The sequence below is a fragment of the Arthrobacter rhizosphaerae genome (genome assembly GCF_023062595.1).
GTDB lineage: Bacteria > Actinomycetota > Actinomycetes > Actinomycetales > Micrococcaceae > Arthrobacter > Arthrobacter rhizosphaerae.
In genome coordinates this window covers 137,165-249,626 of record NZ_JALLAN010000003.1, presented here as the reverse complement: position 1 = coordinate 249,626, position 112,462 = coordinate 137,165, and the positions used below count along the sequence as shown (strand labels likewise).

The window sequence follows — 112,462 nt, the reverse complement described above, 5'->3', positions numbered from 1 at the left end:
GATGCGCCTCATGATCTTTTTCATAACCCGATCGAGAAGATTTGCCATGGCGGAACCTCCATATCTGAACTGTTCTTCCCAGCTATATTCCAGTGTGGCACCGGTTGAAAGACGGGAGCAAGGCCTCGGAGCAGGGCATCCCCGAGTCGGCGACTAACCATTCAGGTATCGAGTTCCATCATCAGCGGGGGCAGTTCATCAGCGAGTTCCCGGGCCAGATAACCCAGGCTTCCCAACCGGCTGGCGAGCCGGTCTCCCGCCGCCGCATGGAGATGGGTGCCCCAGCAGGCAGCCTGGGCCGGGGTGGTTCCGCGGGCCTTCAGCCCCGCGATAGCCCCAGCCAGCACGTCACCACTGCCTGATGTGCCCAAGCCACCATAGCCGGTGGTGATCTCCCAAAGCCGGCCGTCGGGAGCGGCAATCACCCCCTGGCAGGTGACCACGGCCTGAAATTTTGCAGCAATTTCCGCTACGTCGGAGGTCAGGTCCTTCACGTCCCGGCCCAGAAGGATTCCCGCTTCTTTAGTGTTCGGTGTCAGGATCAGCCGCCCTGCCCAAGGAAACAGCTCATCCACCATCGGCGGAAGACAGCCCAGGGCGTAAGCATCGAGGACCATCGTGGGAGGGGAGGTATCCCCGCCGTCGGACGCTGCGCCGTCGTCCTCATCAGGACCGTTCACCTCAGCCTCAAGCCGAAGCAGTTCCCTCAAGAGCCTGGTGGCTTCTTCTTCGTTGTCGAGGCCCGGGCCTACCAACACCGCAGCAGCCTTCTGCAACGTTCCCGCCAGTGCTCCTACCCCGTCCCCTCGAACGGAACCCGCAGCCGTTTCGGCCAGCCCCACCACTCCTGATTCCGGCAAGGCGATGGCCAGTTGGATTGCGGCCGATTCCGCGACACCAAGGCTGAGCCGCCCGGCACCCGCACGCAAAGCGGCAAGACCCGCAAGGAGCGCCGCACCGGGGGTTTTGCGCGCGCCGCCTATCACCAGCACGGAACCGCGGTCCTCCTTGCTGGAACCGCCGCCCGGGAGAGGCCAGTTGCGCAAGAGGGTAGGTGTCACCAGTTCGGGGTGCGGGCTTTCAGCGGGGGTGGACATTGGTATCTCCGGCGTGTTCGGTCACGGGCACTCCGCCACTCACCAAATGTTCCGCTACGTTGAAGCTCTCCAAAGTCCACGGACCAAAACCGTCAGGGCGCACGAACCGCGTCACGGAGGCGTTCAGGACAGAGGATGTTGCGGCGATATCGAGGATCTCTCGTTCTGACAGCCCTTCCAGGATGTAGCGGAACAGGAAGATCACGGCGTCGTGGCAGACGAGCATGACGCGGCCTCCGCTGTGTTGGCGGTCCAGATCGGCGAGGAGCGACCGGAGCCGGAGGGCGACGTCGGCCCAGGACTCGCCGCCGGGAGGCCTGTAGTAGAACTTTCCCAGCCACCGGCGCCGCGCCGCTTCCTCCGGAAGGCGGGCTTCCACGCCGGCTGATGTCAGCATGTCAAGGATGCCCAGTTCGCGGTCACGCAAACGTTCGTCGGCCAGTACCGGCGCCCGCCAGCCGCCGCTGCGGACCGCCAGATCAGCCGTCTCCAGTGCTCTGGCATATGGCGAGGACCAGACGGACGTGGCCTGCTGGTCTTCAGGGAACCCCGCCAGCAGGCGCCCCAGGGCCAGAGACTGCTCGCGTCCGGTTGCGGAAAGCTTGACGTCGGCGTCCCGGGCCGGAACGTCAATCACGTGGGCGCCCTGTTGACGGGCCAGCGTTGCGGCGACGTTTCCTTGGCTTTCGCCGTGGCGCACCAGAAGGAGCTCGACGGCGCCCGGTATGGCATGCGGCTCTTGTATCGGGCGGACAGTCCGGGATTCCTGCATCGCTACCCCCTTGATCCGGGCCTCAGCGGCCGGTATCGCTGCCCCGTCCGAGGCAGCGGTTCAGGTAGCCCCACGTTACTACGGCCTCCTCCCGCACGTCTCGTCTTCGACAAGGCGCGCGGCCATTCTGAAGAGGCTCTTGGTGGCTTCTCGCCTTGCAATGCTCCTGGTGTTGTGATGCTCCTTGTCGGCGGCTAGGCTGGCAGCCCACCAACCCGTATCGCTTGACGAGTTCCGCAGAGGATGGCCTCCCATGAGTACCTACCACCCTGAAAATGATCCGGCTAATCCCGACCGCCCCGGGCGCGAACCTGCCGATCCCGGACCGGCCGGTGAGGACGCAGCAGCCTCAGCCAACCCCGATCCTGCGAACGGAAACATCACCGGCCTTGAACCCGGCGGAGGAGTGCCACCGGGAGAGACCCCGCCTGCGGAAGACCAGATGAGCGCCGACCAGGGGCATGACGAATAACTGCCAGCCGTGTCGTTATTCCGGGGACCGGCTCAGTTCCTCCGGGGTTTGAGTACCAGATGAGTCGCCGCCGGGGTCTGGACAGAGCTGACGACGTCGAACTCGGCCACCTGCCCAGCACCGGTACCGGGGTTCTCAGCTGTAAAAAGCGGAACGCCGGAGCCGATGAGCACTGGTGCGATGTGAATCCGAACCTCGTCCAAAAGGCCTGACGCGATGTACGCGGCGGCAAGCTTTCCACCGCCCATAATCTGCACGGGACGGCCGTCGGAGGCCTCCTTCGCGGCGGCCAGTGCCTCCTCCAGCCCTGAAATGAACGTATAGGGGACCCCGTCCCAGTCCAACGGTTCCCTTTCCTCGTGGGTCACGACGAACATCGGGACCGGCCACGCCGGACCGTCCCAGGCCTTGCCGTCGTAGCAGATATTGAACGTGTTCCGTCCCATGATCACCGAGCCGCGGTCCATGATGTCACGGGCAAACACCTCATCCGCCGCAGTTTTGCGGCCGAACATCCAATCGTGGATCTCCGCGGGATCCTGTTCATTGGTGGCGACGAAGCCATCCAGGGAGATGCCGATGTCCAAAATGGCCGGGACGTCTTTCCGAGCGGGCGTTGGTTCCGAGGGGGTGGTGTCCATTTCGGTTCCTTTGGTTGAAATCAGGCCTTGAAAACCGCGAGAGGGATCTGTTGCAAACCATACTCCTCTCGGGTTTTGGCCGAGCTCGCCGGCTTGCTTGGCGTCAGCGGTTGTGCGGCTCCACGCCGCGGGTCATTCCGGCGGGAACCGGCGTGGGGGCCTGCTGTGGAGCATCCTGCGTGGCAGCGGCTTGCTTTGGTCCGGCACGCTTTGGTTTGGGCGGTCCGCCGCTCTTGTTGAGTACCGCCGTCGCAACTCCTCCCAGGAGAAGCAGACCCCCGGCGAGCTCCGTCACCGATGGCACCTCCTGCAAAGCCAGCCACGCAGCACTCATCCCTACAACCGGCACAAGAAGGGTGAAAGGAACCACGGCCGACGGCGGGTATTTCGCGAGCAGCCAGTTCCAGATTCCGTAACCCACCAAGGAAGCGAAAACGGCTGTGTAAATCGCGCTTAGTACAGTTCCGGCCTGGAGGTCCAGCACCGTAGCCGCAATAGCATCCGGACCATCGATGACCAGTGAAAGCGCGATGAGGGGAAGCGGAACCACCGCACCGGACCAGACTACAAGGCCCAGCCCCGACGCAGCCTTGGCCTTACACGCGATCACGTTGCCGGCCGCCCACGAAAGTGCCGCACCCAGCACGATGATGAAGGGAAGCAGCGGAGCGACGGAACTCCGGCCAACCGCCACGATGGCCAGGCCGGCAACGCCCAGGACAACCCCGGCCAACTGGCGGGGGCTGGGGCGCTCACCGAGGAACAAGGCGGCAAGCAGCACCGTCAGAAGCACCTGGGCCTGCAGCACAAGGGAAGCCAGTCCCGCCGGCATGCCAAGGGCCATGGACAGGTACAGCAGGCCGAACTGGCCTGCGCTCATGAAGAGTCCGACGCCGATAATCGCGGCCCAGCTAACGTCCGGTTTACGAATGAAAAGAATCCAGGGGAACACCACCAGGAGGAACCGCATCGCGACGAACAGCAATGGCGGAACGTCCCGGCCGTTCGCGTGAAGGCCCAGATCGATGGCGACGAAGTTCAGGCCCCAAAGGACGGCGACGAAGGCCGCGAGCAAAGAATGGCGGGTGGTCATGTTACTCACTTCTCAAAAGAAATTGTTTCCGCCACCAGGCGGTCTGTGCCTTCAGGCTTGTGGTGATTTCGGCGTCGAACGTCCGTACAGGTCCTCGAGAGAGGTCAGGCTGGTCGGCAAAGTCATGGTCAGTCCTTGGTGTCGTCGTCAAATAGCGGTGTGGAATCGTGACCCACTCGTTCTGCCTACTTTCTCAGAGAGGAGAATGAAGCACCAGCGTTGATTTGCACCTTGTATCGTGTAGATTTACTTCATGATTGATATCGGATCTCTTCAGGCGCTCGCGGCTGTTGAGCAACACGGTTCGGTGATTGCAGCGTCTGAGGTGATGGGCTTCAGCCCATCAGCGGTATCACAGCAGATCAAGAAGCTGGAGAAGCAGACTGGCTTCTCGGTGCTGGAGCGGCGCGGCCGCGGTGTCCTCCTGACCGAGCGCGGGCTTACCCTGGCCGCGTATGGGCGTCGTATTCTTTCCGAGCTGGAAGAGTTGCAGTCCACGCTGCTTAGCGATCCGGCGAAACCGTACGGCCGGCTGAAGGTGGTGGCCTTCTCCACTGCTTGCCGCGGGCTCATAGGGCCGATGCTCGGCATGCTTGCCTCCTCCGGAACCGACCTCGACGTCAGTGTGCTGGCCGAGGATCCGAGGGAAGCGGTGGCGCGCGTAGCCGGGGGCGAAGCCGACCTTGGCATTGTCCACGACTGGAACTCGGTCCCGCTGGTGATTCCCGAACACCTGGTGCTCGAGTGGTTGTGTGAGGACATTGCAGATCTACTGGTTCACCGCAGCCATCCTTTGGCCGCGCGGAGCCAGGTGGAAGCGGCCGACCTCGTGGACGAGCGCTGGATCAGCACACCGAATGGCGCCATCTGCAACGAGGCCCTGCTACGGATTTTTGCGGGTCTGGGACGGGTCCCGGATATCCAGGTCTACGATCCGGACTTCTCAACCCACATAGCGCTCGTGGAGCAGAAAGTTGTTGTGGCCCTCGTTCCCCGTCTGGGCAGGCCGGCCCTTCCTGCAGACGTGGTGGCTGTTCCGGTAGCAAATCCCGTGCCTGAACGCCGGGTCGGCATGGTGCATCGAAGGACCATGACCGCCAGCCCGGGCATCCAGCATCTTGCCGGACTCCTGAGGGGGATCGCCGCGCCGGAAGCAAGCTGACGGACCCAGGGTTCCCAGGTCGGGTCCGATAGGGGGAACCACCTTCCCTTTTATCTCAGGACCGGCTTCAATGAGGTACGAGCCGAGGAAAAGGACACATGGGGATGGCTGTTACCAAGGCAAAGGGTTTGATTGAGACCGCGTTCGGGATTCTGGCTCTCTTCGCATCGGTTTTCGTCCTGCCCTTACCGCTGTACGAGATGGCATCGGGAGCGGCAAAAAACGGCTCAGTGATCCTGTTGATCCTGGGCCTGACGATTCTGATTTGCGGGCTTGTGTTGTTGTGCAGGGGGCTTCTGCTGCGCTCGCGAGACCTTCGCACGCCCCGCACCTACGATTCGTGGGAACCGACAACGTTAGACCGGGATCGTCCTGAGAATCCCTATCAACTGCCGCCTGCTGTCACGCAACTCCAGTCCGGAGGTCCTCTGGGCTGACCCAATGTCCCGGGTCACAGATCGTCTGCAACTCGCATTTGGCAAGGGCTTTCCGCAGCCAGATGGCAGGATAGGTCCATGCGCATTCTTATCGCCCCGGACAAGTTCAAGGGATCGCTCACCGCTGCCGAAGCCGCCAGTGCCATCGCCGAGGGAGTCCTGCGGGTCTACCCGGACGCTGTTGCCACCCAGTTTCCGATAGCCGACGGCGGAGAAGGGACCCTGGAGGCTGCGGTTGCGGCTGGCTACGAGGAAAGACTCAACGCCGTTGTTGGCCCCATTCTGGCTCCTATCGGTGCAGCCTGGGCTCTGCGGACCGAAGCCAGTGGCGCAGTAACTGCAGTGATCGAAACAGCCCAGGCTTCAGGACTGGCGCACGTTGAACCCACTCCACAGAACGCGCTGCGCGCTCACAGTTACGGTTGCGGCCAGCTCATTGCTGCTGCCTTGGATGCCGGGGCAACCGAGATTGTGTTGGGTCTTGGCGGCTCAGCAATGACCGACGGCGGGAGTGGCGCCTTGAGGGCCCTCGGGCTCAAGCCTCTTGATGCGGCAGGAAACATCGTCCCGCTGGGCGGCGGAGCACTTGCCGATGTGGCCGCAGTTGACGCCACTGAACTGGATCCGCGCTTGAGCCGCGTTAAATTCCGAATTGCCGTGGATGTCCGGAATCCCCTGTATGGCCCGGAGGGAGCCGCCCACGTGTTTGCACCGCAGAAGGGCGCCGACAGCGAGGCCGTGGAGCAACTTGATGCGGGACTCCGGAACTGGGCCTCAGTGCTCCGGGAAACAACCGACCGGGACGTCAACATTCCGGGAGCAGGAGCGGCGGGTGGGTTCCCGGCGTCGTTCCTGGCCTTCAGTGACGCTGCGCTGGAAGGAGGGTTTGCCCTCGTGGCCGGCCTGACCGGGCTGGCCAAACAACTGGCTGACGCAGATCTGGTAATCACGGGTGAGGGCTCCATGGACTCGCAGTCTCTGACAGGCAAAGCTCCCATTGCATTGGCAGCCGCCGCCCAGGAGCGCGGGATCCCCGTCATCGTGGTGGCGGGCCGGATCCTGGTCACCTTCGAAGAGCTGGCCGAGCATGGGGTGGTGGCCGCCGCGCAGCTGCTGGATGTTGCCCCGAGCCCCGAGGACGCCGTCGCCCAAGCAGCAAAATATCTAACCTGGGCCACAAGCCAGGTACTTGAAGGTGCCTGACTGGCCGGACGCTGCCCCGAGGCAGCCTTCCAGAGCCTTGGAGTCAGGATCCTGTCTCGTAGTGTGGCTCAGCCACCGGCTTTGATTCCGGCGATCCCTTTTCACGCAGATACACCGAAGCACCCACCAAGACGGCGACGGCAAGAAATTCGCTTTGCCAGTTCTGGAAGGACTCAAACCAGAAACGGCTCGTAACCAGGTAGCCCAGGAACGTCACCTCGGGCTGGCCGTGGGTGGCCTGCTCCTCGTTGTACTCTTCGACGCCTCCAACGGCGTGCAGAGCCATTGAGGCCAGGAAGAGGAGCAGGAACAGTATGGACAAGGAGTGTTCGTAGAGCTTGAGGACCATCCCGCCGCGCTTCACCGGCCACGGGGTATTGTCTTTGACCTTGGCGTCGCGGGGATCCTCATTCTGGGGGGCATCATCGTCCACAGGCTTCGATTCCGAGGATCCCTTTTGAAAGAGGAAAACCGTGAGGATGACGTACATGCCCATCTGGAGGAACTCGGACTCCCAGTTCTCAAAGGTCGCCTCAAGGAATTGCCCGGTGCCAAGGTATTCGATCACGGTCACGCCTGGCTCTCCATGGGCCAGCTGGTCTTCGCTGTAGCTCTGTGCTCCGCTGATGATCATGCCGCCAAAGAAGATAAGAAACAGCGCGATGTTGGCCAGCAGCAGGCCATGTTCCTTAACCCACTTACCCATGACTCCTCCTGAATGTGTCTTTTCATACCACCGCGGCGAGTCCGCCCGCAGCTACCTCTTTTCAGCTTGTCTGTGTAGATGAATCGGAACATACACCAGCAGGACGATCAGCACGGCCAGCAGCGCTCCTCCTGCGGTAAGGCCGGCGTTGCGGCCGGCGGCGACGTCGAACACCAGCGACGACGTCCCCACACTGAGGAGGGCAACGCCGCCGAGAGCCACCTTGGTGATCCTGTCTGCACTGGAAACGAGGGTGGCCTTGAGCCGCTTCCGGAAAAGGCGGCGGTGCACGCTGACCGGTAGCAGGATCAGGGCGGTGGTGAGCGCGGCCAGGACCACGTTGGCGAGATAGAGGCTCACCTGGTAGTCGTCCAGGGATTCGAACCGGGATTGGAAGGGGAGGGTGAGCAGGAACCCTGCGAGAATCTGGACTCCCGTCTGGAGAACCCGGAGCTCCTGGATAAGCTCCATCCAGTTCCGGTCCATCTGTTCTTCCACTGTTTCGTTCCGGCCGCTGCGTTGCGGGGCTTCGGGATCGGTCATGGCCTTCACCTCCGGCACTCTCGTCGGCCGCCAAGCGGTTCTAACTCTCAACCTAGGCTTGAGACCCTTCAATTTCAAGCAATAATAAGTTTGCTGACTAATTTCTGGTAAATGTGGACTTGTCCAGATAGCTGGGATAGTTTCGAAGAGCCGGGTGGGACCGGCCTCTAAGGAAAACCGACACGTTGGGTAGGTGGACTATGAGTGATGCAGGCAAGCAGCAAGAACAGCCGCGAGACCCCCGGGGAGGCTACCACTCCGGGCCGTTCCCCCAGCAGGAGCAAGAGCAGCCAGGCCTTACTGGCCCCATGGATCCGAAGCCGGATCACGGCGAGTTGAGCTACGAGGGCAAGGACCTCCTCACCGGAAAGGCGGCCTTGATCACCGGCGGCGATTCCGGGATTGGCAAGGCTGTGGCCATTGCCTTCGCACGGGAGGGCGCCGACGTCGCGATTTCCTACCTTCCGGAGGAAGAGGAAGACGCCCAGGACACTGCAGAGTGGATCCGGAAAGCCGGCAGGAACGCCCTGCTGCTGGCGGGGGACGGGAGGAGCGAGGACTTCAGCTCCCGGATCGTGGAAGACACGCTGGCTGAGTTCGGCCAGCTCGATGTTGTGGTCCTCAACGCTGCCTACCAGAAGAACCGGGACAGCTTCGAATCCCTGCCGACGGAAGAGTTCGACAGGGTTTTCAAGACCAATCTCTACTCGCTCCTGTGGACGGCCAGGGCAGCAGTTCCGCACCTGAAGCCAGGGGCATCGATCATTACCACCGCATCCATCCAGGCTTTCAATCCATCACCCCAGCTGATCGACTATGCCATGACCAAGGGTGCGCAGGTGGCTTTCACCAAGGCCTTGGCCCAGGAGCTGGGACCAAAGGGTATCCGGGTAAACGCCGTTGCCCCGGGTCCCATTTGGACTCCACTGATTCCCGCTACCGAGTGGCCGGACAAGCTGCCGTCCTTCGGCCAGGACACACCGCTTCAGCGTGCAGGCCAGCCCGCCGAACTTGCGGCCGCCTACGTGTTGCTGGCTTCCGAGCAAGGCTCCTACATTTCCGGAGCCGTGCTGCCGGTCACCGGCGGCAAAGGCCTCTGAGCCGCCACGCAGCCAACACGACTAGCCGCAGCCAATCCGTTTAGCCAAGGACCCCAGATGGCAACCGACCAGTTCAGAACCGACTAACAAGGAGGAAGAAATGAGCGAGGAGAGCCAGAACGATCGCGTCGCGGAGGAAGCCGGGGGCTATGGAACGCCAACGGCTGAGCAGGAAATGCCCCCAGGGGACAACAAGCAGTTTGCACAACCACGCGAGGAAGAAGCCTTCGACGCGGCAGGACTGAGCCAGGACAGCCCCGAGGGCGAGAAGTTCCCTGCGGAATCTCCGGATTTGAGCCAGTTCGGAACAGAGGACAAGGACAGTGCAGGAGAGCCCGGAGCAGGCCGCTTCGGAGGTACGGAGGATCAGATGATGGCAGAAAACGAAAGCACCGACCCTGGCTTCGAGCCTGTGCCCGGATCTTCCGCAGGACCCGGCAGCGCGGGGGGCTCTGGTAATCCCGTTTCTGCCCATCCCGATGAGATGCCGGAGCAGCAGCTCCCCGACCCCTCGGGGGATGACTCCGCGGACTATGACGATCCGGGTGCCGCTGTTCCCTCGGTGGAGGCCGAAATGGACGAAAGCAACACCGAGGACGCTTCGGGGCGCCCCTTTTCCTCGGAGCCTCAGCGGGACGCGGCCGGAATTCCGGATGGAAGCGGAACGGACCTCCCGGATGAACGATCCCCGCAGGATCGCGAAGGCGACAAGGAAACATTCGACGCCGGCTAGAAGCAGGAGTTAGACAGCGACCACGGATTCCTTAGGACCAGGGATTCCTTAGGAAGCAGAAGAAAGTGCCGGCCGCCCAAAGGCGGCCGGCACTGGTTGTTTTGGCTGTTCAGAGTTGTGTCTGTTCAGGTTGGTTTACGCGTGTGAGTACGTCAGGCAATCGGCGTTGTCCCGGCCCGGTCCGACGTGAACCTCAGGCGCCTGGCACATCAGGTGCTCGTTATGGATGCACTCCGTACGCTGGCAAGCCCCGACGTCGGCGAGCACCTTTGGCAGGCCGCCATGGACTCCGATATCAATGAATGTGGCGCAAAGAGCATGGTCTTCAGTACCGCCAACCGTAATGGCTGCCGCATTGCATTCTGAATGGTCGTTGAAGGAGCAGTTTGTTACGCTGCAGTCGGCGACGTGCGATGTCATAGCAAGATCCTCCGTGGTTCTGCCCGCCCCGGACGGGCGGCTGGCTGATTCCCACGTTAGGCCTGTTCGGCCTAATCAAAAAGACCCAATCGTGTGACGTATTTCCCGCCATTGGAACTACTCCTAACGCCGCTTCTTCCCTTGGCGCTTTACGCCGGCAGCGGCGGCTGCCTTGGCGGCAGGCGGCAGGACCGATTTGGCGGACGACGGTTCGGTCTCCGGTTCCGCCACGCTTCCGCGTGCCGCTGCAATCGCCTTCATGCCGTGGTAAATGATCAGGGCGGCCGCTGAGCCAAGGGCGATCCCAGTGAACGTGAGCTCTCCAAGAGTCCAGGTGTAGTCGGCGATGCCGATGATAAGGGCGACGGCGGCTGTGGTCAGGTTGATGGGATTGGAGAAGTTGACCTTGTTTTGCACCCAGATTTTCACGCCGAGGATGCCGATCATCCCGTACAGCATGGTGGCAGCTCCACTAAGGACACCTGCGGGAACGGTGGCGATGAGTTCCCCGAATTTTGGCGAAAAGCTCAGCAGGATAGCGAAGCTGCCGGCCACCCAGTAGGCCGCGGTGGAGTAGACCTTGGTGGCTGCCATAACGCCGATGTTCTCCGCGTAGGTAGTGGTACCCGAGCCACCGCCGAAGCCTGCCAGGACCGTTGCGGCGCCGTCAGCCATGAGCGCGCGGCCGGAGACGTCGTCGAGATTCCGGCCGGTCATTGCGGCCACGGACTTAACGTGCCCGATGTTCTCGGCCACCAGCACCAGGACCACGGGAACGAAAAGCCCCACCACGCCCAGATGGAATTCAGGGGTCTGGAAAGTGGGCAGCCCGATCCAGGACGCGGCATCCATCTTGGCAAAATTCACTTCACCCCGGGTCATGGCCGCCAGATAACCCACGACGACTCCAACAAGGATGCTCAGACGCCCAAGGATCCCCTTGAAAAGCACACTGACGAGGATGATCGTTGCGAGGGTGATAACAGCCGTGACTGGAGCGGCGTCGAAGTTGTTCTTGGCCGCCGGCGCCAGGTTAAGCCCGATTAGGGCCACGATTGCGCCCGTAACAATGGGCGGCATCAGGCGGTTGATCCAGCCTGCACCGAACTTCTGCACCACCGCTCCCACAATTGCCAGTCCGACGCCGGCCAGCACTACGCCGCCCAGGGCGCCGCCCACGCCGAATTGCTGTTGGGACGCCGCGATGGGGGCAATGAACGCAAAGCTGGAGCCCAGGTAGCTGGGAACCCGGCCCTTGGTGATCACGAGGAACAAGAGCGTGCCAATACCCGAGAAGAGCAGCGTTGTGGCGGGCGGCATTCCCGTGAGGATAGGCACCAGGAACGTCGCACCGAACATGGCGACGACGTGCTGCATGCCCACACCGATTGTCAGGGGCCAGGTGAGGCGTTCTTCCGGGGCCACCACTTCACCGGGACGTACGGACTTTCCTGTTCCGTGCAGTTTCCATTTGGTGCCGAGCATGCTCATGGCCAAGAGCCTTTCAGAGGGGTAGCCGCAAGGGCAGGGATGTTCGCTGCAACATTACCGCCCTGCATGCCTGGTTGGCGCGCGCCTTTAAACCAGCAGTGCCTCCGGCACGATGGGGGACACGCCGGAGGCACTGGGGGACGCGATTTCTGCAGATGAACTGCATGGCATGTGTCCGTTCCGTTTTCCATTCTAATCCCATGTCCTGCCCCATTGGCCAATTCCCGCTGCGAGTATTGCATTATGTGGAACCTCATTCTTGTCGCCTTCCTTGAACCCGTGGCCCTTGGCGGGGAGTTCCCCAGCGGGCGGTGGCCGCTGCACATCACCCTCGTGAAGTTCGACGTCGGTTCCAGCCCAGGCGGGGAAGCGGGAGGAAGAGATGAGGTCGCTGCGCGGGTTGTCGCCAGCGTTGACGGGGCCGTGAAAACAGCGCTGGGTACACGCCTTACCATCGGGGACGAGGCGGGGTTCGGCCTCCGGCAGTTGGTTCCCGTGAACGTCGTCGAACCGCATCCCCGCCTCCAGGCGCTCCACGAAAGCCTCCTGCGCGAGGTCCAGAACCTTGGTGCTGTTGTGTCCACTCCTGCCTACACGCTGCAAAATTACCGCCCTCATGTAAGTCATCAAGGTGACAGTCGACCTCACCGAGGTGACGCCGTCGTACTTGACCGGGTTGCGCTCGTGGACATGGCACCGGATGGCGACCGGAGGATCCGGCGTGTTCTGGAGTTGTGGACTAATTGAGTTGACCGGACTGACTGGCTGAGGAGCCATGGGCCGCGGCCCTCTGCTCACAAGCCCGGGAAAACGATTACCCGAATTGGGCCCATTTAGGCCCTGAAACGCTTATGTCGCGTTACTCTGATGGAGTGAGTATGGAAGCAAAGAACAGGGTCCCGGTCCTTAGCGATGTTGCAAAAGCAGCCGGTGTTTCAGTGCCGACGGTTTCCCGTGTGCTCACGAGCAGCAAGTACGTTGCGCCCGAACTGCGCGAACGGGTGATGAAGGCCGTAAACGACCTCGAATATCGGCCCAACAGTGCTGCCCGTGCCACAAGATCGGGCAAGCGGTCCATGGTTGCTGTCCTGACCGGCGCGACCTCAAATTACGGCTACGCCAAAACTATCGAGGGCATCGAGCACGCAGCGAGGAAAGCCGGATTGTCGGTCATCATTGCGGTGGTTGAGTCCGACAGCGAAGCAGCGGTGAACGCCGCCATCGACCTCGTCCTCTCCCAGCCCGTAGCCGGCGTGATCATTCTCGAATTCGACCGCCCCGGCCTGGCCGCTGTGAAGGCCTTCCCGTCGTCAGTGCCCATGGTTGTGGCCGGTGGCGGCACGCGCCGCAGCGGATCCAATCCAAGCGCACTCCTCGATGAGCGCAGCGCCGGCCGGGATGCCACCGAGTACCTTCTCTCACTGGGTCACAAGACCGTCCACCACGTAGCCGTTCCTACGATGGGCAAGCACTCGGGCCGCACCCAGGGATGGAAATCGGCGCTTACCACTGCCGGAGCTCCTGTTCCTCCAGTGCTCCATGCCACCTGGGAGCCTGCCAGCGGCTACAAGCTCGGCCTCGACCTCGCGGACCAGGGTGACGTAACCGCAATCTTCTGCGGAAACGACGACGTCGCGATCGGCGTCATCAGCGCCCTGCTGGATCGCGGACGCCGTGTTCCGGAAGACGTCTCCGTGATGGGCTTCGACGATCAGCCCCATGTTGCACTCTGGCGGCCTTCACTCACAACGGTCCGTCAGGATTTCGGTGACCTGGGGGCGCGCGCCTTCCAACTCCTTTCTGCGGCCGTTGATGGCGCTGACGGCTCTGCATCGTCCATCGTCAAACCCGAACTCGTCCTGAGGAACTCCACGGCTGCAGCCGGTTCGTAGGTCCCTTAGTTCCTTGAGTTGAGCCGTCAACGCTCCCTCACGTTTCGCCCTTTAAGTCGGGACGCTCCCTCACGTTTCGCCCTTAAGTCGGGACGCTCCCTCACATTTCGTCCTCCTTGCGACGGGAAGTGAGGGAGGGTTTGGGGAATGGCTGCGAAAGGTGAGGGAGGGTCCTGATGGCAGGGGGTGCTGTCCTCGGTCGATGTTTGACCTGAAGCCCACTTGGGCAAGGATGAATGTATGGCTGACATCATCGAGTTCCTCGAAGCACGCATCGCAGAAGAAGAGGCAGAAGCCCGGAGGGGACTCGAAAGCCGGGATCAGGTTCATGGTGCTGTCGGCTGGTTCGATCCTGCGCGGGTCCTTGCGGAATGCAACGCCAAGCGGAAGATCCTCGGCAATGTCCCGCTCGTCACCGATATTCCCACCCAGATCGGGGCGACCAGCGAATACGTCCTTATGTGCGTCGCCTCGGTCTACATGAACCACCCTGATTATCAGGAGGGCTGGTCCATTGATCCCTAGGGCATACTCGAAAAAACCCCGTTCTCGGACAGGTTTATATGGCATCACCCTCTTGTCAGATTGATGGTGTGGTGCTATAAGAATCTGTATCAGCGGATATACATCCGGTCTAAGAAAATGGATCCAAAGGAGGTATGAGATGTTGATGCTGAATGACCCGTTCCGGCAGCTGGACCGGCTCGCTCAGCAGGTGCTTGGCACCACTGCCCATCCCGCCGCGATGCCGATGGACGTCTGGCGGGAAGGCGATGAAATTGTGGTCGCGCTGGATCTTCCCGGCGTCGAGGTCGACTCGGTAGATGTGGACGTTGAACGCAATGTCCTGACGGTCCGCGCAGAGCGGAAGGATCCGGTTCGTGAAGGCACGGAGATGGTCGCTTCCGAGCGCCCGCGCGGTGTTTTCAGCCGGCAGCTTGTCCTGGGTGAAACCTTGAACACCGACCACGTCCACGCCAGCTATGACGCGGGCGTCCTCAAGGTGCGGATCCCGGTCCTCGAGGAGGCCAAGCCGCGCAAAATCGAAATCCAGTCCGGCGGCCAACAGCAGCAGATCAAGGCCTAATGGTCCCGGTCTGACGGTAGCTGTCTAACAAGCCGGGGCGGGGTGTCCGGATATGCCAGGGCTGCCTTTGAGGGCGGTTGGCATTCAGGTCCACGCCACAGCGCCTAGTAGCGCAATTGCAGGAAACGGTGTCTGCTCATCCCGCCCCCCAAACACACGTGGTCACTGGCTGACAAGAGCGGCCGGTGACCACGTGCTCGTTAGGACACATGTTCCGTAAGGGCGGCCCGGACCCGCACAAGCGTTGCTGCCCGGCACCGGTTATGCGGGGGAGGGCCGGTCGTGCGGGGGCGTGCCGGGCGAACGTTGAACGATCTGCGCCTAGGCTGGCCGCAGCTCCATGACCCGTGCGCTCGGGGCTGCGGGCATTGTCACCTTCAGCACCGCTGATTGGCCCGCTGTACCCGGCAGGATTTCGACGGCGGAAGATCCCCAGCTCGGGTAAGCCACGGAAACCAAGGGGTTTGGACCGAGCCATGCCGGCAGCGTGATCAGCTGTTCTGCCAGGCCGCCTCGGCGGTGAAGGGCTATGAGATAGCGGTCGGTCTCGGAGTCCTCATCTCCTGCGATACCCGGGAATGTTGCACCCTGGGCGATCCAGTGGTCGCGCCAGCCGGGCAGTCCCAGGGGGAACGACGGTTCCGAGGCGGCAATGCCGGTCCGCAGCCTCTTGTAGGCATCAATCCCTTCACGGACCACATCCAACTGGGCCTCGTTCAGCGTGTCGATGTGTCCCGCCAAGTGGACGCGTGCCAAGAGTGCGCTGCTCAGGGAGAAGGCCAGTTCCTCGGCGTTCATGCTCCCTTCCACTGAAGCCCACACTCCGGACTGCTCTGGCGCAATTGCCAGGGCGGCGGCTGCGGAGATAGGAGGGGTTTTGATGAAATCCTGCTGATCAGTGAGCGACTGGACGGGAAAGACTGCTCCCGAGGCGCCGTCGGTCCTGGAACCACCGGCCGAGCACCCTTCAATGGTGAGGCCGGGGTGCCGGTCCATCGCGGTGGATACCCACTCAAGGAATGCCCTGTTGTGCTCGAGCAGCCCTGCGCCGGCAGCGCCTGTAGCGTCCGTTCCCGCGCCGATGTCGATGTTGTAGTCGAGCTTCAGGTAGGCGAGGTCGAAGTCGGCCATGAGCCGGTCCACCACCTGGTCAAGGTGGGCGCGCGCTGCGGGGTGCCGGAGGTCAAGCTGGTAGCGGCCCCATTCCTTGATTCTCTTGCCCCGCCGTGTGAAGAATGCGTCGGCCGGAAGCAGGTCGGCCATGCGGCTGCGTGCTCCCACCACTTCCGGTTCCAGCCACAGGCCGGGCTTCATGCCGGCCTCGCGGATCTTTCCGATCAGGCCGCTCAGGCCGCCGTCGGGGAACCGGTTCAAGGACGGCTCCCACTCGCCCACGGAATCCCACCAGCCGCCGTTTTCGTCGTCATACCAGCCGGCATCGATACAGAAAACCTCCACCCCCAGCTTTGAGGCGGCCGCGATGAGCGGGAGCTCCTTCTCAGTGGTGGGATCCGACATCAGGCAGTTGAGGAAGTCGTTGTAGATCACCGGCAGCTGGACACTGTCCGTATGCGGCCGGCGGATCCGGCGCCGGTAGGCGGTCAGTTCAGTCGCCACGGCGTCCAAGCCCCCAACAGGGACTACGACGACGGCGGCCGGAACGGTTGTGAATCGCTCACCCGGGTTCAGGGTCACCGCCCACTGGTGTTCCTCGGCGGTCGGCCCGGAAACGGTGAGGTAGACGTCGTCGTAACGGTCCCCGAGTTCATAGTGCCAGGCCCCGTTGTTCTCCACCTGCCAGCCGATCATACGGCCGGTATCCAGGTCCTCGAGGATCCCCAGGGGCAGCTGTTCGCCAGTGGACCACGCCCCTGTGGACGTCGTGACAATCCGGTTTTTGGAGCCCACCTGGTTGTACTGCACCATCCCGACGTTGTAGAGACCGTGTTCAGCCAGCGTCGAACGGCGCCAGCGGAACTCGCCGGACCATGGATTGGCCGCTTCCCAAAGCCCGAAGCGCTCCTCCCAGTCGGTTCCATGCCCCAAGCCGGACAACGTCAGGGACGAGATGTACTCGAGTTCGACGGCGGCGGCGCCGGCCCGGACTTCTGTCCAGCACCGGAGGACTGCCGAGCCGTCGGAAAGTTCATAGAAAACTGAAACTTCGACGCCGGAGACAGCGTCGCTGGCGTCAATCTGAAGGCGATTGCCGCCGTCGTACTCGCTGCGGACAACCGCCGTGAGTCGCAAACCCTGGGCTGCCCGGCCGTCCACATGCCGTTTTCCAGCGGTACCGTGCCGGCCGTCCCCAGCCAAGGCGAGTTCCACCAACGGCAGTGCTGAGCGGCGCAAACCGGCAAGGTCCGGAACAGGCTCGCTGGCGTGGTGAAGGGCTAGCAGGCGGGGCGCCGTGTCCTCTCCATGAAGGATGTGCAACTGAATGCAGCTGTTTCCCCACGTGAGGATCTCGCCGCCTTCCGGTACCTCGAGGGTGGGCGGTTTGTCCTCGACATCCGGAGGGAGGTGAGTAAGGGTCATGGTGGCTCCTGGTGGTGGTTCGGCAGCCTGTTGCCGGAACTGTCCTAGAAATACGATCTTTTGAGGATAACGTTTTCCTACCAGGAATGCGAGGGCCTTTGTGCCCCTTGTGTTCTTTTCGCTGGCGCGGAGGGGCTTCTGCCCGTCCCGAGCAGCTAGTTCCGCGTCTTTTCGGCCGTCCTGAGGATCAGGGAACGTTCCTTGTCGTAATGGCTCGCAAGGGAGGACCGCAGCTCGGGAAGCCATGAAGGGGCGTCTCCGGCGTGTTCCACATCGAGGACGCCGGCTCCCTGCAGCAAATCCCGGGCCGCGTTGGAAGCCATACAGATCGGCAAGAGGGCGATTTCGTCCTCGGACAGGGTGCGCACAGAACAGTAGCCATTGAGGAAGGAGGCGAGCAGGGCAGGGTGGGTTGGCTTTTCATAGTCCGGCCCCACTATGTCTCTCAGGGCTGAGGCAATGTCCTCTGCAAACCGGCCGATGCGTGCCTCGTCCAGATCAAAGATGGACACCGCGTTGCCGTCCCAGCGGAGATTGTCGAGCTCGAAGTCGCCGTGCAAAACACCGTTTTGGGCGGGAATGCCGGGAAGGGCGGCCCACTCGGCAGCCAAGGTTTCGCCAGCTTTGGCCAGGGGCGGATCATCCTTCAGCTTGGCAAGTTTGATAAAGGGGGACGTTGCCAAGGCATGTTTGTTGGCTGTCTTTCCGGCGTTGTCCGGGTCAAGGAAGATCCCGCAATGGGGAGCCGCGTCCACATGGAATCTGGCAAGAGCGGCGCCCCAGGCCCATGAGTGGTCTTCTGTCAGGGTGTCCGGCTCCCTTTCTTCCCCGGGGGCTGCGGTAACCGCGGCAGCGTGGACCAGACCCGTCGGCGTCGCCAGTGTCTCCACGAGCCGGCCGGCATTGGACAGCACAGGGGATACCACCGGGTGTCCTGCCGATGAAAGCGCGGTGAGCAACCTGGCTGGCCGCAACAGGGCCTCCTCCGTGCGAAGTCCCGCCGGCATAAAGCGCAGGAAGATCGTCTCTTCCGCCCCGGACTTCGCCGGCACGATGAATACGTGGGTTGCGCTCGAGCGAAGGTAGAGCGCGGCTCCAGGGGGCAGGCCCCAAGCGGCGGCCACGGCGTCGGCCACAGGGCTGCGCCAGGCTTCGTCGACAGTACTGTTCAGGGACTTGATCTCGCTGAGGGGAAGCATCCCAGCTATCCTCCCGAGCCCCGATGGTGCCGTCAAGCAGTGGTGTGGCCGCAGCTGGCGCGGTGTCACCCGGCGGAGCTGCGCCACCCCGCTGCGCGGTGTCACCCGGCGGAGCTGCGCCACCCCGCTGCGCGGTGTCACCCGGCCGGAGCTGCGTCACCCCGCTGCGCGGTGTCACCCGGCCGGAGCTGCCCCAGTGCCCGAAGGGCGGCTAGGACGAAGTCAGCGTGAACTTCGAGAAATCAGCGCAGAAGGCCTGGTCGCGGAGGTCCTGGGCGCAGACGCCGACGAACGGGCCAGTGAACCTCAGGCTCCTGCCGTAATCATCGGACAGGTGTGTCGCGTTCAGGCCGGTGGCCAATTGCTGAAGCCCGCCGTCCTCTGCACCCCAGGAGAACTGCACTTCACTCGGCGTCATGGTGCCGTTCAGCAGAAGCGGCCCGGAACCAGGAACCGCGGCGGTGGCGTGGACCAGGAGTCCCTTCTCGGCGTCGCGCTCCCATACCTCCACCACGCGTTCCAGCGCGTCTTCAGTATCCCGGACGGAAAGCCTGAGGTAGAAGTAGGCGGCGGTGTTGTAGTAGAAGATCAGGCCCGCGGATTGCGTGTAGTTTTCCGGGGTGGCGTCAAGGACAACGCTGGCAGACACGGATTCAGTCCTGACGCGCTGGGCAATCAGGCTCTGTTCCCGCAAGGAATCCGTACTCCTCATGCCCCGCAGCCGGAGCCAACCAGGGCGGACCGTGGTGCTAAGCCAGTCGGCTTCGGAAGCGGGGGAGCGCAAGGTACTCCAAGGCCAGGCAAGAGGCTCGCCAGCGGCCGGAAAACCTGAGGACGGGGCGACGGCGGGAGCCGGGACCAGGCCGGAAGGAGCCGGGATTTCCTCGGCAGCATGGTGGCCGCCCTGTTCGAGCCGAAGCCAGCCCTCAGGGGTCCAGTTCACTTTTTGGAGGCAGGTCTCCCGTCCGAGGACGGCGCGGCGATCGCCGTCGGACTCGATCCAGCGGCTGGCAAGGTGCACAAGGTAGTCCTCACCCGCTTCAGTGGTGACGAGCTCGCCGTGGCCGGCCTTCTGGAGGGGGAGCGTGTCATCGTCCCGGCTGGTGAGGAGGGACCCGTCGGGGTCGGCCTCGTAGGGACCGAGCAGCTCGCGGGATCGGAGCATCAGAATGCCATGGTTGAAGCCCGTTCCGCCCTCGGCGGTCATGAGGTAGTACCAGCCATCCCGGAAATACAGGTTGGGCCCCTCGATCAGCGTGGCGCTGCGGAAGATGGACTGAGGTTCCCCGACGGTTGCTGAGCCGTCGGCTGTCAGTTCCTGCACGTTGATGCCCGCAAACCCTCCACGGCCGTTGGGGCGGTTGTCCCATTCCATGTTGGCGAGCCAGTGCCGGCCTTCATGGTGAAAGATGGAGGGGTCGAAGCCCGTGCTGGTGACCCGTGACGGTGCTGACCAGGGCCCGGCAACATCTTCCGCCCGGCTCACATACGTGTCCATGTCCTTCTGGGCTCCGCCAAAGGAGCGCACTACCGTGAACGTGAGCCAGAACGTGCCATCGTCCCAGCTCAGGGACGGCGCCCAGATGCATCCGGAGTCCTGGATTCCGCTGAAGTCAAGGACGACGCCGGGTCCGTTGAGTGAGCCGGCGAACTCCCAGTTCGCCAGATCCCTGGACCGGTGGATCGGAATGGTGGGGAACCATTCAAAGGAGCTGTTGGCCACGTAAAACCACTCTCCCACCCGAACAATGGAGGGGTCCGGAAAAAAGCCGGGAAGTATGGGGTTGGTGATGCTGGTGGTCATGGCCGTCCTCATTGAACTGGTACTTCTGCGTAGGCAAATTCCTGGCCCGACCGGTAGCGGTCCAGCTCGGCCAGCACGTGTTCGCCCAGGCGCGCCAGCTCGTTGCCCATTGACCCGGCGATGTGGGGTGTGAGCACGACGTTCGGCATCGAATAGAGCTCATGTCCCGGTGGCAGGACGTCCGGCGTGGTCACATCCAGGACGGCGTTGATCCTCCCCGCGCGCAACTCTGCAAGGAGCGAGTCCTGGTCCACCAGCTCGCCCCGGGAGGTGTTGATCAGGGTGGCTCCGGTCTCCAGCAGGCCCAGCTGGCTTGCGCCGATCATCTCGAAGGTGGAAGGAAGTACCGGCGCGTGGATGGAGACCACGCTGCTGGACGCCATCAGGTGATCCAGGTCCACAAGCTCGACGCCGAGAAGTTCAGCCTCCTGCGGATCCAGCGTTGGGTCCGATACCAGGATGCGAAGATCAAAAGGACGCAGCAGCGTAATGACCTTGCGTCCGATCCGGGAGGCGCCCACGATTCCCACTGTGCGCCCGAAGTTCCCCGAAAGCGGGAACCGCTCTTCGCGGTCAATGGCGGTCTGTTCCTCAAAGTAGAGGCGCGTTGCCCGGAAGGCATCTTTGTTGGCCAGGAGGATCATGGCCAGCGTGTACTCCGCCACCGGGGTTGCGTTCGCATCGCCGGCATTTGAGAACCTGATCCGTGTTCGCGCCGCGGGAGGAAGCTGCGTAGAAGCGACCCCGCCCTGGTGCACAACCGCTTTCAACCCCGGCGCCAGCTCCAGCACTTCCGCCGTAATGGCCGGACAGCCCCAGCCGGTTACGATTACTTCGGTCTGGGCAAGGACGGCGGGATCGACCAGGTGCCAGTCGCTGACCACGCTATGGCTGAGCAGTTCAACGCGGTCATGGAGCCCCGGCCACCCGGCACCGAAGACGCGATCAGCCAAACCTGCAGGCGACATGGCCAGAAGGGCTTTGGGCCGCCGGTCTCTCTGCGGCATCGCGCCCATGGAAACAGCCGAAAGCTGATCGCCCGAAATGGCGGGTGGACTATCGAGGCTCATGTCATCTCCTGGTCGCGGGCGGCGGGACTTGCCGGGGACAGTGCGAAATATCCCCTCATGAGGATAACGATTTCCCAGGTTGATTTCCATAGCAATCCGCAATGCCAGTGAGTATTAAGAACAGCACTAATGCGGAGAGTGCCGGGCAATCGGAACCTGCAGGGGCTCCTCGCCGAACTCTACCTTGGCAATTGAACCGTCCGGCTGGTGAACCAGACGCTCAAAGAGTGTCTCGCGGCTGAAGCCGTTTCCGCCCGGGATGGCGAAGCGGTGGTAGGCGATGATCCAATCCCCGGTGCCTTCGACGTTCAGGATCGAGTGATGGCCTGTTGCCCTGATGCCGCGCTCCAGGTCCTTTTCGAGGATCACCCCGTGATGGGTCCAGGGGCCAAGGGGGCTTGGTCCACTCGCGTACTGGACGCGGTAGTCGTCCTCGCGGGTATCGTTTTCGGACCACGACAGGTAGTAGTTGTCACCGTTGCGGTGGACCCAGGCGGCTTCACGGAATCCTTCCGGTTGCCACGAAACCACGGCACCGGCGTCGAACGACACCATGTCCTCATTCAGCTTCACGCCATGGGCGGTGCCGTTGCCCCAATACAGATAGGCGCTGCCGTCCCGGTCCACAAAAACAGAGGGATCGATGGTGAAGCCCGCAAAAACTCCGGCCGGGACCAGCGGCTCACCCAGATCCTTGAAGGGGCCGGTGGGGGAGTCGGCCACTGCTGCGCCGATGTTTCCGTTGGCTGTGAAGTAGAAGTAGAACTTGCCATTGCGCTGGGCAGCAGCCGGAGCCCAGGCCCGCTCGCTGGCCCAGTCGACGTCGGTCCCCAGGGAGAGGATGGTGCCATGATCGGTCCAATCCACCAGATCCGGCGAGGAGAGTACAGAGAACGACGTGCCGGCCCAGTCCTCGAAGCCATCTGAGGTGGGGTAGAGGTAATAGGTGTCGCCGTACTGGATCAGGTTCGGATCCGCGTACAGCCCCGGCAGTGGGGATTCCGCTGGCGATGGAGTCCTCGTGGGAAATGATGGCTGGGTGGCTGTTGATTCACTCGGCAGCTCTGTCTGGCTCATGGATCGCTTTCTCTGGGTCCGGGCAGGGCCCGTGGATTGCGTCGACTCTACATCGATGAAGAAGTTCGTTCCAGCGGTTGCCAGTCATTTCTACAGCGTTGTAGATTCAGTTCCGAAGCCGGATTGCCTCCTGGGCCGGTATCCGGCCCAGGAGATGACACCCGCCAGGAAATGACGCCCGCTAGGAGATGACGCCGTCCACCAGGGCCTTGGCTTCAGCCTGTACCTGCTTGAGGTGGTCTGCACCCTTGAAGGACTCGGCGTAGATTTTGTAGACGTCTTCAGTGCCGGAGGGGCGGGCCGCAAACCAGGCGTTTTCGGTGACCACTTTCAGCCCACCGATGGAGGCACCGTTGCCCGGAGCCTCAGTCAGCTTGGCCGTGATGGTTTCACCGGCAAGTTCGGTGGCGGTGACGTCGGAGGAGGAAAGTTTGCCGAGCGCCGATTTTTGTTCGCGGGTGGCGGCGGCATCGATGCGTGCGTAGACGGGGTCGCCGAACTGGTCGGTGAGGCCCTTATAGAGCTGGGAAGGGGACTTGCCCGTGACTGCGGTGATTTCCGAAGCCAGGAGTGCCAGCAGGATGCCATCCTTGTCAGTGGTCCACACGCTGCCGTCCATCTTGTTGAAGGAAGCGCCGGCCGATTCTTCGCCCCCGAAAGCACCTTCCCCTGTAAGGAGACCGGGAACAAACCACTTGAAGCCCACCGGAACTTCCACCAGCTTCCGGCCAAGGCTCTCCGCCACGCGGTCGATGATCGAGGAGGAAACCAGGGTCTTGCCGATCACCGACTGCGGGTTCCAGCCGGTGCGGTGACGGTACAGGTAGTCGATGGCGACGGCGAGGTAGTGGTTCGGGTTCATCAGCCCGCCCTGTCCCTCAACAAAAGGTGTCACGATGCCGTGGCGGTCTGCGTCAGCGTCATTGCCCGTGGCGACGTCGTAACTGGCGCCGTTGGACATCCGCTGAATGAGCGAAGCCATAGCGGAAGGGGAGGAGCAGTCCATCCGGATCTTTTCGTCCCAGTCCAGGGTCATAAAGGCCCACTGCGGGTCAACAGTGGGATTTACCACTGTGAGGTTGAGATGGTGGCGCTCGGCGATTTCACCCCAGTAGTCCACGGAGGCTCCGCCCATGGGGTCGGCTCCGATCCGGACGCCTGCTTCACGGACTGCGTTCAGATCCAAAACTGAAGGGAGGTCGTCAACGTAGCTGCTCAGGAAATCGAACTTGCCCGTGGTGTCGGCGTCGAGGGCATCGGCCAAAGGGATCCGCTTGACGCCGCGAAGACCGTTCTCGAGGAGTTCGTTGGCGCGGTTGGCGATCCATCCGGTGGCGTCGCTGTCCGCGGGGCCGCCGTGCGGCGGGTTGTACTTGAAGCCGCCGTCGCCGGGCGGGTTGTGGCTGGGAGTGACAACTATGCCGTCGGCCTGGGGAGCGCCGGAGGGGGCGTTGCGGTTGTGGGTCAGGATCGCGTGACTCAGGGAGGGTGTTGGGGTGTAGCCGTGCCGTGCGTCGATCAGCACGTTCACGCCGTTAGCAGCGAGGACCTCCAGCGCTGAATTCTGGGCCGGTTCACTGAGCGCATGGGTGTCCTTGGCCAGGTACAGCGGGCCGGTGATGCCTTGCCCCGCCCGGTACTCAACGATGGCCTGGGTGATGGCGACAATATGCGGTTCATTGAACGACGCTTTGAGGCTGGAGCCCCGGTGACCGGATGTACCGAACGCTACTCGTTGCCCGGGTTCAGTGAGATCCGGCGAAACGTCGTAGTACGCATCCAGGAGAGCGGTGAGATCAACAAGGTCTTGGGGTTGGGCAACAGTACCCGCGCGGCTAGCCATGGCACCAGCATGCCAGACGACGGCGTGACTCCACACGCTAAGTCCGCAATCCGGCTCCTATGACAGAGGATTACTGCTCAAACGGGAGTTAGGCGGAGGCCAGTCCACCTTGGGCAGATGCCATCCCCGTAGTCGGGGCGGAAAGTGAAGTCTGCTGGAAGATCCGGTTCAGGAGTTCGACGTCGAGGCTGAAGCTGCCTTGGTCCTCGCGGACCACTCCCAGGTCCTGCAGCGCTAGAAGGTGCGGCAACCCCTCTGTGGGGGAAATGCCGGCCGCTTCAAAGATCTGGCCGGGAGGGCGCCAGGTTTCTCCGCGCAGGCTTCTGAGCATCGCCATCCTGGGTGCCCTGGAGAGGACGTTCAACGCTTGGGCAGTGAGGGTAGCATCGACGTCGCGCGGGGTTTCCAAGCGGGTGTTCAGGGGTGACGATCCCATGGACATCATGTACGTCCTTTCTGGTTCCAAGAGAACCTCCGCCTTCTTTGGCGAAGCTGGACTTGAATGGTCTGCTGAATATGAGACGGGGCGAGTGTCAAAACGTGACGCCACGCCCAGTGGTGCTGGTTGGTGCTGTGTTGTGCTCACCTGACTGGACCGCGAGGGTCTTCAGGAATGTTGGTGAGCTGACGTACGGTGCGGGCTTTCCCGGCTCGAGAGAGCGGGGTGGAAGCAGCGATTAGGAGCCGATTGTTCCCGAATCAAAGAGTGCCGAAAATGTGCGGAACGCGACCGTTTCGACGTCGTTCTTCCTGCCGGCAAGGAAAAGTTATTGGAGTTGCGGCAACCAGTGGGGGAGTCCCTCTTTAGGGAGCGGCACCGGGACGGTGTAACCGTCCGCACGTGATCGACCGCTTCCAGGACCTCGTTGACCTGTTTCATAGCGCCCTTCAAATTCAGGGAACCGAGCAGGCCCAACTCCTTTCAGCTCCTTTTGTTAGCGTAAACAACTTTTAGAGCTACCAAGGGTTTTGGTCATAAAAACCATGAAATTCGCGTCACATTTCGGGCCTTTGGCCCTTGACACGATTCAGCAATCGGTTTCTGGGGTTGGATATTTCGTTGAATGACTAACCGCATCCTGTGAATTACCTCTGAATCGGCGTCAGGGCGTCAAAACGAGCTTGCATGGGGCGCCCTGCTGCTGAAGCTGCCAGGCTCCCTGGCAGTCCGAAAGTGGGACGGTCATCGTGTCGACGGCCAAGGCGCCGGTGGCTGCGAGTTCGGTCAGTTTCAGGTAGGAGTCGTGGCGGACCTGGACTGGCGGGTCGACGTGGGCGAAGCCGAGGATCTCCAGGCGAGCTGCCCGAATGATGCCGGCGGGGAGCTGGATAGTCGCGGCGGCGGACTGGCCGATCTGGATGTGACGGGCGCCCCGGGCTGCCACGTGCATGGCGGCCAGGGCGGGCTCGCCCCAGACAGGGTCGATGATGACATCGAAGCCGCGCTCGCCGACGGTGCCGCGGAAGGCTGCCACCAGGTCCTTCTCCGGGGTGATCGTCACGGTGGCATCGGCGCCGCGCTCGCTGGAGACTGCGAGCCGGTCCGCGTCCCGGTCGGCAGCGACCACCGTGGCCGCGCCGAGGGACTTGGCGAGTTGGACGGCGATAGATCCGAGCGCACCCGTCGCGCCGAGCACCAACACGTTCTGGCCGGGCTGCAGGTTCGCACGCCAGGTGAGGGCGAGCCAGGCGGCCAGCCCGGTGTTGCCCAACGCGGCCGCGGTAACGTCGTCGACGTCGTCCGCGAGGTCGAGGAGGTTCTCCTCGGCGACGAGCGTGCGCTCGGCCCAGGAGCCGTGAGGTGACACCGGCGAGGTGAAGAAGACACGGCGTCCGGTGCCGGTCCGGCCGACGCCGTCGGCGCCGATCACGTACGGCAGGGTGCCGGGATCGCCGTAGGCTCCGGATGCCTTGGTCAGGTCGAGATGGTGGACACCTGCCGCGGTGATATCGATGACGACGTGGCCGCTCCGGGGCTCGGGGTCATGGAAATCCTGGTAAGTGGGTACTGTTCCCGTCTGGGTCAGAACGGCTGCCTGCATAGTCTGCTCCTTCATGTCTGGGGGTGTTCAGCTTGGCTGGTGGGTGTCCGCGGGGATGATCTGCACATTGATGGAGCCGAGGCCGCTGATCTGCCCCTTGAGCTGGTCTCCGGTGTGCATCCAGGTTCCGGTGCTGAGCCCGACCCCAGCGGGGGTGCCGGTGAGCACAACGTCGCCCGGTTCGAGGGTCACGTGCTCGCTGATCAGGGAGACCAGTTCGGGCACTGACCAGATCAGGTCGGAGGTGTTGGCGTTCTGCCGCAGCTCACCGTTGATCCAGAACTGCAGCTGCAGGTTCGTATCGTCGATGAAGCGCGCAGGCACAATTCCCGGTCCGAGCGGACAGCTGTCGTCGAAGACCTTGCCGCCGAACAGGTCAAACTTGACGAGGTGCTTGGGGTGACGCTGCCAGTCGCGGGCTGACAGATCCAGCGCGATCGTGTAGCCGGCGATGTGTTCACGGGCCCTGTCCACCGGGATATGCCGGCCGAGTTTGCCGATGACGAAGGCCAGCTCAAGCTCGTAGTCGAACTTCTCTGTCTGGATGGGGTAGCGGACTGACTGGCCCTGCCCGACCAGGGTGGTGGTAGGTGGTTTGAGGAAGAACACCGGAACGTTGTCGTCTTTCGAGAAGCCCGTATGGCCGCCATCGTTGACCACATGGTCGTAGTAATTCGCGCCGGCGCAGATGACCTTGTTCGGGAATTGCAGTGGGGTGAGCCAGTCCTCCGGCTCAGTAGGCTCCGCGACGGGCTCCGCGATGGGACTGTTTGGACTGCCAGAGAGGGCGTCGACGGCGGCGAGCAGCAGTGGCTCGGCGGTCTCCCAGGTGGCGAAGACAGTCATCAGTCCGGCGGCCGGGTTGGCGGCCAGTGTCTCCGGGGCAAGGTCGGTAATCCTGAACAGGCGGCCATCAGGGAGCCGGAGGACAGGAGTGGGCGTCCCGTGGATCCGGACAGTGGAGAGAGAGAACATCAGGCGGTCTGCTCCTTGCTTTTGACTGAGACGCTTGTGGCTGAGGCGCTGATCTGCGTTGTGGCCGCGCGGGCCGCCAGCATCCACTCGTCGATGATCGTGTCAATGGCGGCGTCGGGCCGGTTCAGCAGTGCCCGGGCGTTGCCGCGGACCAGGTCACGTTGTGGGGGAGTCAGGTACTCCACGGGGGAGGCGCCGTCCACCCTGGCAAGGGTGAGCAGCGGCAGGAGGGCTGCAACGCGTCCCATGAGGTCGGCCGCACGTTCCCAGTCGATGTGCTTCGCGTAGCCTTCCAGCAGCATGCGGGCTGACTGGTGCAGTTGCGCCGCGTGATCGGGCAGGATGACCGCCTTGAGCAGGAGGTGGTTCAGGCAGAACGCGACGTCGAACGCCGGGTCACCGAACCAGGCGCACTCGGCATCGAGCAGCACCGGCCCGTGCGGGCCGAGAAGGATGTTCTTGGGGCTGACGTCGCCGTGCACCACCGCCAGATGGGTGCCGGCGGTAAGTGCGGCGAGCTCCAAGATCCGATCAGCCAGGTCCGGGTTCGCACGGGCGGTGACACGGAAGTACGGCTCGATGCGCAGGGCATCGAAGTTGTCGTCGGTGGCGAACCTGCCCGCAGTCGTGGAGTCCTTGGCGCTCGCTGAGTGCAGCCGGCCAACCAGGTCGCCGACGTCGAACGCCGCAACGGCGTCGACGTGGCCGGCAAGGAGCTGGTCCTTCCACACCGGGTAGTCCGTGGGCGGGAGGAATTGCATGGCGAAGAGCCCATCATGTTCGTCATACGCGAGGACCTGCGGGACGTGCGTGGCAGCGACCGTTCCGGCAAACTGCAGCCACTCGTATTCCACGCGGTTGCGGGAAACAGGCGCGAGCCACTCCTGCGCCACTTTCAATCGGGCCAGTGCTCCCTTGACGCACAGCGTGCGGCCCGGCAGGGACACCTGCCACAGGTCCGAGCTCACGCCACCGGTCAAGGGGGTCAGCGTCGCCTCCTCTCCTGGATCCATCAGCCCGTGACGGCTCAGGAACTCCTGAACACGGGCTTTGGGCTCGGCGCCGCTCACCGGCCACCTTCCGCGGACAATGCCAGTGCGGGCAGATTCCTGAAACCCAGGGTGGAGTCCTCAGCGATCCGCACCAGCTGGTTGTATTTGGCGAGCCGCTCGGAGTTCCGGACGGATCCGATTTTGATCTGCCCGGCCGCTGTTCCGACTGCAAGATCGGCCAGGAAGTCGTCCTCTGTCTCCCCGGAGCGCGCGGATACGACCGGCGCGTACCCTGCGGCGCGTGCTTCGGCCAGCACATCGAGTGTGCCTGTCAGTGTGCCGTTCTGGTTGACCTTGACCAGGACGCCATTGGCGACGCCGCGGGAAATGCCCTTTGCGAGTCTCTGGCTGTTGGTGGTGAAAAGATCGTCACCGATCAAACGGACGCGGTGTCCCAGGCGCTTGGTCAGGATCTGCCAGCTTTCCCAGTCATCCTCGTCGAGCGGGTCTTCGATCGAAACGATCGCGTAGCGGTCCACCCAGGACGACACCATCTCGATCATCTCGGCAGTGCTCAGATGCCGGTCCTGCCGGCGCAGGTGATAGTCACCGGCGTTGGGGTCGTACAGCGAGGCCGCAGCAACGTCGATGGCTATGGCGATGTCGGCGCCGGGCCGTAAGCCGGCGGCCTCAATGGATTCGGTGATGAGTTCGAGGGCTTCCTCGCCGGTACGGCATCCCGGGCTCAGGCCGCCCTCGTCGGCCAGGAGGGTGGGCAGCCCGCGTGCGGCGCAGAGGGCAGCAGCAGCCGCCCGGACCCGGGAAGTGAGCTGGATGGCTTCCAGTGCCGAGGTGGCTGCGACCGGCACGGCCAGGAAGTCCTGGACGTCCATGCCGCGGCCTGCGTGGAGACCGCCGGAAAGGATGTTGACCATCGGCATCGGCAGTACGGGCTCGTCGACGCCGGCGAGCTGGGCGATCCGACGATACAGCGGCAGGCCACTGGCCAGTGCGGAGGCGCGGCACACCGCCAGTGAGGTGCCGAGGACGGCGTTGGCGCCGAGCCTTGAGAGAGTGGGGGTTCCGTCAAGGTCCCGCAGCCGTGCGTCGATGGCCCGCTGGCCGCCGACATCGTAGCCGCGCAGTGCCGTGGCGATCTCGCCGTTTACATGGTGCACTGCGGCGGTGACGCCGAGGCCGTCGAATACCGACTGGTCGCCGTCGCGCAGTTCGTGGGCCTCATGGGTGCCGGTGGATGCTCCGGAAGGCACGGAGGCGCGGGCCACTGCGCCGCTCTCAAGGACGACGTCCACCTCGACGGTGGGGCGGCCGCGGGAGTCGAAGATCTGGCGGCCGTGGACGGTGCGGATTGTGCTCAAGATGACACTCCAGTGGCGAGGGCGGACGGGGTGTTGCAGGGGTAGCGGGGCGTTTCGCCGGTAAGGACGCGCACCACTTCCTCTGCGGCGCTGCGGCGCAGGTCGATGATGGACGCGTCGGAGGCGAAGGCGATGTGCGGAGTGACGATTACTCCCGGGTGGGTCAGCAGCCCGGCGGGAACGGTGGGCTCTTCCTCCAGGACGTCCAGGCCGGCTCCGCCGAGATGCCCGCTGTCCAGGGAGGCGAGCAGGGCGGCGGTGTCGATCAGTCCGCCGCGGCTGACGTTGATCACGAAGGCATCCTTGGGTAGGAGCGCCAGCTCGCGCTCGCCGATCAGGTGATGCGTTTGCGGGACCAGAGGCGCGTGCAGGACCACAACGTCGCTGGCGGCGAGGAGCTCGTCGAGGGTCATCACCTCGATGCCGCCGGTGTCCGCCGGTGGGTGCGGGTCGCTGATCACGACGCGGGCTCCAAGCGCGTGCAGCTTGGCTGCGGTGGCTCTGCCGATGCGGCCGTATCCGACTACGCCGCAGGTCAGGCTGGACAGCCGTCGAAGCCGTGCCCCTGCCGGGTTCCAGCTGCCACCGCGGACCTCGCGGTCGGCGGTGACCAAGCCACGGGTCCAGGCAAGAGCGAGCCCGACGGCGTGATCGGAGACCTCCGCAACGCAATAGTCCGGGACGTTCGTGACCTGCACGCCGTGATCGGTGGCCGCGGCAACGGCGATATTGTCCAGGCCCACCCCCATCCGGGCCACCACCCGCAGCGCGGCGGAGGACGCGATCGCTGCGGGCGATACATTTGCCCAGCAGGTGAGGATAGCGGCGGGTTGGTGTTCGGCGACCAGGGCGTCGATGGTCTCGACCGGCGCGGGATCCGCCGGGCCGGCTACTACATTGAAGCCGGCTTCTTCGAGGATGCCTCGCTCGATGCTGTCGTCGGGCCAGGCCCGGTCCGTCAGCAGGACCGTCTGCTGCTGGGTCATAGCGCGTGCTCCTTAGTCATGGTCCGGCCTTCAGTGGCCGGATTCGGATGGGAATAGCTTTGTTGGGAATAGCTTTGTCGAGAGGCCGGGTCCACGCAGTGTGTGATCTGCGTGCCCAACCCGGTCACCGATGCCTTGACGGTGTCACCGGCGCGGAGAAAGCGGCCGTGGTGGAGGCCGAATCCGGCCGGGGAGCCGGTGCAAAGGACGTCGCCGGGGCGAAGCCTGGTGTGCCGGGAAAGGTATGAAAGTTGTTCTGGAATGGAGAAAACCATGTCGTCGGCAGTGTCGTTCTGCATCAGCGTGCCGTTGAGCGACAGCTGCAGCCCCAGGGCAGAGGGGTCGGGTACCTGCCAGGCGGGAACGAACCACGGTCCGAGCGGGAGTGATCCCTGCATTCCTTTGCACTGGAGCCAGTCGCTGCCAAGAGCCGGGAGGTCGGGCCGGAGAATGCGGGAGCGGATGGTGAGGTCATTAACCACGGAGTAACCGGCGATCATCCCTTGTGCCTCGGACGGAGTCAGCCCCGAACCCGACCCTCCGATGACGGCGCCGATCTCGACCTCCCAATCCAACGTGTCCACGTTCCGCTCCAGAACCAGCTCACCGTTGGGGGTGCCGACCCGGTCGATGCTGGTCAGGCAGATGTAGGGGGCACCGTTCCGGCGTCGCTGTACGAGCGCTTGCTCGGTGGCGGCGCGCAGACCGTCAGCGTCGGCTGCTTCACCACCATCGACTGCGGCCTCGATGACCTGCTTCTGGTAGTTGCCGATGGTGCAGAACAGCTGCGCCGGCTGGAGCGGAGCCTCCAGCCGCAGTGACGTGACCGGAACACCATCCTCGGCGATGGCCAGGGCGGTCCGGGGCAGATCGGTCAACCGGCGAAGCCCGGCGTGATGGGTGGTCCACTCCCGTACCAGGCCGGTGATCGAAGCGAACCTTGCGCACGGCCACTGCTCCGCCCACGTCAACAGGGGAAGGGCACGGTCCCGGTGGACCAGCCAGACCGCTGCTGTTTCCTCCGGCAAGGCTGCCTGGGCCAGCACGACGCCGGTAGGGGCAAAGTCGGACTCTAGGTCATCTTCTGGAAGCATAATGCTAACGATAGCACGGCTGTTTTGGTGCGTCACCCCCTACAGTGGGTTTCCTTGCCATGATGCGGCGGGACATGGTCTGGTTGCTGTTAGTAACGCACCTGACTGCCTCCATCCAAGCCCATTGACAGCCTGTCAGATGCGCGAGATAGTGCTAACGATCGCAAAGAATATGAGAGGAATCAAGTGACAGTGCGCAGAGTGGTAACCGGCACCGATGGAACAGGCAAGTCGGTCTTCATTTCCGATGGCGCGGTGCCCAACAGCCATGATTTCGAGACGATGCCCGGACAGGCACAGATCCGGGTCTGGTTTACCCCTGGGGTGGCCTCCGCTGTGACACCCGATGCCGAGCCCACCGACAATAGGGGCCCGGTGGTCCCGGGCCCCGGTGGTGCGAGCTTCGTCATCGTGAGTTACGCGCCTGAATCCGTGGTGATGAGTCCGGATTTCGATCCCGCGGCAGCGGGTCAGGAGCTGGCCACCTACGCCCCGGATCTGGCCGAGGTGTTTGAACCGGATGGAATGCACCGCACCCCAAGCGTCGACTACGGCGTAGTGCTGGAAGGCGAAGTGTGGCTGGAGCTGGACGACGGCGCGCAGGTGCGGTTGACGCCCGGCGACACCGTGGTGCAGCTCGCCGCGCGGCACGCCTGGCGCAACAAAACCCAGGCACCGGCGACGGTGGCGTTTGTGCTCACCGGCGTCGGCGCCTGAGTACTCCATAAAAAGGGTGCCGTAGGGGCGCCCCGAGGGCGAATCCCTACGGCACCTTGCCTTTAGGGAAGGACCACGTAGTTGCTGAAGCCGCCCCGCGGGTCCTTCAACCGGCCGGAAATTGCTGTGTTCACGTCCGACAACGGGAACGCCTCGGTTTCCAGATAGGTGAGGTCCAGCGTGCCGGTCTCAATCATGTCGGCCATCTCCTGGCCCTGTGCTGCAGTGAACCAGTTCGAGCCGATGATCTGCACCTGCTCGTCCATCAGCCACTTCATGTCCACCGGAACCTCATCCGCGACGCCGCCGACGTTCACCACCCGGCCGCCGCGCCGGACCCCTCGCATGGAGTCCACCATGGTTGCCGCATCAGCCCGGGCTCCGAGCGCACTGATCACGAAGTGGGCGCCCTCGCCACGAGTCCGGTCCTTGGCCCACTCTCCGGAGGACTGCTCGCCGAGGTTCATGACCTCGATCCTGTTCGGCGCCAGGGCCTTCACACGCTGGAGCAGCTCCTCATTGCGGCCCGTGCCCAGGATCTTGGCAACCCCCATGCTCAGGCAGAGTACGGTCGCGGCCACGCCCAGCGTGCCGGTGATGCCGTCAATCAGCCCCACCGTGCCGGGTCCCGCATCCGCCAGGCGGAGCGCTCCATAGGCGGTGCCGATGTAACCGAAGCGGGCGGCCAGCTCGAACGGAAGGTTGTCCGGGATCTTGACCAGTGACTGCTGCGGCGCGGTCATGAACTCGCTGAACCCGCCATAGGGGTAGAGATCGAAGATCCGCTGACCGTCGCGGGAGGTGCTGAAGTACCCGTTGAGGGTGTAGTAGCGGCAGCGGCTGGGGTTGCCTCCGGAACAGGCGTAGCAACTGCCGCAGGATCGCAGCGGGCTCACGTACACGCGGTCACCGGGCTTGACGTTGATAACTGACTCTCCGACTTCCTCGACTATCCCTGTGGGATCAAGCCCGAAGATCGCCGGGAACTCGGGGATGGGCTGGTGCGGGAACCAGGTGGGCCAATTGTTGATCACGTTTGCCATGTTCGGCACGATGCCGACGGCCTTGACCCTCACCAGTACATCGGTGGGCCGGGGCTTGGGTACTTCGATGGTGTCGATCGACATGGGTTCGCCGATCTTGTGCAGTCTGGCTGCGCGCATCGTCGCCATTGACGGGCTCCTTCTAGGAAATGACAAGGGTTGTGGTTGTGGGGGAGTGGGCTGGCGGAAGCTACTTGCGGTAGCTGTCCTCGAGGTCAATACCGAGCAGACCCATGACCCGTACGCCTGAGTTGTACCAGGCAATGGTCAGCGTGAGCTCCACCATCTGCTGGTCGTCGAGGTGCTTGGCGGCGGCCGCCCAGCTGGCATCGGACACGTCCACCTTGATGGTGGATTCGCGGGCCAGGGCTATGACGGCACGTTCGGCCTCGTCGAACAGCTCCGGATCCTGGGCGTCAGCCACTGCGGCCAACTGCTCGTCGGTAAGCCCGGCTTTGCGGCCGTGGGACTGGTGGTGGGCAATCTCGTACTCCGACCCCGTGGCATGGCCAACCGACAGGATCGCCAGCTCCCGCAGCTTCGGGCTCAGCAGGGAGCCGTCACGCATGGCGTTGGCGTAGGACAGGAACGCGTCGAGCAGAACAGGGGCGTTCGCCAGTGAACGGAAGATGTTGGCGGTGGGCATTTTGCGCTCGGCCTCGAGACGGTCCCACAGTGGCTGTTGGTTGACCGATGCGGCGTCGTCGCGGGACAGGGATGGAACTCGGGACATGATGTGATTCTCCAGTCGGATAATGGGGGTCAGTGAGGCTGGCTCAGTGCGTCTGGTTCAGCGGGCCCGGCTCAGTGCGTCTGCGGGCTGGCCAGGAACTTTTCCAGTGTCATCGGGGCGGGACGGACGGCCGGTGAAATCAGCGGGACATCCACAAAGCGGGAGGCCTCGAAGTACCACTGCTCCAGGGCGGGGAGGCCCCAACGGGCATTCGTGCTCACTGAAGCGGCGTCCCAGCGCACGGGCTCGGTTTCGAGATCAATGGTCTGGTAGTGGCTGTTGAAGACCTCCACCCGGTGGCCGTCAGGATCGCGGAGGTACGCGAAAAGCATTCCGCCAGGTCCGTGACGGCCTGGGCCTCGCTCCACCTGATCGCCGTAGCCCAGAATGCCGGCGAAGTCGCAGGCAGTGAAGATGTCGTGGCTCTCGGAGACCGTGTAAGCGAAGTGATGCAGGCTTGGGCCGGCGCCAGGCACCATGGCCAGGTCAAGGCAGGTGCCCTTGCGGTACATGAAGGCGCCCACAAGTTCGTCTCCGTACTCGAGGTACTCCGAGTTGCGGAATCCCAGCTCGCTGTAGAACGCACACAACTCATAGACGTCGGGTGTGAGCAGCTGGTAGTGGTCCAGCCGTTGAGCATGGGCGCCCTTGTACTGTTCAAAATTGATGTGCAGGCGAGGCCTGGTCTCCATGGTTGCACACAGCTCAAGCGGCGTCCCGACAGGATCGGACACGTGCAGGGTGCGGCCCTGATGCGGCATCTCCACCCACTCGGCGGGCAGGCCGCGCTCGCGAAAGTAGCGGTAGGCCTCGTCCAGGTCCTCCTCGAAAAAGACCCGGAATCCGATGCGGCGGGCCGTGCCGCCGTCGAGGCTCTTCTCCAGCACGAGGCTGTGGTGACAGGCTTCCGCCAGGCCACGCAGGTAGACGGTGGATTCGTCCTCCTCAGTGACCACCAGACCCAGGACAGTGGTGTAGAACTCGCGACTCGCCGCCAGATCGGAAACGTTAAGGCGCAGATGGCTGGTTCGGGTGATGTTGAACGGCGGACGCAGATCGACCGGTGGCAGCATGATTGTCCATCTCCAATGGGCTCAATGGATGGTGCTATCGTTAGCACCATTTATTTTAGTTACGCACTAGGCGCTACATTTTTTTGTTGGTGGTGCGGTTCAGGCGGTTCAGGCAGAGCGTTTGCGGGACGCCGAGGGAGGGGCAGCAGTGCTGCCGCGGGTTACGAGCCAGCCCACCGACGCCGACTCATAGGGGTCATTGCCGGCGGGCGGATTGTTGAGCCGGCGAATGAACCAGAGTCCGCAGGAGGTGGCTACGTCGCCGATGGGCAGGCTGACGGTAGTAAGGCCGGGCCCCCACCAGGAGAACCCGCTTTGATCGCCGAAGCCAACCACGGACAGTTCAGTGGGGACGTCCACGCCCATCTCGAGCAAGCCGTCCAGCACGCCCACGGTGTGAAGGACTGAGCCAAGGACGACAGCAGTGGGCGGGCTTGGCCTGTTCAGCAACCGGCGCACGGCTTCCCGGGCGTGCTCGGGCGAGGCCGGCGGGCCCAGCTCGATCAGGTTGGAGCGCGGCGAGACGTCCTTCTCGCGCAGGGCCTGACGGTAGCCTTCAAGGCGCTCCCGACCGGTGGGAAGGTCGGCGGGCGCCCCGATATAGGCGATGCGGGAATGGCCAAGGTCCAGCAGATGTGTGGTGGCGTCTTTCAGTGCCCGTTGGTCGTCGAGGCCGAACCACTGGGCACCCAATGACGAATGCCTGCGCAGCAACTGGACATGCGGCATGCCCCGCAACATGCTGATCGAATCACTGTGCGGGTTAGGCGTGGGGGCGATCACGACGCCGGCAGCATGGCTCGCGGACAATTCGCGCAGGTGGCGCCGCTCGATAAGGCGGTCATCAAAAGTCTCGGCCAGCATCAGCTGGTAATCCTCGCCGGCCATGATGGCGGACAGTTCATGGGCGATGGTGAAATAGAAGCTGTTTCGGATGTCCGGAATGACCAGGCCCACGACATTGCTCGGGGCTCCCCGCATCATCCGGGCAGCGTGGTTGCCCACGTAGCCAAGCTCCGAAGCCGCCTGCCGCACACGGGCCTTGGTCTGGTCACTGATACGCGCGTCATCTGCCAGCGCCCGGCCGACGGTGGAAACAGACAGCTGCAGATGTCCAGCGATATCTTTGGTGGTGACCATCGTTCCTCCTGCGCAAGTCTGTTAGCGGATCATCGTACCGGTGACTGGCCTGGGATCGTCTACCGACGGGGCCATTGCATATACTTTGGTGCTAACGATAGCACGAGCGTCTGCCGAGTCAAAGCGTTAGGCGTTTCCGGCACGAAACGAAATCCACTCTTGACTCCCTTGCCCTCCGTGCTATCGTTAGCACTAGTTATCCGTCCCGCCGCAAGCGATCTGCCAGCGGACCTGCGTCGGGGGAACGACAGCCCAAAAAGTTGTCCACTTCTTCTTTTCCCCTGCACATCGGTGAATCACAGCCGAGCAATCCATATGAGAACGCAAGCCCCCTCTCGACTAGGAGACAACGATGTCCCACTCGACCCCTTCCAGCACAGGCCAGGCCCCGGCTTCAGCTGGTTCTATCGCCGGTCCCGCCGTACCGACGTACCCTGAGCCCATGGATGCAATCCCTATGGACGCAGTCCCGTCCAGTCCGGCACCATCACGCGTGAAGGACAACCCCGAGGGCATGCCCACCAAGATTGTCGCTGCCGTTTCGCTCGGGGTGCTGGCAATCACCTTTATGCTCAACGCGATGGACAGGCAGGTCTTCTTTCCCCTGCTGGGCACTATCAGCACTGAGAATGGGTTCAGCCTGCAGGCCGGTGGACTCCTGGCCACAATCTTCACCCTGGGAATGGCCATTGCAGGCATCCCTGCCGGGTTCCTGGTGGAGCGCTTCTCGCGCAAAGCCGTCTTGATAGTCAGCATTGTGATCTACTCCCTGGGCACGCTGGCCACGCCGCTCGCCTCCTCGTGGGCCGATATGGCCGTGTGCCGAATCATCTCGGGGCTGGGTGAGGGGATGCAGGCCGCAGCCCTGTTCGCGGCGGTCGGCGCGTTCTTCCACCTCCGCCGGGGCCTCGCCCTGGGCATACTTGGCTTCGCGTTCGGCCTGGGGGCAACCTTCGGGCCGGCCCTCGGCATCATGTTCGCCGGCCAGTTTGGAACCTGGCGGGCGCCCTTCATCATTTTCGGGGTGCTCGGGCTGCTGCTCGCAGTGGTCGTCGCGTTCACTGTCAGCCGGAAATTCACCGAGCGGGCGATCAGTCTGACCGGCGTCGAAGGATCCTATGAGTACATGCCGGACAGGGCTTACAACCGCAATTCCGTGGCGATCGCGGCAGCCGCCGGCTGCGGCTCCATCGCCCTCTACGGCTTCCTGGGCCTGTACCCCACCTTTCTGACTACTCAACTGGGCATTTCCACCGCTGAGTCAGCAGTGGCACTGAGCTTCGTGGGTTTGGGAGGTCTGGCAGGCCTGCTGGGCGGCTGGATCGGGGACCGGATCAACCAGCGGGCGCTGCTGATCGTTTCCCTCGTGGTGATGTCGGTGCTTGGTGTGCTGATCTACCAGGTCCAGGCATCGTTCGCCTGGCAGTGCGTCTTCGCCTGCCTCATGGGTGTGTTCGGTACCGGCGTCTTCTTCCCCAATATGAACAGTGCCATCCAGCGGGCAGTCCGTCCGCACCAGGTGGGGCGTGCCGCCGGTCTTTTCGTCACCTGCTACTACGGATCGGCGGCCTTCTCCGGCCTGCTGTTCGCGGCGCTGGTGCCAAGCGTCGGTTGGCAAGGAGCCGGCCTGCTGCAGGTGACCGTGTTGCCGCTGGCGGCCGCCGCCATCATGCTGATCGTCCGGACGTCACTCTTCAACAACGCGGTCCGCGCGGCCGGTCACTGATCACCCCGGTAATCACTAACTAAGGAGAACCAATGAATGACACCGGTTCGCACGGTCCGCCTCCAGGCGCAATGGCGGGCATCGTCGTCGCAGATTTCAGCAGGGTCCTGGCTGCGCCGTACGCAACGATGTTGTTCGGTGACCTTGGCGCCGACGTCATCAAGGTAGAGCGTCCGGGTTCCGGTGACGATACCCGTCATTGGGGGCCGCCATTCACCGAGGATCATGAGGCCACGTACTTCCTGTCCGTGAACCGCAACAAACGCTCGTTCACGGCAGACATGGCGGCCCCCGCAGACCATGGAGACCTCGTGGAGCTCATCCGGCGTGCTGACGTGCTGATTGAAAACTTCCGTCCCGGAACGATGGCACGGCACGGGTTGTCGTACGACCACGCAGCAGCGATCAACCCGCGGCTGGTGTATTGCTCCATTACCGGATTCGGTTCTGAAGAGGCGGCCGCCGCCCTGCCCGGCTACGACCTGCTGGTGCAGGCCGTGGGAGGGCTGATGAGCGTGACCGGCCCGGGACCGGGTGAGCCGGTCAAGGCCGGCGTCGCCCTCGTTGACGTCCTGACCGGGCTGCACGCTGCGATCGGCGTGCTTGCCGCCCTGCGGGCACGCGAGTCCACCGGCCGGGGCCAGTTGGTTGAGGTCAATCTGCTCAGCACCTTGCTCTCCAGCATGGTCAACCAGAGTGTCGGCTACACCGCCGGAGGCGCCGTTCCGGGCATCCTCGGGAACCGGCACCCTTCGATCGCGCCCTACCAGCTGTTCCCGGCGTCGGACCGGCAGGTAGTCGTCGCGGTGGGCAACGACCGGCAGTTTACGCAGCTGTGCGCGGCCCTCGGGATTCCGGAGGCAGCGAACGATCAACGGTTCGCGACCAACCAGGCCCGCGTTGCCCATATCGACGAACTCGATCAAACCATCACGGCAGTTACCCGGGAGCAGACTGCCGACCACTGGTACCGGGAACTGTCAGCCCGCGGGGTCCCGTGCGGGCCTGTCAACGACATCGCCGAAGCCTTCGCGATGGCCAACGACCTCGGGCTGAACGCACGGATCACCGTGGGCGCCGATGACGACAGCGTGGACCTGGCCGCCAACCCGATTTCCCTGTCCGACACGCCAGTCTCCTACCTTCGGCGGCCACCGCGGCTTGGGCAGCATGCGGACGAAGTACGTGCCTGGCTTCAAAGCCCAGCCGCCGGCCCGGCCGCCGTCGAACCCCCTCAATACCACTCCAGCAACAACAACCAGCCAATGGGAGCGCACCTGTGACCGACCTCGCCAACGACTACCTCGACATCGACTACCTGCTCAGCCAGCAGGAGATCGAGCTGCGCAGCCAGGTCCGCCAGTTCGTCGATGACCGCATCCGGCCCAACATTAACTCCTGGTACGAGGACGCCATCTTTCCCTTGGATCTGGTCAAGGAGATGGGGAGCCTAGGCCTGCTCGGCATGCACCTGACCGGGTACGGTTGCGGGGGCCGCAGCGCCGTCGAGTACGGGATTGCTGCCATGGAGCTTGAGGCCGGCGACTCCGGCATCCGCACCTTCGTCTCGGTGCAGGGGTCGCTGGCCATGAGCGCGATCTCCAAGTTCGGCTCGGAAGAGCAGAAGCAGCAGTGGCTGCCCGGCATGGCCTCCGGGGAGCTGATCGGCTGCTTCGGACTCACCGAGCCCACTGCGGGCAGCGACCCCGCCAACATGCTCACTCGAGCGGAGCGCGTTGGGTCTGGCTGGGTGCTGAACGGGGCAAAACGCTGGATCGGCCTCGCTTCCATTGCAGACGTTGCCATCATTTGGGCAAGCACCGACGACGGCATCCGCGGCTTCGTTGTCCCGACCGACACCGAGGGGTTCCTGGCCACGCCGATCTCCGAGAAGCTGTCAATGCGCGCCTCCATCCAGTGCGACATCACCCTGGAGAACGTCCAACTCCCAGACAGCGCCGTCCTCCCCGACGTGGTCGGTCTCCGGGGCCCGTTTTCCTGCCTCAACGAGGCGAGGTACGGCATTTTGTGGGGAGCAATGGGCGCCGCCCGCGACGCCTACCAGGCCGTTTTGGCCTATGCGGGCCAACGGACACAATTCGGCAAACCGCTCGCCTCCTTCCAGCTCACCCAGCAGAAGCTGGTGGAAATGGTCCTGGAGATCCAGAAGGGAACACTGGTGGCCCTCCACACCGGTCGACTCAAGGACGCCGGCCGTCTGCGCCCTGAGCAGATCTCCTTCGGCAAGCTCAACAACGTCCGGCAGGCCATCGAGATTTGCCGCTCCGCCCGCACCATCCTCGGCGGAAACGGGATCACTCTGGAGTACTCACCGCTGCGGCACGCCAACAACCTTGAAAGCGTGCGCACGTATGAGGGCACCGACGAGATCCATACGTTGATTATGGGCCGCGCGATCACCGGCATCCCTAGTTTCTCCTAGCCGCTAAGCGGTCCGTCGTCCCCGGAACTCCGGGAACCTCAGAGAATCCCGAGCACTGGCACCTCGCGTGTCAGGTCCTGTCTGTCCTTTTTGTCCAAGTGAAGGGAAGTCTTGTGTCTGAAACCGTCACCGAGACCCGTACCGCCTACCTTGACCATGCGGGTTTCCGCTTCGCTGTTCTGACCCTGGCGAATTCCAGCCGCCGTCCCGTGACCCTTGGCCCGGCATCTCTGGCAGCATTCGAGGCCGCAGTGGGTGCCCTGGACCTGGCAGCAGTGGATGCAGTGGCTGTGACCGGCAAGGGCGCGGTTTTCTGTGCGGGTGCGGACCTGAACATGATGACGGAGGCCGGCACCCTGGAGCAGGCCGAAGACGTGGCTCGTCGGGGCCTGGAGGTGCTTGGCCTGCTGGCTGGGCTTCCGGTGCCCACGTTCGCATTCGTCAACGGGTTAGCGTTGGGCGGCGGGCTGGAACTGGCTCTGCACGCCGACTACCGCACGGCCGCCGACTCGGTACAGGCCATTGGTTTTCCCGAAGTTCGGCTGGGTCTCGTCCCAGGCTGGGGTGGGATCCAGCGCACAACGGCGCTGCTCGGTGCCGAACTGACGGCCCGCTTGGTGGTCACGGATTCGCTCGCCGGGAGGAACCTCTCAGCCGGGACAGCGGCCCAGCTCGGCCTGGTCGATGCCATCCTCTCCGAAGACGGATTCGTGGGGGCATCCCTGGATTTCGCCGGCGGCATTCTTTCCGGGACTGCCGCCACGGCTGCGGTTGCAGTGCCTAACCGCCTCAGTCGAAACGCCAAGCAGGAGCCTGCTGGCGCCGTCGTCACAGCAGCTTTGGAGGCCATGCGGCTGGAGCTGGACGCCCGCCTGCACGGAGCCGCGCCTGCCCCCTACCGTGCTCTGGAGCTAATCGGGGCAGCGGCCGCGGAAACTGACTTCGCTGCCGGAACCTCCGCTGCCGGAACCCCTGCTGCCGGAACCACTGAGCAGGCGCAGATCCGGGCCTTCGGCGAGCTGCTGCTCTCCGATGAGGCGCGTGCCAGCATTTACGCCTTCCACCTCACGCAGTCCCTGGCTAAGAAGCCTGCGGGCAGGCCGGCTGCGGAGCCGCTGTCAGTGCGCTCGGTCGGCGTCGTCGGGGCCGGTTTGATGGCCAGCCAGCTCGCCCTGGTCTTCGCGCAGCAGCTGCGCGTCCCGGTTCGGATCACGGACCTGTCCCAGGACCGTATCAACACGGCAATGGGCTGGATCCGCGGGCAGCTGGATAAACAGGTGGACCGAGGGAGGCTGCAGTCCACCGAGGCCGAGGCCATTCGTGCCCTGGTGACCGGAGGCACGGACAAGGCGGCCTTTGCGGAATGCGACGTGGTTATTGAGGCAGTTTTTGAGGAACTTGCGGTCAAGCGCGCGGTGTTCGAGGAGCTCGAACCGTTGCTGCGGCGGGATGCCCTGCTGCTGACGAATACGTCCTCGCTGTCCATAGCTTCCATGGGCTCTACGCTGGCCCGTCCCGGGCGCCTGATCGGCTTCCACTTCTTCAACCCTGTAGCGGTGCTTCCATTGGTGGAGATCATCACCACGCCACAGACAAACGAAACAACTCTCTCGACGGCGTTTGAGCTGGCCCGGAGGCTCCGCAAGACTGCCGTACTCACCACTGACACCGCCGGCTTCGTGGTGAACCGCGTGCTGACGCGGCTGTTCAACGAGGTCCTTTCAATGCTCGACGACGGCGCTGATCCCGCCACCGTGGACCATGCCCTGGATCCCCTCGGCCTGCCCATGACACCGCTGCAGCTTCTGCAGTTCATCGGCCCCGCCGTTCAGCTGCACATCTGCGAGACCATGCACCGGGCCTGTCCGCAGCGATTCGGCGTGAGCGGCAGTCTCGCGGCGGTCGTGGCCGCCGGGCTTCCCGGCTACTTGGAGGTCAGCTATTTGGAGAACGACGGCGGCATCTCACCCTCCGCTGCTGCGCTGCTGCCCGACCCCAGCCCCGTAGATGCTGCTGCCGTCCGCGCCAGGATCCTGGCAGCGCTGGCCGATGAGGTCACTGCAATGCTCGGCGAGGGCGTTGTAGCGGGACCCGAGCAGATTGACCTGTGCATGATCCTCGGCGCCAACTACCCCTTCTATACCGGTGGCCTGACCCCGCTTCTTGACCGCGAAGCAGGCACCGCCTTTCATCCGGGACTGCGCGTTCCTGTCCCGGCCGCCGGTTAGCCCAGCAGTGGTTAGGCAACTGCCCCTTATCCCTCTCCAAGGAGAAGAAAATGAACCACCCTACAGATGTCGTCATCGTCGGCGCGGCCCGAACGCCGCAGGGCAGGCTGATGGGACAACTCGCTCCGCTGACCGCCGTCGAGCTCGGGGGTGCCGCAATCGCTGCCGCCGTTGACCGGGCCGGCATCCGGCCAGACGCCGTCAACGCTGTGATTATGGGACATGTACTCCAGGCCGGCGCAGGGCAGAACCCTGCGCGGCAGGCTGCCGTCGCCGGGGGTATTCCGCTCAGTGCCCACGCAGTCACCGTGAACAAAGTCTGCCTGTCCGGGCTGAGCGCCATTATCGACGCGAGCCGACTGCTGCGGCTGGGCGAGGCCGACGTGGTGGTGGCCGGGGGACAGGAATCGATGAGCAACGCTCCGCATCTGCTGCCGGGTTCGCGTTCCGGGCACCTCTATGGCGATTCGGCCCTGATCGACTCGGCGGCCCACGACGGCCTCACTGACGCCTTCGATCACGTGGCGATGGGCCTGGCCACGGACCGCGCCAACACTGCTTTGGGTATTCCCCGCGCTGAGCAGGACAAGGCGGCGGCTGACTCCCACAGGCGGGCGGCCGCCGCCCAGGCGGCGGGGCTATTCAACGCGCAGATCGTTCCGGTCAAGGTGCCGCAGCGCCGGGGCGAGACCGCGTTGGTGGACACTGACGAAGGCGTGCGCGCGGACAGTAATGAGGAGTCGCTCGGACGGCTCAGGCCGGCGTTTTCTCCGTCCGGAACGATTACCGCCGGCAATGCCTCGCCGCTCAACGACGGCGCGGCCGCCGTCGTCCTCACAACCCGGAGCTTTGCAGAGGAGCACGGCCTCGAGGTCATGGCTGTACTGGGCGCGGCGGGACAGACGGCCGGACCGGACACCACGCTGCCGGACAAACCTGCCCGTGCCATCCGGAAGGCCTTGGATATTGCCGGCTGGGGCGTGGAGGACCTGGACTTTGTGGAGATCAATGAGGCGTTTGCCTCGGTGGGCCTGCATTCGGCGGCCCAGCTCGGGATTGGCATGGAAAGGGTCAACGTCAACGGGGGAGCGATCGCACTCGGCCATCCCATTGGTGCTTCCGGCGCGCGGGTTGTCGTCGCAGCAGCCTATGAGCTTCAGCGTCGCCGCTCTGGCAAGGCGGCCGTTGCATTGTGCGGCGGTGGGGGCCAAGGCGAAGCTTTGCTGCTTTCGCGGTGATATCCCGGAGAACAGCCGGTCATCCAGCACCCATGCCGGGAAAGGACAGTATCCAGATGACGCTTAAACCGCACACCTCAAGCCACAGTCCAGCGACGGATGACTTACCCATGGTGTCCTGGGAGCTGGCGAATGCAGCCGGCCGGTCGGCTCCCTTTCCTGATTGGCACCTGCTGATCGGCACGGTGGTGGAAATCCGCCGGTATGGGCTGCCCGTCGGGACAGGCCTAGTGGACGACGCCACCCCGGCAGGAAACATTGCCTGGATAGCTGCCGAGGGGATCAACAACCGGACCATGATCGAGAAAACCGGCGGCTACGAACTGTCGATCGCGCCTGCGCATCTTCAGCCTGCAAAATACGGCAGGGAGGAGGTGCCATGAACCGCTTAGCCCAAAAGACAGCAAACACCCCTGAAGATTCTGGGGAGGGCGGCGACAGTTCACCTGAATCCGTAGCGGGGGACCTTTCACCCGTCCACCACATCACCTCATCAGCTTGGGAAGGCTGGTGGTGGGAAGAACCCGACTCGTAGTCGGAAGTCTTACCTCAGACGCTTTTCAAAGCAGAGGGAGAAGGGAATGGCCGTTGCATAGGGCTCATAGACGGGGATGCGTGTGTAGCCCAGCTTCGAGTAGAGGGCGACGGCTTCCGGCTGCTGGTCGCCGGTCTGAAGAATGACCCGTGAAGCTCCGCCGCGTGCCGCAATCGCTTCGATCTCTGCCATCAGCATGCTGGCTACACCCTGGCCCCGTGCACTCTCAAGAACCACTACGCGCTTGACTTCCCACTCATCGTTCAGCGACCGGAGGGCGGCGTGCGCCACCGGCCCGACGCCGTCTGCCACTGCAAGGACGGTGGCAAGAACGTCCTCAGGAGGAACTGCCAGGGCCGTGATCGCAGCATCCCGCTCAGGACCAGGCTCCAGATGGCGCGCGTACCTGCCGTGGAGGTCCTCCTCAAGGATCCGCTGGAGATCCACTGCACGTTCATCGGTCCAGAGGACCGATTCAAACGCCACAGTCAGCATCAGGCGGGAAGCTTATTGAGCTTACGCAGTTGCTGGTCGAACATGCGCGCAGGCACAAAACGCCGCATTTTCGACACGCTGGCGGTCCGTGAGCCGCCGGCGTACCGCATTCTGGGCTTAGTGTCAGTAGCCGCGGCGACGATCGCCTTTGCCACGGTAGCGGCGTCGTCGCCATCCTTGATCTGGCGGATTGAGAACTCCTCAAACACCTGGCGCCGCTCGGCGTAGACCGGCAGCGGCCGGTCGGGCCTGATGGTGTTGGCCTCAAAGGAGGTGTTGGTCCATGCAGGCTGGACCAGTGTGACGCGCACGCCGAACTCCCGGAGCTCGTGGTCGAGGGACTCGGAGTACCCCTCTATGGCATGCTTCGATGCGGCATATACGGCCATGTACGGTTGCGGGATAATCCCGAGGATCGATGACAGGTTCACGATGCGGCCGCTCTTCTGGGCCCGCATGATCGGAAGGGCTGCGTTGGTCACACGGATGACCCCGAACACATTGATATCGAAGACGTGCTGGGCCTGCACCACGGAACCCTCCTCCGCCGCACCCGACGATCCGATCCCCGCGTTGTTCACCAGAACGTCGATGCGCCCGTGCGCCTGCATCACCTCGCCAATTGCCTGTTCTACCGACGAGTCGCTGGCGACGTCGAGATCAATGAACTGCACTCCGCTGAGCGGCTGTGCCTTCGACGCGTCCCGGCTTGTCCCGATAACTGTGAACCCCGCATCGACAAGAGCGACGGCGGCGGCTTGGCCAATGCCTGTTGACGCTCCCGTGACTAGGGCTACTTTTTGAGTGGTTGCCATTCCTGCCTCCATAGAGTCATGCCTGCAGTCGACGCTTCGACTATCTGTTACATGACTGTATCAGTTATAGAAGTAGTTGCACCAGTGGTGTTGCATCTTTAAAGAGTGGGACGGTTATGTGCGGGGACTGGCGCCGTATAACAAGGTGTCCACCACGAGTGTCGCGAGTGTATCCGTGGTCTTTGCATCCGGCTCCTTATCTTCCGGGAATCTCTGCAGGGCCTCGCTCATCAGTGCGTAGTAGACCTGCCGTGTCCATTCCAGGTCCGTGTCCGGACCGAGGAGCCCGTCGCGTTGTGCCCGGGCGAGGAGATCAAGGCAGCGGACATTGATCCGGTCCCAAATCTCCGCTGCAGCGCTGGTGTCTGCCAAGGGGCTCCCGAGGGTGAATCTCCAGGAGTTCTTTGTCCTGAGAACATTCCCTGTCACGCGATGGAGTGCGACGAGGGGAGGGGAGGAATCGGGATTGCCCGCTTCGATGGCGTCGGCAAGCTGTTGTTTGGCAGAAATCGCCAAGGCATCCATGAGCGCTTTCCGGTTCGCGAACCTGCGGTGGACTGTGGTCCTGGTGAGTCCTGCCCGCTCGCCGATTTGCTCCATCGAGGCGCCAGGGTCGTCAACCAGCACTTGCTCGGCCGCTTCGAGGATTGCGCGCACACTGCGTTCAGCGTCGGCCCTTAATGCCCGGCCCATTTTGTCTCTCCCTCTGTAGGCTCATCCCCACCCTAATAGATACTCAAAAGGGACAGATTTCGGAATAAGAGAAACACTCGTGTTACATTTCCTGGAATTGTTCCACTCTAACCAAACGAGCATCAGGAGCGGCAGTGACAGAGCGCAAACGACTCATCACGTGGGAGGACCCTGCCGTCGGGGCGGCAGCGATGCCCAGCATGAGTGGCCTTGAGTACCTGCATTCCATGATGGGCAAAAAGCTTCCGCCTCCGCCCATGGGCGAACTGTTGAACATGACGCTGACCGAGGCGGAACCGGGAACCGCCACCTTCACGTGCCAGCCTGATGAATCCCACTACAACCCGATTGGCGCAGTTCATGGCGGGCTGGTGTGCACCCTGCTTGATTCAGCCCTGGGCTGCGCCGTGCAAACCACCCTGCCGAAGGGAGTGGGCTACACCTCGATAGAAATCAAGGTGAACTATCTTCGCTCCATCCGTGCCGGCAGCGGCCCCTTGACCTGCGTGGGGGTTGTATCGAAGGCGGGCAGCCGTGTTGCCTTCGCAGATGGCACCGTCACCGATGCCGACGGCAAACTCGTGGCTACCGCCACCGGGTCGCTGCTCGTCTTTCCCATCAGCTGAAGCCAGCGCGCAGGCGTAACCACGTGCCGCTTTCCATGCGGGCAAAGGCGATGCGCCGACTGTTTGGCCAGCGACGAAGCCATCCTCGTCGACGACAGCCCCATGTCCTGATTTGAGCGATACAAGGCTGACCTCTTCCCAAATACTTGTGGCTAGCCACATATCTCCTGTACAGTATGTGGCTAGCCACATAAATAGTTACCAACTAGGGAGAAGAGACCATGAAAGCTATCCAGTTTGAGCAGTTCGGAGGAACCGGGAATTTGCACGAGGCGGAGGTCGAGGTCCCGCAGCCCGGTCCTGGACAAGTGCGTGTGCGGGTCAGGGCGGCGGGAGTGAACGCCTTGGACGGGAAGATCCGCTCGGGCGCCTTGCAGGCGGTTTTCCCAACGCCGTTGCCCGTCATTCCAGGCTTCGAGGTCTCCGGCACGGTGGATGCAGTAGGTGCCGCCGTGACGGATGTGACCGTGGGAGACGAGGTCTTTGGGTGGTCAGATACCGGGGCCTACGCCGAGTTTGCCTTGGCAACTACGGTTGCCCTCAAGCCCGCCGAACTTGAGTGGGAACGCGCGGCCGCGCTCCCGGTGGCAGGGGAAACAGCCGAACGGGTTTTGAACTTGCTCGCCATTGCATCCGGGGAGACTCTGCTGATCCACGGCGCCGCAGGGGCAGTGGGGACCATAGTGGTCCAGCTCGCCGCTGCCCGTGGTGCGCGCGTCATCGGTACGGCCGGCCCCGACAATCAGGACTATGTCGCCTCACTCGGCGCCACTGCCACGCTTTATGGGGACGGACTTGTCGAGCGGGTGCAGGATCTTGCCCCCGACGGCGTTGACGCGGTGCTCGATGTTGCAGGGAAGGGAGCGCTCGAGGACTCCATCACCCTGCGCGGTGGTACCGACAGGATCGTCACCCTCGCTGATTTCCGCGCACATCAGTTGGGGATCACTTTCGCCAATGGTGGTCAGGAGCGCTCGGTTAAGCGCCTTTCCGCCCTGGCGCAGGAGGCCGCGATCGGAAAGGTTGTTACCACCGTCACGGCCTACCCCCTTGCTCAGGCCGCAACGGCCCAGGATGTCAGCGACACCGGGCACATCCGGGGCAAGCTCGTGCTCACCGTACCGTGACCACGCCCCGGCTTTCCTGCGCTGTAGGCTACTCCGACTACTCGACGCATACCGGCAGAACGGACTGAATTATGCCGACTTCAAACCTGCACGTCCCCACTACCTTCGACCAGGGTCCAGTGAGCTACGCGATCTTTCAACTTGCCCGGGCCCACCGGGGCTTTGCCGCCGGCCTCCTCCGACAGTTGGATCTGCATCCCGGACAGGAATTGGTGCTCATGCACCTCTTCGACCGGGACGGCCAAACCCAGTCCGAGCTCCTCGCCAGCGTCGGACTCGACCATTCCACCCTCTCGAAGACCTTGCGCCGTATGCAGGACGCCGGCCTTCTTGTCCGCCAGCCGGCCGACCACGACCGGCGCGTGATGGTCGTCCACCTCACGGATAAGGGAAGAGCCATGCGTGAACCGATCACTTCCATGTGGCAGACATTGGAAGAGACCACGACGCGGAATCTGTCACCTCAGCAGGCGGAGTCTGTAATGAACGCCGCTGACGCCATCGTTAGTTCAATCAATGCCCGGCCCCAAACGGACCGGATGGAAAGTGGGACCTCATGACCACCAACCCTTCAACTCTCCCGGTCCTCGTCGTCGGGGCCACCGGCTCTCTCGGGGGCAAGGTCGTCGACGAACTGCTCAAACGGGGCAAGAGCGTCCGCGCATTGGTCCGTTCCACCAGTGACGCCGGCCGGCTCGAGAACAAGGGCGTCGAGATCGCCCGCGGCGATATGCTCGACGTCGACTCGCTGGTTGCCGCCATGAACGGGGCGGACGCCGTCATCACCACAGCCGCCGGATACACGCGCGGCGGCAAGAACGCACAGGACATCGACACCGTTGGGAACTCCAACCTCGCCGAAGCGGCCCGCCGGACCGGTATCCGGCGGTTCATCCTGACCAGCATCCTCACCAGCGACCAGACACCCAACATCCCGCATTTCTGGCACAAGAAAGTTGCCGAGGACAAGCTCGAAGAGTTCGGAGTACCGTTTGTAGCCCTGCGCCCAGGGGCGTTCATCGACCAGGTGGCAAGCATGGGCGGCAACCCCCTGGATAAAGGCCGAATGATGTGGCTCGGCAAGGCGTCCGTCCCGCTGACCTTCGTCCATACCTCCGACCTCGCCGGCTACCTGGCGGCCGCCGTCGATGCGGATGCTGAAGACGGTGAGCGCATCGACATCGGCTGGGACCGGCCAATCAGCGTGCTCGAGCTGGCAAAGCTAATGGCAGTCAGCGCCGGGAAGCCGATCAAGGTGCGGGCAGTTCCCTCTGCCGTCACCCGTTTGGTAGGCGCCGTCGTCGGCCCCTTCAAGCCCATAGTCCAGGACATGACGGCGATGTTCGGCTGGTTCGATACGGGCCGATACGTGGCTAACCCCCGCCGACAGGAGCAGCTGTTCGGGCCGCCGCCCACGGCCGAGGAAGCCGTCACCCGCCTTACCGGCGAATTGGTAAAAGCCAACCACTGAGGCTGCGCCCAGGTGTGACCTACTATCGACGAGTGATAGAAGAACAGGTCAAGTCACTTCGACGGCGGTATTCGGGTCACGCCTGGACTCCGGTCAGCGTCGGCTGCTCTGGCGCCCTGGTTTATAGGCTGGACGGAGTCACAGACCTGTATGTGAAGGTTGGCAACCTGACCAATAATCGGGACAGCGGGGCCGACTTGGGCGCCGGGGCAGAACGCATGCGTTGGCTTGCCAAGGTTGGGATTCCTACCGCCGAGGTGGTGGACTTCGAAATCTCTGACGATTGCGCATGGTTAATTACCACGGCAGTGCCTGGTCGATCCGCTGCAGAACACTGGCCGGCTGACAAGCGCCCCAACGTCATTGACGCACTAGCCGACTTCACTCTCACCCTGCACTCCCTGCGGATTGAGGACTGCCCCTTCGAACGGAGCCTTGCCGTCACTATGCCTGCCGCTGCCCATGCAGTTGGGCAGCATCTGGTTGGTGCGGACCGGCTGGACCCCGCTTATGAGGGTTGGACACCGCAGCAACTGCTCGAAGAGGCCCACGCGACCCTTCCCGGGTTCGAAGACCTGGCGGTCTGCCACGGCGATCTCTGCTTGCCGAACGTACTGCTGGACCCAGACACTCTTATGGTCACGGGGCTCATCGACGTTGGCCGCCTGGGTCGCGCCGACCGGTACTCCGACCTCGCCCTGGCCACCCGGAGTATCGCCGGTGGCCAGAACCCCCAGTACGGCGTTCATCACGCGGACCGTTACCTCACCCGTTACGGCATAGAACAGGCGGACACGGCCCGGGTCACCTTCTATCGGCTCCTTGACCAGTTCTTTTAACGCCGGCGAAGGTGAGGGCCCATAGCGTTGGGCCGTTCCGGGAGTCAGTCCTTCTTCAGTTCCTGGGCTAGCATCACGAGGATTCCGCTGGGACCGCGGAGGTACGTGAGTTTGTAGACGTCGGCGTAGGTGGCCACGCCGCGTAGCGGATGGCAACCGTGCTTGGCAGCTACCTCGAGGGCCTTTTCGATGTCGTCAACAGAGAAGGCCACGCGGTGCATACCAATGTCGTTGGGACGCGTGGGGTTCGACTCAATCGCCTCGGGATGGATGTATTCGAAGAGCTCAAGTCGACCGTTACCGTCCGGGGTCTGGAGCATCGCGATTTTGGCGTGGTTTCCGTCAAGTCCAACGGCCGTATCTGCCCATTCACCGCTGACCGTGTCACGGCCCATGACTGTAAGGCCGAGATCGGTGAAAAAGGCGATTGCCGCTTCGATATCGCGAACAGCGATACCCACATTCTCAAATTTGATGGCCATGCGTTGAAAGCTACCAAGGCGGAGCGATTAGCTCCAGTGGCGGGCGCCACTGTCTCTCCGTTGGCCGGACGCCTTACGGGACAGGGATCACACTGGGCTGATGTTCACCTCACCATGCCCGCTGCCTCCGAACCAAAGGGAAGTTCTTCCCAAGCCAATGCGCGCTGAGTAGAATCACCCGCACGAGCCTGCAACAGGCTTGGAGGGAGCAGACCTGACTGGGCAGCGTCACGGTATGCACCGGCACCGTGACATCTGCGACCTGGATCAACACTCGAGAGATTGAGGTACGCGATGCGCAAGAAATCACTACTAGGTGCTGCCCTATGTACGGCGGCGCTGATCGGCATGCAGTCCGTCCCCGCCTTCGCTGCGGGGCAGGTGGAAAGGGGCCCGGAACACGCCAACTCCATCTGCTCGTTCTCGGGGCTCAACGATGTGCCAAACGATCCCTTTGAGGGCGGACGGGTCCAGTCCTACGGACAAATCGTTGCCGCGGGACATAAGGCCCTAGTTCCGAGCCCGGGCGAACTATGCAACGCTCATTTGTTTCCCTATCCTGAGGCCTTCCTCGAGGAAGGACCCTAGTATCTAAACCCGGTTGGCCCTTGGTCTCGGGCCAACCCGTTTGGGCCAGCGCTGACCTGGGAGGCGGGCGGCCGTGGCGCGCCACCGCCGCGATGGGGTACGAAACCGGCAAGGTGCCGAGGTGAGCACGGACAGGACCGGGCAATGATGACGGCTCGGTGGACTGAGTAATGGCTGGGCCCTGATTAGCCCATATCCGGAAGTGCCCAACGCCCGCCACCACCACTGTCGTCGTATTTACCACAGCGTTTGCAGCGCCTGTAGCGGCCGCCATCCTCGGTGCTTTCACCATGCATCTTCGAAGCGTGGCCAGAACATGCCCGGCAGTGGCCAGAAACTGCCCAGCAGCGCCCAGGCGAATTGCCCACCTCTGAGGGAGTCCTGGTTGCCCATTGCGCCAGTCAGCGTGGCGCTGGGACGGGAACGCTTTGTCAGGGAATGATGACGCTTCGGCCGGGGACGAGTTTTAGTTCTTCTCCAGGGCCGTGGAATCCGGGGTTGGCTCCGCGCAGTGCGTATCCGGGAACGCCGAAGCGGCTGATAAGTCCTCCCTGAGCGCCCCGCACAACGCCGGCGGATGGGGCTGCCGTCCCTCCGAACCCCGATTCTGAAACCCAGCTGTCAGGGCAGGCAGATACGCTGGCCCCGGCACACCTCGCAAAGGAAGGCAACGATGAAGCTCTGGGGCTGCCGAAACCCTACATGATCACCTCCTGGCAGCCCGCCCCTCACGGCCAATCCCGCTAACCCGCACGATCAAAACCACAGGACACAAGATGACACCTGCAGATGACCTCCGTTCTAGGGCCCAGGGCAACGAGAAGGGCGAGCCGCCTGAGCGGACAGGGCAGGTTCGAGTCGGCGGCCTCCTTGCTCATGCTGACATTCTCATTGAAGCGATGCTCGATGTCCGGGCGTTCGGGCCGGTTTCCCCGCACTCTTTGTACCTCCGGGCCCGCTATGCCGAGCTGCTTCCGGTGGTGATGGCTGATGTTCTGCGATGCATAGAGACGGGCGGGCCGCTGAGCCCGCACACGCTCGCAGCACTTCGTGCCTCCGCGAGAGCCATGCGACTCGCTGATGTGCCACTGAGGCTGATGCTACGAGGAGGCGCCCCTTCACTTCGCGTCTTCTACGCGTATGCACGCTCGTGGAAACACGAACTTTCCCATCGGGAACTTACTCTGCTCATGGAACGAGCCGCACGCCTCTCGGCCGAGATGACAGCATACTGGGTTGAGTTTTGGTTTGAGGCAATCCAGCATCCACACCCTGACGGACCGCGGGCAGATGGCGATAACTTGGACGACATTCTTGAATCCGTGCCAGGGATTCTGGAGAGTCCCGGGCTCGACATGCTGGCCCTGGTCGCCGCCGGGCATTCAAACGAACAAATCGCAGAGGCTCTGGACTACAGCCCCCACGCCGTCAAATGGCATCTCGCCCGGGTAATGCGGTCGTGGAAAGTTGGCAACCGGGCTGCCCTGGTTTCAGTGGCGTTTCTGCGTGGCGCACTGTGCCCGAAACGCGCTCATCTATCGCCGGATTCCACATCAGGTTGGAAAGAACGATAACTACCGGAAGTACATCCACGGTTGCAGTCCAAAGAACGCCTGAATTCCCTACACGATACTGAGCCGTTGTGCATGTCATGTAAGGAATCTGTTAGACGAGTGGCCAGTTTTCTGTTGATTAGAGCCCGGAACCCTATGGGTGCTTGATCGCTGTGCCTAGCCTTGTCCGGGTGGATGAGTGATCTGCTGCAAGCTCTCGGCGCGGGTAACCCCCCAGCCTTGCTCCCGGAGACACCAACGAAAGTAGGAAGTATGAAGAGACTCAGATTGTCCAAGGCAGCCGGGATGGCTGCCGCAGGTGCCCTGCTCCTGACGCTACTACCCGCTACGGCGGCGATGGCAGCCGAAGGGCCAACGACTGAAGAGTTGCTAGCAGCATGCGAGGGAGCCGACCACTGCGAGTTCGTTCCGGTGTCCAGTGAGCGGTACACAACGGACGTGAAGTTGGTTTCGCCTATGTCACCCAATTGCGGTCCAGGCGTGGTTGACCTCCAAAGCAACTGGACTGAAACGACGGGTAGCAGCGACACTGTGGGCGGTTCGATCACGGCCAAGTCTGGAGTTCTGTTTGGACTCTTCGAGGCTTCCATTGAGGCCAACTACAACCATCAATGGAGCCGCAGCGACTCGAAAGGCGGGTTCGTCATGGTTCACGTGCCTGCGTTGAGCATCGGGTATGTCACTAAGTCCACCGCGATGGAGAGGGTCAAGGGTTACTACAAAATGAACTTCAGTGAGCGCAGATGGGACCACTACTACTGGACGACCAGCACCGTCACCGTCGAAGGACCAGATAAGAACGGTATTGGAAACGAAATCGTTCAGGGACACACCCGACCGATGACAAACGAAGAGCTGGCACTGCACTGCCCAAACTGACAGGATCCGTTGCCCAATGGTCTGGGGCCACTAAGGTCGCAGCCCTGGAAGCATTGAGTTCGTAAAGATCAATGCAAAATCATCCGGAAGGTAAACAAAGGTCCTGAATGCACTCCGGACGGGACCTTTGTTTGCCGCTGCCGGGACGCGGCCCGATGTCAGCTTTTACCGTCGCCAGATCAATTCGAGGAATGGCGCGGAGGAACCTTCTTACCCGGGTGAGGTATCAGGGAGCTGTGTCGGAAACGGAAGTTTCTACGGCAGTCCAAGTCACGGCCGTTCCTGCCGGGATCGAACCAAGGGGTTGTGTGATGATTTCCCGTTCGCCGATCAGCACCCCGGTCTGGGGGTCGATGATGATCTCCTGGCGCATCTTGGAAAGCCCTTCTTCGAGACGGCCGATGGCGACGCCGGTACGTCCGTCCAGGTTGGCCTGGCCTTCGGTGATGGTCACCCCGGGAATCATGGCCGCAGCCTTGTAAAGGGCGGCCCTCAGATCGGCAGGGGCAACACCTGTACGGAGGAGGTCCGCGATGAACACCAATGCTGCCCCGTCCACAGATTGTCCCTTTCCAAGGGTCTGTTTGTAGATGCTGTTAAGCAGGCGGTAGGGATCGCGGGGAAGCGCGGACATGTCCGGGGCAAAGGAGTCGGGGCTGCCGTAGAAGGCTCCATTGGCTCCTCGCAACAGCTCGGGATTCGGTTGTGTGTTCTGTTGGCGGACGTACTCCTCGGCCTTTGCGTCAAAGAAGGTGGTGGGAACGCGTCCTGACCGATGCCACACCCACTCACCGGAACGGTCAGCAGGGATATACATTTCGGATTTTTCGGTGTCCAGCCATTCGTAGCTGGAACCGTCCGCGTCTACGGACTGGGTGCTCCAAACGTTTGTGCTTTGGATTTTCAGGTACTGGCCCGGATTCACCGCGGGATCGACCGTGGTAATCGCCGTCTGTGCCGCGGCGTTGAGAACTTCTGCCGCCTGGGCGGTGGCTCCGCCGCGCCAACCGGCAAGCCCGATGACGTCTCCTCCGATAAGCCCCGCGACGACGGCGGCCGCGGCTGCCGAAGTCAGCCAGACACGTGTGCCACGAGGACGCCGGGCGGAGAGCTCTGAAACTGCCGGGGCCGGGGCTATGCGTTGCAGCAACTTTTCCCGCCCGGCTTCGATGGTGGCGTCAGCCGGAGTGCCTGAATTGTCATCGCGAATTTTGCGCAGCAGTGTTATCTCGTCCACGGTTCATCTCCTTGTTATCAATTTGGTCCAGATCCGCTGCATCGCGCAGAACGCGGCGGGCCCTGCTAAGGCGTGACCGGACGGTTCCGACCGGGACGCCGGTGGCTATTGCGATCCCTTCATAGGTCAGGTCCGCCCACGCGTAGAGCAACAGGCATTCCCTGTCGGCAGATGAAAGGCCTCGCAGCGCGGCGGCGATTCCCGCCGTCGCTGCCGCTGCATCCAACCGCTCCACCACCCTGTCCGCGCCGGTGTCGTGGTCCCCCCGGCCGGCAGCCTTCGCGAAGGCCTTCAACCTCCTGGCTTCGGTTCGGTGATGTCGGCGCAGCAGGTTCGTGGCGATCCCGAACAACCATGGACGGGCGTCCTCCCAGCGAGGATCGAATGATTCCCGACTCTCGAATGCAACCAGAAAGGTCTCAGCCATCACGTCCTCGGCTGCAGAATCGCCAGCACGAGCCGCAGCATAGCGATATACCATGCGCGAATACTTGTCATAAAGGACCGCAAATGCTGCGGGGTCCTCGTGGGAGCTGCGAACTGCGCCGCTGTCGTTAGTCACACCGTGTATTGCCCTTTCGGATCAAAATAGTTCACGAAATCCCCTGTGATTCAAATCACTTGTGCAGGGACCACCATGAAGTGATACCGGCTGCAGCGGCCTTCCGGCCAGCACGGCGGTAGGCTTGTCCTAAATACTTTATGAGGGGGATCCACCATGACTGAGCAACCCAAAACCGGCGACGATACACCCAATGGCTACCGGCCGCCGTCGTACATTCCCTCCCAAGATTCCGACGTCCCACCGCCGCCGGCCCCTCCGGCCGGACCGCAGTTTGAACAGCCGGATGCCGGACAGCCCACGTTTGAACAGCCGGACTCCTCGGGTTCCCACGCCTACGGCGAACCGTCTTATGGCCAAACGCCGTCTTATGGCCAGGCACAGTATGGCCAAACGCCCTACGGTCAGCAGACATATGGCAAGCCAGCGGATCAGTATGGACAAACGCCAAACCCCTACCCGCAGCCCTACGGGCAACAGTATGGGCAGGCGCCCAGCCCCTATGCGCAGCCCTATGGCCAGCCCGGATACTACGCAGCTCCGGAACCCAAGGGCCTGAGTATCGCAAGCCTGTGCTGCGGCATCTCTGTTTATATCGGCTTTGGCTTCATAATCCTGCCGCAGATTGCAGCGGTGGTCCTCGGCCACATGGCCCTCAAAAGGGAGCCTGCAGGTAAGGGAATGGCCATCGGTGGTCTGGTCATGGGCTACGTGGGTATCGCCCTGACTGTGATGGCCTTTATCTTCTTCTTCGCAATTATCGGGGGCCTGGCCAACGAATATTCGGAGCAAACCTTCTAAGCGGATCAGAAGATGGACAGGCCTGTCCTGGTGGTGAACTCGTCCAGGGCGGCCATGCCGGCTACTGAATTCCCGGAGCGTCCCAGCCCCGGGCTCCACACACAGACGGTGCAATTGTTCGGCACTACGGCAATAATGCCGCCGCCCACCCCGCTCTTTCCGGGCAGCCCCACGCGGTAGGCAAACTCACCGGCGGCGTCATAGGTTCCGCAGGTGAGCATGACCGCGTTGATCCGCTTGGTCTGGGGAGGGGACAGTAAGGCGGTTCCGTCGCCCCGCATACCGTTGGAGGCGAGGAATCTGCTGGCCAGGGCCAGGTCGGTGCAGCTCATGGCCAGGGAACACTGGCTGATGTAGGCATCGAGGACATCGTCCACCGGGTTGTCGAGGTTGCCGCAGCTTGCCAGGAAGTGCGCCAGCGACTTGTTCCGGTTGCTGTGGCGGGCTTCTGAATCGGCGACGACGGCGTCAACCACCAGCGAGTCGTTGCCGCTTTCCTGCCGAAGGAGATCGCGGACAGCGGTTGACGGGTTCTCGGAGATGCTCAGGAGCCGGTCCGTAACGACGAGTGCGCCGGCGTTGATAAACGGGTTGCGCGGAATTCCGTCCTCGTGCTCAAGCTGGACGAGCGAATTGAAGGGGTTGCCGGACGGCTCCCGGAAAACCCGCTTCCAGATCCTGTCCCCGTCGTCGGCAAGCACCAGCGCGAGGGCGAACACCTTTGAGATGCTCTGGATCGAAAAGGCCATTTCCGAATCCCCGGACGCAAAAACCTCACCCTCGCGTGTGGCAACGGAAATCCCGAAATGGTCCGCGCCCACGGCACCGAGCTCCGGGATGTAGCCAGCCACTTCACCCTGTCCAAGGTGGGGCTTGATGGTCCCGACGATGTCGTCGAGGAGGTTTTGCATATCCATAACCGGTGGTTCTCTACTTCTACGATGTGATGTTGGGGGAGGTGATGCTGGGGGATGCTCTCTCGGCGGAAGCAGCCCTGTTTTCTGATTCCGTCCAAAGCCGGATCTGCAGGTGGGCCAGGAGCCGTTGACCGGAATCCTGGAGGTCGATTCCCGCGACTTCGCAGGAACGCCTCAGCCTGTAATGGACGGTGTTGCGGTGGACCTTGAGTTGCTCCGCGCACAGGTTGACGTCGCCAAAGGACTCAAGGTAGGCCAGCAGCGTGGCGGCGAACTCCGGATGTCGTTCGCACAGCACAGCGATGCCCTTGTGGCGGAGCCGGTCGCGCGAGCCGATAAGGTCCAGCAGCTCATTGACCAGGACAGTCGTTTCCACCTCGCTGAAGGAAGCCACGCGCATGGAAGGCGTCTCCTTGAGGACCTTCAAGACGTTGCGGACGTGTTCCACAGAGGTGTGCAGCTGGTCCAGTTGCTCCACTATGGGTCCGACGGCGGCCTGGACCTGCAGGTCCAGATGGGCCCTGGCGTCCCGCACAATGACGTTGGCCAGACGGGTGATCGCGGCCGGGGACTTCACCGGATCCAGGTCGGGCAGGATGACAGCCGTTTCCAGGCCCAGCCAGCCAACAACAGCGCCCGGACGATAGGCGGCAGCATGGATTGAGATCAGGTTGGCCAATTCGCCCCGCTGCAGTTGCAGCCCCGGAGGAGTTTGCTGCAGGCTTCCGGACGATACCAGCACCAGTGCTGCAGGCTTGGAGGGATCAAGCCCAGCCGACTGCGCCTGCGAATGGATCTGCGCCGTCCCGCTTAGCAGGCTGGAGACCCTGTCCTGGCGCATGGATTGGGACTGTTCGTTGCGGTGCCGTACCAGCTCGATGGCGGCATGCCGGGCGGAGCCCACCAGGATCCGGTCAGTGTTCGGTGCGAGCCGTTCGGCCCCTTCCTGGAGCCAGATGTACCCTAGGACGCGCCGGCCGGCGTGAATGCCGATGGCCACGCGCTCCCTGAGTCCCTCGTCAGGATTGGCAGGAATGTGAATGGGCGCCTCTCCGGCCTGGAGGTGTTTATAGACCCCCGATTCCTTCAGGAGCTTCTGGTACCGCTCGGGTCCGCGGCGGGCCAGGATGGATAAGCGGCGGAGTTCGTCGACGTCGTTGGAGGCAGGGGAGTAGGCGAGCACACGGTTCGCGGGGTCCTCGATGACCACGTGGCCGTGCGTCAGCGTCGCCGTCGTCTGGGCAATCCCGAAAAGGTCCCGCTGCATCAGGGTAGAGGTGTCGCCGGAAGGCAGCGACTCACGGATGCGGTCCGTCGCGATGCTTTCAAGGTGGTTCCAGCGCGCTGAAAGGGCGACGGCGACCAGTCCAATTCCGGTGGGGCGCAGGACTTCCCGGACTGCTGCCAGCTCGGCTTCCGTTCCTTTGATGGCAATGGCCGCGGGCCTGTTGTCGATCAGCGCGCGGACCGTGGGCAAGGCAGCGCGTCCCCTCACTCCCACCAGCAGCACCAAAGCGCCGCGCTGGATGGAGTCATGGTCTTCGGAATCGGTGATGACGGCGTCCTGGACTGTGTCGTTGTCGGCGGCCGGGGCAAGCAGCAGTTGTGCGTTGTCGATGCCAATGTCTTCGAGGACATCGCTGAGCGCTACGCGGGGCAGCTCCCCGTTGAGTTCCTCAGGTCTCACCCCGGCACCCCGACCCTCTCTGATTGTGTGGGCAACATGCCAGACAGGCATGGCTCTTTGCGGCGACAGCCACAGCCAAGTACGCTACTCGCCCAATGACGGCAAAAATTTAGTTCCGTGCACAAATTCCTCCTTGCGTTCTTGGCGCCCCAACCAACATAAAACTATCCCCCCGGACCTAGAGTTGGATACACCACCACCCCGGCAACGTCGCCGGGACGATGGCGAGCTTCACCCACCACCAGCAGCTGGTTTAGCTGCACTTCCTGATCCGATACCCGCTGCCTTCTGCCGGCATGCGTGCATCGACGCACCCTCTTGAACATTGACCAGAAAGCATGAGAACCAAAAGAAATGATTGACGACGGCGTCACTCCCACCACCGGGGCTGGAATGGAAATAGGCACACCGAGCCGGGCATGGCGGGTTCGCGCCGACGCCTGGGATTTCCTGGGATACGCCATGAAGCAACTGGCTTCCGCCGCAGCAGGAGCGCCAGCCGGAGGAAAAACCGGCGCGAAGGAAAAACCGGCGGCGAAGGGATCGGGCAGCCAAAGCGGGCTGGAGGGCCAGACCCGCCGGGCGCTGGTCCTGCTCGAGGCCATCGAACTGTACTGGGCCTTCCCCGGCTTACCGGCGCTGGCAAGGCTTCGCAGCATTATCGCCGCCGGTGAATATGGCGAGGCGCTCGACCTGATCGAGGGCGTCAGAAGCCGCATCGGCCGAATCCGCCCCACTTCCGAACAGTCCAGGCAAACCGCTGATGCGGCCGATGGCGGAGAGGGCGAACCCCTTGAGGGACGCCAGGATGCGCCGGAGCGGCCCAAGTTTGAAGTCCTGGTGGTAGATGACATCACTGCCGAAGAAGCTGAGACCCTCAAAGGCGAGATGCTCGGGCAACGGCGCCCCGCGGATGCATTCAGCTACGAGGTCAATGTGGTGCCCTCCTTCGAGGACGCCCTTGTGGCCGTGCTGCTGAACCCTGACATCCAGGCCTGCATTCTGCGGCCAGGCTTCACCATCAGGGGTGGCCGCAGGCTCGGCAGTGACCTGAAGAGTTTCCTGGCACGCCACATCGACGACGGTCTGGAAGCGCTGCGGCCCATCGACCGGATCCTCCGGCTGGCTGAGGGAATGGCTGAGCTTCGGCCTGAACTGGATGTGTACCTCGTTGCCGGCGTCGCTATTGAAGGCCTCGCGGGATCCCTGACCCGGCCGTTCAAGAGGATCTTCCGCAGGGAAGACCGCCTTGACCTGCATCTATCTCTGCTGGCCGGTGTCGCGGAGCGTTACGAGACGCCCTTTTTCACTGCCCTCCAGGAATACAGCCGCCGCCCCGCGAGCGTGTTCCATGCACTCCCCATCTCCCGTGGGGGCTCGGTGGGAAACTCACCCTGGATCCGGGACATGGCCGACTTCTACGGACTGAATCTGCTGCTGGCCGAGACGTCAGCCACCTCCGGCGGCCTCGATTCCCTGCTGGATCCTCATGGTTCCATCAAAAAAGCACAGGAGCTGGCCGCGCGGGCCTTCGGTGCTGAGCAGACATTCTTCGTCACCAACGGCACGTCCACGGCCAACAAGATCGTCCACCAGGCCATCGTCGCCCCCGGCGACATCGTGCTGGTGGACCGGAACTGCCACAAGTCCCACCACTACGCGCTGATGCTGTCCGGTGCGCAGGTGGCCTACCTGGACGCATATCCGCTGGACCGCTACTCCTTCTACGGTGCTGTTCCACTTGCCAGCATCAAGAAGATGCTCCTGGACTACCGGCGGGCAGGGCGGCTGGACGACGTCAAAATGATCACCCTGACCAACTGCACTTTCGACGGGATCGTGTACGACGTCGAGCGGGTCATGGAGGAGTGCCTGGCCATTAAGCCTGACCTCGTCTTTCTCTGGGATGAGGCCTGGTTCGCGTTCGCCGCCTTCCACCCGGTGTACCGGCGCCGGACTGCGATGGCAGCCGCACGGAAACTGGAAACCGAGTTCCGGAACCCGGACTACGTTCTCCGGTACGCCGAGCAGGCGGAACTTCTGTGGGATCCGGAAACAGGCGCCCCAGCGGACGACGAAGTATGGCTGAACACCCGGCTCATCCCGGATCCGTCAAAGGCACGGCTCCGCATTTACGCAACGCAGTCCACCCACAAAACCCTCACGTCCTTGCGCCAGGGATCGATGGTCCACGTATTCGACCAGGACTTCGAATACCTCAACGGCGAGGCGTTTCGGGAGGCGTACATGACGCACACCTCCACGTCGCCGAACTACCAGATCCTGGCGTCGCTGGACATCGGCCGGCGGCAGGTGGAGCTTGAAGGATTCGCGCTGGTGCAGAAGCAGGCGGACCTGGCTGTCAGCATCGCGCAGGCCGTGGCCAGGAACCCGCTGCTGAAGAAGTACTTCCGGGTGCTCGGCGCCAGCGAGCTCATCCCGGAGGAGTACCGGGAAACGAGCACCTCGATGCCCCTCAGCAAGGGGTTGTCCGTACTGGATGAGGCCTGGCGGCGCGATGAGTTCGTGGTTGACCCCAGCCGGCTGACCCTGGACATCGGCCTTACGGGGATCGACGGCGACACGTTCAAACACGAGTACCTGATGGATAAATACGGCATCCAGGTCAACAAAACATCGCGCAACAGCGTCCTCTTTATGACCAACATCGGAACCTCACGAAGCGCCGTGGCCTACCTGGTCGAAGTCCTCGTGAAACTCGCTGAGTCCTTTGATGCGGAACAAAGGACGCTCGGCCCCCGTGGGCTGAAGGCGCGCGATGCCCGCGTTCGGGCGCTCAGAAGCGATCCCGGGACCCATCCGGAAGGTACTACGGTGAGTGCCCCGATTGCCCTTCCTGACTTCAGCAGGTTCGCTGACAGGTTCAGGGCGGACAACACCAACCCCGATGGGAACCTGAGGGCGGCCTACTTCGAGACGTACAAAACGGGTGCCACCGAGTATCTCGAACCCGCGGAACTTTTGCGGCGGGTGGCGGGAGGCGAGGAAGTCATTTCCGCAGGGTTCGTCACGCCCTACCCTCCCGGCTTTCCCATCTTGGTTCCCGGCCAGGTGATCACTGTGGATGCGCTGGACTTCATGGCCGCCCTCGACACCCGCGAGGTCCACGGCTACGACCCCGAACTGGGCTTCCGGGTGTTTGCCGAAGCCAAGGGCAGCATCAGGACTGAGGGGCTGCCGGACGGGTCCCTTCGAGCAGCCAGCTGACGCCGCGCTTGAGCAGTTCACGGTGCTCGGGGGAGTCAAACGAGGCAGAATCGTGGCCAAGGGCGTCATAGAAGGTCCGGCCACCGCGCTCATATGACCACACGAGGGGGTGCAGTGTCCCCTCGTGCTCATGCCTGGCGTGCACCGTGATCCCCGGCAGGGTTCGCAGCCAGCTGTAGCGCTCATCCAGCACCTCGAAATCGGGGATGCCAGCGGCGAGCGGTCCTGACTGTGCATCCATCAGCACCTGGGCTGGACCGTAGTCGGGATGCATAGTGGTTCCCCGGAGCCAGCTTCCACCGAGCGTCTCCTCCCACACCGGTGAGTCCACAAAGCTTGTGGAACTGACGTGGAAGGCAAGCAGGGGGCGTCCGGCGGCGGCCCACTCCTCAAGCCCGCGAGTCGCGGCCGGCGTCCCAGGCGAGGTTCCGCCGTCGCGAGGCTGGCCCACGTTGACTACCAGAAGGTCCGGAAGCGGCTGTGAGGTGCCCAAGCCCTCCAAGGCGGTGTCGACGTCGTCCGCCACCTCCACCTGGAGGCCCGCCTCGCGCAGCAGCGTAGCGATGGCGGCGGAGGTTTCCGGGAACGGGTGCCAGGGGTCGGAATATCGTCCGTTTCCGCTGAGCAGCAGGGCGGTCGGTTCAGTCACAGGGAGTCCTCCAGGGCGTGGGCTGAAGAGCGCGGTCCACCGAGGGAGGAATCGCGCACAATGAGATCGGGGTTAAGTTGAACACGGTGGACCGGGCGTTTGGGCCCTTCGGAAATGCGGGCAGTGATGAGCTGAACTGCGAGTCTTCCCACATATTGCTTGGGTGGCCGCACCGCTGAGATCGCGGGTTCGGCAAGGTAGGCCACTTCGTCGTCGTAGCCCACCACTGCCATGCTTCCGGGAACATCCACGCCACGGTCCACGCAATGCTGGACGAAAGCCACGGCCTGGGTGTCGGAGTGGACCAGCATGGCGGTGGTATCTGTTTCCCGGCAGAGCTGCAGAATCCGGTCGAAATGCTCGGCTCGGTCGCTGGTGGGGACATGCGCTGAGTCTTCGTTGACGGACTGGGCGGCCGGGATCCGCAGGGCACCGAGAGCCTGGAGCCAGCCCCGAACGACGTGTGCACTCGTGGGACTGTTCGAATCGGTCATGCAGCCGATTTTCCGGTGCCCCTCCTGCCACAAATGCCGCGTTGCCATGCCTGCACCGAATGCGTGATCCGTGGCTACCCATTCCAGCCTGTGCGCAGGTATCTCGATGGGGGACCGCCGTTCGGCCAGCACCACGGGGATGGGAAGCGAATTGAGCCAGCGCAGCAATTCCCTTCCTGCTTCCCCGGTGATGTCCGGTGCGACGATGAGCCCGTTGATGTTCTGCGTGTTCAGCAGTGCCTGAACCTGCTGGCGGTTGTCGGCGGCATCGTACGTGGACCCGCGGACCAGGATCTTGGCCTGCCGTTCGTCTGCTTCAGCGCGGGCGCCGCTGATTACCTGTGGCCAGTAGTAGTCCAGGGACGGCACCACCATGCCGATGGAGTAGCGGTTTGTTTGTGGCCGCGTCATGGATGCCGTGCGGTCCAGGGGACTGGGGAGAGTGGCGCCGCCATGGACCCGCGAAACAAGTCCTTCGACGGCGAGCAGGTTCACGTCCCGCCGGATGGTCAGTTCACTGACGCCCAGCTCGGCCGCAATGGCCCGCACCGTGATGGAGCCGTGAGCCCGGAGTTCGTCCATAAGCCGTTCCCGGCGCTGGAGCGAAAAAAGCGACTTCCCGGCCGGTTCCGCACCCTGCTCCGGGCTTTGTGGTGGCGTCATGGCGTGGCCTCCATTGTCAGGGCAAACGAACCTGCTGCCCGCTGATCCGCAGGCATCCGGAAGCGCAAGCGAGTCAGCCGGGCACCCCACACGGAGGCCAGCAGCGGATCATCCAACAGCCACTCATCCACCAGTACGACGGCGGCGGGCTGGTCCCAGCGCAGGGTCCCACCGCGACTGGCGCTATTCGCCCGGGCTCCGCTCGCGTCGATGGCCGGAATGCCGTGGGGAAGGAGAGTCGCCGTGCCCTGCGGGCCGAGGCTGACGGTTCCGGCCAGGAGAAAGTGGATATCGACGTCGTCCGTTCCTTCCGTTCCCGATGAGCGGGAGCTTGAAGGGCGATGATCAGCAAGGCTGGGAGCGGCACGCAGGTCCCAGCTGTCCACGATTCGGACGCGGGAACCGGGACGATCCAGGGAAACCGCCCGCGTCCACCGGGAACCCCCACCCAACCCATAGGCGCGCGCTAACTCCAGAACGAGCCGCGGATCCTTGGGGGTCGGTGCTTGTATTACGTCGGCCCCGAATTCTGCCCCGGCACCCTGTTCCAGGCCAAAAGGAGTTGGAACGCTGTGCCAGCCGCTTTGCATGGCACGGATGTCGTAGCGGTTGGGACCGAAGGTCTGGGCGGTATAGGTGGGTTGGCCTGCGTCCACTAGCAACGGAATCCCGTCCACCGCCACGGTGACCGAGCCGACGTCCTTGTGGTTGTGGTTCTCGCCGTTATGCCCGCCCTTCGCCGTGACCAGGAGGCCCTCGGTGGTCCCGGGAGTTTGGCGCGCAACCATGATCTGGACCGAAGGCAGGTAGGTGAAGGCCGTCAGCGGGGGAGCGGCGGGTGCCGTATGCGCGGCCTCAACATTGCGTTCAAGCAGGGCGTGCAGTGTCCTTCCCAGCCCGAAAGCCGCGTCCGGCGCCGCCGCTGCCATGAACCCGGCGTGCCTGGCCGCCTGGTCGTCGCCGAGCCTCAGTGCCCACTTGCGGACCATGCTCCAGGGAAGGTTGCCTTCCGCCAGCGCCCGGCCGTCCGCAACGTTAAGGAACCAGTGGTGGCCAATGTGCATCCGGTGCGGGAACGCAACCAGGGCGCGTACCACGGGAAGGTCCGCCGCGAGGGCACCGGCGGTGGCCTCCTCCAACAGCGCCAGGGCCTCGAGCGCCCGGCCTGCGCCGTTCCACCAGTAGGAAAATCCTTCGTCAATGGCGCCGTCTGCAGGAATGACGGCAAGGAAACGGTCAAGGCCCTCGATGCACCTGGCCACGGTTTTGGCCTGCAGTGCGCCGTCCTCCACGAGGAAAAGGGCCGCCGCCAGGATGTTGGAGTGGATCCAGGGGTTCCAGTTGTGGACGTGGCCGTCGAGTCCCAGCCAGTGCCAGTCATCGTGCTCGAGGAACGGGGTGATGATCCTTTCCTGGACTTCCTGCCGGATTCGCCTGCGCAGCCCGGGGGAGCGACGGTCCAGCGACGCGCCGAGGACATGGTCCAGCCAGGCAAGCTGCGCTGCAACTTCGCCGGCGCCCAGGTCCAGGTACGGCCGGTCTCGGTCCGGCACCACATGGCCAAGGCGGGTGTGGACGTCGTCGTGGGCTGCCCAGCACCAGGAACTTTGTTCGCATAAGAGGAGGGCCCCGTCGATCACTTCATCGAGCCATGCCTCGGCATCGGCCTCTGGGTCAGAGTCAGAATCCTGGTAGGCGGCGCGGGATGCCTGCCCCGCAGCGAGCGAGCCTGCAGAGAGCGCTGCCATCACGATGGCACGCGTCAGCCGCTCCTGCCGTGCGCGCACGAGGTCCTCGTAGGCGGTGCGGTTGCCGTCACGGAAGTACCGCGCATAGTGCGAGACCAAAGGCTGCGGCCAAGGCGTCCGCTTTTCCTTCTCGGCTTCCTGCGCCAAAGACTCCGTGCGGGTGACGGGCACTTCACTCCACTGCGCATTGTCCTCTACCGGGCGAACACTCATCCTTTCGCGGAAGCCGTCGAGGAGGGAAAGCAGTTCCGGTCCCCCCGCGGTCGATCCCCATGCTTCCGCTAACGGACCCAGGAAGGGCAGACCTGAAGCGGAAAGCGCCGCGGCAGCATCCGGCGTCGAAAGCTGGCTGGTGGGGCTGCCCGGCATGGTGCCTCCTGCTGCTGACCTCTTAGGGTCGGATTGTTCGATCATGATCAGTTCAGATCGATCATGGATGACTGGATTGAACTTTGTTGCATCTGAGTATCTACTGATTCGCAGTTGTGATGCAACACACGGAAAGCCGGCCAAGGCGGCCCGGCCCGTACTAAGAAAGGAGGCCCGAAGAATGACGCGCAAGCCCAAGGCCCTGCTGCTCATGAACCGCGGAACTCTGGATGATCAGTTCGACGCCTCGCGGATGAACCGCCTTGCGCAACTGGTGCAGCTGGAGGATCCGGCCTGGACGGAGTCGCTGGACGAGCCTGGGCTCAGCGCCCGTTTGGCCGAAGTCGAAATCCTGATCACCAGCTGGGGAGTACCCAGGCTGGACGCTGCTCGGCTGGACAGCATGCCGGTCCTGCGCGCTGTGTTCCATTGCGCCGGCACGGTTCGTTCGTTCGTGAGTGACGAACTGTGGGACCGGGGCATCCTGGTCACCAACGGGGCAGATGCCAATGCCATTCCCGTAGCTGAGTTCACGTTTGCCTCCATCGTGCTGGCTGGGAAGAAGGCGCAGGTCCTCGCCAATGACGCGAGGACCGGCCGCGAGGACTGGTCCTACGCGTCGGCCCGGGGCGAGTTGGGAAACATCGGCCGCACCATCGGCGTTGTCGGATTCTCCCGCATCGGCCGGAGGGTGGTGAAGCTCGTCCAGCAGCTGCAGGACGTCACCTGCCTTGTTTCGGATCCGTACGCTGACCCTGTGGCCGTGGCCGCAGCAGGCGGAAAGCTTGTGGAGCTTGACCAGCTCCTGGCCGAGTCGGACATCGTGAGCATCCATGCCCCGGCCTTGCCTCAGACCCGGCACATGATCGGCGCACCGCAACTGGCCCTGCTCCGGGACAACGCCACACTGATCAACACCGCGCGGGGATCCCTTGTGGATACGGCAGCCCTTGAGGCCGCGTGCTCCAACGGCCGGATCCATGCGATACTCGACGTCACCGATCCCGAACCCCTGCCCGCCGGTTCAGTACTCTATGACCTTCCCAACGTGGTCCTCACCCCGCACATCGCCGGGTCCCTCGGCACGGAAACCCGCAGGATGTCCGATACCGCCCTGGACGAACTTGAACGTTACCTCGCGGGCAAGGACCTGCTCGCAGAGGTATCCGCTGAAGACCTGAGCGTCAGCGCCTAGGCGAAGAACCATCTACACGTCCAACCATCACCTTCCACCTCCCCCTCGACAAGGAGAAACGCAATGAAGCGCACCACTCTCGCAGCGATTGCCCTGGCTGCCGCTGCAGGACTCGGGCTCACTGGCTGTGCAGGCGCTGCCGGCCCCGCAGAGAAGCCCGCAGCAGAAGGCAAGACCACCCTCAGCGTGTCCGTCTGGAACTATGAGGGCACGCCAGAGTTCAAGGCGTTGTTTGATGCGTACGAAGCCGCAAACCCGAACGTGGACATCGAACCCGTGGACATCCTGGCCGATGATTATCCTCAAAAAGTCACCACCATGCTCGCAGGCGGCGACACTACCGATGTCCTCACCATGAAGAACGTCATCGACTACTCCCGCTACGCCAGCAATGGCCAGCTCCAGGAGATCAACAGCGTTGTGGACAAGCTGGACAAGGAAAACCTGGCCGGTCTTGACGCCTTCGATCTGCAAGGCAAGTACTTCGCTGCCCCTTACCGGCAGGATTTCTGGCTGCTCTACTACAACAAGGACCTGTTCAAGGCAGCGGGACTCGAAGAGCCGAACAACATCACCTGGGATGAGTACGCCGAGCTCGCCAAAAAGATGACGGGGACGGCCGCTGACGGCAAGAAGGTCTACGGTACGTACCAGCACACCTGGCGCTCGCTGGTGCAGGCGGTCGCAGCCGCGCAGAACGACGGCGACCTCATCGGAGGCGACTACTCCTTCTTCAAGGACCAGTACAGCATGACGCTGGATCTCCAGAAGGGCGGGACCCTCATGGACTTCGGCACGGCCAAGAGCCAGAAGACCAGCTACCGCACCATGTTCGAATCCGGCCAGACAGCCATGATGCCAATGGGGTCCTGGTACATTTCGAGCTTCGCCGCCGCCCTCAAGGACGGCAAGACCAACGTCAACTGGGGCTTCGCCCAGCTTCCGCAGAAATCAAAGGGCGGGGACATCACCACTTTCGGCTCTCCCACCGCGTTTGCCGTCAACAAGAACGCCCAGCACTCGGACGAAGCAAAGAAGTTCATCGAGTGGGCCGCAGGGGTGGAGGGCGCGAAGGCCATCGCCAAGATCGGCGTGGTTCCTGCCCTGCAGACCGATGACATCACCGAGGAGTACTTCAAGCTCAAGGGCCTGCCCGCCGACGAGCTGTCCAAGGAGGCCTTTGCGCCGGACAAGACAGCGCTTGAGATGCCCGTGAGCGACAAGTCCGCAGCCACCGACAAGATTCTGACGCAGGAGCACGAGCTGATCATGGCCGGTGAACGTTCCATCGACGACGGCATCGCCGAAATGGGGAAGCGAGTCAAGGACGAAGTCCTTAAATAAACCGCCAGGCCGGGGGCCGCGCCACGTGACGCTGCCCCCGGCTACGGACCCTGAACGGAGGAACGCCTGGCTGACGCCGGGCCCCCATTATGACTACCGAAACAAGACTCCGGGCACCTGCCGTCGGCCCTGATCCCAAGCGAAGGAACACCCTCAAGCGAGGGGACAGCCTCCACCGCGGGAACCGGAAACAGGCGCGGCGGAACACACTCATCGGCTGGACCTTCATCCTTCCGAACTTCCTGGGTTTCCTTGCCTTTACCCTCATCCCGGTCCTGGCCGCGTTCGCCTTGGCGTTCATGGAATGGACCTCGTTCTCTGCCCCGAAATGGGTAGGGCTGCAAAACTTCGAACGGATGCTCGGCAGCGATTCGTTCTGGATCGCACTGCGCAATACCGTGATCTACGCTGTGGGCCATGTGCCGCTGACTCTTGTCCTGGCACTGGGACTTGCCATGCTGCTGAACCGAAAGCTCAAGGGCATCGGCTTCTTCCGGGTTGCCATCTTCTTCCCCTACATCACCTCACTGGTGGCTGTCGCCGTCGTCTGGAACATGCTGTTCAGCCCCACTGACGGTCCCATCAATCAGTTCCTGCAGTTCGTAGGAGTGGCCAACCCGCCAGGCTGGACGTCCAGTTCCGACTGGGCCATGCCCGCCGTCATCATCACCAGTGTGTGGCGGGACATGGGCTACTACATGATTCTGTACTTAGCCGGCCTGCAGGCGATTCCAACGGAGCTTTACGAGGCAGCCGAGGTGGACGGGGCCAGCCCCTGGCAGCGCTTCTGGAACGTCACCGTTCCTTCGCTGCGGCCCACCACGTTCTTTGTGGTGGTGATGCTGACCGTCTCCAGCTTCAAGGTGTTCGACCTCATTGTGGTCATGACCAACGGCGGACCCGGGCGGGCAACGACGGTTCTGTCCCAGCTCATCTACCAAGAGGGAATCGGCGAAGGTAAGTTCGGCTACTCATCTGCTGTCTCCCTCGTCCTATTCCTGATCGTCCTGACGGTGACGGTACTGCAGTTCAAGATCCAGCAGCGGAGGGAACGCTGATGACCAACCTGACCGAAGACCTCAAGGCTGAGGCCATGCCAGGCGGCGGAAACGACATCTCTGCCCGGAATGAATTCCGGAGGCGGAGCCCGCGGGAGCAAAAGGCGCGCACCGTCAACGTCATCGTCTACGCGGTGCTCGTGGTCCTGGTGGCCGCCCTGATGGTTCCCTTTATCTGGATGGTGTCCTCCTCACTGAAGGAGAACAACCAGGTGTTCACGGTTCCCATTCAGTGGATTCCCGAGGAGTTCGTCTGGAGCAACTATTCGGACATCTGGACGCGGATTCCCATGATGGGATACCTGCAGAACTCGCTCTACCTGTCCGTGATCATCACCGTCCTGCAGGTCCTCACGGGATCCTTGGCGGCCTATGGCTTCTCCAAGGTGCGCTTCCCGGGACGCGACGTGCTGTTCCTCTGCTACATCGGAACCATCGCCGTACCGTGGCAGGCATACATGGTGCCGCAGTACATCATGATGCAGCAGCTCGGGCTGACCAACAGTTTCAATGCGCTGATCCTGCTGCAGGCGTTCGGCGCCTTCGGGGTGTTCCTCATGCGGCAGTACTACATGACCATTCCGGATGAATTGTGTGAGGCTGCCCGGATCGATGGCCTGAGCGAATATGGGATCTGGGCCAGGGTCATCCTGCCGCTTTCCAAACCGGCGCTTGCCAGCCTGGCGTTGCTGACCTTCGTGAACACTTGGAACGACTACATGGGGCCGTTCATTTACCTGACGAGCAACCGGCTCTGGACCGTGCAGTTGGGCTTGCGTTCCTTTGTGGGACAGTTCGACGCCGAATTCGCCATGATCATGACCGGATCAGTGATTTCAGTGGTTCCGATTCTGATCATCTTCCTGGTGGGGCAGCGTTACTTCATCCAGGGAATCGCGACGAGCGGCATGAAGGGATGAGCACCGTGCGCCAGCACGCGATGCAGCCGCTGCGGCGGAAGTGGGCCGGGCCGGGCTTCGAGACACTCGCCAGCATCTTCGGCTTCGTCTACACGTTCCTGGCCGTGAACTTCCTGCTCGCGGCGGCCAACGCACCCCTCGTGTTCTTCTTGTCCTTTGTGGGCGATCCCGTGGCCGCGTGGCCGTTCTTCCTCGCGCTCGCCGTCACGGTGGGGCCCTCTCTGGCCGGCGCGTTCAGTGCCTTTCATGCTCTGGCCGAGGAGGACGGGCCGGCCGTCAGGCCCGTAGCTGCCTTTCTGAGGGGCTACAGGAAGTCCTTCAGCCGGGCCGCTCCGGTGGGCCTGGCCGCCGTCGTACTTTTAGGGTTTCTGGTCTTTGACCTGGTGATCCTGCAGTCGATGCCGGGAGCCGCAATCCTGGTTCCCCTGACGGTGACGGCGGCCTCTGTTGTGGTGTGCGTCAGCGTGCTGATGATCGCCGGAACGGTGCTGCTTCCCCAGGCCAGGTTCAAAAGCCTCGCCAAGGCTGCGCTCTATCTGGCTGTCAAACGCTGGTACCTGAGTCTGGCTGCCCTGGCGCTGCTGTGCATCATCGCTGCGGCGGCGCTGACCCAGCCGGTTCTGGGAACGGCCCTGGCGCCGGCACCGCTGCTTTTCGTGGTGTGGAGCAACGCGGCGTTCTCGTTCAAGGCGGCGTTGCAGGAGGGCTAAGCCGAGCGGATCAGTCCACGATGAAGAGAGTGGCGCCTGTTGCGGTGGAAGAGCGGTGCGGCTCGGCCCCGTCGGCCACCTGGTAGCTCATGCCTGCTTTGAGCACGAAAGTCCGGCCGTCCTCCAGCTCCGTGTGGAGCTCGCCAGCCGTGCACAGCAGAACGTGGCCCTTTTCGCACCAATGGTCGGCCAGGTAACCCGGTGTGTATTCGACCATTCGTACCCGCATTGGCCCGAATTTTTGGGTGCGCCAATAGGCCATGCCGCTGACGCCTTTGTGCTCGGTCCGTTCAGTCTGCGACCAGTCAGTTACGTCGAACGGGATGTCTGAGATCTGCATGCGGCATTCCTTTGCGAATAAGGAGCGCATCAATCCGCTGTGCGAGGCAGTCGCCGCTAATGGCCCGTCAGCCTACAGAGTACCGGTCCAAAGCTGGGCGGGGCGTTAGTTACGCGGCCAGCATGCTCGTGCTGATGGAGAAGAAATCCTCGCCATCGACGTCGTCACGGGAGACGTAGGCGGTGAAGTCCGAGAGGGACATAAAGCAGTAGAAGTCGGTGTAACGGTAATTCGCCTTGTCTGCTTTTGTTGCCACCGGAGGGCCTCCGTTTTCTTTGTCCGTGAGTTTCCTGACTGTTGGATTAATCATGCCCCTGGACGTGAGTAGATTTAGGCAGCGTTTCCGCAGGAGTCGGAAAGGCTTTGTGCAGGTTCAGCACGGATCCCACAGCCGATGCAGATTCCGATCAAGTTCCGGGAAATGCCTGTGTAAGGGCGTTCCGGACCATTGGCAGCACAGGCTGACCCTCGTCGAAAGCGGAACCCTCCCCGGAGTCGTAGACATCATATGTTAGGGCTCGTGCTGAAGACAAGACAGCTACGCAGAGCTGAAGAACGGCATTGACATGCTGAGATTTGGTCATAACATCAGACGTATCGATCCAACTTGTGTGCGCTAACAGTGCTGGTGCGGACCCCTAATCAACATGGAGCTAAGACAATGACGTCACGAAATTTTGGTCGCCGGCACTTTCTCGGCGCAGCTGGTGCCTCGGCTGCAGGTCTGCTGGCTCCCTCCGTCGGCGGTGGAGTATCACCAGCCACAGCGGCCGACGGTGCAACCGGTCAGGTTTTGGCGGCGGGTACAGGGTGGGACACGCAGGCTCTGCTGCAGAAGCTGGTCGATATGCGCTTCGGGATGTTCAACCACTTCAACCTGGGCACTTACACGAACCAGGAGTGGGCAGCGCCCAACCAGAATCCCGCGCTCTTTGCACCGCCGTCGGTGGACACCGATCAGTGGGCGGATGCCGCTCTTTCGGCGGGGATGAGCTATGGGGTGCTCACCACCAAGCACCATGACGGATTCGCGCTGTGGCCCACCAAATACGGCACCCAGAACGTCATGAACTCCGGGTACAAGCGCGACGTCGTCAGGCAGTACGTGGACTCGTTCCGCTCCCGGGGTCTGAAGGTGGGCTTCTACTTCTCCATCTGGGACCGGACCTATCCCGTCCAGGCCACCGGCGGCTACCATGTCAGCGACCCGGCCGCCGGTGTCAACCCGCCCCAGATCACGTACGTGCTGAACCAGCTCACTGAACTTCTCACCGGCTACGGCGAGATCGAAGTCCTCATGCTCGATGGCTACGCCTGGCAGATGGGCCACCAGCAGGTCCCGATGCAGCGGGTCCGCGACCTGGTCAAAACCCTCCAGCCCAACTGCCTCATCATCGATATCTGCGCGGTCCTCACCCCCTGGCTGGCCGACGGGATTTTCTGGGAGGAACCTTTCGGGATCACTGCGCCGGCCGGGAACACCTGGGCCGGGATGCAGGGCCAGACCATCAGTGACGGCTGGTTCTGGCACCCCTCCACACCCACCGAAGCACTGATGTCCAAGGACGCCATCATCACCCACCTCACCGAACTCGAATCGAGGTGGACCTCCTTCATCCTCAACTGCGCACCCAACCGCAACGGAAAGCTCGACCCCAACGTGGTTGCCCGCCTCGCCGAAGTAGGCGCGGCCTTCTCCCCCAACCCGCGCGGCGCGCTCCCGGCGCAGCCTCTCCGCGCCGAACACCTGATCACTCCGGTGGCGGCATACGCGTCCGCGTTCCGTGAGGCCGAACCCCCCTACTTCGCGATCGACGGGCGCGCCGACAACAAACTGCAGACCTGCTGGTCCACCTGGCCCGGCACCGGCGAGCTCGCGGTACCCGCATCGATAACGCTGGATCTGGGCGGCATCTACACAAATGTCACCACCCTGGAGTACCTTCCCAAGCAGTGGAACCGGGCAAACGGCACCGACGGCGACGTGACCTCCTTCGAGATCTCCACCAGCACCAACGGCGTGACCTTCACAACCGTCGCCTCCGGCACCTGGGCCACCGGGTCCACCCCGAAACTCGCCCAGTGGGCCCCCGTCACCGCTGGCTTCATCCGGTTCACCGCGAAGGCCGGCTCCGGCGGCTACACCAACGTCGCCGGCCTCCGGATCGGCGGCCGCACTGCAAAGCCCGCCCGCCAGTCATTCGCCGTTGCCCCCAACCGCGCCTACAAACTCATCAACCCCGCCAGCGGCAAAGCCCTGACCGTCCTCAACGGCTCCACCGCCAACAGGGCCGCCGTTGTCCTGGCCCCCGACACCAACGCCGCAAACCAGCGCTGGACACTGACCACCGACGTCGACGGTTACTACAAACTAAGGGACGCCAACAGCGGAAAGGTCCTCGAGATCGGATTCCGCTCACGGACCATCGGCGAGAAGGCAGCGATCTATTCCAGCGCTGACGTCCTGCAACAGCAATGGGCAATAACACCCGTAGCCAACGGAAAAGTGGCCCTCACCAACCGCTTCTCCACCCATGCCCTGGGCCTGACAGCGGCGGGGACCACCGACGGAACCACCACAGAACAACAGCTTTACCGAGGCGCCGCCCACCAGCAATGGTCACTCATCGACGTCACCTAAACCGGCCTCACCGGGTAAATGGAAGCGGAGGCTACAGCATGACAGTGCCTTGGATGCAGGTGGCCGATTCGCCGCCAATCCAAATGTCTCCATCCTGAGCCTTCACGTGGATACGCCCTGCCCTGCCGAGCACCGTTCCCTGGGCAGCCACGTACTCCTCGGGCGCGCGGCCGCTGCCAATCAGCCATTGCGCAGCACCTGCGTTGAAACTGCCCGTGACCGGGTCTTCCATCATGGCGTCACCTGGAATGAACGTCCGGACTTCGAAGTCCGTGCCGGCGCCCGGCTCCTGGGGGCCGATCACACCGACCTTGAGATCAGCCAGCGCCGTCCAATCGGGCTCGATGGCCAGCACCTGCTCGGCGGATGCAACCAGGACACCAATCCACTCAGGTCCATTGACCAGCCAGCTTGCGTCCAAGAGTTCGTTCTCCGGAAGTCGCAGTCCAGCTGCCAACCGGGAGCGGACAGCGGAGTCCACTGGACCGAAACGGGTTAGCGGCGGTGCAGCGAAAGCCAAGCGTCCGCCGTCGTGCTTCACCCGTACCAAACCTGCGCCGCACTCCTGTACCAGGACGCCTTCAGTCTTCGGCACTCCGCCGGCCTGAAGCCAGGTATGCGCAGAACCCAGCGTGGGATGCCCGGCGAACGGGAACTCCTCGCTGCCCGTGAAGATGCGCACGCGATAGTCGGCACGGGAATCCGTAGGAGGGAGGAGGAACGTGGTTTCAGAAAGATTGGTCCAGTTTGCGAAATGCTGCATCGTCTCGGTACTGAGGCCTTCGGCATTGACCACGACGGCGAGTGGATTGCCTCGGTAAGGCCGATCGGAGAAGACGTCGACTTGGTGGAACGGGCGCAGACGCGAGGCTTGTAAAGTCACCGCCGCAGGATATCACCGGCGCTCACAGGCCTGGAGCGCTGCTAGACCTCCGCGCTGTAAACGTGGCCAGGGACTCAAATATTCACCACTGTTAGTCATCATGCTGACCTAAACCGAGAAGCTACCGACTCACGCATCGTCGCCACATCAACATCGCCGGCTGTCTGCTCCGTAAGCACTTTGGCCAACCGTTGCGGCCAGAGCACGTGAACGCCGCGAGTCGAGAACGCGCCCCCGATCAGGGGCCAATCTGCCTCGACGAAGCACAGCACCCCGGTAACCGGAACATCCCCGACGAGGTCGCGCATGACGTCGACCCGCTTGAGTACCCCGTCGACCAGTTTCGTGCAATCACGCCGGCCAACAAGGAGCCTCTCGACGCGTGGGCGAAGGATGCCACCCTCGATCTTCAGTTCAGGTCGTCCCTTGTACCGCTTGGCATCGATCACCCAGATTCCACCGGAAGTAATGGCGATGTGGTCGATATTTGCCTTCGAGCCGGGGATGCGCCGATCGTGAAGGACAGCCAGGCCATCGGCAGCCAGGGCATTTAGTCGAGCGCCGAGACGTTCCTCACCGATCGCACCTCGATCCCAGGACTTGGTGTGCGGCCGCTCGTCAGAGAGGGCGACTGCGAGCCCACCGAGGCGACCCCACTTTTCGCGGAGCTTTTCCTCGTCCTTCGCCTTGCGACGGTCATATTCGCGACGGGCGGACGACCCGGCTACTCCGGAATCAGTAGACAACGACTCATCACCAGGTGGTTCCAGGTCGGGGGACATGGTTTGCTTAGCCGCGGTGGCACACTCCAGGCAGCGGACGGTCTTCGTCTCGCTCTCGTAGATCGCTTCTGTCCCGGCCGGCAGAGAGGCACCGCACAGCCGACACACTCCGGCGTACCGGAGTCTCATCTGCCTCATGAGGATGCACTTTGGCTCACAGCCACGGACAGAGACTGTTGGTAGACGACGGCGGCTGGGCCGCTGATGCGCTTTGCCATGGATCAATCCTCACTCACGGCAGGAACCTTTCGGCGTGTGCCGCGCGTAGCGTCGTCCAAAGACCTCGCGAACTGTCGCAGTGAAGGATCCAGAAGCGGGAAGTCCCCTTGGCGCCGTTGACTGGGCGGGGTCGGCAGGGCAGGCTGTGAGGACATCCACGGCAAGGGGGAGCCGATGAAGTACCCGACGTATCTGGTTCCGCTCGCGGTTGTGCTCGGGCTTGCCCTTGCCGGGTGCCAGTCTGCCGCCGCGCCGATCACGGTGGGATCGTCCGCATCAGCAGGCCCGTCGTCGTCCGAGCTCGCGGCCATCATCCAGACTGCTGTCGAGGATCGAAACGGCACAGTCCTCGACGCTCCCCCCGCTGCTCGCCTGGACGAGGGGCAGATGACGGCGGCCTACCGGTCTAAGCGGGAGCGGAATCTCTTAGTGGTGGCCCGGGCCAAGGCTGGATTCAAGTCAAAGGGCTTCTGGTATACGTCCTTTTCGACGACAGTAACGGTGGAGTCGGTCGAGGTGAGCGGTTCGGAGGCAAGCGTTCAGTTCAAGGAATTGACCGAGCAATTCCAGGCCTCGACGGCGAATGGGCCGAGCAGTGTCCCGTCGGGCTACTCTCTGCCACAGACCGCGACGTTCCTGGCAAATGGGGACGGCTGGCAGTTAGACAGCATCGTCCCTATCGTGCACGGGGGCGGCCTGCCGATGTCCGTTGTCGAGGGCTGATAACTGTCGGAGAGACCCTCACCGGATGCATCGCCGTGCGAAGGCTGGAGACGTCCTGCGGTTCAGGTGGTTATCCGGTACCGCAATTTGAACTTGGTGTCCTGGCTGTTGCGCGTTTCCGGAACGCCACCGTGGCTTTCGATCACGCGCCGGGATGCCAGGTTGTCGGCGTCGCAGGTGAGCAACACCTCGCCGATCCCAAGGTTCCGGGCTTCGGTCAGTGCCAGATCCAGAATCTGCCCCGCATAACCGTTCCTCCGGAATCGTGGGCGCACTGAATATCCAATATGACCGCCCACCAGGCGGAGTGCTGGGTTGAGGTGGTGGCGGATCGAAACCCGACCCACTATCTGGCCCCCGACTTCCGCGACCAAAAACGTTTCCGGAACCTGAGTCTCGGACAGACCAATGCCCTGGCGAATACATTCCATTCTGTCCCAAAAAATCGGCCCATTCCATGTCGGGGTCATAGCCGTGGAGGAACTCAAAGCCTTCACGTGCGAGTTCTTCATGAGCACGCGCTACCTCCTGCAGATCGTGAAGGGAGAGGCGGCGAAGTTCCATGACAACAGACACTAACGCCTATCCGTTGCATGAAGGGGTTGCGGGAACGGTCATGCGCACGCAAGAATCCATGGCCACATCCAAATCATCAAGATATGCATAGCCCCGATGCGGGGGATGCAGCCTTCACAGGTGGTGCAGCTGTGCGGCGCCCAAGGAAGTGGCATATCCACCAGCGCGAATACTGGCCCTAATCGGTAGGAGCCAGCCAGCTGCTTGGCCAGGGATTGCTCGCGGCTGACTCCCAGGACTTCATTACCGGCCCTTTGGCCCGGTCGTGAATGACCGTTTGATGGAATCCATTGCAGCTCCTCCTATTGGACAATACTGCGATAAATCAAAGACGCCGACGACGTCCGGGCCCGCTATACATACTGGTGGTCTCAGTAAGCAACGCTAAAGGGGCCTCACGTTGATCCTTGGACAACGAACTACCCATCAACACAAAAACTGCTCCCCGTAGGTCAGAACGGATTTCTCAGTCCAACTTTCGGGGAGCAGTTCATGACCCGGGTGGGGCCCATTTCTCAGTTAGGCCATGGGCTCAAAATGAATGCCACGGCGACCAGAAGGTCGTGCTGCCGGAGGGTTCAGGATTTCAGGGGAGGGGCGCTCCGCCGCGACGTGTTTGGTGAATCCGAGCGCGTCAGCAAGGATTCCCGGGCTCATTCCTTCGTCGTGGGCTCGAATGACAGCTTCAATGAGGAGCTGGTCAACAGCCTCCCTTAAGGTCCTGAGGTCACGAAGAGCAGCCTCGGTCTCCGTTAACTGAAGGTTTTCCTGGTGCCAACGAAATTCTTGGGCGTGGCGGCTGGCTTTTCGTTCTGCACTCATGTGGACAACATTAGTTCTACGGGCAGATACCAACAAAAAAGAAACCGCTGCGCCGTACCCGCGAGGCTTAGTTGTAGCGTCGGGTAAGTTGCTCCACAAATTGCGGGCTAAGGTTGGGTTGTTCCTGACCATAACTGACCGGAGACGGGTCATATATGGGTTGAGAGCTACGCGAGCAAGGGGTTTAGCGTGAGCTCAACATGAACTCTTGTTAATCAGAGAAAGCGAGGGGGAGGCTCTATGGCCAATCTTCAGAGCAAGGTGGCAGCACCAAAAGCGAAGGCCGCTGCTGTGAAAACGGCAAAAACTTCTCCTGCAAGAAGTGTGAAACCGCAGCCGCAGCGTTTCCGCGTGAGCGTCCCCGCAGCCGATGAGGCTGTGTTGGAGTGGATGAATTTGCAGGACAACCCATCACTGTCTATTCGGATGCTGATCCGTGAGAGCATCGAGCGCCTTGGCTACGTCGATGTCGTCAACCGACCAGTTGCTCAGCTTCCCACGCGCGGGCGGCCTGTTGCTCCTGCAGAGGACTCAACAGAGACCAGGCGGAATGCAGAAGCGGCTGGGGCTCCGGCTGCGGTGGTTCAGCAGGTGGCCTTACCTGCGGCGTCCGTGGATCTGAGTCTAGGCCAGGAGACAAATACCGAACCCGAGATCCGGGGCGTCGCCCTGGAAGCCCCGGCATGGGTTCAGAAGTCTGTGCCAAAACAGGACGACGTCCACACTTCCTCCTCGAGCAGTCCTGAACCGGAGCAGCCTTCTGTCGGACAGGAAGTCAACGACATTTTCTCGATGCTCCGCTAACTCCCCAACAACTCCCAGCACTTTCTCTTGTATGACAACCCAGTAACCGCATCAAACACTTTCCACGAAGGGATCACATTCATGACCATTTCGATCAATCTCACCGGTGGCATCGACGTCGGCAACGGCTACGTTAAGGGCCTCATCCGCGGCGCCGATGCATCAGGGGCCACCAACGTGGACGAGATCGACCTGCCAAGCGGCGTGTCAACGATCACGCGCCCTAACGCTCTGCCGACCCCTGACGATGAAGCCGCAGTGAAGATGGAAGGAAACTTCTACAATGAGCTGGACGTCAGCTTCGTCTCCCCTCTGGTCAGCAACTATCACCGCAGACTCTTCGGCCTGCGTGCCCTGAGCGCCCAAGGTGCCTTTGATGAGTTTGACGTGGTGGGCCGTCGCAGCAAGGCCCAGCAGGAGCTGAGCAAGGTCCTGGTCATGGGTGCTTTCGCCGCCAAGGCTCTGCGTGACTACGTGCGTCAGCACGGTGGATTGCCGCCGGCTATCGAAACCATAAGTGTGCAGGCTCGGGTAGCACTTGCCCTGCCGATCAACGAGTACATCTCACACCGCACTAGCTACGCGGCTGAGTTCACGAGCGGCACGCATACCGTTACCGTGCATAACTTCGAGACCCCGGTCACCGTGAAGCTTGAATTCGTGGATGTACAGGTGATCCCCGAGGGTGCGTCGGCTCAGTATGCGATCACTGCCAAGGGTGAGCCGTTGATGGACGCCATGCTCGCCGATGTCCGCCGCAGAGGCCTGTCACTGGTGGGCATCACATCTGCTGACGTGCTCGCAGCCGAGCACACCGTAGGCATCGACGTCGGTGAGGGGACAGTCAATTTCCCTGTGTTCACCGCCGGAGAGTTCAACGCCGACGCCTCAACCACGCACAACCGGGGTTACGGTTCGGTTCTCAATGATGCGTTGAAAGCGATGGAAGACCAGGGCTTCTCCCATGGCTTCACTTCCCGCAAGCAGCTGGCCGAGTACTTGCAGGCCGGAGCGTCTCCGTTGAAGCGTAACTTCTACGACAAGGTTGCTCAGTTCGTCGATGAAGAGATGCGGTTCTTTGCCAAGGAAGTTGCCGAGCGGTTTGGCCGCGTTCTGGCCGTCGTTGGTGCGACCACCGAGGTCGCTTATGTCTTTGGCGGCGGGGCAGGTCCGGTGAAGCCACATCTGTATCCCGCACTTCTGGCCAAGGCCACAGAGATGAACTCGGTGGACTCGTTCCCGACTCTGTACCTGGATTCCTCCTACTCGCGGAACCTGAACCGCGAGGGTCTCTACATTGCAGCCGAGTCCGTGGAAAAACGAGCCGGCGCCGCACCGGCGGCCAATGGTAAGCGGAGCGCTCGTTCAAGCGAGAAGAAGCTCGCCGAGGCTACTGTCTAGGCATCGGGCGCAGGAACTGCTGAGAGTGCTCTGAATGCACTGGTTCCCCGGACGATTCCGGGGAACCAGTGCATTCTTTTTTGTTGGCGCCGTGTCAGCAGTTAAGCGCGGGTGGTGGCTCGGTCACCAATACCCTGCTCTGCAATGTAGTCGCAGACCACAATGCTGACTAGTGCGGCAATGAACAGGACTGCATTCAGCGCAAGCATGAATCCCAAGATGCCCCAGGAGGGCACCAGTGGATTTACGTCCCGATGTCGAGAGTGCCACTATCATCGCTTTCCCCCAAGATGCTGCGGCCAGTGATGCTCAACCACGTCGCGGCAGAATTTGCGCCGCGGGTAGCGCCCCCGCAGGTCTGGGCGGCCGATCGGGAAAGCAGTGGCGTCAGGCGGCCCAGCCGCGGGCGACGGCGTCGAGGGCCGCGCCGTATGCAGCAGCCCAGTCTGCGTCCGGCGGCCCCACCTGTGCCAGTTCCAGGCTCACCAGCCCATGGACCTGACCCCAGATGGCGACGGCGACCACCTCCGTGGGTGCCTCCAGCAGGTTGCCGGCGGCCTGGGCGGAAGCGACTGCGTCTAAGAGGGGTTCCATGGCGTCGGCGGCAACCTCCGGGCTTGGCTGGCAATCGACGTAGCCGGCCAGCGCACCACCAAACATCAGCCGGTATAGCGACGTGTGCTGCAGCGCCCAGTCCCGGTAGGCCACGCCGAGGCTCTGGAGTCCGCCCGGGGAAGCGGCCAGCTGTGAGTCTCGGAAGGACCGGAACCCGTCGTCCACGACCGCCGTCAGGAGCTGGGATTTCCCGCCAAAGAGGGAGTAGACGGCAGTAGTGGACGTTCGGGCGGCAGCTGCCACATCCCGCAGGGTCACGCGCGCCGGACCGTCCCGATCCACCAGGTCAGCGGTCACGACCAAAAGTTCCTGCCTCAGGGAATCGGTGTGCACTACAGGTCTTGCCATGAGCCTCATTGTTTCATAACCTTGTTTCGTAACGTTGTTATGAAACAAGGTTATAAAACTAGGAGCCCCAAGGAGTTTCCCATGGCACAGAAGGTATTTCCGGGCCGGTACACCGCTGACCCGGAGCGTGAATCCGTGACAGTCTTCCTGATCGGGATGCGTGCAAACCGCTGGTGGAAGGTAGGCGCCGTCGGCAAGGTGGCCGCCGCCATGCCCCGGATGCTCCAGCATCTGGCCGCGGACCCGTCGGCCGGAATGCTTGGATACGAGCAGTGGTTCGGCCGCACCACCATGGTGCTGAGCTACTGGGAGAGTCCGGAGCATCTGCGGAAATTTGCCGCGGACCGGGAATCGCCCCATCTGGCACCCTGGCGCCGGTTCATGAAGGAACTCTCCGGAACCGGCGACGTCGGCGTCTGGCACGAGACGTACCAGGTGCCTGCCGGCGGCATCGAGGTTGTCTACAACGGGATGCCTTTGTTTGGTCTCGCCAAGGCCACGGCACATGTCCCTGTTGGGGCCGGGACCAACACCGCAAAGCAGCGGATGGGCCGCACCGCGGGCAACGCCGCCGGAGGGGCTGGCCCGGAAAGGCACTGAGTCCAGAACTGGCTGTTGATCCCGGCAGGCTCCGGTTTCGCGAAAGGCGCACCATGCCTCGACGGGGCCCGGGTTCCCGAACGCCTGGCCGGGCGAGATGATCCATGCGGACATCAAGAAGCTCGGACACTTCCCCAAGGGCGGTAGACACCGCGTTCACGGCCGCGCACAGGGCGAAGCGAACTCCCGGGCCAGGAACCTCGCCGAGGGCCCGCCCAAGGACCGCGGCCAGGTGCTTGCGCCGCGGCATGCGGATGGTCAGGTGGCAGGAGCCAAGGCAACCATGATGGCGACCGCCACAAAACAGACGCCGCTCAGCACGAAAAACCCCCCGGCGATCCGGATGAAACGAAAAAGAAAGCGCGATCCGCTGTCAGGCCCAAGGGCCTTACTCAGCCGGGCATATTCCCAGGCGGAACCTCGAAAGTCGGTAGCCAGAATCATTCCCAAAGCTGATCCGGCGATACCAATGCTTCCAATTGGCAGCGCGGCGACTAAGCCGCGATCGGACCCTTCGCCTAGTGGCAGTGTGAATAACGCGGACGACAGCACTAATACGACGAAAAACACCAAGGCCGCGATCCGCAGCGGAGCAGGAAGCTTCAGGAGGCTATTTGTCGCTGTCATGTTGTGTGGATCCCCTGCAACATGGTGGCTTTGGACGGAAGTTAATTCGGAGCCTACATGCGTGACCGGCACTTGTCAGCGAACGCGCTTTCCCCGGCTAGGGTTGCGAGCATGGACATATTGATCGGGGCGGTATCGGTGCTTGGGGTGCCAGCTGGTTTGGCTGGGCTTTGGTACTGGTCCTCCCGAAGGAATAGGAGAAAAGGCATCAAGCGCCGTGTTAGTGGAGACCTCCTCGGAATCGCGGACGAAATCTTCCGGCCGCAAACTCATCATGCTCAGCAGATACAAAAGATCCAGCATGAGCTTCCAGCGCCGGCACCCTCCCCTGGAGACCCTCCGGACGCGAAGCCCTAAGAATCGTTTTTCTCCCGTCCCATTTCCGAGCAACTGAGACGACTATCGGACGGCCGGGCGGGGCGGACAGCTCTAGGGCCGTTTCACGGCGGAAGCAACGGAACCCCTACGGACGTCGTTCAACGGGACCAGCCGAGCTGAGCCGCGGGGGCTGTTGGCTAGGGTGGAGCTGTTCGTATTTTTTCGGAACTGGGGTGGGATCTTGGCGGTATTCGTACTGATTCACGGCGGCGGATCCTCCGCATGGGACTGGCATCTGGTCAAACCCCTGCTCGAGGCATCGGGGCATGACGTCATCGCGGTCGACTTGCCAATCGAAGACGTCAACGCAGGGCTTGAGGACTACACCCACACAGTAACTGCAGCCGTGGGCGACGCCCAGCACACCATCGTCGTCGGCCACTCGCTGGGAGGCTTTACCGCGCCCTTGGTCTGCGACGAGCTCCAGTCGGACGGACTCGTCTATCTGGCAGGCATGATTCCAACAACCGGCGAGACATTCGGCGACTGGTGGACCAACACGGGTCATGATCGCGAGACCATAGATCCGGACCCTCAGGCGACCTTTTTCAACGGAGTCCCCGAGGCCTTAGTACACCAGGCCCTTGATAAGGAACGTGACCAGCAAGGCGCATGGATGGCACGGCCCTGGCCTGGTCAACGGCATCCGAATGTCCCCACCAAGGCAATACTGTGCCGTGACGACCGGTTCTTTCCAGCGTCATTCATGAGACGCCAAGTACAGCAACGACTTGGAATCGAACCGCTGGAAATTCCAGGAGGTCATTACGTCGCCTTGAGCAATCCAGACGCCGTAGCTGCGGCGCTCAACGACTTTGCCCAAAGGATTGCTCAGACGAAGGGCAAATGATTTGAGGATCTTCCGCTGGGGAGGAGTTGATGCTGCTGCGCCCCCTTGTTCGTCGGGGACAGGCCCCGTTTTGCCGCCGGCCAGATGTGGCGCTTGGGACGCCAGTTAGCCGGTCCCCACCCTACGATGCAGGGTGCTGAATCGAGCAGTGTGAGGATGAAGCTATGAACAACGTCTTTCTCACAGGGCAACTCATCTGCAGGGATAAAGAAGAGGTTGCGATCGTGGTGCAGCACCTTCCTCTTCACATAGAGCTGACGCTTGCTGAAGAAGGTTGCGTCTCCTTTGAGGTGCGACCTACCCGGAGGCCAGGGGAGTGGCAGGTCGAGGAGAAGTTCCGCGACGCCGATGCTTTTCGCGCCCATCAGAAGCGGGTCACAGAGAGCGAGTGGGGTCGGGTGACTGCTGGCATGAAGCGGAGTTACACAGTCGAAGGCATGTAGCAGCTGAGCTAAGTGGTGTGCCTATTTTTCGTCCGGGCCCAGGTCCGGTGCGGCAACGAACTGCACCTTCCCCGTGGCGCTTCCGTGCAGTTCGAGGATGGCCAGCTCGTTGCGGCCGGCGTGGATCAGCGGTGCCGGGATGTACAGCGTCCGTTGTGGCCCCCGGCTCCAGTAACGGCCAAGGTTGAAGCCATTGACGAACGCATTTCCCTTCGTCCAGCCGTCCAGCCGGAGGTACCGGTCTTCCGGGCCGTCAGCGTCAAAGTCCGCAAACGAGACGGAGGGACCTGCCACGCCGACGTCCCCCAAGCCGTCCAAAGACACAGCCGCCGCGCGCAGGGATCCAACCTGGGTGAGATCCAAAGGCCGGATGTCCCACTTCAGCAGCTCCGCGCCGTCGAGCGTTACCGGCGCGATCAGGCCTTTGACCTCACCGATCCGCTTGCCGTAATTGACCCGCCCCTGGTCCTCCACGAGCACCTGGAGCAGACCCCCCGAAGGCAGACTGATGGCGCGCTCGCCGTGGTCCCGGTTGAGCACACCAACGGAATGGCCATCCAGGAACACCTGCGCACGGTCACGTACCTCGGCCATGGCAAAAATGCCACCATGAGCCAAGGTGGTGCTGTACACCGAGAACCCACGGTAATGTTCGGCGTCTTCGGTGGTCGGAGCCGGGCCATCAAAAGAAAGAGGCGAACCGAGCAGCTCGAGGACATCCAGCAGGGGCACCGATGCCGTCACTGAAACGGAGCCGGAAGCGGCTTCGGGGCGGACGGCCGGAACCTCCTCCGGCACCGGGAAGTGTTTGGCGATGACATCCCGGAACGCGAAGTACTTCGCGGTGGGAAAGCCGTCCTCGCTCAGCGGGGCGTCATAGTCGTACGACGTGATGGTGGGCTCGTAGATGCCCTTGTCGTTGGAGCCGTTGGTGAAGCCGAAGTTGGTCCCGCCATGGAACATGTAGATGTTGACGGATGCCCCGGAAGCCAGCAGCGTGTCCAGTTCGGATGCGGCGGAAAGGGCGTCGGTCCGGTGGTGGTGGGTGCCCCAATTGTCGAACCAGCCGTTCCAGAACTCCGCGCACATGAGCGGCCCGGTGGGCTGGTGGTTCCGCAGCGTTGCCAGCCGCTCAGCCGCGCGGGAGCCGAATGTAGCCGTCTTCAGGAGCTCCGGAAGCGATCCGTCCTCGATCATGGTCCCTGCGGGCTGATCGCAACTGAACAGCGGAACGTCCAGGCCCCCGCCCTTCACCAGATCTACCAGATGCTGGAGATAGGCCTTGTCGTTGCCATAAGCGCCGTACTCATTTTCGATCTGCAGCATGATTACGGGGCCGCCGCGGGAAATCTGCCGGTCGACGACGGCAGGCAGCAAGGCCCTGAAGAAGGCGTCGACGGCGGCAAGATAGCCGGGCTCGCTGGTCCGGATTCCCACCGTGGGGTCGCGGAAAAGCCAGGCCGGCAGCCCGCCGTTGTCCCACTCGGCGCAAATGAACGGGCCGGGCCGGACGATGGCCTTCATGCCTTCGGCCGCCACCAGGTCCAGGAAACGGCCAAGATCCAGCTGCCCGTCGGTCAGGAACTCGCCGGGCCGCGGAGAATGCTCGTTCCAGGGAACGTAGGTCTCCACGGTGTTCAGGCCCATGAGCCGCGCTTTATGGATGCGGTCTGCCCACAGATCCGGGTGGACCCGGAAGTAGTGGATGGCGCCGGAGAGCACCCGGAACGGTTCGCCGTCCAGCAGGAAGTCCTGCGCGCCAACAGCAAAAGTAGACATGTTCATTCCTTTTAGAAGTTTCAGGGTGCCAGGAGATCGGCAAATTCGTGGAGCGGGACTACGGTGCCGTCAGCGAACTCAAGACGGGCGGACTCAAGGTGCGCACCGCCGTCGTCCGCCTTGTTTTTCGAAACGTCAGGAACGCACCGAACGGCATCTGCCGCCTTCAGTGTTCCGCAGCCGCCGAAGGCGACCACGGCCGCATAGAGACCGTCCGCGGCTAGACCAATTGTTCGCAGATAGGGAATCCGGAGCCCCTCGCCCATAGGTTGCGGTGTATCCCGCACGAAGGTCCCGGTTTCGAGCTCCGCGCCCATCGGAGCCGGGAAGCCTGGCAGGGGACGGACAACACTGGTCAGGTCCGACGACGGCGCCAGCGGCCAGCCGCCCAACATCAGCTTCGCGGGGGAAGAGGCAGCGGTACCGCGCAACCGCACGATCCTCACCTCCGCTGCCCCGCAGGCGATTGACACTGCAGTCACCTCGGGACCGGCCGTGACCTCTCCGCGGAAGCCGCTGCCGTGGTCCCTTCCGGGATCCGGCGGCGTGGTGATCCAGTTGGCCGTCCAGCGGGACGCCCCGACGAGGGCCGTCCCGTACTGATGCGTGCCCAAAGCCTCAAACCCCGTGCGGTGTGTGAGCCGACCGGTCGCATCCGCGAGGATGACGCCGTTGTCCGGCGATTCGGGGGAGAGGTCAGGGAAGCTGTGCGTGGAGTAAGCCAGGCGGGCGTAGAGGGGGGAGTCGGTGGTGGCATCCCCCTGCTCGGCGTGGTCGGTGCCGTGGTTGGCGACCCGGACCACCCCGTCCGCCACCGTTCCGCTGACGTTCCAGCCCGGTGCCGCGATGATCCGGCGCGTGTTTCCGGCCTCCACTGGGAGGGGTTCCTCGACTGCCGTCCACACCCGGTGATCCACCGGGAGGGCGAGGCCCATCATTCCCTTCGAAGCCCAGTAGGGTGAGCCTGCCCCGGAATAGCTCTGCTTCATGCCAGGGTATTCACCGTGCCAGCCAACGGACAGCAGGCCGTTGGAATCGATCCCGCCGTTGCGGACAAAGTAGTCCAGCATTCCGGAGGCTGCACGCCGGCTCAGCCCCGGAGCGAGCCTGGTGTTTCCGGCCAGCTCTCCTGCCCAAAAGGGTGCTGCCGCGGCGAAGCGGTAAATCAGGCTTCGCCCCTGGATAAGCGGGGCACCGTTGGCGCCAACCAGGTGCGCGGCATCGTCCAGGAAATCGGCAAGGCGCTCAGCATCCATGGCCTTGCGGGCAACCACCCGCGGATCATCCGGTGCCATCAGCCCCCACACCTGCGGGTAGACCTGGAACGCCCAGCCCACGTAGTGGTCGTAGGCGCGTTCCGGGCCGTCCGCGAACCAGCCCCCGCCCCTGTACAGGGAGTCATGGATGGCGAGGCCGGCGTCGATGTCCTCCTCAGAGAAACGGCCGCCGACAGTGGAAAGGAAGGTCTCCACCACAATCTGGAACCAGACCCAGTTGATGGGCGGGTACTCTCCGCCGATGACGGTTTCGAACCAGGCGATGACCTGTTCCTGGACCCGCTGCGGAAGTTTGTCCCAAAGATGTTCCCGGGTGAGGGCAAGTCCCACGGCCAGGGAAGCTGCCTCTACTTTGGCCTGCCCCAGCTCGTCAGGCCTTGGCCAGCGTTCAGGTGAAGCGGGGTCAGTACCGGCGTCGAACCCGCCGGCATACCAGTCGGCCAGCCATGCCGTGCCCTCGGGATCCCCGGCGATACGGAAAGAAGCCAGGAGGAAAGTACGGGCGAACGCTTCCAGCGAATCGCTGGAACGTCCAAAGGCGCTCGCCGGCCCGGGCAGGTAGATGTTCGCATGGCTGTCCGAGGCATGCTGATGGACCGATCGCAGGAGGAAATCCGCGTAGCCTGCCCAGTGTTGACGGGTGAGGCCTGTGTACGGGGAAAGCTCATAGTCAAGCTCGGGCAGGTTCAGGGAAGCGCGATTCATGCGCCAGCAACCTCCGGCGATCGTTTGCGGGATGCCATCAGTCTGTTGGTGGGCCCGCGGCTGGGCAACCCCACCTGCTCCAGGAATCCCTCGAGGGCAAAGGTGGCCATGCCCAGGGTGACTGAGTTTCCAGGCACGGTGGACAGCTCCACGCGGACGGCGGCCCCTGCGCTCGGGAGCACTTCGTTCGGCAGGTGTTCTTGGGTGACCCGGAGCAGCTCGGGACCGAGGACTTTGGCGGTCCATCCCAGGACACTCACGTGATCCGGATTGATGAAGTTGATCAGGTTCCCCAAGGCGGCGGCGAAGTAACGGCCCGTCACCTCCAGCAGTTCGATGCAGTCGGGATCACCCTCGGCCAGGCCCTTGGCGACGTCGGACACAAACTCGCGCTGGCGGTCTCCAGTCAGCAGGTCATGGGAAGCATTGACCTCAGCCATGGTCATCTGGAGCCCGGGCACACCGAGGTAGGCCTCCACACAGCCTTGGCGGCCGCAGCGGCACAACCGCCCGCCAAAGATCAGGGTGGTGTGGCCCCATTCGCCGGCCGTGTTGCTTGTTCCCCGGACCAAATCACCGCCGACGGCGAGACCCGCCCCTACGCCCGTACCCAGGTTCACGGTAGCCACGTTGTCCACCAGGCGTCCCGCACCAAACCACAATTCGGCGATGGCGATAGCGCGTAGGGGATTGTCGACGTCGACCGGCAGTCCGATCGCTTCCGAGAGAAGCGACTGGATCCGGACCTCATGCCAGTCCCAGTTGGGGGCAAACACGGAGACTCCGCGCTGAGGATCAACCTGGCCCGGGAGGCTGACGCCCACCCGCAGAATTCCCTCCCGTGGAATGCCTGCCGCTGCCGCCGCTTGGTCAATGAGACCTGAGACCCGCCGGGCCAGCGACGCCGGGTCGTTCTCGTCAATGGGCAGGTCACTTTCGGCCTGGCCTATGACGTCGAGGGCAAGGTCGTAAATATCCACATGGATGTACGTCTCCGCGATGTCCACCCCCACGAGGGCGCCGCGGTCCGGGGAAATCCTGAGCCTTGTTACAGGCCGCCCACCACCGGAATCCTCCCGGCCCGCCTCCACCAGAACGCCGACGTCGACCAGCTCGCCGACGATGTTGGCGATGGTGGCGAAGCTCAATCCCGTGGTGGCAGCCAGTTCCTGGCGGGTGGCGGTGTGTAGGGAATACAGCCCGCGCAGCAAGGCGAAGCGGCTCTCATTCCGGATGTCCTTGGACGTTCTCTTTTTCATGTCCTGTTTCTGCGTTCGGATGAGGTCAGAGCCTCCCGCGGGCGGGATTCCGGAGGTGCTGTCCATGACTACTTAACGCCTGCACTGCCCGTTGAAATATTCATTTCATACATATACTTCTGACCAAAGTAGTAAATGATGATCATCGGCAGCGACAGGAACACGGTTCCCACCATCACCAGATTCCACGGCGGGGTCTGTAACTCCTGGCTGGTGCTGGTCAATAGCTGTACGCCGAGAGCCAACGGCATCTTGGTGTCCTCGTTGAGGTAGATCAGCGGACCCATGAAATCGCCCCAGGTCCAGGTCAGGGTGAAGATGGCGATGGCGATCAGCACCGGCATCATCATCGGCAGGACGATCCGGCGGAAAATGCCGAAGTATCCCAAGCCATCCACCATCGCGGCCTCGTCCATTTCCACGGGCAGCCGGGAAACGAACTGCCGGATGAGGAAGATGTTGTAGGCGTTGCCGAAGAAGTTGGGGATGATCAGCGGCAGGAACGTGTTGATCCAGCCGAGCTCCTTGAACAGGATGAACTGCGGAATCATGGTGATCTGGGCGGGGATCATCATGGTGGCAAGCATGATCATAAAGGTGATGTTCTTGCCCTTCGCCCGGAGCCGCGCAAACGCGTAGCCCACCAGCGCGGAAGAAAACACCTGACCGACGGCGGACAACACCGAGATGATGACCGAGTTCACCACAAAGTTCCCCACCGGCTGCTGCGTCTGGAAAATCCGCACGAAGTTCTCCCAGCGGAACTCGGTGGGGAACAGCGAGAACGCACCGGTTCCTACCGTCTGGTCGCTGCTGAGGGCGATCGAAACCACAAAGACCAGGGGAGCGAAGAACACTGCAGAAGCAACCATCAGCCCCGCATACGTAAAGGCGGTGCTCTGGTACACCTTGAGCTCAGCCATCAGTTCTTGACCTCCGTCTCGTAGAAAACCCATTTGCGCGATGTCGAAAAGGCGAGAATCGTCAGGGCCATGACCATCAGGAACAGCAGCCACGAGATGGCTGACGCGTACCCCATGTGGTAGTTCCGGAATGCCTCAGTGAAGAGCAGCGGCACCAGCATCTGGCTCGCGTTGTCCGGCCCGCCCTGCGTCAGTATGTACACCTGGGCGAATACCTGGAATGCGCCGATGATTCCCATGATCAGGTTGAAGAAGATGATGGGGGTCAGCTGCGGGAACGTGATGCTCCAGAACTGCCTGAGCGATGAAGCGCCGTCGATTTCCGCAGCCTCGTAAAACTCCTGGGGGATGCCCTTCATCCCTGCGAGCAGCAGTACGGTTGCGCCGCCGGCCTGCCAAAGGGACAGCAGGATGATGGCCGGCTTGACCCATTCCGAGTCGAAGAGCCACGCCGGGCCGTCCACCCCGAACATCGCGAGGACCCGGTTGAGGGGCCCTGCGTCCGGCGCCAGGATCATCTGAAAGATCAGGGCTACGGCAACAATCGGAACCAGGTGAGGCAAGTAAACCAAAGTGCGGAAGATCTTCCGCGCCTTCATCTTCTTGTTCAGCAGCGCGGCGAGCCACAGGGCGATGCCCATGCCGAGCGGCACCGAGAAGAAGGCGAAGTACAGGGTGTTCCAGAGCGCCTTGTGGAAGACGGTGTCCTCGGTGATGAGCTTCACGTAGTTCCCGAAACCTACCCAGGTGGGGTCAGTGAAGGAGTCCCAGTCGGTGAAGGACAGGTAGACCGACGCCAGCATGGGGCCAAGGAGGAAAACCACAAAACCGAAGATCCATGGCGATATGAAAAGCCAGAAGAACCGCGCTTCCTTGCGCCTCATTTTGCTGGGACGGGGCTTGGCTGGTATTCCGGTGACTGCCGGCTCCGGTGCGCGGGCCGGAGCCGGATTCTCTTGCTGCAGCGTGGTCATGGCGGTCCGGGTTAGGCCTGGGTCTTGACGATTGAACCGAGGCGCTTCTGGAGATCCGCGGCAGTGGCAGCGGCATCGGTCTTGCCGAGCCAGAAGTCTGCAGTGGCGTCGGTGATGGCCTTCTGCATTTCGTTCCATTCAGGGATGAACGGCGGCTTGAAGATCGACGGCGTCGACTCCGGGAACACTTCCATATTCACGTCAGCCTTCAGCCAGGAAGGCTTGAGGAATTCCGGGCTGTTCTGCAGGTCCTGGCGGGCGGGAACGTCCTGGCCCAGATCCAGGATTGGCTTCTGGCCTTCAGCGGAGGTCATGAACTCAATGATCTTGAAGGCATCAGCAGGGTTCTTGCTGCTGCGGGAGATCGCCAGGCCGGACCCGAAGGCCGAAATGGCTTTCTCTTTGCCATGCCAGATCTGCGCAACGTCCCAGGTGATTTTGTCCTGCTTTGCGAGGCTGCCGATGTTCCAGAAGCCTGTGCTGTTCATCATCACCTTGCCGGATGCGAACGCGGCATCCCCGCCTACTCCGGCACCCATGTTGGCGTAGTCAACCTTGGACGGGACCACCTTGTGCTTGTAGATCAGGTCCTGGCAGAACTGCAGGGCTTCAATGACCTCCGGCGTGTCCACTGTGGGGCGTCCGCTGTCCGGGTCAATGATCTTGCCGCCGTTCTGGTAGGCAAAGGACATCCAGATGGGCCACCATTCGGTTCCGCCGTAGCCGTAGACGCCGTCGCCCGTCAGCTCCTTGGCTGCGGACAGGAGATCATCCCAGGTCCAGTCGCCGGTCGGAATGGCCAGGCCCTTCTTTTCGAACTCACCCTTGTTGTAGTAGAGGATCATTGCGCCGGCGCGGTCCGGGACAGCGTAGGTCTTGTCCTTGTACTTCCAGTTTTCGGCCACTGCACCGAAGGCCGCGGTCATGTCCAGCTTGGAGGAGGAGATGTATTCATCAAGGGCCAGGAGCTGGTTCTTGGAGCTGTAGGCATTCGCGTCCTCGGCCACCTGCATGATGTCCGGGCCCGTGCCGCCGGAGATCATGGTCTGGACTTTCTGGGCGTAGTCCTTGTTGGGGATGATCTGAAGCGTGATCTTGTAGTCCGGGAACTTCGCCTTCGCCAGGTCCAGGCGGGTCTGGTAGGCAGCCTTGTCCGGGTCTCCGCCCCACACAGTCATCACGAAGTTCTTGGCCCCGCCGCCCGAGGCCGTATTGGAACCGCTTGAGCCGCAGGCCGTAAGGGTGATGACACCCAGGGTGGTGGCGCCAAGGCCGGCCAGCACATTGCGGCGGGACACGTTGGTTTCAAGAAGCTTCATTGCTTTCCCTTCGTAAAGTCCAAAGCTCTGCAGATGTTTTTCGCGGAGCAACGGGGCTTACGCTATGGCTTATTCTAACCCTTGTCAATAGTCAGCCGCCCTTGTTTAGGAGCACGGATTGGCTGCCGGGTGTAGTTTTTTAATAGGTCCTCGTGACCCCAAGGGAGGGCCGCTCCGAGTGGATAACGCTCTCGAGAAGGGACCAATCATGGACAGCGAAAACACCCGCGCAACGTCAGCACATGATGTGCCGGAGGCGGATCTCGTCGAGCAGCAGCAGCCGGCTTTGCCGGACGATTCCCAGGAAGCGGCGGAAAAGAGTCCGTCGGCGCAGATTCCGTCCGAGGCTCCCGAAGCCGACTATCTGGAGCAGCATGTTTCAGCTGTACCTGGCCGTGAGGGGAGAACGCCGGAGCCGGCGTTTGAGGCGGCCGCTGGGGCCTCGGAAGCAGACCTGGCTGAGCAGGCCCTCAGCGTTCCCATTGACGAGGAGGAGTATCCCTTTGGTGCTTCAGGCGAGGATGTGGAGTGAGTTGCCGGGGCGCCTGGCCCCGCTGATCTCGTGGAGTGTCCGGGATGGCTGGATTGGATGCTGATACGCGCGCCGGGGCCGTCGTACCCGGGACGGTCACCTTGGTGGAGGGGTCGTCATTCTGCATCTCGTCGGCAAACGGGGACATTCATCCGGAATACCCGCACGGGGTTTTCCATGAAGACACGCGCATCCTGTCCCGCTGGAACCTGACTGTCAACGGGCTGCCCCTGGAGCCGCTGACAGCGGAGATGAAAGAACCGTACCGTGCCCTGTTTGCCTGCCGTGTGCCCCGGCGGGACGGGTATGCGGACAGCCCACTGATCGTGGAGCGTGAGCGTGAAGTGGCTGCCGGAATCCTGGAGAAAATCACGGTCTGGAACCACTCTTTGCAATCCGCCGAATGCACACTTGCCCTGAGCGTTGAATCGGATTTCGCTGACCTCTTCGAGGTGAAGGAGGCGCACGTCCGGCGTCGGTGGGAAGAGTCCCGCCAGACCGACGGCGAGTCCCTGACTATCCGGGCCACGTGGCAGGACGTCAGGAAGGAGGTTGTGGTCAAAGCCAGTGGTGCCAGGATCTCATCGGATGCCCTGACGTATCGCATAAGTATCCCGCCGCACGGGCACTGGAATACCGCGCTGACCGTCGTGCCCGCCGTCGACGGAAAAAATCCGCCGGCACACATAGTCCGTCCGGCCTCAGGCCAGGTGTCCCCGCGGGACCAGCGGCGACAGGAGTGGGTGGCCAAGATCCCCGTGCTGCATATGAGCAACCAGTCCATCGAGAGGACTCTGCGCCGCAGCTACGACGACCTCGGCTCACTCCGCATTGAGGACCCGGACCATCCCGAGCGGATTGTGGTCGCCGCAGGTGCCCCTTGGTTCATGACGCTGTTCGGACGGGACTCGCTCTGGGCTTCCAGCATGGCGATAGCAGTGGACCCGTCCCTTGCTCTCGGTACCTTGCAGACACTGGCCGACCGCCAAGGCAGCGTGGTGGACAAAATGAGCGAGGAGGAGCCGGGCAAAATCCTTCACGAGGTCAGGCTTGACCTTTCCAGTGCGTTGGCGCTGGGCGGAAAGTCGGCTTACTACGGAAGCGTTGACGCCACACCCCTGTTCGTATGCGTCCTCGGCGAAGTAAGCCGCTGGGGATTTGCACCGGATCTCATCGCCGCTCTGCTGCCTCACGCCGATCGGGCCCTGGACTGGATCCGGGACTACGGCGACAAAGACGGTGACGGCTTTGTCGAGTATGCGCGTCTCAATGACCGTGGGCTCATCAACCAGGGCTGGAAGGACTCCTGGGACGGCATCAACTTCGCCGATGGCACTATTGCCGAACCTCCGATCGCACTGTGCGAGGTCCAGGCCCACGTTTACACCGCGTACATGATCCGCTCCAAGCTGGCGGCCGACGCCGGCGACGTTGCCTTGGCAGCCGAGTACCGGGAGCTCGGGGAGAAGCTGAAGAAGCAGTTCAATGAACAGTTCTGGCTGCCTGACCGTGGGTATTACGCCATCGCCCTGGACGGAAAGAAGCGGCCCGTCGATGCCTGCGCTTCCAACATGGGGCAGTGCCTGGTGTTCGGCATCATCGACGACGACAAGGCTCCGCTGGTAGCCGAACGCCTGATGTCCCGCGAAATGTTCAGTGGCTGGGGAGTGCGGACACTCGCCACCGACATGGGCGCCTACAATCCCGCCAGCTACCACAACGGATCGGTCTGGCCCCACGACAACGCCATCATCGTGGGTGGCCTTATGCGCTGCGGTTTTGTGGATCAGGCGCAACGGATCTCCACCGCCCTGTTGGAGGCGGCCGAATACTCCCGCGGCCGGCTCCCGGAGCTCTTCTGCGGCTTTGACCGGAACCAGTTCGCCAGGCCGGTTCCCTATCCGACGGCGTGCTCCCCGCAGGCCTGGGCAGCGACGACGCCGCTCATGCTCATCAAAAGCCTGATGGGCTACCACCCCGACGTCGGACTCGGCCGCCTGTGGATGGACCCCGCCCTCCCGGAATCCTATGGGGACCTGCACATCACTAACGCGCCCATGGCCGGTGGCCGTATCACTATCGACATTGCCAATTCCGTACCGTCCGTACAGGGCCTGCCCGATGGAATGGTGTTCCATCATGGAGCCAGGCCCTGGATGACTGACATCGCTGAAAAGGCCCGGCTGCGCGGAAAGGACTAGCGGTGCGGGCGGCTTGTTAAGGGTGTTTACTTCTTTAGGGATGGCAAGCCAAACACCTTTCCGTACCGTCCTTGAGGAGACAACCATGACTGCAACCACCGAACAGCAGATACCTGAGGAAGACCTTGCAGCCGGACGGCGCGCCTACGAGCTTGACCGAAGGCACGTTTTTCACTCGTGGTCAGCCCAGGAGACGCTCACTCCCATGACGATCACGCGAGCCGCGGGTTCCTACGTCTGGGATGGGGACGGCAACAGGCTTCTCGACTTCTCTTCACAACTGGTCAACACCAACATCGGCCATCAGCATCCGAAAGTGGTTGCCGCTATCCAGGAGCAGGCAGGCAAGCTCTGCACCGTTGCCCCCCAGTTCGTGAATGAGGCCCGTTCGGAAGCAGCACGGCTGATCGCTGAGCTGACCCCGGGGGAGCTCAACAAGATTTTCTTCACGAACGGCGGGGCTGACGCCGTCGAACATGCCATCCGCATGGCGAGGTTGCACACGGGTAAGTACAAGGTCCTCTCGGCTTACCGTTCCTATCACGGCGGAACGGCCTTGGCCGTCAACGTGACCGGCGACCCCCGCCGCATTCCCAACGACTACGGCAATGCAGGGACGGTCCACTTCCATGCGCCATTCCTCTACCGCACTCAGTTCCATTCCTCGACGCCGGAGGAAGAAACGCAGCGGGCCCTGGAGCATCTGGAGACCATGATCCAGCTTGAAGGACCGTCTACTATCGCGGCGGTCATTCTTGAATCGATTCCCGGAACGGCAGGGATCATGGTGCCGCCGCCGGGCTACCTGCAGGGCGTCCGGGAACTTGCCACCAAATACGGCATCATCTACATCGCAGACGAGGTGATGTGCGGTTTCGGACGTTCAGGGAAATGGTTCGCTATTGACCACTTTGAGGTGGTTCCGGACCTTTTGACGTTCGCCAAGGGTGTGAACTCGGGCTACGTCCCGCTGGGCGGAGTGGCTATTTCGCCGGAGATCGCGGCTACCTTTGGGCAGCGGGCGTACCCAGGCGGGCTGACATATTCGGGCCATCCACTGGCTACGGCGGCGGCGGTGGCGACGATCAACGCCATGAGGGATGAAGGCATCGTCGAAAATGCGGCGCAACTTGGGTCCGACGTCCTCGGCCCGGGACTGGCCACACTTCAGGAAAAACACCAGTCAGTAGGCGACGTGCGTGGTACCGGAGTTTTCTGGGCCATTGAGCTTGTCAAGGACCGTCAGACGCGCGAGCCACTGGCGCCCTACGGCGCTTCAAGCCCGGAAATGAACGAGCTGATTGCAGCCTGCAGGACGCGCGGACTGCTCCCGTTCGCCAACTTCAACCGCATCCACGTTGTACCGCCCCTGAACATTTCGGTGGAGGATGCGAACCGCGGGCTCTCCATCCTGGATGAGGTCCTTGAAATCGCGGACGCAAGAGTGTCCTGATCCTGTCTCGGGCGGGAACGGGTCAGGCGGTTTCAGGAACCGCCGCTCGATGAGGTGTGCTCCGGCATCGCGGAGCCGAAGACGGGGCCGGGTTCAGGCCTCTTAGCGGCGCGGTCCTCATAGGTCCGGTGGCGGAGGCGGCGGAGAATCCATGGTGCGAGGTATTCCCGCGCCCAGACGAGGTCCTCCGTCCTGGCTCCCCGCCAGGAGCTCTTGGGAAGCGGCTTGGGCTCCAGCGGTTCGAGGGAATGCGGCACGTTCAGCGTGTCCAGGACCATGGCGGCAATGGTGTGGTGGCCCAGCGGGGAGAAGTGCAGGCGGTCAGGATCCCACATGCTGTGATCCCTCAACTGCCGCAGGGCCCACAGGTCCACGATGATACTGTCGTGGCGCACAGCAATGGCCCGCAAATGTTCGTTGAAGATCGCAATCTTTCCACGGATCAGGCCGAATACGGGCGTTGCGCCCCAATCCGGACCTGTGAACAGCACAACCGTTGCACCTGTCGCGCTCAGCCTGTCCACCGCTTCATCGAATTTCTCCGCCAAGCGGTCCGGGTCGCTCGCCCGGAAGACGAGATCGTTCCCGCCCCCGGAGATCGTGACCAGGTCCGGATTCAAGGCCAGCGCCGGTTCAACCTGCTCCTCGATGATCTGCTGAAGTAGACGGCCTCTTACCGCCAGGTTTGCGTAGGCAAAATCAGGGTGGTCAACACTGAGTTCCTCTGCGACGCGATCGGCCCAGCCCCTAAGGCCTCCGGGGCTTTCCGGTTCCGGGTCTCCGACTCCTTCGGTGAAGGAGTCTCCCAAGGCAACGAGCCGGTTCCAAGGATGTGGATTAACCATGGGAACCCCTTTGCGGCCGTACCTAATTTCATTGACCGTCCGAAAGAAGAAAAAGTCAAGGGATTGGTCTTTTCCCGCTCGGTCAGGACTCCCGTAGGGCTCTGTCGATCAGGCAATCGAGCAACCGTTCAGAATGGGCGTCCAGCCAGAGCGCGCGGCGCTCAATGAGGCCGCCGACGCCGTCATCCCACATCCGCTTCCACCCGCCTCCCAGGGTCCGGGCGTTGTGTTCCATCCGCTCGTAGGACAACCTGACGGCGTCGATCCCGACGGCGTGAAGCCGCCGTCGTTCGTCAGTTGTCCAACCGTAGGCGTCGGCGAAAATCCGGAGCCGGCGGAAGGGATCAGTTCCTTCCCATCCCGGCCACGCGTCTGCGGGATCGCGGAGCGGGACCCAGTGCATGGCTGTATTGAAGGCATCCTTGAGTGCAGTGCTGGGGCCAGCGAGATCGAAATCGACAAGGCCAACGGCGACGCCCTTGCGTACCACGATGTTCTGCGGTGTGACATCCAGGTGGCAGACGAGTTCTGGCGGATCCTGCCTGACGGGGCGAGGCGGAAAAGGATGCGCAGCGGGGACAAATCCTTCGGAGGCTTCGTGAAGGCTGCGCGTCAGGCGGGCTACCGATTCCAGCAGCTCCTCCGATTGGACCCACACTTCGGGCTCCGCCCCGGCGCATTTTCCCGAGACGAAGGTCAGGACGTCGCGGCCTTCCGCGTCCCTGCCCAGGAACCGCGGCGTGGCGTCAAAGCCGGCGTCTTCCAGCCAGTCCAAGTAGTCAGCCACGGCAAAGCTTTGCGGCTGATGCGGCCGGCGGATAGTGCCTCCTACGCGGACCACACCTTCGGTGACATCGCCCGCCGGCATAAGTTCGACGTCGGACTCCTCTCCCGGCGCGGGCAGATAGAGGCGCTCTTCGACCGGTACCCGGCTCTCATTGCTCACCGCGTCAGCCTAGGCCGTGCGGATCATCGCGGATTTTCGAAGTCAACATTACGGCCACCACCAAGGCGGCAATGGCCACGGCGACGAGGTTCAGTCCCTGATAGCCGATCCAACTCATGACCAGGCCGGAGAAAGCCCCGCCAACAGCTCCGGCAGCGCCCATCAGCATGTCCGAAACTCCCTGGACCAGAACCCGGTGATCGGGGCTGACACTTTCCGCAACCATCGTGGAACCGGCGATGGTCGCAGCAGACCAACCTAGTCCCAATAGCACCAGACCTGTCGTGACGTTGCTGGTCTCTCCGGCGCCAAGCCCCGCACAGCAAGCCGCTGCCAGGATCAGAGCGTGCCCGAAGATGATTGTCGGGACCGTGCCAACACGGTCAGTGAGCCACCCCATCAAAGGAGACAGTGCATACATCCCTGCGATGTGCAGTGAAATGGTGAAGCCGATCAGCACAAAGACTTCTGTGCTGGCGGTGTGGGCGTGGCCTGCACTGTGCGAAGCAAGTGGCCCTTCGCTGAGGAGTTGCAGATGCAGCGGTGTCATGGACATGACTGCCACCATGCAGGCGTGTGCAGCAACGACGGCCAGGAGTGCCAGTCCAGCCCGTGGAGATGATCGGATGGCTGCCAGGCCTCTGAGAAGCGAGCCCCGACGCGGACCAGGCACCGCTGTATCCGCGACTCCGTCCGCGGCCTGTCTCATGGCCCGGGCGTGAAGCAACGGATCCGGGCGGAGGCCAATGAGGAGCAGGACGGCCGCCAACGCGAGTCCCGCCGTCGAGAAAACAAAGGGTCCAGCGATACCCGGCAGGCCCATCGCCTCCCCCACTACAGCGCCAGGCTTGATCAGATTGGGGCCGGCTACCGCGCCGGCGGTAACAGCCCAGACGACAATGGCAAGGGAGCGGCCCCGGTGCTCCGGCTCCGCCAGGTCAACCGCAGCAAATCTGGCCTGGAGGTTAGCAGCGGTGGCAAGTCCAAGGAGGGCGGCTCCGGCGAGGAGCAGGGCAAACAACCCTGATACCGTTGCCGCGATTACCAGAATCGCCCCCAGCATTCCGCACAGCACACCAGATACGAGCCCAACCCTGCGGCCACGTCGTTCGGCGAGGCCAGCCAGTGGCATAGCGGCAACTGCAGCTGCCAGGGTAGTGATAGTGGTGACTGAACCTGCCCAGGCGTTGGAGCCGGAGAGCTGGACGGCGAGGAGCGAGCCCACGGAGAGGCTTGCGCCACTGCCAACCCCGCTGAGCAGTTGGGCCAGGCTAAGAATTAAGACTGTACGGCGCTGGACCCGGTGAGGGTTCAGCGCCGTAGCGGTATCAGAGGTCACGCTCTGAGCTTAGCTAATGGATTACTCGCCCCTTCACCACGTTCTGCCCAGATACGGTGGTCACATGATTCCTCCAATCTTGCTGATCAGCGGGAGCACCAGGCTTGGTTCAGTCAATACGGCGGTCATTGCGAGCGTTATTCATCCCTTGCGACGGTCTTGGGATATACAGGTGCGGTTTTGATCGACGAGGCTTGCGTAGCCGTTCCGGTCCCAACGCAATCCATCAGTCCAGACGGGCTTATCCATGACGAAACGATTCGCCAAGAGATAACGCAAGCCCTCGGTTCAGTCACTCAAGCCCTCGCCGAGTCTTCAAACGAATCGAATTGAGATCAATTGATGGGGAATAAATCGATGAATTCCACCGCGCTAAGAGCCCTTGCCGAGATCCCTGGGTTTGAAAATGCGGACGTGCTCCTTGAACGTGCCGCCGGGCAGAGTTTGAATAACGAGTTGTGGCGGGTCTCTGCGGGATCACGGGTTTGGGCCCTGAGGATCGGTCAGCCGGTGGATACTTTGGGCCAGGACCGTGATCAGGAAGCTGTCGCTACGCTGGCCGCTGCAAAGGCAGGTGTGTCGCCTGCGGTGGCACATGTGGGTAACGGGGTGCTTCTTCTTGACTGGGTTGACGGTCGGACACTCACCGATTCTGATTTTGATGACGACCGTGTGCGACGCATGGCGCGATTGCTCCGAGCTTCCCATGTGCCGGCGCCGCGCCAACTTCCGACCCTCCCGGACAGGGTGGAAGGGATGCTTTCCCTCGCAGCGGCACGCGGCGCGCGTGTGCCAGATGACCTCCAATCACATCTGCAGCGAGTCCGCGCCGCCGAAACATCGGCGCCCGTTCTCACGCACCATGACGTGTGGCCCAACAACGTCATCGACGACGGTGACCGTTTGTGGCTTGTCGACTGGGAGTTCGCCGGCGCTGGGGACGGAATGTTTGATCTTGCAACAGTTGCCCAAGCCGCAAATCTTGATGCTGAGGGCGAATCCGCCCTGCTCGAGGAATATGGACTCCCGGGAGCTGCGCATCGACTCGCTGAAGCGCGGTGGAGCATTGGACTCTTCGAGGGGGCATGGGCGCTTGCGATGCATACCGTCAGGGGAAGCGACGGCGGCTTTGATTTCGCAGGGCATGCCAGGGACATGTTTGCCGGTCTGAAGAACGTGCCCAACTGACTGATATCCGGGTTCAGCAGTTGACCCCACTGAAATTAGAAGCTATCCGGGGTGGTCTTTGAAGGAGCCCGCCGTGGGGACCGAACTGCCTAGCTGGCGGGATCGTAGTGGAAAGCGCGCACCTCCTGCGCACACCGACAGGCGGCCGCCAGCTTGGCGGCCCAATCCAAGGCTGCATCGTACGAGGGCAGTTCCAACACGGAGTATCCACCGTCGAGCTGCGTCGTTTGTGGGTAGGTGCCCTCCCGCACCGTCCCATCGCCGTCGACCATGACGGGCGGGATGTTCTCGTCGATGCCGCCGCCGAACACCCAAACGCCGGCATCCTTCGCCTCCTGGACGACAGCGCGCGACGCATCCGAAGCCGCCTGCAGGTCTTCTTCAGAGAGGACCATGGCCGCACTGGGAAACGAGATCAGATACTTGGTCATCGCGTTGACTCCTTCTTCACATCACGGGGACGCATTCATCCTTGCCGATGCAACGTCATCGCGTCGATCCCCTTCCGAGATTGGCGTCGAAGTGGCGTCGATATTCGGTGGGTGTGGTGGAGAAGGCTCGTGCGAAATTCTGCCTGAGGGTCACAGCGCTGCCGAAACCGCAGTCGGCTGCGACCTGATCGATCGACAAGTCGGTGGTTTCCAGCAGCCGTCGAGCAGCATCAAGCCGCCGCGTGCGTATCCAGCCGGACGGTGTAGTCCCTGTCGAAGCCCGGAAGGCCCGGATGAACGTTCGCCGACTCATGTGCGCCTGGGATGCGAGGCGATCGATGCCGAGGGGCTCGCCCAGCCGGCCCAGAGCCCACTCGAGCAACCGTGCCATCGGGTCATCGGAGGAGCGCGGCGGAAGGGGGTGTTCAATGTACTGCGCCTGTCCGCCCTCGCGGTGTGGGGCAATGACCAGACTGCGCGCAACACGGTTGGCTGCCTCCGCACCCAGACGGCTCCGCACCAGATGCAGGCAGGCATCGAGTCCGGACGCCGTGCCGGCTGAGGTCAGCACATCACCATGATCGATGTAAAGCACGGTCTGATCGAGGAATACATCAGGATGCCGGACAGCGAGTGAATCGAAGGACTGCCAATGTGTGACGGCGGAACGTCCGGTCAGCAGGCCAGCATCGGCAACGGGGATAGTGCCAAGGCAGAGCCCCAGGATAGTCATACCCCGCTCGTGTGCCTGTTTGAGGACGCCGCCTAAGGTTTCGTTGGGCGCGCGGCCGTCATCAAACCATGAGGGCACCACCACAACGTCCGCGTCGTCCGCCGCTTCAGGGCCCAGAACCTCTCCCAGTTGATAACCCTCTGCCGTCCGGACGCTGCCACCGTGGTCAGAGAAAAGGACTGTGCTCCACTCAGCGAGTCCTTGGCGCGTGACCTCGTCAAAAACCATCTGCGGAACCGCGAGATGGAACATTGTCACGTCGTCGAAGGCGTACACCGCGATCCGCATGCGACCCTCCTTTTGCGTTTTTGGCCCGAATCAATCGTATACGGGCATCTGTGCCACTGGTGGACACTGTCCCGAGCGCGAAGGATGGAAGGGTTGCCAGCCGGCGGCAAACCAATCTTTCTTGGGAGAAAAATGAGCAACCCGCGTCGCGCCCTTGTCCTCGTCGATGTCCAGCAGCAGTACTTCAGCGGACCTCTCGAGATTCAGTACCCTCCGCACCAGGAGTCCGTGCCGATGATTGTGCGCGCTATTGATGCTGCAGCCGCCGCCGGCATCCCCATCGCGGCCATCCAGCACAGTGAAGGTGAAGGCGCACCGGTCTTCGCCCCGGGAACGCCGGAATTTGACCTTCACCCCGACGTCGAACGCCGCAAGACCGACGCATGGAAAGAGGTCACCAAGCAGTACGGATCGGTTTACGCTGACACTGACCTTGCGGGTTGGCTGCGCCAGCATGACATAGACACCGTCACCCTCGTAGGCTACATGACCAACAACTGCATCCTGGCCTCGGCCGTCGAAGCCGAGGCGCTCGGGTTCGATACCGAAGTTCTCTCCGATGCCACCGGAGCCATCAACCTCGCCAATGATGCTGGTTTTGCCGACGCAAAAACAGTACACACCACTCTGCTCGCACTGTTGAACTCAAACTGGGCCGCGGTCGGCACCACCGATGCCTGGACAGATGCCCTTGAAGCCGGGCAGGCTCTGAAAGGGAGCGATTTGGGCAGCTCGGCGATGGCCGGAGCCGCACGCTTGGCGAAGGCCTAAAGCGGCTGCCCGGCTCCTCATTTGGAGTTTTGTGCGGGAAACGGGGTTATGCACGACGTCGGCACTCACCTTGAGCGTCGACGTCGTGCACCCGGGGTGTAAGTTCCTCTGCCCTTGTCTCAGGCCCGAGACACATTGGCGCAACCCCTTCAGGGACTATCCTTTACTCGGGTTCCCCAAGCGGACCTGGTCCGTTGATGTCCGTCCGGACCCGGCGGCGTCGGGCGGTTGCGAAAGGCAAGTGTGGAGCAATACACGATCGACCACATCGATGAGGCGATCATCGCCGAGCTGACAAAAAATGCCAGGATTTCCCACGCTGAACTTGCCCAGCGCGTCCTCTTGTCCCGCAACGCCGTCAGACAGCGGATCAGCCGCCTGGAGCGCCGCGGGCACATCCAGGGGTACACGGTGGTGGCCGGAACCCCCGGCCAGCACGTGGTGTCGGCCATGCTGCTGGTGTATCGCAAGGACCGGATGCGGGGTGCCGACGTCCTCGCGGCCCTTCGCACCATTCCCGAAGTAGTGCTGTGCGACGTCCTCAGCGGCGACTTCGATCTGCTGGTCCGCCTTGAGGCGCGGTCGCTGGACAGGATTCAGGTCATTTGGGAGCAGATCGCCAGCCTGCCCGGAGTCAATGACACAGTGACAGCCCTGACGCTTTCCACTGTGATCCGCCGTCCCGGCGCCGGACAGCCCGGCGCCGAGCCGCCCGTCAGTTCCTGATGCACACCACCTTGGGCTGCGTCATTTCCTCGTAGGCAAACCGGACGCCTTCCCGGCCCATGCTCCCGTATTTGGAGCCCCCGAAAGGCATGCCGTCAAACCTGTAGTCGGAGGAGTCGTTGATCATCACGCCGCCGGCTTCCAAGCGCCGCGCAGCTTCCATTGCCGCTGCCAGGGAGTTAGTAAAAATGCCGGCATGCAGGCTGAATTCGATTGCGTTGGCGAGTTCCAACGCTTCGTCCAGGGAATCGAAAGGCCGGAGCATCACCACGGGCGCAAAGACTTCCTCCTGCCAGAGCCGGGCGTCCAACGGGACCTGTTCCAGGACGGTTGGCTGCAACACATTGCCATCAGCGCGGTTGCCCATCAGGAGTACAGCACCTGCAGCGACGGCCTCGTCGACCTTGCCCTGCACCTGACGCAATGCGTCCTGGGTGATCATCGGGCCGACGTCGGTGGTTTCGTCCACCGGGTTGCCCGCCACCAGGACGCTGGTGGCGGCGAGGAACTTGCTGCGGAATTCCTCATAAATCGGCCTCTCCACAAGGATCCGCTGGACCCCCACGCAGTTCTGGCCGGCCGCCCAGAAAGCCCCTGAAACGCAGGCATCAACAGCATCCTGGACGTCGGCATCAGCCAGCACCAGGTTGGGAGCGTTTCCGCCCAGGTCCATGGACAGCTTCTTCAGCCCGGCCTCCCGGGCAATGGCTTCGCCGGTGGAGAACCCGCCGGTGAAGGACACCATCCGTACATCCCGGGAGCGGACGACGGCGGCAACCACCTCCCGTCCACCGTTCACCACAGTGATCACTTCCGCCGGCAGGCCGGCGTCCACGAGGGCGTCGACGAGAAGCTGGGCGGACAGCGGAGTCAAGGCTGACGGCTTCAGGATCACTGAATTTCCGCCTGCAATGGCCGGACCGATCTTGTGTGCCACGAGGTTCAGCGGATCGTTAAAGGGCGTGATGGCGGCGATGATTCCCAGCGGTTCCCGGCTGAACCAGCCGGTGCGGTTCTCGGAGCCGGCATAGGAATCGAACGGAATGACCTCGCCGGCGTTGCTCTTTGCTTCCGCGGCTGAGAGCTGAAGGGTGTTGACCGCTCGCACCACTTCCTTGCGGGCCTGGCGGATGGTCTTGCCGGCCTCGGCAACAATGGTGCGGGTGAATTCTTCGCTGCGGAGCTCAATCGCGGCCGCGGCACTCGCCAGAATGGCTGCCCTGGCTGCGCGGGAGAGACCGCCTGCCAGCTTGGCACCGCGACGGGCAGTCTCCAGAACGGCGCCCACCTCGGCCGCGGGGGTGACGCTGACGCTTCCTACCGTTCCGCCGTCGTACGGGCTGGTGACTGTGAGGTATTCGACGGGAAGCTGTTCAGCAACGACGCTACGCATTTGCCACCTCCTTGGCGGATGAAGCCTGAGTCATCCCGGCGTGCATGGCGATGATGTCCGAGAGCAAGGCATAGGCGGTCTCCACCCGGCCGGCGCCGGGCCCGGAGATGGTGACCTGCCCCAGGAGATCGGTGGTGAAGGCCACCGCGTTGGTGGCTCCTGAAACCCCGGCCAGGCCGTGGTCAAGCGGCAAAGCAACGGGCGCCACGCCGGCTGTCACCGAACCGTCAGCGTTTCGGCGGGCGGACCCCACCAGTTTCCAGCGCTTTCCGTCCAGCGAGGCCTGGCGGACGTCCTGGACAGTCACGGAAGAGATTCCCTGACGGGTGATATCGCGCAGTTCCAGACCGGCGTTGAGGAGTTCGTTGGCCAGTATCAGCACTTTGAGCTGGACGTCGAAGCCCTCGATGTCGGCGCTCGGGTTGGCCTCGGCATAGCCCAGGTCCTGCGCTTCCCGGACGGCTTCCTGCAGGCCGAGCCCCGCTTCCATGCGGCCCAGGACGTAGTTGCTGGTCCCGTTCGTGATGCCTTCGAACCCGCCGAGGCGCAGCCCGCTGAACATTTGCTTGGCCAGCCGGATGACGGGAGTCCCGCTCATGACGGAACCCTCGAACTCGAAGTACACTCCCTGCCGCTGTGCCAACTCCGACAGTTCGCGGCCCCGCAGGGCCACGGGGCCTTTGTTTGTGGTGCATACGTGCTTGCCGGCTTCCAAAGCCCAGCGCACGTGCGAAACTGCAGGTTCGCCGTCGTCGGGGTTTGTGAAAGTGGCCTCGACGACGATGTCTGCCGAGCAGGTCTTGATGACCGCCTCATTGTCGGGCACCGCGGAGCCGCCATGCTGGGCGAAGGACGCGCCGTCGCCGGTGAGTCCCAGCGCAACGGCGAGGTCGATCCCTTCCGGCTGCACCAGGGAACCCAGCCGGAGATCGGTGATGGCAACAATCCTCAAACCGAAGCCGAGTTCGGCTTCAAGGGCGTCGCCCCGGGTGTGGATCAGCTCGGCCAGGGTCCGGTTTACGCCGCCAAAGCCGATCAAAGCAAGGTCATAGCTGGTCATGATGGTCCTTCGTCAGGAGGGGATGGTCCTTCCATGCTCGCCCCACCTCGTGTCCGCGGAACCATGTCTTTTTGCACCGGACACATGTCAGATCGACCATGCTCTGCGCACATTGGCCGGAGCGTACGTCATCAGAGCGTGCAACATATGCATATTTGGATGTTTTTAATGACTGTTTCTCGTGATTTGTGTTACTTTCATCACCTCTGGAAGTGCGGAGCGGGAGATTCCCTCCCTCGCCGCAACCGGAGCCGGTGCAGCAAAACGCTGGCATCCTCACCACTCCTGGGAGACCTCATGTCACTCTCTTCACCCACTGAGCTGGGTACTCAGGCCGCACCGCCGGCCACGCAAGAATCCGGATTGCGGCGCTCCATGGGCCCGCGCCACCTCGTGATGATCGCCATGGGGGGCGTCATCGGGTCGGGGCTTTTCCTGAGCTCCGGTTACACCATTTCGCAGGCCGGGCCGCTTGGCGCCGTTTTGGCTTACCTCGTGGGCGCCTTCATGGTGTATCTCGTTATGTCCTGCCTGGGCGAGCTGGCCATTGCCTATCCCGTCTCTGGCGCGTTCCACATCTATGCTGCGAGGTCCATCGGTCCAGCCACTGGCTTCACCACGGCGTGGCTCTACTGGCTGTGCTGGGCGGTGGCCATCGGGTCCGAGTTCACGGCCTCCGGGCTCCTGATGCAGCGGTGGTTTCCGCAAGTGGACGTCTGGATCTGGTGCGTGCTCTTTGCCGCCATCCTTTTCTCCCTCAACGCCATCTCGTCGCGTGTTTTTGGCGAGTCCGAGTTCTGGTTCTCCATCATCAAGGTGGGCGCCATCGTCGTCCTGATTGTCCTGGGCGGAGCCGCGCTCCTGGGATTCCACCCCCTGGCCGCCAGCGGCAGCGAACACCCCATGCTCTTCGAAAACTTCGCGACGACGTCGGGGCTCTTCCCCAATGGCTTCACCGGTGTGCTGGTGACCGCTCTCGCCGTCTTCTACGCCTTCTCCGGTTCTGAACTCATTGGTGTGGCCGCGGGCGAGACGGCGAACCCTGAAACAAGCATTCCCAAGGCGATGCGCACCACCGTCATCCGCCTCCTGATCTTTTTCGTCGGCGCCATCGCTGTCATCGCCGCAACCATTCCGTATGAGCAGGTGGGACTGGACGAGAGCCCGTTCGTGACCGTCTTCTCCTCCATCGGCATTCCCTTTGCCGCCGACATTATGAACTTCGTGATCATCACCGCACTGCTTTCGGCCGGAAACAGCGGCCTGTTCTCCTGTGCACGCATGCTGTTTTCACTCTCCGAGGAGGGCCATGCTCCCAAGGCCTTCCGGCGGCTGACCAAGCGTGGAATTCCCTTGCTTGCGTTGAGCGTCAGCATGGTGGGCGGGCTTGCCTCGCTGATCTGCAGCGTCGTTTCACCGGAATTGGTCTACCTTGCGTTGGTGTCCGTGGCCGGGTTTGCCGTGGTGGGAGTTTGGATGTCAATTACGGCATCGCACTTCTTCCACCGCAGGGCCTTCGTCCGGAACGGCGGAGATGTTTCCACGCTCAGCTACAAGGCGCCGTTGTACCCGTTGGTGCCCATCCTTGCGTTCAGCCTGTGCCTGGTATCCCTGGTTGGTATTGCCTTTGATCCGAGCCAGATCTATGCCCTCTACTTCGGAGTTCCGTTCGTCGTTGGCTGCTACATGTTCTTCCACTTCAAATACGGCCGTTCCCGCCAGACGGCTGCATTGGCCAACTAGCAGCTGTGCAAGAAGGTGCTGTGCAAGAATAGGGCGTCGTCCCGCGGTGAGGAGCCACGAACATGGAAACTTCTGAAGTCTCATCCCTGGCACAGGGGCTTCGGATTGTCCGCATCGTGGCTGACCGTGAGAAGTGGGGCCGCTCGCTGTACGGCGTTACCCAGATCGCCGTCGAGCTTGGCATGGACCGCAGCAGGGTCTCCCGTTTGACCCAGGAACTCTGTGATCTGGATCTGCTGGAAAGGGTGGACCGGGGCCCTTTCCGCGCAGGCCCTGCGTTCTTCTCGCTGGCAGCTTCGCTCAACGGCGGATGGGTCAGCTCCTCAAGAGTGGAACTCCAGCGGATATCTGCCGACCTCGGCCTCAAGGGCAGGGTGTCGGTCCGGGACGGCGCCCGCGTCATCCTTATCAGGTCCTCGACTGACCATGGCTTGTCCGGAGGAATGATGCAGCCCGGCATGATCACTCCCGTGTGGTGCACCGGATCGGGCCGGGCGCTGCTCTGGGATCACAGCGGGAAGGCACTGCAGGAGCTGCTTGCGGACGTGGAGTTTATCGGCGTCGGGGGTCCGCAAGCAGCCCACTCCGCCGCCGAGGTTTTGGCGCTCATGGAGCGGGACAGGCCCGGGGGAGTGGTCCACGCTGTCGAAGAGTTCGAGCACGGCGTCCACGAGTTGGCCGTGCCGCTCCGCGATTCTGCCGGCACAATCGTTGCTTCCCTCTGTGTCTTCGGGGAACGCCGGGAGTTCGACGGCCGCACCGAGGAGATCGGTGCTGCCATTGAAGAATCCGCACGACGACTGGCCGCATCGGAGTAGCTGCTGGTCGGGGAGGTGCAGGAACTTTCTTTCGGACCCGGTGGTAGCCTCGTCACATGACTCCACAGGACCTGGCCAACCTGGTTCTCTTGCGCCGTGCACGGGATCTGATCGACCGTGAATACGCCCGCCCGCTGGACGTTCCCACCATGGCCCGTCAGGCATTAATGTCCCCGGCACACTTCTCCAGGCAGTTCCGCGAGGCCTACGGCGAAACGCCCTACAGCTACCTGATGACGCGCAGGATCGAGCGGGCCATGGCTCTCTTGCGGGCAGGATGGAGCGTTACGGACGCCTGCATGGAGGTCGGTTCAACATCGCTGGGCTCGTTCAGCGCGCGGTTCACGGAGATCGTGGGGGAGACGCCCAGCTCGTATCGTTCCCGGGAGCACCACGCCGTCGAGGCCATGCCGGCGTGTATCGCCAAGATCAGGACCCGTCCGGCCCGCTACGTGAAAAGCAGTATTCGAGAAGCGGTACCGGCAGCCTCCGACTAGCGTTGCCACCATGACTATCGCACTCCAGTACTGCAACATCACTGTCAACGATCCTGAAGAGTCACTCGCGTTCTACCGCGACGCGCTCGGCCTTGAGGTCCGCAACGACGTCGCCCAGGGAGGCTTTCACTGGATCACCCTCGGAACGGCGGACCAGCCCGGCCTGGAGATCGTCCTGTCCTCGCCGCATGCCGGCCGTTCCCAGGCCGACGGGGACGCACTCCAGGAGCTCCTCGTCAAGGGCGTGCTCCCGATGCTTGTGTTCCGCACCGACGATCTGGACGGGTTATTCGAGAAAGTCAGGGCCTCCGGAGCAGAGGTCATGCAGGAGCCCATCGACCAGCCATGGGGCCCGCGCGACTGTGCCTTCCGTGATCCTTCAGGGAACATGATCCGGATTTCCCAGGCACCCGCCTAAAGCCAAACCATAAGGGAGAGGGCGACGGCGGCACCCGGCTTGGGTCCCGCCGTCGCCCTCTGTCTATCTCCCGGCCCCGCTTGGGGCCGGGCTGTGCCCCTACACTGAGGCGGTAGAACATGAACCCGTCGACATGACGCCTTCGGGGCACATTCTGTGATGAGGATGGGAAATGAAGTTCAACACCATCCTCAGCACGACCGAAAGCCACAGGGTGCTCGGCGCGATCGTTGCCTTGAGACATCACATTTCCGCCAGGGCAAAAGGACTTAGGCAGACAGGGTCCTCCCATTATCAATTTGTCGCCGAGCTGGACGCGAAGGCGCAGGCCTGGCACATGGTCAATGACCGCGGTCATGTATCTTCGGCAGCCGACGGCATAATCACGCCGGAACCCGAACCTCCCCATGCAATGGCCTTCCCTCGAGGCATGCCTCAAGAGATCCAGATGCTTCATCCGGAAGCGCTTCTAATGTGGGGTCGTTCCAGTGAGAGCTTCTACCCGGTGCTCCTCCAGGAGATCGGCCGGAAATCGCTACTGATCACGTTCGAGCATGTCAATGACCCCGCGTTTCGTGCCACAGCCGTCGTCAACCGAACGACGGGCATTATCGAGAAAATGGCGATACTCGGGGACGTCACCATACTGACCGAAGTCGAGATCGATGTGCCGCTTGCCCGAGAAAGCGAACCCGAGTTCGTCCCAATCACCGATTGGATTCGACCCGACTACTGATTCAAATGGACCAGCTCAAACGTCATCTTGAGGTCCCGCACGAGGGCCACCGCAGTTCACCGGCATGGCGGTGAATCTAAGTTGCGGCATTTTCGCGGCGCTAAGTGTCTTCCCTGGTACCCGTAAGCCGAACCTTGAACGGGCGCTCTCGACCGAAAGTTGTTTTTTGCTCGGATTGGACCCGGGACACGGTCATCCAGCAGCCAGCGGAGAACCTTGCGTAACGACAATATGAGCGTGGGGTGTTCAGGGCCGTGGGGTGGTGGACTCTTTGGTGGCCTCGATCTGCCCCATGGGTAGCCAGCAGTTGGGGATAATCGGGGGCATTTTGGTGAAGGTGTTGGAGCGGGCGGTGAGTGCTCCATGATGTGGACTGACTACACGAGACTCATATAAGGAGAACAAATGACTAGAGCAGATCTGCCTTACCTGATGGGCATACTGTTTATCGCCCTTGGAGCCTTCTGCTGGGCCATGTCGGGCATACTATCCCGCATTGCCAGCAGCAGTTACGCTTACCTTCGGCCTGGACGAAATAAGGATGATTTTCGCAGCCGTTCGGCGGCTCAACACCGACCTCACGCGTCGCCTGAACGCGACAGCGAAGAGCGCGCCATGAGTGACAGGCACGATGACGGCCATCCTCCAGCAGGGACTTGCCAGCCGAGGACGAGGACATCGTTCTGGAGATAGTGGAAATGCTCAAAGGCACTCAATGCCACACGGCCCGATCAGATGACCCCGCTTTTCTATCAGCACTGGTTCGAACAACTGAACATGTCCATCCGCGATCTGCTCAGGATTCATGGCCATGAAACCGACTTCTGAAGCGGCGAGACGGCACATGCAACAAACATCAGTAGCCGTATGGCCAGCCGATGAGGAAACATCCGGTCACGCCGACATTCCACGAGTCAGTGGAGCCTGGACCATTGGCTTTAGCGTGCGAATAGTTCAGGATTTGAGCATCGGGACCGGAAGCATCAACACAGAGGGATGCTCCTATGTATGTCAACAGATCAATGGATCTTGAGGTCATGCTGCCATCGCTCAGGCAGTTTGAGCATTTGGAAGACAGGCAGCCTTGGGGAACATTGCGTTGGGAACCGTCACGAGCTGTATGAGGGCTAGACTGCCGATCATGTTGATGGAAACCGGTAA

General features: G+C 62.7%; 110 protein-coding genes (2 of these 110 cut by a window edge). 52 read left to right on the top strand and 58 right to left on the bottom strand.

Translation table 11 applies throughout. The features are described from left to right. From MU551_RS06070 to MU551_RS06060, 3 genes are all read right to left on the bottom strand, one after another. Positions 1–48, bottom strand: partial view of a hypothetical protein gene (locus MU551_RS06070; protein ID WP_247041587.1) — the 5' portion only. 168 nt of this gene lie to the left of the window's left edge; the window shows 48 of its 216 coding nt (coding positions 1–48); its start codon is at positions 46–48; the stop codon falls past the left edge of the window. Between the two features lie 113 nt (positions 49–161). Beyond that, the gene (locus MU551_RS06065) at positions 162–1,097 is read right to left on the bottom strand and encodes an NAD(P)H-hydrate dehydratase (RefSeq protein WP_247041584.1); all 936 of its coding nucleotides are present in this window, start codon (positions 1,095–1,097) and stop codon (positions 162–164) included. Then, on the bottom strand, positions 1,081–1,869 hold the full coding sequence (locus MU551_RS06060; protein ID WP_247041582.1) for a histidine phosphatase family protein: 789 nt from the start codon (positions 1,867–1,869) through the stop codon (positions 1,081–1,083). The genes MU551_RS06065 and MU551_RS06060 overlap by 17 nt, the downstream gene beginning before the upstream one ends. 253 nt (positions 1,870–2,122) lie before the next feature. Between MU551_RS06060 and MU551_RS06055 the strand changes: the two genes are divergently transcribed. Further along, positions 2,123–2,341: a DUF6480 family protein gene (locus MU551_RS06055; protein ID WP_247041580.1), complete on the top strand. Its 219-nt coding sequence runs from the start codon at positions 2,123–2,125 to the stop codon at positions 2,339–2,341. Between the two features lie 32 nt (positions 2,342–2,373). Here the strand turns inward: MU551_RS06055 and MU551_RS06050 are convergent, their stop codons facing one another. Both MU551_RS06050 and MU551_RS06045 read right to left on the bottom strand, forming a co-directional pair. Next, entirely contained in the window at positions 2,374–2,982 is a 609-nt protein-coding gene (locus MU551_RS06050) for a dihydrofolate reductase family protein (RefSeq protein ID WP_247041578.1), read from the bottom strand. A gap of 103 nt (positions 2,983–3,085) precedes the next feature. After that, positions 3,086–4,075 carry an EamA family transporter gene (locus MU551_RS06045; protein WP_247041576.1) on the bottom strand — a complete coding sequence of 330 codons (990 nt, stop codon included), beginning with the start codon at positions 4,073–4,075 and terminating at the stop codon, positions 3,086–3,088. A gap of 253 nt (positions 4,076–4,328) precedes the next feature. Here MU551_RS06045 and MU551_RS06040 point away from each other — a divergent pair, with 253 nt between their 5' ends. The 3 genes from MU551_RS06040 (at position 4,329) to MU551_RS06030 (ending at position 6,877) form a co-directional block, all read left to right on the top strand. Continuing rightward, on the top strand, positions 4,329–5,237 hold the full coding sequence (locus tag MU551_RS06040; RefSeq protein WP_247041573.1) for a LysR family transcriptional regulator: 909 nt from the start codon (positions 4,329–4,331) through the stop codon (positions 5,235–5,237). A gap of 104 nt (positions 5,238–5,341) precedes the next feature. Beyond that, positions 5,342–5,674, top strand: coding sequence for a hypothetical protein (locus MU551_RS06035; protein WP_247041572.1), 333 nt, complete (start codon positions 5,342–5,344; stop codon positions 5,672–5,674). Between the two features lie 78 nt (positions 5,675–5,752). Continuing rightward, positions 5,753–6,877: a glycerate kinase gene (locus MU551_RS06030; RefSeq protein ID WP_247041570.1), complete on the top strand. Its 1,125-nt coding sequence runs from the start codon at positions 5,753–5,755 to the stop codon at positions 6,875–6,877. A gap of 43 nt (positions 6,878–6,920) precedes the next feature. On the opposite strand, the gene MU551_RS06025 is transcribed toward MU551_RS06030, so the two are convergent. Both MU551_RS06025 and MU551_RS06020 read right to left on the bottom strand, forming a co-directional pair. Further along, complete coding sequence (locus tag MU551_RS06025; protein ID WP_247041567.1) at positions 6,921–7,583, bottom strand: DUF6766 family protein; 663 nt, start codon at positions 7,581–7,583, stop codon at positions 6,921–6,923. Between the two features lie 51 nt (positions 7,584–7,634). After that, positions 7,635–8,126 (bottom strand): DUF6328 family protein, encoded by a 492-nt coding sequence (locus MU551_RS06020; RefSeq protein ID WP_247041566.1) that lies wholly within the window; start codon positions 8,124–8,126, stop codon positions 7,635–7,637. Between the two features lie 200 nt (positions 8,127–8,326). Here MU551_RS06020 and MU551_RS06015 point away from each other — a divergent pair, with 200 nt between their 5' ends. Further along, a complete protein-coding gene (locus MU551_RS06015) occupies positions 8,327–9,226 on the top strand; it encodes an SDR family oxidoreductase (RefSeq protein WP_247041564.1) in 900 nt (299 codons plus the stop codon). A 100-nt stretch (positions 9,227–9,326) separates the two neighbouring features. After that, positions 9,327–9,959 carry a hypothetical protein gene (locus MU551_RS06010; RefSeq protein ID WP_247041562.1) on the top strand — a complete coding sequence of 211 codons (633 nt, stop codon included), beginning with the start codon at positions 9,327–9,329 and terminating at the stop codon, positions 9,957–9,959. Between the two features lie 135 nt (positions 9,960–10,094). Here MU551_RS06010 and MU551_RS06005 read toward each other — a convergent pair whose 3' ends face one another. Together MU551_RS06005 and MU551_RS06000 are read right to left on the bottom strand one after the other, a co-directional pair. After that, positions 10,095–10,379 (bottom strand): DUF1540 domain-containing protein, encoded by a 285-nt coding sequence (locus tag MU551_RS06005; protein WP_247041560.1) that lies wholly within the window; start codon positions 10,377–10,379, stop codon positions 10,095–10,097. Positions 10,380–10,502: 123 nt separating this feature from the next. Beyond that, entirely contained in the window at positions 10,503–11,870 is a 1,368-nt protein-coding gene (locus MU551_RS06000; RefSeq protein ID WP_247041558.1) for a uracil-xanthine permease family protein, read from the bottom strand. Between the two features lie 243 nt (positions 11,871–12,113). On the opposite strand from MU551_RS06000, the gene MU551_RS05995 reads away from it, so the two are divergent. The 4 genes from MU551_RS05995 (at position 12,114) to MU551_RS05980 (ending at position 14,849) form a co-directional block, all read left to right on the top strand. After that, positions 12,114–12,617 (top strand): 2'-5' RNA ligase family protein, encoded by a 504-nt coding sequence (locus tag MU551_RS05995; RefSeq protein ID WP_247041556.1) that lies wholly within the window; start codon positions 12,114–12,116, stop codon positions 12,615–12,617. A gap of 131 nt (positions 12,618–12,748) precedes the next feature. Next, the gene (locus MU551_RS05990; RefSeq protein WP_247041836.1) at positions 12,749–13,762 is read left to right on the top strand and encodes a LacI family DNA-binding transcriptional regulator; all 1,014 of its coding nucleotides are present in this window, start codon (positions 12,749–12,751) and stop codon (positions 13,760–13,762) included. Between the two features lie 240 nt (positions 13,763–14,002). Continuing rightward, the gene (locus MU551_RS05985) at positions 14,003–14,287 is read left to right on the top strand and encodes a DUF6221 family protein (RefSeq protein ID WP_247041554.1); all 285 of its coding nucleotides are present in this window, start codon (positions 14,003–14,005) and stop codon (positions 14,285–14,287) included. A 139-nt stretch (positions 14,288–14,426) separates the two neighbouring features. Then, positions 14,427–14,849 (top strand): Hsp20/alpha crystallin family protein, encoded by a 423-nt coding sequence (locus tag MU551_RS05980; RefSeq protein WP_247041546.1) that lies wholly within the window; start codon positions 14,427–14,429, stop codon positions 14,847–14,849. A 321-nt stretch (positions 14,850–15,170) separates the two neighbouring features. Here the strand turns inward: MU551_RS05980 and MU551_RS05975 are convergent, their stop codons facing one another. From MU551_RS05975 to MU551_RS05915, 13 genes are all read right to left on the bottom strand, one after another. Continuing rightward, positions 15,171–17,387, bottom strand: coding sequence for a glycoside hydrolase family 36 protein (locus MU551_RS05975; RefSeq protein WP_247041544.1), 2,217 nt, complete (start codon positions 17,385–17,387; stop codon positions 15,171–15,173). A gap of 155 nt (positions 17,388–17,542) precedes the next feature. Next, a complete protein-coding gene (locus tag MU551_RS05970; RefSeq protein WP_247041542.1) occupies positions 17,543–18,586 on the bottom strand; it encodes a phosphotransferase enzyme family protein in 1,044 nt (347 codons plus the stop codon). A gap of 211 nt (positions 18,587–18,797) precedes the next feature. After that, the gene (locus MU551_RS05965; protein ID WP_247041540.1) at positions 18,798–20,390 is read right to left on the bottom strand and encodes a glycoside hydrolase family 43 protein; all 1,593 of its coding nucleotides are present in this window, start codon (positions 20,388–20,390) and stop codon (positions 18,798–18,800) included. Between the two features lie 8 nt (positions 20,391–20,398). Then, positions 20,399–21,460, bottom strand: coding sequence for a hydroxyacid dehydrogenase (locus tag MU551_RS05960; RefSeq protein ID WP_247041538.1), 1,062 nt, complete (start codon positions 21,458–21,460; stop codon positions 20,399–20,401). 126 nt (positions 21,461–21,586) lie between these two features. After that, positions 21,587–22,537 (bottom strand): family 43 glycosylhydrolase, encoded by a 951-nt coding sequence (locus MU551_RS05955; protein WP_247041536.1) that lies wholly within the window; start codon positions 22,535–22,537, stop codon positions 21,587–21,589. 181 nt (positions 22,538–22,718) lie between these two features. After that, positions 22,719–24,380 (bottom strand): phosphoglucomutase (alpha-D-glucose-1,6-bisphosphate-dependent), encoded by a 1,662-nt coding sequence (pgm, locus tag MU551_RS05950; protein ID WP_247041534.1) that lies wholly within the window; start codon positions 24,378–24,380, stop codon positions 22,719–22,721. Between the two features lie 88 nt (positions 24,381–24,468). Further along, entirely contained in the window at positions 24,469–24,825 is a 357-nt protein-coding gene (locus MU551_RS05945; RefSeq protein ID WP_247041532.1) for a hypothetical protein, read from the bottom strand. A gap of 658 nt (positions 24,826–25,483) precedes the next feature. After that, positions 25,484–26,422, bottom strand: a complete 939-nt coding sequence (locus tag MU551_RS05940) for a quinone oxidoreductase family protein (RefSeq protein ID WP_247041530.1) — start codon at positions 26,420–26,422, stop codon at positions 25,484–25,486. A 27-nt stretch (positions 26,423–26,449) separates the two neighbouring features. Next, on the bottom strand, positions 26,450–27,397 hold the full coding sequence (locus tag MU551_RS05935; RefSeq protein WP_247041528.1) for a fumarylacetoacetate hydrolase family protein: 948 nt from the start codon (positions 27,395–27,397) through the stop codon (positions 26,450–26,452). Then, positions 27,397–28,467 carry a phosphotransferase family protein gene (locus MU551_RS05930; protein ID WP_247041527.1) on the bottom strand — a complete coding sequence of 357 codons (1,071 nt, stop codon included), beginning with the start codon at positions 28,465–28,467 and terminating at the stop codon, positions 27,397–27,399. Before MU551_RS05930 ends, MU551_RS05935 begins: the two co-directional genes overlap by 1 nt. Further along, positions 28,464–29,768 (bottom strand): phosphopyruvate hydratase, encoded by a 1,305-nt coding sequence (eno, locus tag MU551_RS05925; RefSeq protein ID WP_247041525.1) that lies wholly within the window; start codon positions 29,766–29,768, stop codon positions 28,464–28,466. Before eno ends, MU551_RS05930 begins: the two co-directional genes overlap by 4 nt. After that, the gene (locus MU551_RS05920) at positions 29,765–30,754 is read right to left on the bottom strand and encodes a C-terminal binding protein (RefSeq protein WP_247041523.1); all 990 of its coding nucleotides are present in this window, start codon (positions 30,752–30,754) and stop codon (positions 29,765–29,767) included. The genes eno and MU551_RS05920 overlap by 4 nt, the downstream gene beginning before the upstream one ends. Beyond that, positions 30,751–31,848, bottom strand: a complete 1,098-nt coding sequence (locus MU551_RS05915) for a fumarylacetoacetate hydrolase family protein (protein ID WP_247041521.1) — start codon at positions 31,846–31,848, stop codon at positions 30,751–30,753. The genes MU551_RS05920 and MU551_RS05915 overlap by 4 nt, the downstream gene beginning before the upstream one ends. 186 nt (positions 31,849–32,034) lie before the next feature. On the opposite strand from MU551_RS05915, the gene MU551_RS05910 reads away from it, so the two are divergent. Then, positions 32,035–32,565, top strand: coding sequence for a cupin domain-containing protein (locus MU551_RS05910; RefSeq protein ID WP_247041519.1), 531 nt, complete (start codon positions 32,035–32,037; stop codon positions 32,563–32,565). Between the two features lie 62 nt (positions 32,566–32,627). Here MU551_RS05910 and MU551_RS05905 read toward each other — a convergent pair whose 3' ends face one another. The 4 genes from MU551_RS05905 to MU551_RS05890 all read right to left on the bottom strand — a co-directional run bounded on the left by MU551_RS05905 (position 32,628) and on the right by MU551_RS05890 (position 36,554). Continuing rightward, on the bottom strand, positions 32,628–33,737 hold the full coding sequence (locus MU551_RS05905; protein WP_247041517.1) for an alcohol dehydrogenase catalytic domain-containing protein: 1,110 nt from the start codon (positions 33,735–33,737) through the stop codon (positions 32,628–32,630). Positions 33,738–33,798: 61 nt separating this feature from the next. Beyond that, positions 33,799–34,341: a carboxymuconolactone decarboxylase family protein gene (locus tag MU551_RS05900; protein WP_247041515.1), complete on the bottom strand. Its 543-nt coding sequence runs from the start codon at positions 34,339–34,341 to the stop codon at positions 33,799–33,801. A gap of 71 nt (positions 34,342–34,412) precedes the next feature. Continuing rightward, positions 34,413–35,414: a VOC family protein gene (locus tag MU551_RS05895; RefSeq protein WP_247041513.1), complete on the bottom strand. Its 1,002-nt coding sequence runs from the start codon at positions 35,412–35,414 to the stop codon at positions 34,413–34,415. 108 nt (positions 35,415–35,522) lie between these two features. Continuing rightward, a complete protein-coding gene (locus MU551_RS05890; RefSeq protein ID WP_247041511.1) occupies positions 35,523–36,554 on the bottom strand; it encodes a LacI family DNA-binding transcriptional regulator in 1,032 nt (343 codons plus the stop codon). Between the two features lie 442 nt (positions 36,555–36,996). Between MU551_RS05890 and MU551_RS05885 the strand changes: the two genes are divergently transcribed. The 7 genes from MU551_RS05885 to MU551_RS05855 all read left to right on the top strand — a co-directional run bounded on the left by MU551_RS05885 (position 36,997) and on the right by MU551_RS05855 (position 44,724). Next, positions 36,997–38,280, top strand: coding sequence for an MFS transporter (locus MU551_RS05885; RefSeq protein WP_247041509.1), 1,284 nt, complete (start codon positions 36,997–36,999; stop codon positions 38,278–38,280). 32 nt (positions 38,281–38,312) lie between these two features. Further along, positions 38,313–39,563 (top strand): CaiB/BaiF CoA transferase family protein, encoded by a 1,251-nt coding sequence (locus MU551_RS05880; protein ID WP_247041507.1) that lies wholly within the window; start codon positions 38,313–38,315, stop codon positions 39,561–39,563. Continuing rightward, the gene (locus MU551_RS05875; protein WP_247041505.1) at positions 39,560–40,723 is read left to right on the top strand and encodes an acyl-CoA dehydrogenase family protein; all 1,164 of its coding nucleotides are present in this window, start codon (positions 39,560–39,562) and stop codon (positions 40,721–40,723) included. The genes MU551_RS05880 and MU551_RS05875 overlap by 4 nt, the downstream gene beginning before the upstream one ends. 113 nt (positions 40,724–40,836) lie before the next feature. Then, a complete protein-coding gene (locus MU551_RS05870; RefSeq protein WP_247041503.1) occupies positions 40,837–42,951 on the top strand; it encodes a 3-hydroxyacyl-CoA dehydrogenase NAD-binding domain-containing protein in 2,115 nt (704 codons plus the stop codon). A gap of 50 nt (positions 42,952–43,001) precedes the next feature. Further along, positions 43,002–44,189 carry an acetyl-CoA C-acetyltransferase gene (locus MU551_RS05865; protein ID WP_247041501.1) on the top strand — a complete coding sequence of 396 codons (1,188 nt, stop codon included), beginning with the start codon at positions 43,002–43,004 and terminating at the stop codon, positions 44,187–44,189. A gap of 56 nt (positions 44,190–44,245) precedes the next feature. Then, a complete protein-coding gene (locus MU551_RS05860) occupies positions 44,246–44,572 on the top strand; it encodes a hypothetical protein (protein WP_247041499.1) in 327 nt (108 codons plus the stop codon). Next, positions 44,569–44,724, top strand: coding sequence for a hypothetical protein (locus tag MU551_RS05855; RefSeq protein ID WP_247041494.1), 156 nt, complete (start codon positions 44,569–44,571; stop codon positions 44,722–44,724). Before MU551_RS05860 ends, MU551_RS05855 begins: the two co-directional genes overlap by 4 nt. Before the next feature lie 9 nt (positions 44,725–44,733). Here MU551_RS05855 and MU551_RS05850 read toward each other — a convergent pair whose 3' ends face one another. The 3 genes from MU551_RS05850 to MU551_RS05840 form a co-directional block, all read right to left on the bottom strand. After that, positions 44,734–45,219 (bottom strand): GNAT family N-acetyltransferase, encoded by a 486-nt coding sequence (locus MU551_RS05850; RefSeq protein WP_247041493.1) that lies wholly within the window; start codon positions 45,217–45,219, stop codon positions 44,734–44,736. After that, positions 45,219–46,034 (bottom strand): oxidoreductase, encoded by an 816-nt coding sequence (locus MU551_RS05845; protein ID WP_247041492.1) that lies wholly within the window; start codon positions 46,032–46,034, stop codon positions 45,219–45,221. The genes MU551_RS05850 and MU551_RS05845 overlap by 1 nt, the downstream gene beginning before the upstream one ends. Before the next feature lie 114 nt (positions 46,035–46,148). Continuing rightward, a complete protein-coding gene (locus MU551_RS05840) occupies positions 46,149–46,727 on the bottom strand; it encodes a TetR/AcrR family transcriptional regulator (protein ID WP_247041490.1) in 579 nt (192 codons plus the stop codon). 134 nt (positions 46,728–46,861) lie between these two features. Here MU551_RS05840 and MU551_RS05835 point away from each other — a divergent pair, with 134 nt between their 5' ends. The 5 genes from MU551_RS05835 (at position 46,862) to MU551_RS05815 (ending at position 50,790) form a co-directional block, all read left to right on the top strand. Next, entirely contained in the window at positions 46,862–47,353 is a 492-nt protein-coding gene (locus MU551_RS05835; RefSeq protein ID WP_308198289.1) for a PaaI family thioesterase, read from the top strand. A 221-nt stretch (positions 47,354–47,574) separates the two neighbouring features. Then, the gene (locus MU551_RS05830; protein ID WP_247041488.1) at positions 47,575–48,480 is read left to right on the top strand and encodes an NADP-dependent oxidoreductase; all 906 of its coding nucleotides are present in this window, start codon (positions 47,575–47,577) and stop codon (positions 48,478–48,480) included. 71 nt (positions 48,481–48,551) lie between these two features. Further along, entirely contained in the window at positions 48,552–49,040 is a 489-nt protein-coding gene (locus MU551_RS05825) for a MarR family winged helix-turn-helix transcriptional regulator (protein WP_247041486.1), read from the top strand. Next, positions 49,037–49,951, top strand: a complete 915-nt coding sequence (locus tag MU551_RS05820; protein WP_247041483.1) for an SDR family oxidoreductase — start codon at positions 49,037–49,039, stop codon at positions 49,949–49,951. The genes MU551_RS05825 and MU551_RS05820 overlap by 4 nt, the downstream gene beginning before the upstream one ends. Before the next feature lie 35 nt (positions 49,952–49,986). Beyond that, entirely contained in the window at positions 49,987–50,790 is an 804-nt protein-coding gene (locus MU551_RS05815; protein ID WP_372489806.1) for an APH(3') family aminoglycoside O-phosphotransferase, read from the top strand. Between the two features lie 44 nt (positions 50,791–50,834). Here the strand turns inward: MU551_RS05815 and MU551_RS05810 are convergent, their stop codons facing one another. Then, positions 50,835–51,272 carry a VOC family protein gene (locus MU551_RS05810; RefSeq protein ID WP_247041480.1) on the bottom strand — a complete coding sequence of 146 codons (438 nt, stop codon included), beginning with the start codon at positions 51,270–51,272 and terminating at the stop codon, positions 50,835–50,837. A gap of 1,364 nt (positions 51,273–52,636) precedes the next feature. Here MU551_RS05810 and MU551_RS05805 point away from each other — a divergent pair. Together MU551_RS05805 and MU551_RS05800 are read left to right on the top strand one after the other, a co-directional pair. After that, positions 52,637–53,434, top strand: coding sequence for a response regulator transcription factor (locus MU551_RS05805; protein WP_247041478.1), 798 nt, complete (start codon positions 52,637–52,639; stop codon positions 53,432–53,434). 252 nt (positions 53,435–53,686) lie between these two features. Then, complete coding sequence (locus tag MU551_RS05800) at positions 53,687–54,313, top strand: hypothetical protein (RefSeq protein ID WP_247041476.1); 627 nt, start codon at positions 53,687–53,689, stop codon at positions 54,311–54,313. A gap of 226 nt (positions 54,314–54,539) precedes the next feature. On the opposite strand, the gene MU551_RS05795 is transcribed toward MU551_RS05800, so the two are convergent. Both MU551_RS05795 and MU551_RS05790 read right to left on the bottom strand, forming a co-directional pair. Then, positions 54,540–55,550, bottom strand: a complete 1,011-nt coding sequence (locus MU551_RS05795; protein WP_247041474.1) for a CU044_5270 family protein — start codon at positions 55,548–55,550, stop codon at positions 54,540–54,542. Continuing rightward, entirely contained in the window at positions 55,513–56,112 is a 600-nt protein-coding gene (locus MU551_RS05790) for an RNA polymerase sigma factor (protein WP_247041471.1), read from the bottom strand. Before MU551_RS05790 ends, MU551_RS05795 begins: the two co-directional genes overlap by 38 nt. 156 nt (positions 56,113–56,268) lie before the next feature. Here MU551_RS05790 and MU551_RS05785 point away from each other — a divergent pair, with 156 nt between their 5' ends. Then, the gene (locus MU551_RS05785; RefSeq protein ID WP_247041469.1) at positions 56,269–56,913 is read left to right on the top strand and encodes a DUF4190 domain-containing protein; all 645 of its coding nucleotides are present in this window, start codon (positions 56,269–56,271) and stop codon (positions 56,911–56,913) included. Between the two features lie 5 nt (positions 56,914–56,918). Here the strand turns inward: MU551_RS05785 and MU551_RS05780 are convergent, their stop codons facing one another. Together MU551_RS05780 and MU551_RS05775 are read right to left on the bottom strand one after the other, a co-directional pair. After that, positions 56,919–57,830 carry a glutaminase gene (locus MU551_RS05780; protein WP_247041467.1) on the bottom strand — a complete coding sequence of 304 codons (912 nt, stop codon included), beginning with the start codon at positions 57,828–57,830 and terminating at the stop codon, positions 56,919–56,921. Positions 57,831–57,849: 19 nt separating this feature from the next. Next, a complete protein-coding gene (locus tag MU551_RS05775) occupies positions 57,850–59,517 on the bottom strand; it encodes a PucR family transcriptional regulator (protein ID WP_247041465.1) in 1,668 nt (555 codons plus the stop codon). Between the two features lie 354 nt (positions 59,518–59,871). Between MU551_RS05775 and MU551_RS05770 the strand changes: the two genes are divergently transcribed. Then, positions 59,872–62,745 carry an aminotransferase class I/II-fold pyridoxal phosphate-dependent enzyme gene (locus tag MU551_RS05770; RefSeq protein WP_247041463.1) on the top strand — a complete coding sequence of 958 codons (2,874 nt, stop codon included), beginning with the start codon at positions 59,872–59,874 and terminating at the stop codon, positions 62,743–62,745. Here the strand turns inward: MU551_RS05770 and MU551_RS05765 are convergent. The 3 genes from MU551_RS05765 to MU551_RS05755 are packed head-to-tail and all read right to left on the bottom strand — an operon-like array spanning position 62,699 to position 66,713. Beyond that, positions 62,699–63,394, bottom strand: a complete 696-nt coding sequence (locus tag MU551_RS05765; RefSeq protein WP_247041461.1) for a ThuA domain-containing protein — start codon at positions 63,392–63,394, stop codon at positions 62,699–62,701. The two genes, MU551_RS05770 and MU551_RS05765, sit on opposite strands and share 47 nt — an antisense overlap. After that, entirely contained in the window at positions 63,391–64,551 is a 1,161-nt protein-coding gene (locus MU551_RS05760; RefSeq protein ID WP_247041459.1) for a substrate-binding domain-containing protein, read from the bottom strand. The genes MU551_RS05765 and MU551_RS05760 overlap by 4 nt, the downstream gene beginning before the upstream one ends. Continuing rightward, positions 64,548–66,713 (bottom strand): heparinase II/III family protein, encoded by a 2,166-nt coding sequence (locus tag MU551_RS05755; RefSeq protein ID WP_247041457.1) that lies wholly within the window; start codon positions 66,711–66,713, stop codon positions 64,548–64,550. Before MU551_RS05755 ends, MU551_RS05760 begins: the two co-directional genes overlap by 4 nt. A gap of 136 nt (positions 66,714–66,849) precedes the next feature. Between MU551_RS05755 and MU551_RS05750 the strand changes: the two genes are divergently transcribed. From MU551_RS05750 to MU551_RS05730, 5 genes are all read left to right on the top strand, one after another. Then, positions 66,850–67,863: a hydroxyacid dehydrogenase gene (locus MU551_RS05750; protein WP_247041454.1), complete on the top strand. Its 1,014-nt coding sequence runs from the start codon at positions 66,850–66,852 to the stop codon at positions 67,861–67,863. A 63-nt stretch (positions 67,864–67,926) separates the two neighbouring features. Further along, entirely contained in the window at positions 67,927–69,207 is a 1,281-nt protein-coding gene (locus tag MU551_RS05745; RefSeq protein ID WP_247041453.1) for an ABC transporter substrate-binding protein, read from the top strand. An 89-nt stretch (positions 69,208–69,296) separates the two neighbouring features. Beyond that, on the top strand, positions 69,297–70,265 hold the full coding sequence (locus MU551_RS05740; protein WP_247041452.1) for a carbohydrate ABC transporter permease: 969 nt from the start codon (positions 69,297–69,299) through the stop codon (positions 70,263–70,265). Next, the gene (locus tag MU551_RS05735) at positions 70,265–71,185 is read left to right on the top strand and encodes a carbohydrate ABC transporter permease (RefSeq protein WP_247041451.1); all 921 of its coding nucleotides are present in this window, start codon (positions 70,265–70,267) and stop codon (positions 71,183–71,185) included. Before MU551_RS05740 ends, MU551_RS05735 begins: the two co-directional genes overlap by 1 nt. Then, positions 71,182–71,895: a DUF624 domain-containing protein gene (locus MU551_RS05730; RefSeq protein WP_247041450.1), complete on the top strand. Its 714-nt coding sequence runs from the start codon at positions 71,182–71,184 to the stop codon at positions 71,893–71,895. Before MU551_RS05735 ends, MU551_RS05730 begins: the two co-directional genes overlap by 4 nt. A gap of 10 nt (positions 71,896–71,905) precedes the next feature. On the opposite strand, the gene MU551_RS05725 is transcribed toward MU551_RS05730, so the two are convergent. Together MU551_RS05725 and MU551_RS05720 are read right to left on the bottom strand one after the other, a co-directional pair. Beyond that, positions 71,906–72,235: a DHCW motif cupin fold protein gene (locus MU551_RS05725; RefSeq protein ID WP_247041449.1), complete on the bottom strand. Its 330-nt coding sequence runs from the start codon at positions 72,233–72,235 to the stop codon at positions 71,906–71,908. Positions 72,236–72,344: 109 nt separating this feature from the next. Further along, entirely contained in the window at positions 72,345–72,491 is a 147-nt protein-coding gene (locus MU551_RS05720; protein ID WP_247041448.1) for a hypothetical protein, read from the bottom strand. 405 nt (positions 72,492–72,896) lie between these two features. On the opposite strand from MU551_RS05720, the gene MU551_RS05715 reads away from it, so the two are divergent. Next, positions 72,897–74,876, top strand: coding sequence for an alpha-L-fucosidase (locus MU551_RS05715; protein WP_247041446.1), 1,980 nt, complete (start codon positions 72,897–72,899; stop codon positions 74,874–74,876). A gap of 31 nt (positions 74,877–74,907) precedes the next feature. Here MU551_RS05715 and MU551_RS05710 read toward each other — a convergent pair whose 3' ends face one another. Both MU551_RS05710 and MU551_RS05705 read right to left on the bottom strand, forming a co-directional pair. Further along, entirely contained in the window at positions 74,908–75,759 is an 852-nt protein-coding gene (locus MU551_RS05710; protein ID WP_247041445.1) for a PhzF family phenazine biosynthesis protein, read from the bottom strand. A 98-nt stretch (positions 75,760–75,857) separates the two neighbouring features. Then, positions 75,858–76,679 (bottom strand): nuclease-related domain-containing protein, encoded by an 822-nt coding sequence (locus MU551_RS05705; RefSeq protein WP_247041443.1) that lies wholly within the window; start codon positions 76,677–76,679, stop codon positions 75,858–75,860. 255 nt (positions 76,680–76,934) lie between these two features. On the opposite strand from MU551_RS05705, the gene MU551_RS05700 reads away from it, so the two are divergent. After that, positions 76,935–77,483, top strand: coding sequence for a hypothetical protein (locus MU551_RS05700; RefSeq protein ID WP_247041441.1), 549 nt, complete (start codon positions 76,935–76,937; stop codon positions 77,481–77,483). Between the two features lie 62 nt (positions 77,484–77,545). On the opposite strand, the gene MU551_RS05695 is transcribed toward MU551_RS05700, so the two are convergent. Further along, entirely contained in the window at positions 77,546–77,914 is a 369-nt protein-coding gene (locus MU551_RS05695) for a GNAT family N-acetyltransferase (RefSeq protein ID WP_247041834.1), read from the bottom strand. A gap of 664 nt (positions 77,915–78,578) precedes the next feature. Beyond that, positions 78,579–78,881 carry a hypothetical protein gene (locus MU551_RS05690; protein WP_247041440.1) on the bottom strand — a complete coding sequence of 101 codons (303 nt, stop codon included), beginning with the start codon at positions 78,879–78,881 and terminating at the stop codon, positions 78,579–78,581. A gap of 351 nt (positions 78,882–79,232) precedes the next feature. On the opposite strand from MU551_RS05690, the gene MU551_RS05685 reads away from it, so the two are divergent. Both MU551_RS05685 and MU551_RS05680 read left to right on the top strand, forming a co-directional pair. Beyond that, positions 79,233–79,685 (top strand): hypothetical protein, encoded by a 453-nt coding sequence (locus tag MU551_RS05685; protein WP_247041438.1) that lies wholly within the window; start codon positions 79,233–79,235, stop codon positions 79,683–79,685. Positions 79,686–79,766: 81 nt separating this feature from the next. After that, positions 79,767–81,086: a ParM/StbA family protein gene (locus MU551_RS05680; RefSeq protein WP_247041436.1), complete on the top strand. Its 1,320-nt coding sequence runs from the start codon at positions 79,767–79,769 to the stop codon at positions 81,084–81,086. Positions 81,087–81,473: 387 nt separating this feature from the next. Here MU551_RS05680 and MU551_RS05675 read toward each other — a convergent pair whose 3' ends face one another. Beyond that, positions 81,474–82,049, bottom strand: a complete 576-nt coding sequence (locus MU551_RS05675) for a TetR-like C-terminal domain-containing protein (protein WP_247041434.1) — start codon at positions 82,047–82,049, stop codon at positions 81,474–81,476. 81 nt (positions 82,050–82,130) lie between these two features. Here MU551_RS05675 and MU551_RS05670 point away from each other — a divergent pair, with 81 nt between their 5' ends. Beyond that, complete coding sequence (locus tag MU551_RS05670) at positions 82,131–82,649, top strand: DUF4188 domain-containing protein (protein ID WP_247041432.1); 519 nt, start codon at positions 82,131–82,133, stop codon at positions 82,647–82,649. A gap of 258 nt (positions 82,650–82,907) precedes the next feature. On the opposite strand, the gene MU551_RS05660 is transcribed toward MU551_RS05670, so the two are convergent. Beyond that, positions 82,908–83,276: a hypothetical protein gene (locus MU551_RS05660; protein ID WP_247041430.1), complete on the bottom strand. Its 369-nt coding sequence runs from the start codon at positions 83,274–83,276 to the stop codon at positions 82,908–82,910. Between the two features lie 559 nt (positions 83,277–83,835). Between MU551_RS05660 and MU551_RS05655 the strand changes: the two genes are divergently transcribed. Both MU551_RS05655 and MU551_RS05650 read left to right on the top strand, forming a co-directional pair. Beyond that, positions 83,836–84,504: an alpha/beta fold hydrolase gene (locus MU551_RS05655; RefSeq protein ID WP_247041427.1), complete on the top strand. Its 669-nt coding sequence runs from the start codon at positions 83,836–83,838 to the stop codon at positions 84,502–84,504. A gap of 164 nt (positions 84,505–84,668) precedes the next feature. Beyond that, positions 84,669–84,947, top strand: coding sequence for a putative quinol monooxygenase (locus MU551_RS05650; protein ID WP_247041425.1), 279 nt, complete (start codon positions 84,669–84,671; stop codon positions 84,945–84,947). 21 nt (positions 84,948–84,968) lie between these two features. Here MU551_RS05650 and MU551_RS05645 read toward each other — a convergent pair whose 3' ends face one another. From MU551_RS05645 to MU551_RS05620, 6 genes are all read right to left on the bottom strand, one after another. Then, complete coding sequence (locus MU551_RS05645) at positions 84,969–86,726, bottom strand: glycoside hydrolase family 35 protein (protein WP_247041424.1); 1,758 nt, start codon at positions 86,724–86,726, stop codon at positions 84,969–84,971. Positions 86,727–86,746: 20 nt separating this feature from the next. After that, positions 86,747–88,708 carry a DUF2264 domain-containing protein gene (locus MU551_RS05640; RefSeq protein WP_247041423.1) on the bottom strand — a complete coding sequence of 654 codons (1,962 nt, stop codon included), beginning with the start codon at positions 88,706–88,708 and terminating at the stop codon, positions 86,747–86,749. Further along, entirely contained in the window at positions 88,705–89,967 is a 1,263-nt protein-coding gene (locus tag MU551_RS05635) for an ROK family transcriptional regulator (protein WP_247041422.1), read from the bottom strand. The genes MU551_RS05640 and MU551_RS05635 overlap by 4 nt, the downstream gene beginning before the upstream one ends. Positions 89,968–90,035: 68 nt before the next feature. Then, a complete protein-coding gene (locus MU551_RS05630; protein WP_247041417.1) occupies positions 90,036–90,890 on the bottom strand; it encodes a carbohydrate ABC transporter permease in 855 nt (284 codons plus the stop codon). Then, positions 90,890–91,864: a carbohydrate ABC transporter permease gene (locus tag MU551_RS05625; protein WP_247041416.1), complete on the bottom strand. Its 975-nt coding sequence runs from the start codon at positions 91,862–91,864 to the stop codon at positions 90,890–90,892. The genes MU551_RS05630 and MU551_RS05625 overlap by 1 nt, the downstream gene beginning before the upstream one ends. Positions 91,865–91,875: 11 nt before the next feature. Continuing rightward, entirely contained in the window at positions 91,876–93,183 is a 1,308-nt protein-coding gene (locus tag MU551_RS05620; protein ID WP_247041415.1) for an ABC transporter substrate-binding protein, read from the bottom strand. A 208-nt stretch (positions 93,184–93,391) separates the two neighbouring features. Here MU551_RS05620 and MU551_RS05615 point away from each other — a divergent pair, with 208 nt between their 5' ends. From MU551_RS05615 to MU551_RS05605, 3 genes are all read left to right on the top strand, one after another. Continuing rightward, positions 93,392–93,715 (top strand): Rv3202a family protein, encoded by a 324-nt coding sequence (locus MU551_RS05615; RefSeq protein ID WP_247041413.1) that lies wholly within the window; start codon positions 93,392–93,394, stop codon positions 93,713–93,715. A 44-nt stretch (positions 93,716–93,759) separates the two neighbouring features. After that, the gene (locus MU551_RS05610) at positions 93,760–95,916 is read left to right on the top strand and encodes an amylo-alpha-1,6-glucosidase (protein WP_247041411.1); all 2,157 of its coding nucleotides are present in this window, start codon (positions 93,760–93,762) and stop codon (positions 95,914–95,916) included. Between the two features lie 85 nt (positions 95,917–96,001). Continuing rightward, positions 96,002–97,369, top strand: coding sequence for an aspartate aminotransferase family protein (locus MU551_RS05605; protein WP_247041409.1), 1,368 nt, complete (start codon positions 96,002–96,004; stop codon positions 97,367–97,369). A 32-nt stretch (positions 97,370–97,401) separates the two neighbouring features. Here the strand turns inward: MU551_RS05605 and MU551_RS05600 are convergent, their stop codons facing one another. The 3 genes from MU551_RS05600 to MU551_RS05590 all read right to left on the bottom strand — a co-directional run bounded on the left by MU551_RS05600 (position 97,402) and on the right by MU551_RS05590 (position 100,499). Beyond that, positions 97,402–98,214, bottom strand: coding sequence for an SGNH/GDSL hydrolase family protein (locus MU551_RS05600; protein WP_247041407.1), 813 nt, complete (start codon positions 98,212–98,214; stop codon positions 97,402–97,404). A gap of 82 nt (positions 98,215–98,296) precedes the next feature. Continuing rightward, positions 98,297–99,160 (bottom strand): phosphotransferase, encoded by an 864-nt coding sequence (locus MU551_RS05595; RefSeq protein ID WP_247041406.1) that lies wholly within the window; start codon positions 99,158–99,160, stop codon positions 98,297–98,299. Positions 99,161–99,164: 4 nt separating this feature from the next. Further along, positions 99,165–100,499 (bottom strand): MFS transporter, encoded by a 1,335-nt coding sequence (locus MU551_RS05590; RefSeq protein WP_247041404.1) that lies wholly within the window; start codon positions 100,497–100,499, stop codon positions 99,165–99,167. 357 nt (positions 100,500–100,856) lie between these two features. Here MU551_RS05590 and MU551_RS05585 point away from each other — a divergent pair, with 357 nt between their 5' ends. Then, on the top strand, positions 100,857–101,687 hold the full coding sequence (locus MU551_RS05585) for a choline/ethanolamine kinase family protein (RefSeq protein ID WP_247041402.1): 831 nt from the start codon (positions 100,857–100,859) through the stop codon (positions 101,685–101,687). Positions 101,688–101,776: 89 nt separating this feature from the next. Here MU551_RS05585 and MU551_RS05580 read toward each other — a convergent pair whose 3' ends face one another. Together MU551_RS05580 and MU551_RS05575 are read right to left on the bottom strand one after the other, a co-directional pair. Beyond that, entirely contained in the window at positions 101,777–102,118 is a 342-nt protein-coding gene (locus tag MU551_RS05580) for a YciI family protein (protein ID WP_247041400.1), read from the bottom strand. Positions 102,119–102,173: 55 nt separating this feature from the next. Further along, a complete protein-coding gene (locus MU551_RS05575) occupies positions 102,174–103,139 on the bottom strand; it encodes a GlxA family transcriptional regulator (RefSeq protein ID WP_247041398.1) in 966 nt (321 codons plus the stop codon). Between the two features lie 132 nt (positions 103,140–103,271). Here MU551_RS05575 and MU551_RS05570 point away from each other — a divergent pair, with 132 nt between their 5' ends. Both MU551_RS05570 and MU551_RS05565 read left to right on the top strand, forming a co-directional pair. Then, positions 103,272–103,910 (top strand): isochorismatase family protein, encoded by a 639-nt coding sequence (locus tag MU551_RS05570; protein ID WP_247041395.1) that lies wholly within the window; start codon positions 103,272–103,274, stop codon positions 103,908–103,910. 243 nt (positions 103,911–104,153) lie between these two features. Beyond that, a complete protein-coding gene (locus MU551_RS05565; protein WP_247041393.1) occupies positions 104,154–104,636 on the top strand; it encodes an Lrp/AsnC family transcriptional regulator in 483 nt (160 codons plus the stop codon). On the opposite strand, the gene MU551_RS05560 is transcribed toward MU551_RS05565, so the two are convergent. Together MU551_RS05560 and MU551_RS05555 are read right to left on the bottom strand one after the other, a co-directional pair. Then, positions 104,626–106,029, bottom strand: a complete 1,404-nt coding sequence (locus MU551_RS05560) for an aldehyde dehydrogenase family protein (protein ID WP_247041392.1) — start codon at positions 106,027–106,029, stop codon at positions 104,626–104,628. The genes MU551_RS05565 and MU551_RS05560 overlap by 11 nt on opposite strands. Then, positions 106,022–107,089, bottom strand: coding sequence for a homoserine dehydrogenase (locus MU551_RS05555; RefSeq protein WP_247041391.1), 1,068 nt, complete (start codon positions 107,087–107,089; stop codon positions 106,022–106,024). Before MU551_RS05555 ends, MU551_RS05560 begins: the two co-directional genes overlap by 8 nt. Before the next feature lie 297 nt (positions 107,090–107,386). Here MU551_RS05555 and MU551_RS05550 point away from each other — a divergent pair, with 297 nt between their 5' ends. The 7 genes from MU551_RS05550 to MU551_RS05525 form a co-directional block, all read left to right on the top strand. After that, positions 107,387–108,832, top strand: a complete 1,446-nt coding sequence (locus MU551_RS05550) for an amino acid permease (RefSeq protein ID WP_247041390.1) — start codon at positions 107,387–107,389, stop codon at positions 108,830–108,832. Positions 108,833–108,894: 62 nt separating this feature from the next. Continuing rightward, positions 108,895–109,650: an IclR family transcriptional regulator gene (locus MU551_RS05545; RefSeq protein WP_247041389.1), complete on the top strand. Its 756-nt coding sequence runs from the start codon at positions 108,895–108,897 to the stop codon at positions 109,648–109,650. 56 nt (positions 109,651–109,706) lie between these two features. After that, positions 109,707–110,147: a helix-turn-helix transcriptional regulator gene (locus tag MU551_RS05540; RefSeq protein ID WP_247041388.1), complete on the top strand. Its 441-nt coding sequence runs from the start codon at positions 109,707–109,709 to the stop codon at positions 110,145–110,147. A gap of 10 nt (positions 110,148–110,157) precedes the next feature. Further along, on the top strand, positions 110,158–110,565 hold the full coding sequence (locus MU551_RS05535; protein ID WP_247041387.1) for a VOC family protein: 408 nt from the start codon (positions 110,158–110,160) through the stop codon (positions 110,563–110,565). A 172-nt stretch (positions 110,566–110,737) separates the two neighbouring features. After that, a complete protein-coding gene (locus MU551_RS05530; RefSeq protein ID WP_247041385.1) occupies positions 110,738–111,301 on the top strand; it encodes a hypothetical protein in 564 nt (187 codons plus the stop codon). Between the two features lie 496 nt (positions 111,302–111,797). Continuing rightward, positions 111,798–111,920: a hypothetical protein gene (locus tag MU551_RS23280; protein ID WP_281506926.1), complete on the top strand. Its 123-nt coding sequence runs from the start codon at positions 111,798–111,800 to the stop codon at positions 111,918–111,920. 522 nt (positions 111,921–112,442) lie between these two features. Then, positions 112,443–112,462: the 5' end (the start) of a hypothetical protein gene (locus MU551_RS05525; protein ID WP_247041383.1), read on the top strand. 814 nt of this gene lie beyond the right edge of the window; only the first 20 of its 834 coding nucleotides appear in the window; it begins with the start codon at positions 112,443–112,445; its stop codon lies off the right edge, out of view.

Excerpts from the sequence above, each read along its gene's own strand:
- MU551_RS06065 (WP_247041584.1), bottom strand. The coding sequence starts at position 1,097 with ATGTCCACCCCCGCTGAAAGCCCGCACCCCGAACTGGTGACACCTACC.
- MU551_RS06060 (WP_247041582.1), bottom strand. The coding sequence starts at position 1,869 with ATGCAGGAATCCCGGACTGTCCGCCCGATACAAGAGCCGCATGCCATA.
- MU551_RS06055 (WP_247041580.1), top strand. The coding sequence starts at position 2,123 with ATGAGTACCTACCACCCTGAAAATGATCCGGCTAATCCCGACCGCCCC.
- MU551_RS06050 (WP_247041578.1), bottom strand. The coding sequence starts at position 2,982 with ATGGACACCACCCCCTCGGAACCAACGCCCGCTCGGAAAGACGTCCCG.
- MU551_RS06045 (WP_247041576.1), bottom strand. The coding sequence starts at position 4,075 with ATGACCACCCGCCATTCTTTGCTCGCGGCCTTCGTCGCCGTCCTTTGG.
- MU551_RS06040 (WP_247041573.1), top strand. The coding sequence starts at position 4,329 with ATGATTGATATCGGATCTCTTCAGGCGCTCGCGGCTGTTGAGCAACAC.
- MU551_RS06035 (WP_247041572.1), top strand. The coding sequence starts at position 5,342 with ATGGCTGTTACCAAGGCAAAGGGTTTGATTGAGACCGCGTTCGGGATT.
- MU551_RS06030 (WP_247041570.1), top strand. The coding sequence starts at position 5,753 with ATGCGCATTCTTATCGCCCCGGACAAGTTCAAGGGATCGCTCACCGCT.
- MU551_RS06025 (WP_247041567.1), bottom strand. The coding sequence starts at position 7,583 with ATGGGTAAGTGGGTTAAGGAACATGGCCTGCTGCTGGCCAACATCGCG.
- MU551_RS06020 (WP_247041566.1), bottom strand. The coding sequence starts at position 8,126 with ATGACCGATCCCGAAGCCCCGCAACGCAGCGGCCGGAACGAAACAGTG.
- MU551_RS06015 (WP_247041564.1), top strand. The coding sequence starts at position 8,327 with ATGAGTGATGCAGGCAAGCAGCAAGAACAGCCGCGAGACCCCCGGGGA.
- MU551_RS06010 (WP_247041562.1), top strand. The coding sequence starts at position 9,327 with ATGAGCGAGGAGAGCCAGAACGATCGCGTCGCGGAGGAAGCCGGGGGC.
- MU551_RS06005 (WP_247041560.1), bottom strand. The coding sequence starts at position 10,379 with ATGACATCGCACGTCGCCGACTGCAGCGTAACAAACTGCTCCTTCAAC.
- MU551_RS06000 (WP_247041558.1), bottom strand. The coding sequence starts at position 11,870 with ATGAGCATGCTCGGCACCAAATGGAAACTGCACGGAACAGGAAAGTCC.
- MU551_RS05995 (WP_247041556.1), top strand. The coding sequence starts at position 12,114 with ATGTGGAACCTCATTCTTGTCGCCTTCCTTGAACCCGTGGCCCTTGGC.
- MU551_RS05990 (WP_247041836.1), top strand. The coding sequence starts at position 12,749 with ATGGAAGCAAAGAACAGGGTCCCGGTCCTTAGCGATGTTGCAAAAGCA.
- MU551_RS05985 (WP_247041554.1), top strand. The coding sequence starts at position 14,003 with ATGGCTGACATCATCGAGTTCCTCGAAGCACGCATCGCAGAAGAAGAG.
- MU551_RS05980 (WP_247041546.1), top strand. The coding sequence starts at position 14,427 with ATGTTGATGCTGAATGACCCGTTCCGGCAGCTGGACCGGCTCGCTCAG.
- MU551_RS05975 (WP_247041544.1), bottom strand. The coding sequence starts at position 17,387 with ATGACCCTTACTCACCTCCCTCCGGATGTCGAGGACAAACCGCCCACC.
- MU551_RS05970 (WP_247041542.1), bottom strand. The coding sequence starts at position 18,586 with ATGCTTCCCCTCAGCGAGATCAAGTCCCTGAACAGTACTGTCGACGAA.
- MU551_RS05965 (WP_247041540.1), bottom strand. The coding sequence starts at position 20,390 with ATGACCACCAGCATCACCAACCCCATACTTCCCGGCTTTTTTCCGGAC.
- MU551_RS05960 (WP_247041538.1), bottom strand. The coding sequence starts at position 21,460 with ATGAGCCTCGATAGTCCACCCGCCATTTCGGGCGATCAGCTTTCGGCT.
- MU551_RS05955 (WP_247041536.1), bottom strand. The coding sequence starts at position 22,537 with ATGAGCCAGACAGAGCTGCCGAGTGAATCAACAGCCACCCAGCCATCA.
- pgm (WP_247041534.1), bottom strand. The coding sequence starts at position 24,380 with ATGGCTAGCCGCGCGGGTACTGTTGCCCAACCCCAAGACCTTGTTGAT.
- MU551_RS05945 (WP_247041532.1), bottom strand. The coding sequence starts at position 24,825 with ATGATGTCCATGGGATCGTCACCCCTGAACACCCGCTTGGAAACCCCG.
- MU551_RS05940 (WP_247041530.1), bottom strand. The coding sequence starts at position 26,422 with ATGCAGGCAGCCGTTCTGACCCAGACGGGAACAGTACCCACTTACCAG.
- MU551_RS05935 (WP_247041528.1), bottom strand. The coding sequence starts at position 27,397 with ATGTTCTCTCTCTCCACTGTCCGGATCCACGGGACGCCCACTCCTGTC.
- MU551_RS05920 (WP_247041523.1), bottom strand. The coding sequence starts at position 30,754 with ATGACCCAGCAGCAGACGGTCCTGCTGACGGACCGGGCCTGGCCCGAC.
- MU551_RS05915 (WP_247041521.1), bottom strand. The coding sequence starts at position 31,848 with ATGCTTCCAGAAGATGACCTAGAGTCCGACTTTGCCCCTACCGGCGTC.
- MU551_RS05905 (WP_247041517.1), bottom strand. The coding sequence starts at position 33,737 with ATGGCGACGATGCGCGCAGCCAGACTGCACAAGATCGGCGAACCCATG.
- MU551_RS05900 (WP_247041515.1), bottom strand. The coding sequence starts at position 34,341 with ATGTCCCGAGTTCCATCCCTGTCCCGCGACGACGCCGCATCGGTCAAC.
- MU551_RS05895 (WP_247041513.1), bottom strand. The coding sequence starts at position 35,414 with ATGCTGCCACCGGTCGATCTGCGTCCGCCGTTCAACATCACCCGAACC.
- MU551_RS05890 (WP_247041511.1), bottom strand. The coding sequence starts at position 36,554 with ATGGTCACCACCAAAGATATCGCTGGACATCTGCAGCTGTCTGTTTCC.
- MU551_RS05885 (WP_247041509.1), top strand. The coding sequence starts at position 36,997 with ATGGATGCAATCCCTATGGACGCAGTCCCGTCCAGTCCGGCACCATCA.
- MU551_RS05880 (WP_247041507.1), top strand. The coding sequence starts at position 38,313 with ATGAATGACACCGGTTCGCACGGTCCGCCTCCAGGCGCAATGGCGGGC.
- MU551_RS05865 (WP_247041501.1), top strand. The coding sequence starts at position 43,002 with ATGAACCACCCTACAGATGTCGTCATCGTCGGCGCGGCCCGAACGCCG.
- MU551_RS05860 (WP_247041499.1), top strand. The coding sequence starts at position 44,246 with ATGACGCTTAAACCGCACACCTCAAGCCACAGTCCAGCGACGGATGAC.
- MU551_RS05855 (WP_247041494.1), top strand. The coding sequence starts at position 44,569 with ATGAACCGCTTAGCCCAAAAGACAGCAAACACCCCTGAAGATTCTGGG.
- MU551_RS05850 (WP_247041493.1), bottom strand. The coding sequence starts at position 45,219 with ATGCTGACTGTGGCGTTTGAATCGGTCCTCTGGACCGATGAACGTGCA.
- MU551_RS05845 (WP_247041492.1), bottom strand. The coding sequence starts at position 46,034 with ATGGCAACCACTCAAAAAGTAGCCCTAGTCACGGGAGCGTCAACAGGC.
- MU551_RS05840 (WP_247041490.1), bottom strand. The coding sequence starts at position 46,727 with ATGGGCCGGGCATTAAGGGCCGACGCTGAACGCAGTGTGCGCGCAATC.
- MU551_RS05830 (WP_247041488.1), top strand. The coding sequence starts at position 47,575 with ATGAAAGCTATCCAGTTTGAGCAGTTCGGAGGAACCGGGAATTTGCAC.
- MU551_RS05825 (WP_247041486.1), top strand. The coding sequence starts at position 48,552 with ATGCCGACTTCAAACCTGCACGTCCCCACTACCTTCGACCAGGGTCCA.
- MU551_RS05820 (WP_247041483.1), top strand. The coding sequence starts at position 49,037 with ATGACCACCAACCCTTCAACTCTCCCGGTCCTCGTCGTCGGGGCCACC.
- MU551_RS05810 (WP_247041480.1), bottom strand. The coding sequence starts at position 51,272 with ATGGCCATCAAATTTGAGAATGTGGGTATCGCTGTTCGCGATATCGAA.
- MU551_RS05805 (WP_247041478.1), top strand. The coding sequence starts at position 52,637 with ATGACACCTGCAGATGACCTCCGTTCTAGGGCCCAGGGCAACGAGAAG.
- MU551_RS05800 (WP_247041476.1), top strand. The coding sequence starts at position 53,687 with ATGAAGAGACTCAGATTGTCCAAGGCAGCCGGGATGGCTGCCGCAGGT.
- MU551_RS05785 (WP_247041469.1), top strand. The coding sequence starts at position 56,269 with ATGACTGAGCAACCCAAAACCGGCGACGATACACCCAATGGCTACCGG.
- MU551_RS05780 (WP_247041467.1), bottom strand. The coding sequence starts at position 57,830 with ATGGATATGCAAAACCTCCTCGACGACATCGTCGGGACCATCAAGCCC.
- MU551_RS05770 (WP_247041463.1), top strand. The coding sequence starts at position 59,872 with ATGATTGACGACGGCGTCACTCCCACCACCGGGGCTGGAATGGAAATA.
- MU551_RS05760 (WP_247041459.1), bottom strand. The coding sequence starts at position 64,551 with ATGACGCCACCACAAAGCCCGGAGCAGGGTGCGGAACCGGCCGGGAAG.
- MU551_RS05755 (WP_247041457.1), bottom strand. The coding sequence starts at position 66,713 with ATGATCGAACAATCCGACCCTAAGAGGTCAGCAGCAGGAGGCACCATG.
- MU551_RS05750 (WP_247041454.1), top strand. The coding sequence starts at position 66,850 with ATGACGCGCAAGCCCAAGGCCCTGCTGCTCATGAACCGCGGAACTCTG.
- MU551_RS05745 (WP_247041453.1), top strand. The coding sequence starts at position 67,927 with ATGAAGCGCACCACTCTCGCAGCGATTGCCCTGGCTGCCGCTGCAGGA.
- MU551_RS05740 (WP_247041452.1), top strand. The coding sequence starts at position 69,297 with ATGACTACCGAAACAAGACTCCGGGCACCTGCCGTCGGCCCTGATCCC.
- MU551_RS05735 (WP_247041451.1), top strand. The coding sequence starts at position 70,265 with ATGACCAACCTGACCGAAGACCTCAAGGCTGAGGCCATGCCAGGCGGC.
- MU551_RS05730 (WP_247041450.1), top strand. The coding sequence starts at position 71,182 with ATGAGCACCGTGCGCCAGCACGCGATGCAGCCGCTGCGGCGGAAGTGG.
- MU551_RS05725 (WP_247041449.1), bottom strand. The coding sequence starts at position 72,235 with ATGCAGATCTCAGACATCCCGTTCGACGTAACTGACTGGTCGCAGACT.
- MU551_RS05715 (WP_247041446.1), top strand. The coding sequence starts at position 72,897 with ATGACGTCACGAAATTTTGGTCGCCGGCACTTTCTCGGCGCAGCTGGT.
- MU551_RS05705 (WP_247041443.1), bottom strand. The coding sequence starts at position 76,679 with ATGAGGCAGATGAGACTCCGGTACGCCGGAGTGTGTCGGCTGTGCGGT.
- MU551_RS05700 (WP_247041441.1), top strand. The coding sequence starts at position 76,935 with ATGAAGTACCCGACGTATCTGGTTCCGCTCGCGGTTGTGCTCGGGCTT.
- MU551_RS05695 (WP_247041834.1), bottom strand. The coding sequence starts at position 77,914 with ATGGAATGTATTCGCCAGGGCATTGGTCTGTCCGAGACTCAGGTTCCG.
- MU551_RS05690 (WP_247041440.1), bottom strand. The coding sequence starts at position 78,881 with ATGAGTGCAGAACGAAAAGCCAGCCGCCACGCCCAAGAATTTCGTTGG.
- MU551_RS05680 (WP_247041436.1), top strand. The coding sequence starts at position 79,767 with ATGACCATTTCGATCAATCTCACCGGTGGCATCGACGTCGGCAACGGC.
- MU551_RS05675 (WP_247041434.1), bottom strand. The coding sequence starts at position 82,049 with ATGGCAAGACCTGTAGTGCACACCGATTCCCTGAGGCAGGAACTTTTG.
- MU551_RS05670 (WP_247041432.1), top strand. The coding sequence starts at position 82,131 with ATGGCACAGAAGGTATTTCCGGGCCGGTACACCGCTGACCCGGAGCGT.
- MU551_RS05660 (WP_247041430.1), bottom strand. The coding sequence starts at position 83,276 with ATGACAGCGACAAATAGCCTCCTGAAGCTTCCTGCTCCGCTGCGGATC.
- MU551_RS05650 (WP_247041425.1), top strand. The coding sequence starts at position 84,669 with ATGAACAACGTCTTTCTCACAGGGCAACTCATCTGCAGGGATAAAGAA.
- MU551_RS05645 (WP_247041424.1), bottom strand. The coding sequence starts at position 86,726 with ATGTCTACTTTTGCTGTTGGCGCGCAGGACTTCCTGCTGGACGGCGAA.
- MU551_RS05640 (WP_247041423.1), bottom strand. The coding sequence starts at position 88,708 with ATGAATCGCGCTTCCCTGAACCTGCCCGAGCTTGACTATGAGCTTTCC.
- MU551_RS05635 (WP_247041422.1), bottom strand. The coding sequence starts at position 89,967 with ATGAAAAAGAGAACGTCCAAGGACATCCGGAATGAGAGCCGCTTCGCC.
- MU551_RS05630 (WP_247041417.1), bottom strand. The coding sequence starts at position 90,890 with ATGGCTGAGCTCAAGGTGTACCAGAGCACCGCCTTTACGTATGCGGGG.
- MU551_RS05625 (WP_247041416.1), bottom strand. The coding sequence starts at position 91,864 with ATGACCACGCTGCAGCAAGAGAATCCGGCTCCGGCCCGCGCACCGGAG.
- MU551_RS05620 (WP_247041415.1), bottom strand. The coding sequence starts at position 93,183 with ATGAAGCTTCTTGAAACCAACGTGTCCCGCCGCAATGTGCTGGCCGGC.
- MU551_RS05615 (WP_247041413.1), top strand. The coding sequence starts at position 93,392 with ATGGACAGCGAAAACACCCGCGCAACGTCAGCACATGATGTGCCGGAG.
- MU551_RS05610 (WP_247041411.1), top strand. The coding sequence starts at position 93,760 with ATGGCTGGATTGGATGCTGATACGCGCGCCGGGGCCGTCGTACCCGGG.
- MU551_RS05605 (WP_247041409.1), top strand. The coding sequence starts at position 96,002 with ATGACTGCAACCACCGAACAGCAGATACCTGAGGAAGACCTTGCAGCC.
- MU551_RS05600 (WP_247041407.1), bottom strand. The coding sequence starts at position 98,214 with ATGGTTAATCCACATCCTTGGAACCGGCTCGTTGCCTTGGGAGACTCC.
- MU551_RS05585 (WP_247041402.1), top strand. The coding sequence starts at position 100,857 with ATGAATTCCACCGCGCTAAGAGCCCTTGCCGAGATCCCTGGGTTTGAA.
- MU551_RS05580 (WP_247041400.1), bottom strand. The coding sequence starts at position 102,118 with ATGACCAAGTATCTGATCTCGTTTCCCAGTGCGGCCATGGTCCTCTCT.
- MU551_RS05575 (WP_247041398.1), bottom strand. The coding sequence starts at position 103,139 with ATGCGGATCGCGGTGTACGCCTTCGACGACGTGACAATGTTCCATCTC.
- MU551_RS05570 (WP_247041395.1), top strand. The coding sequence starts at position 103,272 with ATGAGCAACCCGCGTCGCGCCCTTGTCCTCGTCGATGTCCAGCAGCAG.
- MU551_RS05560 (WP_247041392.1), bottom strand. The coding sequence starts at position 106,029 with ATGCGTAGCGTCGTTGCTGAACAGCTTCCCGTCGAATACCTCACAGTC.
- MU551_RS05555 (WP_247041391.1), bottom strand. The coding sequence starts at position 107,089 with ATGACCAGCTATGACCTTGCTTTGATCGGCTTTGGCGGCGTAAACCGG.
- MU551_RS05550 (WP_247041390.1), top strand. The coding sequence starts at position 107,387 with ATGTCACTCTCTTCACCCACTGAGCTGGGTACTCAGGCCGCACCGCCG.
- MU551_RS05545 (WP_247041389.1), top strand. The coding sequence starts at position 108,895 with ATGGAAACTTCTGAAGTCTCATCCCTGGCACAGGGGCTTCGGATTGTC.
- MU551_RS05540 (WP_247041388.1), top strand. The coding sequence starts at position 109,707 with ATGACTCCACAGGACCTGGCCAACCTGGTTCTCTTGCGCCGTGCACGG.
- MU551_RS05535 (WP_247041387.1), top strand. The coding sequence starts at position 110,158 with ATGACTATCGCACTCCAGTACTGCAACATCACTGTCAACGATCCTGAA.
- MU551_RS05530 (WP_247041385.1), top strand. The coding sequence starts at position 110,738 with ATGAAGTTCAACACCATCCTCAGCACGACCGAAAGCCACAGGGTGCTC.